Genomic DNA, 91,280 nt, shown 5'->3' with positions numbered 1-91,280 from the left:
TATGTTTTTTCCTCCTTTTCCCGCGGACAAGGAGCTTCCCCCCCCCCTTTTTCCCCCCCTACACCCCCCCTCCCCTCCCCTCCCTCCCCCCCCCCCCCCTCTCCCCCTCCCCCCCCCCCCCCCCCCGCCCCCTTCCCCTCCGGAGGAACCGAGCGTGTCTCGAGTAATGCACCGCGTCGCCGTGACCGTTGCGGTCGTGGTCGTCGGAGCGGGGGCGGCGATCGCCGGACCCGGCGCGATCGACGACCTGTTCAACGAGAAGGGGCCGGCGGCGATCAGCCGAGTGCCGGCCGACAATCCCGAGCTCGGCCTGGTGTACCAGGGTCTGACGCCGGCGAAGAAGGGCCAGCCGTGCGTCGGCGGGTACCAGCTCACCGAGCGCGACCAGTGCAGCCACGGGCCTGACGTCCCGCCCGCGGGCCTGACCGTGCGCGGCACCATCGACCCGGTGACCGCGGCCGGGCCCACGCAGGTCATCCCCGAGACGGACACGGCGGCCGCGCCGCAGGAACAGACTGTCACCGCCGACAACGGCTCGGTGTCCTCCGAGAGTGGTTTCGCTCTGGTACCGGAGGCGGCCGGCGACTCCGCCGTGGGTTACACGATCGGCGCGGCCGGCGTGGCCTGCGACGGCGACGGCGTCTCCGGCAAGCGCGTCCAGGTCCTCTACGTGCGTGACGCGAGCACGGCGAGCCGCTTCAACCAGTACCTGGAGAGCTTCCGCACCTGGAGCGCCGGCGTCGACGCGATCTACAACTCCAGCGCCAAGGAGACCGGCGGCGAGCGGCACGTGCGCTTCGTGACCACCGCGGACTGCAAGGTCGACGTGCGCGAGATCGAGCTGCCGGCCGGTGGGCTGGCCACGTTCGACGCCACCATCAACGGGCTGAAGAAGCTCGGGTACAACCGGACCGACCGCAAGTACATGATCTTCGGTGAGTCCAAGGTGTACTGCGGTATCGGCACCTTCGCCGGTGACACCCAGCCGGGTGTGAACAACCGCAGCAACGGCGGTCCCGGCTACGGCCGCAGCGACTCCGGCTGCTGGACGGCGAGCGTCGCCGCGCACGAACTGGGGCACAACCTCGGTGCCGTGAACAACAACGCGCCGAACTCCAGCAAGGCCGGGCACTGCCTCGATGAGTACGACATCATGTGCTACAACGACTCGGGCGGTCTCAAGACCTCGGTCAGGACCGGTTGCACGGACCGTGCGGGCGAGAACCGCATGGACTGCAACCACGACGACTACTACAACACCAACCCGAGCCCCGGCAGCTACCTCGCGAACAACTGGAACGTGGCCAACAACCAGTTCCTGATCGCGGGCCCGGGTGGCAGCACGCCTCCGCCGCCGTCGCCGACGGCGTCCCCCACGCCGACGAAGACCGCCTCGCCGACGCCCACGAAGACCGCGTCGCCGACGCCGACCAAGTCGCCCACGGTCTCCCCGACGCCGACGAAGACCGCTTCGCCGACCCCGACCAAGCCGCCGACCGGCTTGAAGGAGCTGCGAGTCAGTGACACCACCGCCAACTCGGTGCGGCTGTCCTGGGACGCGGCCGCGGCCGGCAGCCGCTACGCGGTCGTCCTCAATGGACGGTCCATCGGCCAGGTCGGCTCGGTCAACGTCCGGATCGTCGGCATGCGCCCCGACACCGACTATCAGATCGGGATTTCGCTCGCGCAGAACGGCACCCTGACCCCGTGGACGACGACCGTGAAGGTCCACACCGCGGCGGCCCCGGCGCCGACGGCCGGCACGTGGATGGTGTTCGGCAACAGCCTGACCGGCGGGGTGGCCGACGTGTTCGGTGCCCGTAGCGCGGCCGGCACGCCGATCATCATCTACCAGCGGCACAACGGCGCCAACCAGCAGTGGAAGCTGGAGCCGGCCGCCGGCGGCAAGTACGTGGTCAAGTCGAAGGCGACGGATGCCTGCATCACCACCGCCGGCGACAAGGACGTGGCGGGTGCGACTCTGGTACAAGGTGATTGTGCAAAGGCCTTGCAGTGGTCGCTGACCAAGACGGAGTTCGGTGTTTCGGTGCAGTCCGCGAGCGGGCTGGTCGTCGGAGTGAGCAACAACCAGTACTTCGGCAGCCGGCTGCTCGTCCTGCAGAAGCCGAGCGGTGCCAAGTACCAGAGCTGGATTCCGCAGCGCGCGTGAACCAGTCCTCGTCCGACCGCGGCCCGGTGTCCTTGTGGCACCGGGCCGCGGCCTGTGTCTCGGTGGTCCTGGGACAGATCCGCGGTCTGTCCCTCCGCACGGGACTCGCCGTCGGGCTGAGCGCCGGGCTGGTGCTCGGGACCGCGACGCCCGCCGCCGCGCACGACGGCGTCATCCTCACCCTGCACGGCGACGGCCGCGGCTCGGTGTGGGTGACCGCCGACTGGCAGGACGGCCACCCGGTCACCGAGGCCGTCGGGATCACGCTGCTGGCGACGACCGCCGACGGGCGCCGGGAGGGCCCGGCGGGCCTGCGCCGCAACGGCCAGGCGCTGACCTTCGCCGGCACGCTCGGCGCGGGTGACTGGACGGTCGTGGCGGAGATGGGCACACCGGCGATCGGCCGCTGCCAGGGCGTGCTGCACGTGGGTCCCGACGCCGCGCCGCAGGACATCGTCTGCGCGCCGCCCTCGCCCGCCGCCGCGGCGCCGCCTGAGCCCGCGGCACCGCAGGCCTCCTACACCTGGGTCTGGTACGTGCTGGGGGTCGCCCTCCTCGGCTCCGGCGCGGCCTGGCTGTTCTACCGCAGGTCGGCGGCGGCGAACCGGACCGGCCGCGGGACCAAGGGGCGGCCGTCCTCCCGAAGGACGACACCACGCCGCAAGTGACGTGCGTCGCTGCCCAGAGAAACGGACTTGACCGGTACAGGAGCGCTCGCTACTGTACCGGTACAGGCACTGCAACGGCAGGCCAGGTTCGAGGAGGTCCGGCCATGTTCCCGTTCGCGATGATCGTCTCCCAGAACGCGATGGCGCACGAGGTCCGCAGCGCGATGCCGCACGCACCGGTGGTCGCGCCCGCCGCGCCGCTCATCGGCGGCCGCGGCCGCCCGGCCAGGACGCGGCAGTTCCGCGCGGCGCTCGCGGCGAAGCTCCACGCGGCCGGCGACGCGGTCGCCCCCGCCGCTGCGTGCAGCCCGGCGAACTGAAGGATATCGTCGGCGAATCCCCGTGGAGGGGTCCGCGTGACGGCAGCCGGGAGGCGCGCATGGCGAGGGTCACCTTGCAGACGATCGCCGACCAGGTCGGCGTGAGCCGGATGACGGTCTCCAATGCGTTCTCCCGGCCGGATCAGCTCTCCCCCACGCTGCGGGACAAGATTCTCGGCGTCGCGTCGGAGCTCGGATACGTCGGGCCCGATCCCGCCGCCCGGGCGCTGGCGCGCGGCACGACCGGCGCGGTCGGGGTGCTGCTCACCGAGTCGTTGCGGTATGCGTTCAACGATGAGGTCGCCACCACGTTCCTCGGCGCGATCGCGGAGGAGCTGACCCCGACGGGCCTGGCGCTGACGCTGCTGACGGCCGCCGCCCGCGAGGACGTCGTGCCCGCCAGGGACGTCGCCATGGACGGGGCGATGGTCTACTCGTGCGACCCGTCGTCCACCGCGGTCGACTGGCTGATCCGCCGCAGGATCCCCCTGGTGTTCATCGACCAGGTCCCCGCGGACGGCATCCCGAGCGTCAACGTCGCCGACCGCCCCGGCGCCCGCGCCGCGGCCCAGCACGTCGTCGACCTCGGGCACCGCCGCGTCGCCGTCATCACCAGCGGCGTGCGCGGCGCCCACGGCCTGCTGCCCACCGGCGCCGTCATCCCAGGCACCGCGGAGACGGCAGGCACCACGGAGCCAGCGCGCACCGAAGAGACGGCAGGCACCGCTGACGACCCCGGCGCGGCGGGTGGCGCGGGCGAGAAGGTCGTCGACGGATACGTGGCGCAGCAGCGCATCCTCGGCTGGCTCGACGCCCTGACCCCGGCCGGCATCACCCCGCCGGTCGTCCGGCTCGCGCACGGTCAGCCCGAGGACGGATACGACGGCGCCAAGCTCCTCCTCACGCAGGACCCCCGCCCCACCGCGATCCTCTGCTTCTCCGACGCGATCGCCCAGGGGGTCGTCCAGGCGGCGCACGACCTGGGACTGCGGGTGCCCGAGGACCTGTCGGTGGTCGGTTTCGACGACAGCCCGCTCGCCGCGCGGATGCGCCCGGCGCTGACCACCGTCCGCCAGGACGTCCTCGCGAAGGGCCGGGCCGCCGCCGCGGCGCTGACCAGGGCTATCGCCGAGACCCGCGCAGGCAGCGTCCCCACCGCCGAGCAGATCCTCGTCCCCGTCGACCTCATCGTCCGCGAGAGCACCGCCCCGCCGTCCTGACCCGCCGACCGGATGCCGGTCGGCAGCGCACCACCCACCGTCGCGACCGCCACGGACCGGAGCCCGCGCGGCACCCGCCGACCGGATGCCGGTCGGCGGGCGCACCACCCACCGTCGCGACCGCCACGGACCGGAGCCCGCGCGGCACCCGCCGCCCGGAGCCCGGCCGGCAGCGCATCAGCCACCGTCCGGCGCCCACGGACGGCCGCCCGCGTCGACGGATCACCCGCCGACCGGAGGGCAGGAGCGGCACCGCACCGGCCGAAGGGTCCCCGCCACCGGCGAGCGGTGCGGGGACCCGGGACCGGACGGATGCCTCAGTGCACGAGGACAGGCACCTGGGACTGGTCGGAGGTGCTGGCGACATCGGCCGGCGTGCGGCGGATGAAGAGGATCACCAGGAGCGCCGCGACGCCCAGCAGGACGGCGCTGGCGGTGAAGGCGACGTTGTACCCGTGGATCGCCGCCTCCGCCTGGCCGAGCGGCGACGCCGCGTGCGTGGTGAGGTAGCCGGTCACGGCCGTGGTGAAGATGGTGTTGAGCAGGGCCGTGCCGAGCGAGCCGCCGACCTGCTGGGTGGTGTTGACCAGCGCGCTCGCCACGCCCGCGTCGTGGTTGGCGACGCCGGTGAGGGCGACGCTGCTCAGCGGCACGAAGACGAGGCCCATGCCGACGCTCATCGCGATGAACGCGGGCAGGATGTCCACCACGTAGTCGGAGTGCAGGTCGAGGCGGGTCAGCCAGATCATCGCCGCGGTGGCGAGGACGCCGCCGACGGACATGATGACCCGGGGTCCGACGCGGGGCAGGAACCGGGCCGCGAGGGTGGCCGCGACGATGATGCCCGCGGAGAACGGCAGGTAGGCGACGCCGCTCTTGAGCGCCGAGTAGCCCATCGTCTGCTGCAGGTAGAAGGTCATGAACAGGAACATGCCGAGCATGCCCGCGCCGACCAGGATCGAGACGATGAACGAGGTGCCGCGGTTGCGGTCCCACAGCACGCGCAGCGGCAGCAGCGGGTGCTTCGCACGGGACTCCCAGACGACGAACGCCGCGAGGAGGATGCCGGCGGCGGCGAGCCAGCCGATGGTGACGCCGCTGCTCCAGCCGTCGGTCGCGGCCTTCGTGAAGCCGTACACCAGCGCGACCTGACCGACGGTGGCCAGGACGGCACCGGGGACGTCGTAGCGGGTGTCGTCGCTGGCCTTGCTCTCCCGCACGACGGGCAGCGCGGCGACGAAGGCGATGATCGCGATGGGGATGTTGACCAGGAGGGTCCAGCGCCAGTTGGCGTACTGGGTGAGCAGGCCGCCCGAGATGAGCCCGATCGCCGCGCCACCGCCGGAGATCGCGCCGAAGACGCCGAACGCCTTGGCGCGCTCCTTCGCCTCGGTGAAGGTGACCGTGATCAGGGACAGGGCGGCGGGCGCGAGGAGCGCGCCGAAGGCACCCTGCAGGCCGCGGGCGGCGTAGAGCGTCTCGGCGTTGACCGCGGCACCGCCGAGGGCGGACGCACCGGCGAAGCCGAGGAGGCCGACGAGGAACGTGCGGCGGCGCCCGAAGAAGTCGGCGATCCGGCCGCCGAGCAGCAGCAGGCCGCCGAAGGCCAGGGTGTACGCGGTGACGATCCACTGCCGGTCGGCGGTGGAGATGTGCAGGGCCTCCTGCGCCGAGGGCAGGGCGATGTTCACGACGGTGGCGTCGAGCACCACCATGAGCTGCGCGACGGCGATGACCGAGAGCGCGAGCCAGCGTTTGGGGTCGACGGTCGTCGTTTCCCCCGATTGGACTGCCATGTGCGGATGCCTCCAAGGCATGGTTGATCGCGGCCGCACCGGAGGTGGGCCTTCAACAAAGAACGGAGAACGTGAAAGTCAGGCAGGCTGGCGCAGGACGGGCAGCAGCACGCGGTCGACGACCCGCGTCGCGAACGCGGTGTCGAGCGGCCCCTCGTGCCACATGGTCCGGTTGAGCACCATGGCGTGCAGGATCTCCTGCAGCAGCTCGGCGGTGGTGCCGGCGGGCAGTTCGCCGCGGTCGACCGCGCGGCGCACGATGGTGTCGTACGCGGAGCGCTTCGCCTCGTACACACACCGGCGGAACGTCTCGGCCAGCTCCGGGTTGCGGGTGGCCGCGGTCAGCAGACCGGTCATGACGTCGCCGTCGGGACTGTTGGCCACGTCGCAGGCCGCGGTGAGCAGCGCCATCAGGTCGCCGCGCAGCGTGCCGGTGTCCTGCGGCTCGAACGGGCCGCCGAACCGGTGCTCGAAGGCGTCCATCACCAGGTCGGGCTTGTTGGGCCAGCCCCGGTAGATGGTGGCCTTGCTGGCGCGGGCCCGCGCCGCCACGGCGTCCATCGACATGCGGTCGTAGCCGACCTCGCCGAGCAGCTCGAAGACCGCTTCGCAGATCGCTTCGCGGCGGCCGGGCTTCGGCGTGGGAGACATGACCACTTCCTAGATCGTGAAGGCCGGATTCCGCAAGTCCTGGATCGCAGGTGTACGGAACCGTTTCGTATCGGAACCCTACTCCCGGCCGGCGAGTGTACGAAACGGTTCCGTACACCTCACCCTCGTGAACGACGTCACAGGCCGTTCGGGAATGGTCCGGCACACCCCTCGCGTATATCGTCAGGTCCATGACAGAGTTGTCGACCGAACGTCGCATGTGGAGCCTGTTCGAGCCGGTCCACGCGATCACCTACTTCGCCGGCGACGCCCTCGGCGCGTTCGAGGAGGCGGGCCTGCGCGGGTTCTGGCGCGGGTACTTCGCCGGCCGCTGCGCCCCGCTCGGCGCGGTGCCGGCGGGGCCGGTGCTCGCGGCGTTCTACGGCTTCGCGCCGCGGATGGTGACCCGGGCGCTGCCGGACGTGTGGACCCGGATCACCCCTGCGGCGGCGCTCGACGCGCGGCTGGACGGCGCCCGGCGGGTCCTGCTCAAGGTGGACGGCGACCTGACCGAGGCCGCACGCCTGTTGCGGGCCGCGGCGGAGGCGGTGGACCTGCACGGCCGGGTGCTGGGCGCGGCGAACGCGACGCTGCCCATGCCGCAGGACACGGCGGAGGACCCGGCGGCGGTGCTGTGGCAGGCGGCGACCACGCTGCGCGAGCACCGTGGCGACGGCCACGTGGCGGCGCTGCTCGTCGAGGGTCTCGACGGCGTGGAGAGCAACGTGTGGCGGGTGGCGCTGCTCGACGGCGCCGGCCGGGAGTTCTACCAGCCGGCCAGGGGCTGGACCGACGAGGAGTGGGCCGCGGCGGTCGACCGGCTCCGCGGCCGGGGCTGGCTGGACGCGGAGGGCCGCGCGACCGGCCGGGCGCGGGAGGCCTACGCCGCCATCGAACGGACGACCGACGCACTCGCCGCGACGCCGTGGCGGGTCCTCGGGACCACCGCCACGGCGCGCTGTGCGGAGCTGCTGCACCCGATCGCGGTCCAGGCGTCGCGGACGCTGCGCCATCCGAACCCGATCGGGCTGCAGCCGATCAGCCGAGCTCCGGGTGCCGCTTGAGATAGGCGGCGATGAAGGGGCACTGGGGCACGATCTTCAGGTCCTTCTCCTTCGCGGCGGTCAGGGCCCCGGCGGCGAGCTTGCTGCCCAGGCCCTGCCCCTCGAAGGCCTTGTCGACCTCGGTGTGGGTGAAGACGATCTCACCCGGCTGCAGCCGGTAGTGGGCCGCGCCCGCGTGCGCACCGTCGACCCGCAGCTCGAAGCGGTGCTGCGACGGGTCGTCGACGACCTCGATGTCCACTCAGGACGCCTCTCCCCGAACGTCGGCGTGCGCCGCGGGGATGCTGCCGAGCCGGCCGGCCTGGTAGTCCTCGAACGCCTGCACGACCTCGGCCTTGGTGTTCATGACGAACGGACCATACGCCACGACGGGCTCCCGGATCGGCTTTCCGCCGAGGAACAGCACGTCCATCGTGGGGTGCCGCGGGTCCTGCCGGGCGTCGGCGGTGACGGTGATGCTGTCGCCCTCGCCGAAGACCGCGAGCTGGCCGAGCTCGACCGGCCGGCCCTTGGTGCCCACGGTGCCCTTCCCGGCGAGCGTGTACGCGAGGGCGTTGAAGTCCTTGCGCCACGGCAGGGTGAGCGACGCCCCGGGCGAGATCGTCGCGTGGATCATGGTGATCGGCGTGTAGGTGTTGCCCGGGCCGGCGTGGCCGTCGAGCTCACCGGCGATGACCCGCAGCAGCGAGCCGCCGTCGGGCGAGCTGAGCAGCGCGACCTGCCCGCCGCGGATGTCCTGGTAGCGCGGGGCGGCGAACTTGTCGGCCCGCGGCAGGTTGACCCACAGCTGGAAGCCGTGGAAGAGCCCGCCGCTGACGACGAGGTGCTCGGGCGGGGTCTCGATGTGCAACAGGCCGGAGCCCGCCGTCATCCACTGGGTGTCGCCGTCGCGGATGACGCCGCCGCCACCGTTGGAGTCGCTGTGCACGAACTCGCCGTCGATGATGTACGTGACGGTCTCGAAGCCGCGGTGCGGGTGCCACGGGGTGCCCTTGGGCTCGCCCGGGGCGTATTCCACCTCGCCCATCTGGTCCATGTGGATGAACGGGTCGAGGGTGCGCAGGTCGACGCCCGCGAACGCGCGGCGGACGGGGAAGCCCTCCCCCTCGAAGCCCTTCGGCGCCGTGGTCACGGACACCACGGGGCGGGGGCGCGCCGAGACCGGGTCCGGGGTGGACACGCGGGGCAGCGCGAGGACGTTGTCTGCGGTGATCGCGGGCATCTTGTGCCTCCAGGGCTGAGCGGGTTGTCGCCTGCTGCAACGATACTTGCGAGGCAAGTATTCCGCAAGTCAACAATCATCGCTCAGCCCTGGTCCGCGTCTCAGACGCGGGTGAACTTCACCGCGTCCGCCCTCGCGCAGCCGCTGCCGGAGCCGGTCAGGGTGACCGCCGTGCCGGTGCCGGCCGGCAGAGCGAAGGTGCCGAGGTCGACCCAGCCGGACGCGCCGGTGGTGCCGTTGACCGTGGTCTGGGTGCCGGCGACGGTGAGCTTGGCCGCCGGGTCGCTGTTGGCCGCCGCCACCTTGTAGTAGGAGACCTTGTAGGTGCCGGCCGCACGGAGGTTGGGGCGCCAGGTCGCGGTGTTCCCACCGGAGTTGCAGGCGGCGTAGCGGGTCGGCGAGCCGGTGGTCCAGCCGGTCAGCGTGGAGGTGGCCCAGGTGCCGGTCTCGCTGTAGCCGTACGCCGCGGGACCGTCGTCGTCGACGTAGTAGTCCTTCTGCCAGTACTTCACGTAGTCGAACTGCACGGCCGACGGCAGCTTCGTCGCGTCGGGGACGCTGCCGTAGGCGATGCTGGTGAGCCAGATGCTGGTGTAGTCGTGCGTCCAGTCGCTGGGCAGGTAGGGCGCGGTGTACTTGAGCACGCCGTCGATGTAGAACTTCGTGCTCGTCTCGGACCAGTCGATGCCGTAGACGTGCCAGTCCCTCGAGTCGATGGTGCTGCTGGTGTACGTGGTGCCGTAGGACTTCCCGGCCGAGACGCCGTTGCCCTTCCAGGTCAGTACGCCGTGGTGGATGCGGGTCGGGCTGATCGAGTCGATCTCGAAGCCGTCGATCTCGGTGCGCTGGGAGGCCGGGTAGGTGGTCGAGCCGTCGCCGGCCATTAGCCAGAACGAGCTGTGCCAGCCGGCGCCGTCGTTGAGCTTGGCCCGGGTCTCGTAGTAGCCGTACCGCAGCGTCTGCTTGCTGACGACGCCGCCGCCGGTGTAGTCCTTGCCGCCGTAGGTCTCCTTCTTCAGGGCGATGTTCAGGTTGCCGCCGCTGACGGAGACGTTCTGCGGGCGCTGGGTGCTGTACGCCTTGGAGTCGGTGCGGTAGTTCCACTTCGCGGTGTCGACCGCGGAGCCGTTGAACTGGTCCTCGAACACGAGCGTGTAACCGGTGCCGGCGGGGTCGGCGTGCGCCTCCACCGCTGGGATGAGGGCGGCTGCGGGGGCGAGCAACACGATTGCGAGCAGGCGGCGCATCAGTTCCTCCCGTAGTACAGGCGAAGGTTGGTGAGGTCGACGAGGTACAGCACGTCGACGCCGGCGCTGGTGCGCTCGACGGCGAAGCGCTGCACGGGGATGCCGGGCGCGACCGCGGCGGCGGTCCAGGTCGTGCCGGGCTTGGTCGCCACGTACATCACCCCGGCGGCGGTGGTGTAGTAGACGCGCTTCTGTTCGGTCGGGTGCCAGGTGATGTCGATGGCGGCGCTGGTCTGCGCGGCGGAGTAGACCGTGTCGCGGACCCACGTCGTGCCCGAGACGTAGGCGTAGCGGACCATGAAGTTCGTGCCGCTGCGGTAGCGGTAGGCGACCTTCGGGCTGGTGCCGTCGACGGTGAGCTTGGCGCTCTGCACCGCCGGCCCGGTGCCGTCGTTGCCCTGGTACACCTCGCCGGTCTCGAGCGGCTGGACGACGTCGGCGGTGGCGGTGCTGACGGGCACGGTGACCGCGGCGCCGGTGCGGTCGGCGAAGGTGTTGCCCGCCGGCTTGTAGAGCAGGTAGCTGAGCTGGTGGCGGAACGCGGTCGCCGGGTACAGCCCCCACTCCCACAGGATGTGCAGGTTGCCGGCGCTGTCGAACTGCAGGTCGTCGGGGTAGACGGCGCGGTTGGCCGACTCGGCGAACACCGCGACCCTGGTCCAGGTGGAGGCGGCGTTGTTCCAGCGGTACAGCCGGCCGGAGCGGGCGGATGCGCCGTCGAGCCGGGCGATGAGGTAGAGGTCGCCGTTGGGCGCGGTGGTCAGCACCGGGTAGGTGACGCCGATCCCCTGGTCCGGCAGGTCGGCGGCGTGGTTGGTGGGGTTGCCGCCGACGGTGTCGGAGCGGAAGTAGCGCCAGGCGTTGTTGTGCATGCTGGCGAACACGTGGAAGCGGCCGCTGCCGTCCCGCGCGATCGACGGCTGGTTGTGCCCGACGTCGTCGGTGTACTCGGCCTGCGCGGCGCCGTTCATGACGGGCAGCTTCGTCCAGCCGCCGGCGGTGTCGCGCCGGGCGATCGCGACCCGGTGCGTGCCGGCGGTCGAGCCGGGCTCGTTGAAGGCGAGATACGCGTAGTCGTTGCCGGGGGTGTACGTGTCCAGCGGCGACCACCAGGCCGCCTGGTTGGAGCTGTCGATGCCGTACGGCACGAGGCTGACGGCGGCGGGCGCGGCGTGCCCGGCGGTTGCGGGCACGGTGACGAGGGCCGTCGCCATGGCGGTGGCGGCGACCAGAACGGCTCTGTTCATCTGTCCCTTCCTGAGGGCGGGGTGCTCAGGTCCGGCGGAGGACCTCCAGGAGCGGTGGCAGGCCGCCGTCGCGGGTGACGGCGCCGCCGACCCCCAGCGCGCGGGCGCCGGCGGCCAGGTAGTCGGGTGCGTTGCCGGCGTCGATGCCGCCGGTGGCGACGAACTTCGCCTCGGGGAACGGGCCGCGCAGCTCGCGCAGCCAGCCGGGGCCGAGCGCCCCGGCCGGGAACGCCTTGAGCCAGTCGCAACCGGCTTGCAGGGCGTGGTGGACCTCGGTAGGAGTGGCGACGCCGGGCAGGTGCGGGAGCCCGGCGGCGTGGCTGGCGCGCACGACGTCGAGGTCGAGGCCGGGCGCGACGGTGAACACGGCACCGGCCTCGGCCGCGGCCTCGACCTGTGCCGGGGTGCGGACCGTGCCGGCGCCGACCGGGTGCCCCTGCGCGGCGAGCGCCCGCAGGCACTCCACCGCGTCAGGGGTCTGGATCGGCACCTCGACCACGCCGAGCCCGCTGCCCCACACGGCCCGCGCGATGTCGAGGGCGCGCGGGACCGGTACACCTCGCAGGATCGCGACGAGAGGGCGGCCTTCGAGCAGTTCGTCGAACGTCATTTGATGAGCGCGTTCATCCGCTCGCGGGCCGACATGAGGGCGTCCTTGGGGCTCTTCTTGCCGATGAGGATCGACTGGACCTCCTCGGCGAGCACCTTCTCCATCTGCGAGAACTGCGGGTAGATCCAGAACGGGCTGGCGCTGGAGTTGGCGCCGATCTGGCTGGTGAAGTCGGTGGCGAACTTGTCGTTCTTGACGGCGGCGTCGGCGAGGCCCGCGTTGGTGGTCGGCGGCAGGCCCGTCTTCGTGAACCAGTCGATGTTGTAGCCGGCGTCGGTGGTGACGGTCTTGGCGTAGTTCGCGGCGGCGGCCGCGCCGGCGCCGTTCATGACGGCGATGACCTGCCCCCAGGCGAGGTGCCGGGGCTTGTCGCCGCTGTTCTTGACGGGGCGGGCGACGGGGACCATCTTGGCGGCGAGGTCCTTGTCCGGGGAGGACTTGGTGACGGCGGCGCGGCCGCCGATGGCGTCCTCGTAGAACGCGGTCTTGCCCTGGGACATGAGGGCGCGGGCGTCGACGCGGTTGACGTCGGGGGCGATGAGCTTCTGGTCGTAGAGCTTCTTGTACCAGGTGAGCGCCTCGACGCTGCCGTCGTCGCCGATGACGACCTTGTTGTTCTCCACGATGGGCGAGCCGAACTCCCACATCCACGGGATGATGTCCTTGAGCTGGTCGACCTTCGTCATCCCGGCCCACGGCACGACCCCGCCGCCGAGGCCCTTGACCGCGGTCAGCGCCGCCTCGAACTCCGCGACGGTCTTCGGGGCGCTCGTCACGCCCGCCTTGGTGAGCAGCTCGTTGTTGCTGATCAGGCCGATGCCCGCGAACGTCCACGGCAGCCCGTACTGCACGCCGCCGGACTGGCCGAGGGCGAGCGCGGCCGGGGCGAAGTCGAGGCCGGCGGCGACGCTCTTGAGGTCCAGGAGCTTGCCGGTGGCGGCGAGGGTGGCCAGCCATGCGACGTCCAGCTGCACCGCTCCGGTCAGCTGCCCGCCCTGTACCTGCAGCAGCAGCTGGTTGAGGTAGTCGTTGTACGGATACGACGGAGTGCTGATCTTCGTGCCGGCGTTGGCGGCGGTGTACTTGTCGATCTGGGCCTGGATCGGCTCCTTGGTGACGGCCTCGTTGAACGACCAGCTCGTCAGCGGGAATTCCTTGACGCCGTCGTCCTTCAGGCCTTCGGTGCCGGCCGGGGCGGGGGTGTTGGTCGAGGGGGCGCAGGCGGCGAGGGTGGTGCCGAGCGCGCCGAGGCCGGCCAGTCTCAGCATGTCGCGGCGGGAAACAGCCATGGTGGATCTCCTCAGAGGGCGGGGGGTGTTCAGCCCTTCACGGCGCCGGAGGTGAGGCCGGCGACCAGATAGCGCTGGAGGATGGTGAAACCGATGACGACGGGCAGGGAGACGACCAGGGAGGCGGCCATCAGGTCGGGCCAGGCGGTCTCGAACTCGCCGAGGTAGGTGTTGACCAGGCCGGGTGGGAGGGTCTGCTTGTCGGGTCCGGCCAGGGTCAGGGCGAAGATGAAGTCGTTCCAGCCGCGGATGAACGCGAACAGGCCGGTGGCGACCAGCCCGGGCAGGGAGACCGGCAGCAGGATGCGGTGGATGATGGCGCCCTGCCCGGCGCCGTCCATCTTGGCGGCCTCGATGAGCTCGTCGGGGATGGTGTCGAAGAAGCCCTTGAGCATCCACACGCACAGCGGGAGCGTGAACGTGGTGAAGGACAGGATCAGCGCGAGGTAGGAGTTGATCAGCCCGACCTGGGAGAACACCAGGTACAAGGTGATCAGCAGCAACGCCTGCGGGAACATCTGCGACGCGAGCACCAGGTACATCAGCGACCGCCGCCCCCGGTAACGGAACTTCGCGAACGAATACCCCGTGTAGGCCGCCACGATCACCGTCAACACCGCCGTCAGGCTCGACACGATGAGGCTGTTCATCAGGTACCGCAGGAGCTTGGCGTTGTCGAAGATGGCGGTGAAGTGCTCGAAGGTGATCCGGTCGGGAACGAAGTGCGGCGGGAACCGGAACACGTCGTGGGTGGGGGTCAGGGCGGTGACGAGCACCCAGTAGACGGGGCCGAACGCGAAGATCCCGATGAGTGCGACGGTGGTGGCGGGGCCGAACAGCCGGCGCTTCCGGGCGGCCTTCCTGACCGGGGCAGGTGCCGGTGGTGCCGACGGCTTCGTCAGGGTGGGCGCGCTCATGCGGCCTCACCCCGCTCGGAGATCCGCACGTAGACCACGACGAGGACGAGGATGAGGACCAGCCACAGGGCGCCGAGGGCGCTGGCCTTGCCGAGGTCGAAGGCCTTGAACGCGGTGTCGTAGACGGCGACGGCGAACGTGGTCGTGGAGCCCGCGGGCCCGCCGCCGGTCAGCACGTAGATCATGTCGAAGTGCTGCACGTTCCAGATCACCTCGAGCAGCACGACGATGCCGAGGATGCCGCGCAGGTGCGGCAGCGTCACATGCCAGAACCGGTTGATCGCCCCGGCGCCGTCGAGCGCGGCCGCCTCGTGCAGCGCGTCGGGCACGGTCTGCAGCCCGGCGAGCAGCATCACCATGATCCAGGGAAAGCTCGCCCAGCTCTTGGCCACGATGATGGCGGTCATGGCGGTGCCTGGGCTGCCGAGCCAGACGATCGGCTCGTCGATCAGGTGCAGCTGGACCAGCAACCCGTTGAGCAGACCGTAGTTGGCATTGAAGATCCACAGCCAGACGAACGACACGACGACCCCGGGGATGACCCAGGGCATCAGGAACAGCCCGCGCAGGACGGCCCGGCCGCGCAGCTTCGTGTTGAGGGCGAGGGCCAGGGCGAAGCCGATGACGACGGGCACGACGGTCGAGCCGACCGTGAACACCACGGTGTGCTCCAGGACCGGCCAGAAGTTGCGCCGGAGCACCTCGCTGAAGTTGTCCAGGCCGGCGAACGAGCGGCCCGGCAGCACCAGGCTCTGGTTGAACAGGCTCGTGGACAGCGACCCGATCAGCGGATACAGCACGACCGCGCCGAGCATCGCGAGCGCCGGCAGGGTCAGCAGGAAGCCGAACGTGCCGTCCTTCAGCGCGCCCTTGTTCACAGCGTCACCGCGCCCGCCGCCGGGTGGTGCGCCGGGCCGACATAGCCGAGGCCGATGCTGATCGAGTCGGCGGCCTCGATGACCATCCGCGACAAGGCGACCTCCCGGTTCTGCAAGTCGATTGCGGACAGCGGCCCGGACACCGACAGCGCGGCGACGACGCTGCCGGCGCCGTCGCGGATCGGGGCGGCGACGCAGGCGCGGCCGAGGGCCAGCTCCTCCAGCTCCGAGCCATAGCCCCGGGCGGCGGTCCGCTCGAGCTCGGCGTCGAGCTTCTCGTGGGTGGTGATCGTGCGGGGCGTGTAGGCGACCAGGGCGGCGGCGGGCAGCAGCCCGCGCCGCTCCATCGGGGTCAGGCCGGTCAGCAGCGACTTGCCCAGGCCGGTGGCGTGCAGCGGGTTGCGCTGCCCGGCGAGGACGAACGCCCGCGGCGCCTGCCGCCCCTCGAAGTTGAGCAGGTAGAAGAGGCTGGCGTCGCGGCGGACCGCGACGTTGACGCCGAGCCCGAGGTCGGCCGCCAGGTTCTGGGCGATCTGGCGCGCCTCACGGTGCACGGGGTGACTGTTGAGGACCGCGCCGCCGAGGCTGACCGTGTCCAGGCCCAGCCGATAGAGCCCGCTGACCGGGTCGCGGTCGACGAAGCCGGCCGCCTCCAGGGTTGCGAGCAGGCGCGAGGCGGTGGAGAGTCCAAGGTCTGCGAGCTTGGCGACGTCGGAGACGCGCAGCTCGGCGCGGCCGGCCGTGAAGACCCGCAGCACCGTCAGCGCCCGCTCGACGCTCTGGTTGCTTCCGACATCCGAAGCCATCGGGTCCCTCTCTGGAAGTTGCTTGCGTGATACGGCAAGATATCCCGCATGCTGCAAGTGGTCAACCGCAGGGCGGGGGTGCGCCGTGAGGATCGTTGACGTGGCGACGTTCCCGCTCAAACTGCGTGGCGAGGACGTCTACCTGGGCGCCGCGACGCGCTCCAATCCCGAAAAATCCGACTATTACACTCGGCCGCCGTGGCGCAGTCTGTACTCGGACCGTTACGAGACGCTGCTGGTCAGGATCACCTGCGACGACGGCACCGAGGGCTGGGGCGAGGCGCTCGCACCCGTCGGGCCGGAGATCGTGCAGGCGATCGTCGACCGGCTGCTGACGCCCGCGTTGCTGAAGCAGGACCCGCGCCGGGTCCGGCCGCTCTGGACCAGGCTGACCGGGCTCATGCGGGAGCGCGGGCATCTCGTCGGCCACCAGGCGGACGCCCTGGCCGCGGTGGACATCGCGCTGTGGGACCTGGCGGGCAAGGCCGCGGGACTGCCCGTGCACGCGCTGCTCGGCGGGGCCTACCGGGACACCGTGCCCACCTACGTCTCGGGGCTGCCCGTCGCCACCGACGCCGAGCGGGCCGACCTCGCGCGCAACTGGATTGCACAGGGTGCAACGTCGGTGAAGCTCCACCTCGGCCGTGGGGTGGAGGAGGACATCGCCACGTTCGACGCGGTCGCCGCCACCGGGATGCGGGTCGCCGTCGACGCGCACTGGGCCTATTCGCTGTCCGAGGCGCTGCGCCTGGGCAAGGCACTCGACGCGCGCGGCGCCTGGTTCCTGGAGGCGCCCCTCGCCCCGGAGGACGTCGACGGGCACCACGAGCTCGCCGCCGCGCTCATCACGCCCGTCGCCGTCGGCGAGACGCTGCGCAACCGCTTCGAGTTCAAGCTGTGGCTGCAGGACCGGGCCCTGGACGTGGCGCAGCCCGACGTGGGCCGGACCGGGATCACCGAGGCGATGGCGATCGCCGAGATCGCGTCGGTGCACCACGTGCCGGTCGCGCCGCACCACTCCGTCGGCCTGGGCGTCGTCCTCGCCGCCGGGATCCACGTCGCCGCCGCGATCGAGGCCATGCCGGTCTTCGAGTTCCAGCCCGGCCCGTTCCCCGTCGCCAACCGCATCCTCACCCGGCCGCTGACCGGCGGACCCGGATCGTTCGAAGTGCCGACCGCGCCGGGCCTCGGCGTCGACGTCGACATCACCGCCCTTCTGGAGGACCAATGAGCATGCCGTCGCACAGCGCAGCCGCCGGCCGCGGCGGACCGGAGGTGGCGGCATGAGCCGCTCCACCGACGTGCGCGGGCTGATCCCCGTGCTCGCCACCCCGTTCCACCCCGACGGCTCCCTCGACACGGACGGCCTGCGCCGGCTCGTCGAGTTCTCCGTCGCCGCGGGCGTCTCCGGCGTCGCGGTGTTCGGCTTCGCCAGCGAGGGCTTCACGCTGACCGCGGCCGAGCGGGCCTCGATCCTCGCCGTCGTGCGGGCCGCGCTCGGCCCGGCGCTGCCGATCGTCGCGGGCGTGTCGGCGACCGGCACCGGCGACGCGGTCGACCAGTGCCGCGCCGCGGCCGACGCCGGGGCCAGCGTCGCCATGCTCATCCCGCCGTTCATGGTGAAGCCCTCCCCCGCGCAGATCGTCGACTTCTACGGCACGGTCGCGGCCGCCGGCGGGCTGTCCGTGATGGTGCAGGACGCGCCGGCGTCGACCGGGGTGAACCTGCCGGTGCCGCTCATCGTCGAGCTGTCCAAGCTCGACGGCGTCGACTCGGTGAAGGTGGAGACCCAGCCGACCGCCCCGAAGGTCGGTGCCGTCATCGAGGCGGCGGCCGCGGACTTCCTCGTGCTCGGCGGGCAGAACGCGCTGTTCGTCCTGGAGGAGTACACCCGGGGCGCCGTCGGCACGATGCCCGCGAGCGAGTTCCCGGACCTGCTGGCGCCGGTCCTCCGCGCGCATGAGGCCGGGGCGGCGGCGGAGGCGCGGGCCGGGTTCAACCGGCTGCTGCCGCTGATCCGGTTCGGCCTCCAGCCGGGCATCGCGTGGTCGATCCACAAGCACGTCCTGCACCGGCGCGGCGTCATCGACTCCACGACGGTCCGGGCGCCCGCGGTGGACGCCGACCCGGCCACCCTCGCCGCGCTGACCGTGATCCTGGACGACCTCGGCATCACGGACCGGTCGCGGTGAGCGGCGCTCACGCCGTGGCGGGCCGCGTGGGGGGTCGCTTGGCGGGCCGCGTGGCGCGGCACGCGCCCGTGGTGGAGTGCCGCGTGGTGCTGCGCTCGCCCGTCGTGGGGGGCCTGAGGTGAGGGGCGTGCTCGTCATCGGGGCGACGTCGCCGATCGGGCTGGCGATCGGGCGGGCGTTCGCCGGTGACCGGGTCGCCGGCGCCGCCCTGGACACCACCGACGACCCGGCGTTCGAGGCGAGCTGGGCCGCGGACTGCTCCACCGCCGCCGGCGCCACCGGTGTGGTGGGCCGGGCCGTCGCCCTGTTCGGGCGGCTCGACGTGCTGGTCCTCGCCGCCGCGGTGATGCCGGTCGCGGCCGCCGAGGCGCAGACCGACGACGAGTGGCGCTCCGCGATCGACGTGACGCTCTCCGGCGCGTTCTACGCCTGCCGGGCGGCGCTGCCGCACATGACCTCCGGCGGCAGCATCGTCGCGGTCACGTCCGTCAACAGTTTCCTCGCCGCGCCGGGCCTGCCCTCGTACGCCGCGGCCAAGGCCGGACTGGACGGTCTCGTGCGGCAGCTCGCCCTCGAGTACGGGCCCCGCGGCATCCGCGTCAACGCCGTCGCCCCCGGCATGATCGGCAACGAGGACCTCCCGGCCGCCGCCGAGGGCTACCCGCTCGGCCGGGTCGGGCGGCCGGAGGAGGTGGCGTCCGCGGTCGCGTTCCTGGCGTCCCCGGCCGCCGGGTTCGTCACCGGCGCCTGCCTGCCCGTCGACGGCGGGCTGTCGATCGCCTCCCCGGCCGCGTTCCTGCGCCCCGACCTGCGCGCCAGGTGGCTCGCATGACCGCCGCGCCGCTGATCGTCGGGCTCGGAGAGGCGATGGTGCTCTTCCAGCCCGCCGACCTCCTCCCGCTGGAGGAGTGCGGGACGGCGTCGGTGCACGTGGCCGGCGCCGAGCTCAACCTCCTGGCGGCGGCGGCCCGGGCAGGTGCGCGGGCCGCGTTCTGCAGCCGGGTCGGCGACGACCCGTTCGGGCGGCGGGTCGTCGCGGCCGCCGCGGGCCTCGGCGTCGGGACCGGGCTCGTCACGGTGGACGGCGGCCGGCCGACGGGCGTGTTCATGAAGGACGTCCGCCCCGACGGCGCCCGCCGGGTGCACTACTACCGGGCCGGTTCCGCCGCCTCCGCCCTCGACGAGGCGGACGCCGACCGTGCGCTCGCGGCCGGACCGGGCCTGGTCGCGGTGTCCGGGCTGACCGCCGCGCTCGGTGACGGCCCGCGCCGGGCGGTGCTGCGCCTCGCGCGGGAGGCACACGCGCGAGGGGTGCCGGTCGCCGTCGACCCGAACCTCCGCCCCGGGCTCGACGCCGCGGTCGAGGTCGCACGGGCGTTGCTGCCGATGACGACGTACCTCCTCCTCGGGATGGACGAGGCGGTGCCGCTCTTCGGCACGGACGACCCCGCCACGGTCTTCGCGCTGGCCAAGGCCGCCGGCGTGCGCGAGGTGGTGCTGAAAGCCGGCGCCGACGGCTGCTGGCACGAGGGCGGCACGCCCACCCACCTGCCGTCCGTGGCGGTGCGGGTGGTCGACCCGGTCGGCGCCGGCGACGCCTTCGCCGGGGCGTATCTCGCCGCCCGCGTCGCCGGGACCGGCCCCAGGGGCGCGGCCTGGCTGGGCACCCGCTTCGCGGCGAAGGTGGTCGCCACCGCCGGGGACACCGAAGGGCTGCCGTCTCCCACCGAGGTCGCAGCTCTGCTCGCGGAGGCCGGTTGACGCTTGCACCGCCGGGTCGTCGTGGTGTCGGACGCTTTGGTGGTACATCCGCGAACGACCTACAGAACGGCGTCCGGCGGCCGATGGACGGTTGGGTCCTGCGGAAAGAGCCGCGTGGCCGACCGTGCGGAGGAGCGTCAACGTCATGCCCGGAATCCTCGCCTGGCTCATGCCGAAGGTCCGGCTCAGCGACGCTGCGTTCCAGTCCAGGCACCGGGCGCAGCGGCTGGTACTGGTGCTGCACCTGCCGGTGCTCGTGCTCATCGCCGTCATCAACGGGCACTCGATCATCGGTGAGCACGCGCACGGCGGCGCGTGGCTCGTGTGGTCGGCCATCGCCGGCGCGCTCGTCTGCGCGGTCACCGGCAGCGTCGCCCGGAGCCGGCGCGGCGCGGCGGTCGCGGTGTCGGCGGGGCTGTTCTTCGCCGCCGCGGCGCTCGTGCACGCCGGCAACGGCCTCACCGACCTGCACTTCCACTTCTTCGTCGTGGTGGGGCTGGTCAGCCTGTACCAGGAATGGGTGACCCTGCTGACCAACGTCGTGCTGGTCGCGGCGCACCACCTGCTCGTCGCGCTGACGATGCCGGAGATGTTGTTCAGCAGCCCGCAGGCGCGCGACCACCCGATCCTGTTCGCGTTGATGCACGCCGGTTTCGTGGTCGCGATGTGCCTGACGCAGCTGGCGTACTGGCGGTTCGCCGCGAACGCGGAGGCCGAGGTCGACGCCGAGCGGGCCCGCGTCGCCGCGGAGAACCAGACGGCGCTGCGGGCCGCCGCCGACGACGCCACCAGGCGCGAGGAGGCGGCCGCGACCAACGCCGCGGAGCAGGTCGCGCACAGCGAGCGGCTCGGGCGGCGGCTCGAGACGGTGCTCGCCGACGTCGCCGACGCCGGGGTCCAGCTCGGCGCCGAGGCGGGCGCGGCGATGGAGTCGTTCGAGGAGAAGCTGGCCGTGATGACCGGCTCGGTCCGCGACGCCGTGACCGACGTCGAGGCGGCGCTCAGCGACTCCAACCACGCGCGGACCGTCATCGGGGAGCTGGAGACCGCGATCGCCGACATCGCCACCGTCGCCGGGCTCATCCAGGCCGTCGCCGACCAGACGAAGCTGCTCGCGCTGAACGCGACGATCGAGGCCGCCCGCGCCGGCGAGGCCGGGAAGGGTTTCGGCGTGGTCGCCAACGAGGTCAAGGACCTCGCCGCCCAGACCGCCGCCGCGACCGGCCGGATCGAGACGACGGTCGGCCAGGTCACCGCCGGCGCGCTCGCGGCGGCGACCGCGGTGGGCGGGGTCGCGGACCGGCTCGGCTCGGTCGCCGCCGCCCAGCGCGAGGTCGAGGCGTCGCTGCACGAGCAGACCAGTCTGGCCGCCACGACCCGCGGCTCGGTGGCCGCCGCCGCGGAGAAGGTCAGCGCGACCGCCCGCCAGCCCTGACCGCACCCGATCCCGGGGCGAGGGGGGCGGAGCACCCCGGACCGGGCGGTCCCGGGCACCAGCGTCGGCGCGCGCGGCAGCGGAACGACCGCATCAGCGCCGAACAGACCACACCGCCGGGGCGCCGCGCGAGGCCCGGGCGGAGCACAATCACCCGGCCCGGCCCGGCAAGGCCCGGCCCGGCAAGGCCCGGCCCGGCCCGGCCCGGCACGGCACGGCACGGCACGGCACGCGCATCGGCAAGGAACCATCGCGAAGCCCCGGCACACGGACCGGCAAGGCGCACCGCAAGGCCTGACACGCGGACGCGAAGGCCGACACGCGGACCGGGCGAGGCACACCACGACCCCTGCGCACGCATCGGGCAAGACAACATCGCGAAGGCACACGGACCGGCACGCGCACCGCGAGGCCCGGCACGCGGACCGGGTGAGGCAACGCCGCGAACGCCGGGCCGCGGATCAGGGTGCGACAGGCCCGGTACGAGGAGTCAGGGACGGCGCATCGGGAGGCCCGGTGCGCGGGTCAGGCCGGGCACATCGCAAAGCGCGGTGCGACGGGTCAGCCGGTGGCCGGGGCCGGGACCTCGGCGGCGGGGGCGGGCGACGACGTGCGGAAGGCCGGCGCCAGCGCGACGATCCCCACGGCGAGCACCGCCGGCACCACGAAGGCCAGGCGGAGCGACGCGCTCTCCGCGACCGCGCCGATCAGCCCGGCGCCGACGACGAAGCCCACGTAGTTGAACAGGTTGACGCGGGCGATCGCGACGCCCGTGCCGGCGGGGTCGAGGCGCCCCGCGGCGGAGAAGGACTGCGGGACGACGAGGGACAGGCCGATGCCGACGACGGCGAACCCGGCGATGCCCATCGGGGCGGACTGGGACGCGGCGACGAGGCCGAGGCCCAGACCGCCGACGACGCCGCCGGCGGAGACGACGCCGACCGGGCCGAAGCGGCGCACGACCAGGTCGCCGGCGGTGCGGCCGACGAGCATCATGGCCTGGTAGGCGGCGAGGCCGAGCGCGGCGACGCTGGTGCTGGCGGCGAACGCGTGGTCGAGGAACACGGTGCTCCAGTTGGAGACCGCGGAGTCGGCGATGAACATGAGCATCATCGCGACGCCGACCAGGATGACGGGGCGCCACGGGATGGAAGCGCCGGCGCCGGGCGGGACGTCGGCCACTTCGAGCGCGCGGGGCAGCTGCCAAGGGCCGGACACCAGGGCCACGATCGCGCCGACAACCGCGACGGCCGCCAGGGACGCGGCGATCGACCAGCCGAGCCGGGAGGTGCCGGCGGTGGCGAGGGCGCCGAGGATGGCGCCGACGCTCCAGACGGCGTGGAAGGAGTTGAGGACCGGTCGCCCGTACCGGCGCTCGACGCTGACGCCCTGCATGTTCATCGTGGCGTCGACGACGCCGAGCATGAGGCCGACGAAGGCCAGGGCCAGGTAGAGCTGCCAGGCCTGGCCGGCGAGGCCGACGGCGGTGATGGCGAGGGCGACGCCGGGTCCGCCGGCGCGCAGGACGGGTGAGCTGCCGTGGCGGGCGGACAGCAGGCCCGCGACGACGCTGCCGACCCCGGCGACGACCGGGACGGCGAGCAGGACCAGGGAGAGCTCACCGTCGGAGAAGCCGAACTTCTCCTGCAGGACGCCGACCTGGGTCAGCAGGGCGGCGAAGCAGAAGCCCTGGACGAGGTAGGCCATGGCGACGCTGAGTCTTGCCCGGCGGTCCCGCATGACGACCCCCAATAGTGAGAATTTCTCGGCAAGCTTGGTTCACGCGGCGGCGGAGCGCAAGGCCCACCAGCGGGAGGCCTGCAGCGTCGCACCGTAGCCGATGAGTGTCAGCAGGTGGAACACGTACAGCCAGAGCAGGACGGCGACGACGGCGCCGATCGCGTCCAGGCCGCCGAAGGGCGCGCCGAGGTCCAGGGGCAGCGACCAGAACAGCACGAACCCGTGCGCGAACCCGGACAGGTTCGCCGCGGTGAACGAGCCGACGACGACCGTCGCGGCCCAGCCGGGGGTGGCGGGGCCGCACCACCGGTACACCATGACGAAGACGGGACTCAGCGCCAGCCAGGCGGCGAGGAAGGACACGATCACCGCCCAGACGCTCGTCCAGCCACCCTCCTGCAAGCGCCTTGCGGCGCCGGCGAGCACAAGGAGGAGGCCGAGCAGCAGCGCGGGCGCGGCGGCGAAGACCGGCAGGATGAGCACCCGGCCCCGCCAGCCCGAGACCGGGCCCGGGTCCGCCAGCGACACGAACGCGCGGCGGAGGCCTTCGCCGTACCAGGTGGCGGGGAACAGCGCGATGAGCGTCAGCGGCCACGACATACCGAGGCCGGCGTCGACGAGGACGGCGGTGGCCCGGTCGGCGCCGAGCCGGTCGGGCATGGCCGCGATCACCGGGCCGGCCAGATCACGGATCCGGCCGGCGCCGGCGATCAGCCCGGCGAGCTTGACGGTGAGCAGCGCGACGGGCACGACGGCGACCGCGCCGTAGAACGTGACGGCGGCGGCGTGCAGGTTGAGGTCCCGCCCGCGGAAGAACAGCAGGACCACCCGCACGACTCGCATCACGCCCGCTCGGATACCCATCCGGGACGGGAACCAAAAGCGGGCAGCAACCCGGTGAGCAGGCCGCGCAGCAGGTCGATCCCGTCGGAGCTGAGGACCGACTCGGGGTGGAACTGCACGCCGGCGAAGGTGGGCCCGCGCAGTGCGTGGACGTCGCCGTTGGCCGGGTCGCGGGACAGCTCCACCTCGCCGTAGGCCGTGCCGCAACGGTCGTGCGGGTGCGTGGCGGTGAAGGTGGAGTAGAACCCGACGGTCGCTGGCCGCCCGAAGAACACGATGTCGCGCTGCATCCCCTGGTACGGGTTGGCCTTGCGGCGCAGCGGCAGCCCCAGCAGCCCGGCCAGCAGCTGGTGGCCGAGGCACACGGCGAGCGTGGGCGTGCCGGCGTCGAGCAGCCGGGTGGCGATGGACCGCATGGCGGCCATCTTGGGCTCCCCGGTCCGCCGCGGGTCGCCCGGGCCCGGCCCGAGCACCACCAGGTCGTAGCCGTCCAGGGACGTGACGGCCGGGTACTTCCGCAGGACGACGTCGAGGCCGAGGACCCGCAACTGGTGGTGCAGCATGCCGGTGAACGTGTCCTCCGCGTCGACGATGAGGACCCGCCGCCCGGCGAGCTCGGGCGTGTCGAGGGCCCGCTCCTGGTGGTCCCGCAGCCAGAACGGCGCGAGGGTGGCGTTGCGCGCGACGAGCGCCGCCTGCACCTCGGGGTCGGCGGTCAGCGGGGCGGACGGCGGGGTGTCGGCGGAGGCCGTGGACAGGCCCAGCGCGGCGAGCACCCCGGCCGCCTTGGTGTGTGTCTCGGCGACCTCGCCCGCGGGCGTCGAGTGCCGCACGAGCGTCGCGCCCACCGGCACCCGGAGCCGCCCGCCGGCGGCGATGTCGGCGGTGCGGATGAGGATCGGCGCGTCCAGGGTCTGCCGGCCCCGCGCGTCGGAGCCGATGAGGGCGAGGACGGCGCCGTAGTAGCCGCGGCCGCGCCGTTCGTGGCGGGCGACGACCCGGCACGCGTTCTCGATCGGGCTGCCGACGACGGTCGGCGCGAACATCGTCTCCCGCAGCACGTCGCGCACGTCCAGTGCGGTACGGCCGGCGAGAAGGTACTCCGTGTGGACGAGGTGCGACATCTCCTTCAGGTACGGGCCGACGACCTGCCCGCCCTCGGTCGCGACGGTCGCCATCATCTTGAGCTCCTCGTCGAGCACCATCGACAGCTCGTCGATCTCCTTGCGGTCGGCCAGGAACCGCAGCACGGCCTCCTTGTCCGGGTGCCGGACGGTGCCGCTGATCGGGTTCATCATGACGAGGCCGTCCTCGACGCTGACGTGCCGCTCGGGGGTGGCGCCGACGAGGGTCCGGTCACCGGTGTGCACGAGGAACGTCCAGTAGGCGCCCCGTTCGCGGGTGAGGAGCCGCCGGTACACGGCGAGCGCGGCGGTGAGCGGGTCACCGTCGACGTCCGCCTCGAACACGCGGTGGATGACGAAGTTGGCGCCCTCGCCGCGGCCGATCTCCTCGCGCAGCACCTCGGCGACGATGGCGGCGTAGTCGTCGTCGGCCACGTCGAACCGGCCGTCGCGCAGCGCCACGGCGGCGGCCGGCAGCGCCTCGAGCACGGCGGCGACCGGATGCTCGGCGCGCGACGCGATGCGCAGCACGGACAGGGGCGCGCCGTCGTCGACGCATTCGAAGCCGCGCTCGCGCATCTGCCGGAACGGCACCAGCGACAGGGACTCGGGCGGGATGCCGGCCAGGGACTCGACGGTGACGACGGTGCCGGTGAGCACCTCGACGACGTCGCGGCCCTCGCGGCGCAGCAGGGCGAACGGGTGGTTCAGGTCGGGCAGCATTCGGGTCGTCCCTCTCGAGGTCTGGCCGCCCTGGGCGGCCGGACCCTGCGAGGAGGGAACGAAAAAGCGACCGCCGGAAGGGCGGCCGCGGATGTGGGTGTCACGCGGAGGTGGGCCGCCTCGTCAGGCGGGCCACCAGCATCGGTTCAGCAACGCGGACACGCGCAAACGATACGACGCAACCCCCGGCGGACGCCAGCCGCCGGGGGTGCACAGGTCAGCGGTTCAGCGAACCCATCGTCTCCGCCGCGTACCTGGTGCCGGCGACGTCGCTGCCGATGGCGAGCTTCTCGATCGCGGCCAGGTCGTCCGCGGTGAGCGTGACGTCGAGCGCCGCCACGTTCTGCTCCAGGTACGTGCGCCGCTTCGTGCCAGGGATCGGCACGATGTCGTCGCCCTGTGCGAGCACCCAGGCGAGGGCCAGCTGCGCGGGCGTGCAGCCCTTCGCCGCGGCGACGGACCGGACCTCGGCGACCAGGTCGAGGTTGCGCTGGAAGTTCGCCCCCTGGAAGCGCGGGTTGTGCCGGCGGAAGTCCGACGGGTCGAACTGCGACGGGTCGGTGATCTCGCCGGACAGGAAGCCGCGCCCGAGCGGGCTGTAGGCGACCAGCCCGATGCCCAGCTCGCGGAACGTGGCGAGGATGCCGTCCTCGGGGTCGCGGCTCCACAGCGAGTACTCGTACTGCCCGGCGGTGACCGGGTGCACGGCGTGCGCGCGGCGGACGGTGGCCGCCGAGGCCTCGGAGATGCCCAGGTGGCGGACCTTGCCGGCGGCGACGGCCTCGCTGAGCGCGCCCCACGTGTCCTCGATCGGCACCCGGTCGTCGACGCGGTGCTGGTAGTACAGGTCGATGTGCTCGACGCCGAGCCGCCGCAGGGACGCGTCGAGGGCGGCGCGCACGTAGTCGGGGTGGCCGTTGATGCTGCGCCCGCCGCCGTCGCGCTGGATGCCGAACTTCGTCGCCAGGGTCACCTCGTCGCGGCGCCCGGCGATGGCCCGGCCGACGAGCTGCTCGTTGGTGAACGGCCCGTACATGTCGGCGGTGTCGAGGAACGTCACGCCGAGGTCGAGCGCGCGGTGGATGGTGGCGACGGACTCGGTGTCGTCACCCGGACCGTAGAACTCGCTCATGCCCATGCAGCCGAGGCCGAGCGCCGACGTCGTCAGAGTGCCAAGGGTTCGCTGTCGCATACCTCCACACTCCCCCTTCGAGCGCGCTCTAAGGCAAGCTTGCTCCATGGAGTTCACCATCGCCGAGGTGGCCGAGCGGACCGGGCTGACCGCCCACACGCTGCGGTACTACGAGCGCGCGGGCCTGCTCGACCCGCCGGACCGGGACTGGAACGGCCATCGCCGCTACTCCGAGCAGGACGTGGGCATGCTCCGGCTGCTGACCCGGCTGCGGGCGACCGGCATGCCGATCGCCGGGATGCGCCGCTACGCCGACCTGTGCCGGGTCGGGCCGGCCACCTTCGACGAGCGCCGCGAGCTGCTGGAGGAGCACCGCCGGCAGGTACTGCGGAAGATCACCGAGCTGCAGAGCGACCTCGCGCTGATCGAGTACAAGATCAGCGTCTACGGCGCGCCGGCGGCGGGCGTGCCGGACCTCGCCAGGCCGTAGAGGCAGACGAGCGCGGCGAGGACGAGCGGGACGCCGTCGCGGATGACGCCGTCCGCGCCGAGCAGCAGCCAGCACAGCGCCGGCTGCACGAGCAGCACGAAGACGCTGACCATGGCGAGCAGCACCCGCGCCCAGGTGTGCCCGAACATCATCGCGAAGCTGATCAGCGACGCCACGAACGCGACCGCGACGCCGAGCACGAACCAGGAGATGACCAGCGGCACCGCCGTGGAGCGGGGCAGCCGCGGCTCGTCCCACAGCGTCCCGGCGGCGACCAGGCACGGCACCGACAGCAACGCCGAGTAGGACAGCGCGGCGACCCGGGCGGTCAGCGCCCACGGCGGGATCGGCCGCTTCGCCGGGCGGCGGGTGAGGTGCGCGGCCATCGCCGGCGAGCGGAACAGCTGCCAGACGATGTACGCACACAGCGTGAGGATGACGGCGAGCGAGGCGAGCACCTGCCACGGCGGCAGGAAGCCGTCCTCGCGGGGCTGGGCGAGCCGCGCGGAGGCGAACACGGTGGTGATGGCGAGGATCAGCCCGAACGGGCGGGCGGTCAGCCGCCCCCACCGGATCTCCCGCATGAGGAACAGAAATCCGAGCGCGCGCAGCATCGCCCAGAAGGTCCGCACCCCGAGCCCGAATCCGCCCTCGCTGGAGTATTCGAGGTTGACCACGTCGGCGGCGAGGGTCAGCACGGCGGTGAGCAGCACGACGCGCCGCAGCCTCCGGCTCGCCGGGGTCGGCGCCGGAGGGCGTTTGATTTGCACCAGTTCACGCCAACTGCCCTGCATGAAACGGCACGCTAACACCGTCGCGCGCACATTGCTGACGTCAATGCACTATCGTTTCCGGCCATGACCGGACGATTGGTTGGTGTGGTCAGGCGAAGCGCAGTTGTCGCCGCGATAATTGTCGGAATTCTTGCGATCCTGCCGATTCCGTCAATGGCGACCGCATTCGCACCGCGGCTCACGCTCGCCAGCAGCACGCCGGGTGCGGAGACCCGTATCGCGCACCTGCCGGAGGTGCTCCACCTGGTGTTCAATGACAAGATCGTGGACGCCCAGGTGACCCTGACCGGGCCGGACAGCGCCGTCGTCGCCGTCGGCGGGGTCACCGTGCGCAACGAGACGGCCCGCATCGCGCTCGGCGTCCCCGACGGCGCGCCCGGCAGCTACACGGTCTCCTACACGGCCACCGGCGCCGCAGGCTCGGCCGGCAACGGCAGCTTCTCGTTCACGGTCACGACCGGGGTGAAGACCGGCACGTCGGCGAAGCCGACCCGCACGCCGTCCGCGCCGTCCAGTCAGTCGCCGACCGCCGCCCCGCCGGCCGCGACCAGTGCGGCTGCCGCGCCCGCCGACTTCCTCACCACGAACGCCCAGCCGCCGGCCGCGGCCTCGCCCCCGTCCGCGGGCCGCCCCGCCTGGTGGACCTACGCGGCGGTGCTGCTGGTGGTGGCATGCGTGCTGGTGGTGTTCCTCGGGTTCAGCCGGCGCCGGATCCGTCCCGCGAACCCGGCCAAGTAAGGCAGATCCGGCACAATCACGAATTATCGTGAAGGCATGCTGGAGCACCTTCGCGTTCTCGTCGTCGACGACGAGCCCGACCTGTGCGAGATCGTCAAACGGGTGCTCAGCCGCGCCGGCGCCGAGGTGCACACGGCGTCCGGCCTCGCCGGCGCCGAACGCGTCTGCGTCGAGCACCCCGCCGCGATCGACCTCGCCATCACCGACCTCAAGCTCAACGACGGCTCGGGGGTGCAGGTCGCCGAGGTCGTCCGGACGCACTGCCCCGACGCGCTGATCATGTACATGTCGGGCCTGCCGTACTTCGACGCGGCCGTCGTCGAGCTCGGACCCGACGCGTCCGTGATCGCGAAACCGTTCCGCGCCACCGAACTGGTCGACATGGTGCAGGTCGCCCTCATCAGGGCCGGAAGGGTCGCACCATAGCGTTATCCCCGCGCACCGGCAGGGCATAGGTACTTCTATGGCGCAGGACGACCCCACCGAACCACAGCTCGAGAACCCCCCGAGCCGGCCGACGCAGCTGACCAAGCGGTCCTGGATCGAGGTCCTCAAGCGGACGGTCAAGGAGTTCAACGACGACAACCTGACCGACTGGGCGGCCGCGCTGACCTACTACGGCGTGCTGTCGATCTTCCCCGGCATCCTGGTGCTCCTCGCGCTGTCCGGCATGCTGCTCACCGACACCACCCAGAACGCGGTCCTCGAGAACGCGCAGGAGCTCTTCCCGCCGTCGATCGCCGGGCCTGTCACCGGCGCCATCGACGAGCTGAAGCAGGGCTCCAGTTCGGCGGGCGTCCTCGCGATCGTCGGTCTGCTCGGCGCCGTCTGGACCGCGTCCGGTTACGTCGGCGCGTTCATCCGCGCCTCGAACTCGATCTACGACGTCCCCGAGGGCCGCCCCATCTGGAAGGTGCTGCCGATCCGGCTCGGCGTCACCGTCGTCGTCGGCACCCTGATCGCCCTGGCCGCGCTCAGCATCGTCTTCACCGGCAGGTTCGCCGAGAAGGTCGGCGGCTGGATCGGCCTGTCCGACCAGGCGGTGCGGATCTGGGACATCGCCAAGTGGCCGGTCCTGCTGCTCGTCGTCCTGCTGATCCTCGCCGTGCTCTACTACGCGTCGCCGAACGCCCGGCAGACCGGCTTCCGCTGGGTCACCCCCGGCGGCGGCCTCGCCGTGCTGATCTGGCTGATCGCCTCCGGCGGCTTCGCGATCTACGTGTCGAACTTCAGCTCGTACAACAAGACCTACGGCACCCTGGGCGGCATCATCGCGTTCCTGGTCTGGCTGTGGATCTCCAACATCGCGATCCTGCTCGGCGCCGAGTTCGACGCGGAGCTCGAACGCGGCCGCGCCATCCAGGGCGGCCTGCCGGAGGACGAGGAGCCGTTCATCCCGCTCCGCGACTCCAGCAACATCAAGGAGGGCCGCGACCCCGACCTCTAGCGGGCCGACGGGGTCAGGACCGCGCCGACCTGCTCGACGAGCCCGGACATCTCGAACGCGACCTGGCCCACGTCGCAGCCCGGCTGCACCATCGCGGCGAGGCTCGCCAGGGTGTGCCCGTCGCCGAGCGCCATGACGAACAGCAGGCTGCGGCGCATCTCCACGATCGTGCGCACGACCGGGCCCGCCTCGGTGCACGCCGACAGCCCCTGCGCGAGCGACACCACCCCGGCGACCATCGCGGCGAGCTGGTCGGCGCGCTCCGGCGGCAGCTCGTTGGACGCCGCGACCAGCAGCCCGTCCCCGGAGACCGCGACGGTGTGCCGGACGCCCTCCACGCGGTCCGTGAAGCCGCTGAGCACCCAGTCGAGGCCCGTGGTGGCTGTCATCAGGTGGCAGGTCCTTCCTGGTTCACCGGCACCGGGACGGCGCCGGGACGGCCGAGGGGATGCCGGGAGCCCGGCACGCCCACGGAGTTCGAGGAGTCAGGATCCGGTGACGCATCGACGGTACGCCGTGGCAGCCCGTCGTCGAACGCCCGGGCCTCGACCGTGGGCCCGTCGGCGGCCACACCACCGGCGACCACCGGCACCCGCGCCCCGCCCCTGCGCGGCACCGGGACGTCCACCGGCTCACCGCCGGGCAGCGCCGGACTGCGCTCCAGCGGCCGCGGCGGCAACCGCCGGGCGGCCCTGCCGGCGGCGGGCCGCGGCGCCCGCTCCGGGCGCGCCGCGGATTCGGCGGGCTCGGGAACGACGACAGGCTCCTCGGGCGGCAGCGGGCGGGCCGCGGGCGCGGGGGCCGGCACGATCAGGTCGGCCTGGAGGTGGACGGCGGCGACGAGCCCGCCGGACGGGGCCGGTTGCAGGGTGACGCGGGCGCCGTGCCGGGCGGCGAGCCGAGCGGCGAGGGTGAGCCCGAGCCGCGCCCCGGTCTCCGGCGGGCCGGCCCCGCCCGGCTGGAGGCGCCCGTTGAGCTCCTCGATCCGGGCCCGGTCCAGGCCGGGGGCGCCGGGGGCGCCGGGGTCGGTGACGTGGATGACGGCGCCGTCGCCGGAGCGGACCGCGTCGACCACGACGGGCAGGTCACCGGCGGAGTGCCGGGCGGCGTTGTCCAGCAGCTCGGCCACGAGGTGCACGACGCCGTCGACGGCGGCGGGGGCGACCGCCGCGTCCGCGTCGACCCGTCCGTACTCGACGCGCTCGTACGCCTGGATCCGTGACTGCGCGGCCCTGAGCACGTCGAGCAGCGGCACCGGCGCCGGGTGCACCCGGACGGCCTCGACACCCGCGAGGACGAGCAGGCTGTGCGTGTCGTGCCGGATCCGGGTCGCGAGATGGTCGACGGCGAACAGCAGCGCCAGCCTGTCCGGGTCCGCCTCGTCCCGCTCGGCGGCGTCGAGCCGCTCGAGCAGCGCGTCCGCGAGCCGCGCGGACCGGCCGGCCCGGTCCGCGTACATCCCGGTCTCCCCCGAGCGCAGCGCCGCCTGCGCGGCGGCCTGCTCGGCGGCCCTGGCCGTGGACCGCCGCACGGCGTCCAGCGCCTCGCCGAGCCGCCCGATCTCGTCCCGTCCGGCGGCGGGCGGCTCCCCCGCGACGCCCGGCGGGCCCGCCGGGCCTTCCGGATGGGCCAGCCGCAGGGTGGCGGCGAGCAGCGACCGCAGCCGGCGGCGCGACGACCGGCCCGCGGCGACCGCCAGCGCGACCGCGGCGGCGGCGACCAGCAGGACGGCGGCGAGCCCGAGGATGATCGTCCGGTTCTGCCGGTCACGGACGTCGGTGAGGGTGGCCGCGTTGCCGGCCGCGACCCGGTCCGCGAGGTCCCGCAGCCCGTCGAGCTGGGCGGGCCCGCCCCGCGCCCAGTCCCCGGCGTCCGTGACCGCCGGCGCCGCGGCCAGCAGCGCGTCGACGCCGGCGGTGACGTCCAGCCCGGCGAGCAGCGACCGCCACGCGGGCGTCGCCCCGGCCGAGAACCGCGCGAACGCGTCCCGGGCGGCCGCCCGGTGCGCGACCAGCCCGTCCCGGTCGGCCGCGGTCAGCTCCCCGGCGGCGACGGCCATGACGGCGGTGACCTGGGCCTGCGCCAGCTCCTCCGTGCCCACGGCGAGCCACCCCGCGGCCCGCACCCCGGCCCCGGCGGCCGGCGGCACGACCCGGTCGGCGACCTCCTGCTGGACGGCGACCAGGTCCGCGATCAGCCGCCCGTACTCCGGCAGCACCTGCCCGGCCGCGCCGGCCTCCCCGGCGGCGGCCCTGGCCCGCAGCGCGCCGAGCCCGTCAAGACGGCCTGGGGCGGCGAGGACACCGAGGCCGGCGACGGCGGCTCCGGAGGCACGCAGGCGGACGACGGCGGCGTCGGTGGCCGCGGACGAGGTGGCGAGGGAGTCACCGGACGCCGCGCCGCTCAGCAGCCGCGCGGCGGCGAGCCGCTCCCTCCGCAGCCCGTCGGCGACCCGCCCGGCCTCCGCCGCCGCCGAGACCGCGCCGCGCAGGTCCCCGGCCCGGCCGCTGCGATCGGCGTACACCGATGCGGTGACGCCCGCGAGACCGAGCAGCCCGGCCAGCGGCAGGACCAGGACGAGGGCGAGTTTCGCGGCGACGGGAACGTCGGCGAACGTCACCCTCCGACGCGGGCGGACCGGCGCAGCGTCACGCACGAGCTCCACCGCCTCCTCGAATCGGCTGCCTCATGCGTACCTCTTCTGCGGTACGTACGGAAGAGATAACTTTTGGTAGTCGCCCGAATTTCACGCATTGACGAGGTATGCCCCTCGCTTAAGCAAGAACAAAGACAAAGTTGAGCCGCACCCGCATCTGCCCGCTTGAACGGGTGATCGCGCGCTCATTAGGGTTCAGGGATGCCTGAGCGGCTCTTCACGGATGACGACCCCTCATCCGACTCGCACAGACGAGTCAAGGGCGCCTTCTTCGCCGACTACACAGGCGAGTTCCCGATGCCGCGCGTCCTCAACGAGCCGCTGCCGGCCGACGAGGACGAGGAGCCGGCCGGCACACCCGCCGCGAAGACGTCACGAGGACCCGCACCCGCCTGGCTGCGCACCGGACGGCCCGCCCTGCACGAGCTGATGCGCAGCCGCAGGACGGCGCTCATGGCCCTCGGCGGCGGTGTCGTCGCGATCGGCGGGCTCGGCTCCGGCGCCGCGGCGATGCTCGGCCGCCCCGACGACGCCGACGACATGGTCCGCACCGGCCAGGGCGGCGGCAACGTCTCCCCGCGCGACGCCGGCTCGTTCTCCAACCGCGACTCCAGCTACACCAGCGGCCTCGGCGACCTCAACGACCTCGGCGCCGCCGGCACCGCCGACTCCGCCTCCGCCGCGGCCGTCGCCGCGATGCGTGCCACGCCCCGCTTCCCGTCGCCGCTCAACCGCGACCCGGTGCTGCACCTGCTGCGGCGCTGCACGTTCGGCCCGACGCAGGCCGACGTCGCCGCGGTCAAGGAGCTCGGCATCGACGGCTGGCTCGACCAGCAGCTCGAGCCCGACAAGATCGCCGACCCGGTCGCCGACGCGGCGCTGAAGACCACGCCGACCGTCACGATGACCACCGCGGAGATCCGCGCGTCGGTCAAGGACGGCGACAACAAGGCGATGTACGAGCTGACCCGCGCCGTCATCGCCCGGCAGGTGTGGAGCACCCGGCAGCTGTTCGAGGTGATGGTCGACTTCTGGAACAACCACCTCAACATCACCAGCCCGTTCGACGGCGGCTGGGACACCCGGGTGCCGTACGACGTCAACGTCATCCGCAAGCACGCCCTCGGCAAGTTCTCCGACATGCTGATCGCGTCGGCCCGGGACCCGGCGATGATGCGCTACCTGGACAACACGTCCTCGGACAAGCGCAACGTCAACGAGAACTACGGCCGTGAGCTGCTCGAGCTGCACACCGTCGGGATCGACGGCGGCTACAACGAGAAGGACGTCCGCAACTCGGCGTACCTGATGACGGGCCGCACCGCGACCCGCGAGGGCACGTTCAGGTACGAGCAGAACCGGCACTGGACCGGCGCGGTCAAGGTGCTCGGCTTCCAGCACGCGAACAAGTCCGCGAAGGACGGCCTCGCGGTCGGCGACGCGTACCTGCTGTACCTCGCCACCCACCCGTCGACGGCGAAGTACGTGGCCCGCAAGCTCGCCGTCCGGTTCGTGTGCGACACGCCGCCGCAGTCGCTCGTCGACCGGCTGGCGACCGCGTACCAGCAGAGCGGCTCGGCGATCGTCCCGGTGCTCAAGGTCCTGTTCCGGTCCCTGGAGTTCTGGCTCGCGGCCGGCCTGAAGACCCGCCGCCCCCTGGAGAACTTCGTCGCGACCGCCCGCGTCGTCGGCACCAAGCCCGGCGCCGACACCGGCAAGGCGCTCGAAGACCTGTACAACTTCACCCGCAAGCTCGGCCAGGCGCCGCTGGGCTGGGAGCCGCCGGACGGCTACCCCGACGTCGCCAACGCCTGGAGCTCCGCGGCCGGCATGCTGGAGACGTGGAACTCGCACCGCGCGTTCCTGCAGCAGTCGTTCAAGGGTCTCAACAACCCGCGGGCCGACTCGCTCGTCACCCAGCCGGCCGCGACCCTCGCGACCTACCTGGACGTGCTGTGCAACCGGCTCATCTTCCAGCCGATGCAGCCCGCCGAGCGGGACGCGCTCATCAAGTTCCTCGGCGCGAAACCCGACACCAGGGTCACCGACGCCAACCTCGGCGGCAAGCTGCCCAACCTGGCGCCGCTCGTCCTCGACTCCGTCTATCACGCCCTGCGGTGAGGCCACTCCTGTGAACGATCTTCCTGAAGGTGAGCGGCGTCCCACCTCCCTCGAGGAGCTGCGGCGGCACGGCCCGAACCTCTGCGAGGCGGCGCTGCGCGTGCAGGCCGACCAGGTCTCCGACGAGCTGGCCGCCGACCGCGACCGGTGGAGCAAGGGCTTCACCCGCCGCCGGCTCGTGCAGGGCGCCGGCTACGTCGGCGTCGCCGCGCTCGGCGCGCAGCTGGTGACCAGCCGGGTCGCGTTCGCCGCGCCCGAGGACAACAAGGGCACCCTGATCGTCATCTTCCTGCGCGGCGGCATGGACGGCCTGTCCGTCGTCGCGCCCGGCGACGACCCCAACTACCGCTCGATGCGGCCCAACATCGCGATCCCCATGGCGGCGCTGCTGCCCGCCGGGCGCGGCTTCGGGCTCAACCCGGCGATGACCGCGCTGTACCCCTTCTGGCAGGCCGGCAAGATGGCCGCCGTGCACGCGGTCGCCTCCCCCGACGCCAGCCGCAGCCACTTCCAGGCGCAGGACGCCCTCGAGCGCGGCGCCGCGTCCGTCGCCGTGCGCACCGGCTGGCTCGACCGGGTCCTCGCGCAGATGGGGCCGGGCACCACGTTCCGCGCCGTCGCGCAGGGCAACGCGCTGCCCCGGTCCCTCGTCGGCGGCGAGCAGGCGATCGTGCTCAACGGCATCCGCGACTTCCGCATCGACAACGACGCCATGCGCAGCCAGACCATGGAGGCGTTGAAAACCCTGTACACCGGCCTCGACCACTCCCTCGCGGCCACCGCCGGCAGCACCATCCAGGCCATCAACACCGCGCAGAAGATCGCCAACTCGCAGTACCGGCCGCTCGAGGGCGTCCAGTACCCGGGCGGCGGCCTCGCGGACCGGCTGAAGGACATCGCGCAGCTCATGAAGGCCGGCGTCGGCCTGCGCGTCGCGGCGCTGGACGTCGGCGGCTGGGACATGCACACCAACCTCGGCCGCGTCGACGGCGGCGACATGCGCAACTCGCTGACCAACCTGTCCGAGGCCATCGGCGCCTTCGCGACCGACCTCGGCCCGCTGCTGGACACCACGACCGTCATCACGATGAGCGAGTTCGGCCGGCGCGTCCAGGAGAACGGCAACGTCGGCGTCGACCACGGCCACGGCAACGCGATGCTGCTGCTCGGCGGCGGCCTCAACGGCGGCAAGGTGCACGGCAACTGGCCGGGCCTGTCCAGCGGAGCGCTGGACCAGGGGGACGTCGCGGGAGCCAACGACTACCGCGACATCCTCGCCGAGATGCTCAAGAAACGCTTCAACGTCCAGGACTCGGCGGCGATCTTCCCCAACCACCAGTTCAAGACGCTGGGCGTGTTCAAAGGCTGAAGACCGGCCCCGTCGTCGTGGTCAGCGAGCACGCGTTGCCATACGTCTTCTTGTAGTTGACCCGCTTGCCCTTCCACCGGCCGGCGGCGGTGACGGTGACCGGGTCGTACTGCATCGTGCACGCGCCGCCCTCGCCGGTCAGCCGGGCGAAGTCACCGCCGACCTTCGCCAGCGCCGAGCACGCGTCCCTGGCCTGCTTGTGGGAGCCGCCGGCGGGCCGGCACCGCAGCGACGCGCGGCTCTGCGCCGGCTTGCCGCTCTCGCCCTTCGCCACGGTCAGCACCAGCTGCGTGGGCTTCACGACCGCCGCCGTCGCCGCCGCCGCGGTTGCCGTCTCCACGGTCGCGATCGCCGCCACCAGCATCGTGGCCGTCGCGACCAACCGTCCTGCACCCATTCCTGACCCCCGTCACACCTGCTGAAATCGTGCGTAGCCTACACCGAATTTTCCGACTTTTCGCTTTTTTCGCTTATGTACGACAAGCCTGGTCCGACCGGGCCTCGCAGGCTCGGCACCGGGGCCGGCCTGCGCAAGGGCGGGCGCCGCCGCGGGACGCCGGTTGCGGTGACGCCAGGTGCCGGGGTGCGGCGGTGCACCGGCGGCGAATTCCGTCGCGCGATGCTCCCTGTTGATCGACGTCGCGGTCTAGGGTGCTACCAGCGGACGCTCGGGAGGAGACTGCCGTGACCCTTGAGGCACAGGCGCAGAAGCTCGTCGCCGGCCTGGTGCGGGTCGCCGTGATGGCGCCCACCGACGCTCCGCCGCCCGAGCGGGCCACCCTCCCACCGCCGCACCGGCAGGTGCTGCTGCTCCTCGGCCGGCGCGACCGCGAGTTCCGGCTCTCCGACCTCGCCGCCGAGCTCGGCTCGTCGGTCGCCGCAACGATGGCGATCGTGTCGCCGCTGGTCGCCGACGGCCTGGTCGAGATGCGGCCGGCACCTTCCTACGCGGCGCACGACATGCGGATCGCCGCCACCGAACGCGGCCTGGCCCTGACCCCCGCGCCGTCCAACTGGGCGGAGACCGTCCTCGGCAGCGTCGAGGACCTCGACGAGCCCACCCAGGCGCGGCTGCTGCGGATCGTCACCTCCAGGATCACGCAGCTGCAGCGGGAGGGGCGCATCCCCGTGAGCCGGATGTGCCTGTCGTGCCGGTTCTTCGACGGCTACCGGCACCCCGGCACCGAGGCGCCGCACCACTGCTGGTTCGTCGACGCCCCGTTCGGTTACCGGGAGTTACGCCTGCACTGCCCAGACCACATTCCGGGTGGCACTCCTCCACGGTCCGGGTGAACGGGCCACTCACACGCTGCGGGTGACGCGCCGTGCTCCTATGCTGTGCCTGATGAGCTTGCTGGGAGCGCCATGTCGATGTCGGTGACGGTCAATGTGCTGATGGACGGGTCCACCGTGGTGTCCGTCCGGGGCGAGATCGACCACGGGACCGCCGCGACGCTCCGTCAGGATCTCGTCGCCGCCGCCACGCAGCGCCGGCCGAGCGTGCTGCGGGTCGACCTCGGGCTCGTCACGTTCCTGGACTCGGCGGCCGTCGGCGCGCTCGTCGGCGCCCAGCGCGAGGCGGGCGTCGAGGGGGTCCGCCTGGTGATCCACCGCGCCAGCCCGTTCGTGCACCGCCAGCTGCGCACCGCGGGCGTCGACCAGCTCCTCGGCGCTCCCGCCGAACCGGACCCAGACCACATCGCCTTCTGAGCGCGGCGCCCGGGCACCCCTCAGGACCGCTCGGAGCGCGGGCCTCCTCAGGGCGCTCCGGGGCTTCCTCAGGAGCGCTTGGAGTCGGCCTGCGCGGCCGGTGCGGGCGTGACGGTCGCCTGGGCCGGCACGGTGTGGTCCCAGCGGTCGGGGGCGGGACGCACGTCGTCGTGCGGGAACACCCAGGTCCGGTAGGCCCACAGCCGGAACAGCATCGCCAGGGCCGTGCCGAGCACCATGCCGAACCCGAAGTCCGAGATCTCCTCGGCGAGAGCGCTGACCGCAGGCTCCTGCAGCCCGAAGACATACCGCGCGACGAACAACGGCGCCGCGTTGACCGCGACGCCGATGCCGTTGATGACCAGATAGAGCGCCATCTCATGATGGCGGCGCCGGCCGCCCCGGGTCCGGAACGACCACTCACGGTTCAGGAAGTAGGACACCACCGACGCGACCACATTGGCGATCGTGAGCGCCGTGACCGGCTTGCTGTCCAGCACCGTCAGCCGCAGCCCGTAGTTGACCAGCAGCGTGACGAGGTAGCAGAGCCCGCCGACGATCACGAACTTGACCGTCTCGCGGTGGTCCCTCATCAGCCGCGCCACGGGGCCGGGTAGCCGATTGAGGGTCCGGTCAGTGAGCCGCATCGGCCGGACTATACCCGGCGAACCTTGCGACACGCCCGTCACCGACCACCGGTTCCCCCACCTGCGCCCTCACCGCTCACCCGTGCACACCGACGCGCCGGGGGTGATCGCGACGGTCGCGTCGACAGGCCCCACCACCACGCAGTACGCCACCGACGGATCGACGCCCTTCACCACATACGACGTCGTCCCGGCCGGCACCTCGGCCACCACGACGGGCGGCCCGCCGTCGCGTGAAAGCGCCACGACCGCCTTGCCGCTCAGCCCGGTCCAGGTGACGGCGAGCGCGGTCCCGTCGTCCCGCAGCCGCAGGTCCCGCACCCGCACCGGCTCACCCCCACCGGCCCCGCCCTGCCCCGCCCCGCTCTGTCCTGCGCCGCCCTGCCCTGTCCCGACCTCACCGGCGCCACCCTGAGCGCCCCCACCCTGAGCGCCCCCACCCTGAGCGCCCCCACCCTGAGCGCCCCCACCCTGAGCGGCGCCGCTGGGACCGGCCCCGTTCGGACCGGCGGCCCCATCGGCACCGGCGGGACCGCCCGCGCCGGCGGCCGCGGCGGACGCGACCGATCCAGCGGACCGGTCCGGGGCCTCCCCGGCCGGCCACAGGATCGACACGGCGGCGATGACCAGCGCCGCCGCGGCCACCCCCGCCACCGCCTGGATCGGCACGACGACCCGCCGCTCGCCGGTGACCGGACCTCCACCTCGGGGATGACCCACGGCGGCGGCACCGGAAATCCCGTGCGGCACGTCGGGGACCGCTACGACCTGAGGAGGAGCCTCCACCTGCGGTACATCCGCCGCCACCGGAAACGAGGGTGCGCCGGGCTCATCGAGGAAGCCCTCGTCGAGGTCCACATCAGGGCCGTCAGAGGTGTCCGGAGTGATAGACGCAGCTGAGGTGACAGGGGCAGCCGCCGGGGCAGCCGAGGCGAAAGGGGCAGCCGGGGCGCCTGGGGCGGCCGGGGTGGCCGAGGCGGTGCGATCGGCTGGCGCGGTGCGGTCGGCCGAAGTGGGGACGGGAGCGGCGGGAGCGGCCGGTGGGAGCAGTGAGGCGGGCATCGGGGGTTCGACGGCGGCGAGCTCCCACTCGACCGCCTTCGTGAAGGGGTGCCGGTTGCCGAGCCGGGACCTGGCCGCCGCGTGCGCGAGCGTGAACAGCCGGCGCGACGCCGGGACGTTGCCGTCGGCGTGGTGCAGGGCGGCGAGCTCGGCGGCGATCCGGATGGTGTCGAGGTCGTCGGCGCCGTACTCGCGGCGGTGCACGGCATAGGCGGCGTTGAGCATGGTGAGCGCGAGGGGCCGCTGACCCCGGTCGCGTTGCAGGAGCGCGAGGTTGACGCGGGTCAGGAGGATGACGCGGGCGGCCTCGGGGTCGGTCTCGTCGACGCCGCTGTCCAGGACCCGGTGGTAGAGCGCCTCGGCGGCGTCCCACTCGTCGTAGTCGTGGCGGACGGCGGCGAGGACGGACCAGGCGTGCACGGTCGCCACGTCCACGGGCCCGTACGCCTGCTCCGCCTGGGTGGCGACGGCCTCGGCGAGGTCGTAGGCGGCGTCGAGGTCGCCGAGCTCCCGCAGTGCCTCGGCGAGCAGCCGGCGCGCGGTGAGCCGGTCGCCGGGCGGCAGGTCCGGCTCGTCGAGCAGCTCCCGGGCGGCCGCCTGGGCGCCGTGCAGGTCCCAGGTCGCGATGAGGTCCTCGACGGCGGCGAGCCGCGCCTCGAAGCCGGCCTCGGGGCCCGCTTCGGAGCCGGACCCAGCGGTATCGACGTTGATCACAGCCTCCCCTTCCGCCCGAGAGCCTAGAGGGAAGGGTGACGCAACGCCAGCCTTCGATCACGATGCGCGCAGATGGCGTCGGCTCCGGCAGCCTGCCACGTCGCTGCCGGAGCCGAGCCGTCCCGCGTTACCGCGTCGTATGACCGCGGGCGCCGCACACTGTGAAGGTTCGGCCGCGCGGCCGGGGCCTTGAGCGAATCGCGGAGATTTCAACCCAGCAGACGGGTGTAGAGCCGCAGGTAGTCCTCGACCATCCGGTCCGCGCTGAAGCGGCCGACGGCGTGCCCGCGGACCTGGTGCCGGTCGAGCTTGAGCACGTCGTCGAGGACCTCGACCGCCTCGGCGACGGAGCTGGCGAGGTAGCCGGTGACGCCTTCGTCGACGACCTCCGGCATCGAGCCGAGCGGATACGCCACGACGGGCGTGCCGCACGTCATCGCCTCGACGACGGACAGGCCGAACGGTTCGGCGAACCCGATCGGGTGCAGGAGCGCGGCGGCGGCGCCGAGGACCTCGGCGCGTTCGGTGGGGCCGATGTTGCCGAGGTACACGATCTGCTCGCCGTCGATCTGCGGCAGGACCTGCTCGGCGTGGTAGCGCTCGTCGTGGACGGGGCCGGCGATGAGCAGCCGGCGGCCGGCGGCGCGGGCGATGCGGATCGCGTCGGCGGTGCCCTTGTCGGGGTGGATGCGGCCGAACGCGACGAGCGAGTCGCCGGGCGCGGCCCGGAACGGGAACTGCGCGACGTCGATGCCGTGGTAGATCGTCGCGGCGTAGTCGAGGCCGGGGCCGCGGTCCGCGTCGGAGATGGACACGAACGCGGAGCGGGCCCGCTGGTACGCCGGAAGGATGGCCGGGGAGCAGAAGCCGTGCACGGTGGTGACGAGCGGCGCCCGGCAGAACCCGCTCATCGCCAGCGGCAGCCAGTCGAGGTTGTTGTGCACCAGGTCGAACCCGGCGCTGCGGTCGAAACAGTGTGCCACGTGCAGCGCTTCCCAGATCCTCCCGTCGTAGGAGGTGTCCTCGTTGTACGGGCGCTCCACGACGCCGTCGAGGTGCGCGGCGGTGACGGAGTCGAGGCTGGCGAAGAGGGTGATGTCGACGCCGCGCGCGACGAGTCCTTCGGCGAGCAGGGAGACGACCTGTTCCCACGGCCCGTACGCGCGGGGCGGGGTCCGCCAGGCGATCGGTCCCAGCAGTGCGACCTTCATCGGCGCTCCCTACCCCTCGCTGTGCGGTCGAACCCGTCCATCTTCGCCCTGCTCAGTTACGCCGGCAGGCTGCCGATAGGCAGGTCAGCCGAATCAGCGACAAGGAGACCGATGACCGCGTGGCGCTGGTATGCGGCACTGGGCCTCGGCACGGTGGTCGTCGGCGCGTTCCTCCCGGTCATCCCGCGCCAGCTGCTGTACTCCGTGGTCGGCGTGTCGACGGTGGTCGCGGTCGTCGTCGGGGTGCGCCGGCACCGGCCCGCGCACCGCCGCACGTGGTGGCTGTTCGGCGCGGGCCTCGCCTGTTCGGTGCTGGGCGCGGTCGCGTGGGGCGCGGACTACGCGCTGACCGGCGACGTCGGTTTCCCCTCGGCGAAGGACGCCCTGTTCCTGGCCGCGTACCCGTTCCTCGGCGGCGGCCTGATCAGCTGGGTACGCCGGGATCCCCGCAGACCGCGCTGGGAGCGGCTCATCGACTCGGGCATCGTCGCGTCCGGGGTGGCGGCGCTGAGCTGGACGTTCATCGTGCATCCCGTGCTGGTCGGCGACCGGTTCGACGGCCCGCACCGGGCCAGCGACCTGCTGTACGCGGCGATCGACCTGGCGCTGGTCGTGGCCGCGACCCGGATGGCGTTCACGGCGAGCGTCCGCAACACCGCGCACCGGCTGGTGTGCGTGGCGGCGGCGACGCTGATCGCCGGCGACACGGTCTACTACGTGGCCGTCGCGTGGACCGGCGACCCGAAGGGCGACCGGGTCTCCGCGGCCCTGTACCTGTGCGCGTACGCGCTGCTGGGCACCGGCGCCCTGCACCCGTCGATGGCGGAGGCGGCGGGGCGCCTCGAACGCGCGCAGCAGGTGATCCCGCGGCACCGGGTCTACCTGTACACGGTGCTGTCGCTGATCGGTCCGGTCATCGCGATCACGATGCTGCTGGCCGCCGCGCCGCTGCCGTCGCGCTGGTGGGCGGTCGTGCCCCTGGCCACATCGATCGTCACGTCCGTGCTGCTGATCGCCCGGCTGAGCCAGATCGTGCAGTTCGCGAACCGGCGCGTGGAAGAGCTCGACGCGCACGCCCTCGCGCTCGGCGAGGCGCTGCGGGAACAGGACACGCTGCGGCAGCAGCTGACGCACCGGGCGCTGCACGACGCGCTGACCGGCCTGGGCAACCGCGCGCTGCTGCAGGAGCGCCTCGAGCACGCGCTGACCCGCACGAACGCGGCGCACGGGCTGCTGCTGCTGGACCTGGACGGGTTCAAGGACGTCAACGACTCGTTCGGGCACCCGGTCGGCGACGCGCTGCTGATGGAGGTCGCGGCGCGGCTGGTCGGCGAGGTCGACACCGCCGACACGCTGGTCCGGCTCGGCGGCGACGAGTTCGCCGTCCTGCTGGAGGACGTGCCGGTGCTGCGGGTGAACGCCGTCGGTCAGGCGGTCGTCGACGCGCTCGCCCAGCCGTACGAGATCGGCGGGCGGGAGCTGAGCGTCACCACCAGCGTGGGGACCCTGGTGGTGCAGGCTCCGGCGACGCCCGCGGAGGCGCTGCGCAACGCGGACCTCGCGCTCTACGCGGCGAAGGCGGCCGGCAAGAACCGGCTCGCCGCCTACGAGCCGCGGCTGGCGACCGAGCGGCACGAGCACATGCGCCTGTCGGCGGAGCTGCGCCGGGCCGTCGCGAACGACGAGTTCACCGTCAACTACCAGCCGGTCGTGGACCTGTCCTCGGGCCGGGTCACCGCCGTGGAGGCGTTGCTGCGGTGGAACTGCGAGGGGCGGTCCGTGCCGCCGCTGGACTTCATCCCCATCGCCGAGCAGTACGGGCTCATCGTCCCGATCGGTGCATGGGTGCTGCGGCAGGCGTGCCGCGACGTCCGCTCCTGGCATGAGCGCTTCGGCATCTCCGTCACCGTCAACGTGTCCGGCCGCCAGTTGCGCGAGCCGGACTTCGCGCAGACGGTCCTGGCGGCGCTGCGCGACGCGGACCTGCCGGGCAGCGCGCTGATCCTGGAGATCACCGAGACGGTCCTGGTGTCGTCGGCGGCGGGGAGCGACGACGTGACGGTGCTGCTGGCGGCGCTGCGCGAGGAGGGGGTGCGGGTCGCCGTCGACGACTTCGGCACCGGCTACTCGTCCCTGGCGTACCTGCGGCACCTGCCGGTCGACATCCTGAAGATCGACCGGGCGTTCACCCCGGAGGGCGGGATGGCCGAGGAGATGGCGTTCACCCGCGCGATCGTCGAGCTCGGCAACAGCCTGCGCCTGTCGTCGATCGCCGAGGCGGTCGAGACGCCGGAACAGGCGGCCCGGCTGCGGGAGCTGGACTGCCCGCAGGCGCAGGGGTACCACTTCTCCCGGCCGCTGCCGGCCGACGCCCTCGACGAGGTCCTCACCGCCGGCGACGGCGTCCTGCACGGCGCTCCCACACCCGCCAATACGTGAGAAGGACCCGGGGAGTCCCCGGGTCCTTCTTCAGGCGGACGTCACCAGTCCTTGATCCACGTCACCTTGGTGTCGAGCCAGTCGTTGAGGCGCGCGACCTGGTCGACGTCGGTGTCCAGCCAGCTGACCTGGCCGGTGATGGCGAGGATCGCGAACACCACGGCGGTGCCGCTGAACAGCACGCCCAGGGTGCCGGTGCCACGGCCGGCGACATGCCGGCGGGCGCCGGCGATGATCCCGCCGAAGGACAGCAGCAGGCCGAGCGCGCCGAGCGGCAGGGCCCAGACGGCGAGCAGGCCGGTGAGGGCGGCCGCGACGGCGACGACACCGACGACGAGGCCGAGCGTGGACAGCAGGCTCGCGCGGGCCGGGCGGCCCGTCTCGACCGGCACGACGTCGGCGTCGGCGTCGGGGGCCGGCTCGCGGTCGATGACCGGCTTCATGGTCGTGGTGTGAGTCTCCCGGCGGTCGGCGATGCCGTCCCGGTCGGTGTCGGTGTCGGTGACGCCGGACAGCGGCCCGACGGCGGGGATGCGGTGGGTGCGGTCCGACGTGCGGAGCCGCTTCGACTCGACCCGGTCGTCGATCCCGTCGCCGTCCTTGTCGAGACGGTGGTCGAGGGTCCGGTCCTCGACCCGGTCGTCGATCCCGTCGTGGTCCTTGTCGAGACGGTTGTCGAGGGTCCGGTCCTCGACGCGGTCGTCGACGCCGTCGCCGTCCCGGTCCACCTGGGCGTTGCGCCCGCCGAAGAGCTGCCCGATGCGTGCCACGTGTGTTCACCTCCTGTGAAGCGCCCGGCCGCACACCCGGGGGGTTTCGGAGCGCGGCGGATGGGGCGGATGTCGATGCGGGTACCCAACGCCGCCTCACCTCAATCGGGTGTCATTCGTTTGGTGGTGGTATGCCCGGGTATCGCCGCTGACATGGAGCCAGAACTCACGCATGACGAGATCGAGGCGCGCAGCCGTCTCGGCCGGTACATCCCCATGGCCAGCCTCCCGGGCGACCGCGACGACCTGATGGCCGGCGCCTCCGAGCTCAACGCACCCGACGACGTGCTCGCCGAACTGGAGCGGCTGCCGGAGGACGAGCTGTTCGAGACGGTGAGCGAGGTGTGGGCCGCGCTCGGCCATCGCAACGAGGACGCGCACCACTGATCCAACGGGCCGGGATCCCCGTGCACGGCCCGGCCACCAGGCGCTAGCGTGCCGTCGCGTGGAGTGTTCCGTGCTGGGTCAGGTCGAGGTGATCGTCGACGGCTGCCCTGTCGACCTCGGCGGACCCCGCCAGCAGCTGATCATGGCGGGGCTGCTGTTCCACGCCGGCCGGGTCGTCACCGTCGCGGACCTGGTGGATCTCGTCTGGGGCGACGAACCGCCGGCGACCGCCCGCAACCAGCTGCAGACGGCCGTGTACCGGATCCGCCGCATCCTCGGCACCGGCGGCGGCGCCCTGCATACGGACCCGGCCGGCTACCGGATCGTCGTGCCCGGCGACCGGCTCGACCTGACCCGGTTCCGGGCCGCGCTGCGCCAGGCCCGCGCCGAGCCGGACCCGGAGGCCGCCGCCGCGCACTACCGTGCGGCGATCGACGAATGGCACGGCACCCCGTTCGCCGGCCTGCCCGGTCCCGTCGTCGGCCGGTGGCGGGACACCCTCACCGAGCTGCGCTGGGCCGCGACCGAGGAGTGGGCGGAGACGCTGCTCACCCTGCGGCGCAACCGTGAGGTCATCGAGCGGGTCGCGCCGCTGGCCGCCGCCCACCCCATGCGGGAGCGTCTCGCCGGGGCGCTGATGACGGCGCTGCACCGCGACGGCCGGCAGGCCGAGGCGCTGCAGCTGTTCCGGCGCACGGTCGACGCGCTGCGCGACGAGCTCGGCGTCGACCCCGGACCGCACCTGCGCGACCTGCACCTGGAGGTGCTGCGCGGGCCGGCTGAGCGGCCACGGCCGGCGACCGGCGCGCTGCCCCGGGTCGTCGACCGGCTCCGCGGCCGGCAGGCCGAGACCGACCGGCTGCTGCGTGCGGCCCGCGGCGCGTACCAGGTGATCGTCATCGACGGGATGGCCGGCGTCGGCAAGTCCACGTTCGCGGTGTCCGCCGCCGAGGCGCTGCGCACGGACCACCCGGACGCACAGCTGTTCGTCGACCTGCACGGGCACAGCGACGGCGACCCCGTGTCCCCCGCCGACGCGCTCGGCCTGCTGCTCGCCCAGCTCGGCGAGGCGCCGCCGCGCATCCCCGACGAGCTGCCCGCGCGGCAGCACCTGTGGCGCCGCGCCCTCGCCGACCGGCCGGCCGTCGTGGTCCTCGACAACGTCGCCGGCGCGGAGCAGGTGCGCCCGCTGCTGCCACCGTCCGGAGCGCCGTGCGTGGTGCTGGTGACGAGCCGCACCCGGATCGGTCCGATCGACGGCGCGTTCCTGATGAGCCTCGGCCCGCTGCCGGTCGCCGACGCGGTGGCGGTCCTGCGCGACGCGATCGGCGAGCGGGCCGACGCGGCACCGGACGCGGCCGCGGAGGTCGTCGAGCTGTGCGGGCGGCTGCCCCTCGCGGTCCGGTTGATCGCGCACCGGCTGCAGCACCGTCCGCAGTGGAGCGTGCCGGCGATGCTGGAGCGGCTGCGGGCCGCGGACCCGCCGCCGATCGCGGTGTCCGCCGAGGGGCGCAGCGTCGCGGCGGCGTTCGACGTGTCGTACCGGCAGCTGAGCGAGCCCGAGCGGCGCTGCTTCCGGCTGCTGGGCGTGCACCCCGCCGGCGAGTTCGAGGCGTGGCCCGCCGCGGCGCTCACGGAGATGCCGGCGCCGCGGGTCCGGGACCTGCTGGATCGGCTCGTCGAGGTGCACCTGCTGCAGGAGCATCAGCCCGGCCGGTACCGGCTGCATGATCTGATGCGCGAGTTCGCAGCGACGTTGGTCAGCACGGTTGAACGGACCACGGCGCTGCCGCGGCTGCTCGACTACTACCTGCACACCGTCGTGACGGCGAACAAGCATCTGGAACTGCGCAGCGACGAGCTGCCGGACGTCTCCCGCGACACGGTCATCCGGCCGTTCGCCGACGGCACCGAGCGGCTGACGTGGATGCGGGCGGTGTGGCCCACGGTCGTGGCGCTCGCCGACGAGGCGCACCGGACCGACGCGCACCGGCACGCCGTGCTGCTGCACCGCGCGTTGTGGCGGTTCGCCAACAACGAGGGACGCTCGGTCGTCGTGGAGCGGCTCGGGCGGCAGGCGATCGCGTCCGCGCGGGCCATCGGCGACGACGTGCTGATCGCCCTCGCGTGCAAGTGGCATGCCGGCACGATGCTGCGATTGTGCCGCGCCGGGGACAGCATCGAAAACCTCCCCGAGGCCGCCTCGCACTACGCCGCTGCGAACATGCCGCAGCAGCTCGCCTGCGTCGAGGTCAACCTGGGAGTCGTCTGCCGGGGAGTCAGGCGGCTCGACGAGGGCATGGAACATCTCCGCACCGCCGCCGCCCTGTTCGGCGACGCTGCCGACCCCAGCAACCTGCTACGGCTCTACGAGTCCGGCGCCATACTCCTGCTGCTGGGCCGGCCCGAGGAGGCCCGGCTGGAGCTGCGGGACGCCATCGTCGGGTTGCACCGGCACGGCAAGGTCCTGCAGGTGACGACCGTCGCTACCGAGTTCAGCAGGACACACATCGCGCTCGGGCACGCTCGGCTGGCGCTGCTGCTGTTGCGCCGCGTCCACCGGACGTCCCTCGACCTCGGCAGCATCGCCGGCTCCGCGGAGACGCTCAGCACGATCGGCCGGGCGCACGCCGCCCTCGGCGACCTCGACGAGGCGTTGCGCTGCCAGCTGGAGGCGGCCGAGCAGGTCCGGGACCTCACCGACCCGTTCTACGAGCCGGGCATCCGCAACGACCTGGGCGGCACGCTCACCCTCCTCGGCCGCACCGCGGACGCGGCCGCGCACGAGCGGGCACTGCGGCTCACCGCGCGCACCGGGCAGCGGTACGAGGAGGCCCGCGCGCACGCCGGGATCGCCGACACGCTGCGCCGCGACGGCCGCGACGACACCGCGGCCCGCGGCACCGCCCGGGCCCTGTTCCTCACCTGCGGGCTCGACGAGGAGGCGGCCGCGCGGGCCTCAGAGCCGGCGCAGCAGCTTGTGCTCCTCCACGACCGGCACTGACAGCGTCTTGTAGCCGACCTCGTCGAACAGGACCGTCATCTGCTCCCCCGCGTAGGACAGCACGACGCCCTTGCCCCATTCGGCGTGGCGGACCTCGCTGTGGATGGGGAACGGCACGTCGCCGGCGGCGTCGAGGCCGGCCTGCGCGCTGCCGTCGAGGCAGTTGTCGCAGTGCCCGCACGTGCCGTCGAGGTGCTCCCCGAAGTACGCGAGCAGCGCCTGGCCGCGGCACAGCTCCGTCTCGGCGAAGTTGCGCATCATGTCGAGGCGGGACCGGGACACCGTCTGCTGCCGCTCCGCCTGGGCCTCGGCGAGCTCGGCGGACCTCGCCGGCGTCGGCGCCCAGCGGGGCGCCTTCACCTTGCTGCCGTGCAGCAGCTGCGCGCCGCCGACCTCCTCGAGGAGGCTCAGCAGCTGGCCGAGCTTGCGGGCGCCGAGGCCGGTGCGCTCCTCCAGCTCGTCGCGGGTGATCGCGTCGGGGGCGACGGAGCGCAGCAGCGCCGCGAGGGAGCTGACCTCCTCGCGGTCGACGGACACGTTGGTGAAGAACTTCCGCAGGCCCGTGTCCTCGGTGCGGTGCAGCAGCAGCACCTGCGCCGACTGCCCGTCGCGGCCGGCCCGGCCGATCTCCTGCAGGTAGGAGTCCGGCGAGTCCGGCAGCGAGATGTGGTTGACCCAGCGGATGTTCGGCTTGTCGATGCCCATGCCGAACGCCGTCGTCGCGACCATGATCTCGACCTCGTCGGCGAGGAACGCCTCGTGCGCGCGTTCGCGGTCGCCGGCACTCATCCCACCGTGGTACGCGACGGCGGGCATGCCCTCCTCGACCAGGCGCTCGGCGAGCTCCTCGGTCGCCCGGCGGGTCGGCGCGTAGATGATCCCCGGCGGCGTCGACTCCTTCAGCCGGGCGAGCAGCCGGCGGAACCTGGTCTGCTCGTCGGCGCAGTGCACCGACTCGAGGAACAGGTTCGGCCGGTCCAGGCCCGTGACGACGATCTCCGGGTCCCGCATGCCGAGCCGCTCGACGATGTCCTCCCGTACCGGCGGGGAGGCGGTGGCGGTCAGGGCGACGATCGGCGGGCGGCCGAGCTCCCGGATGAACTGCCCGAGCTGCAGGTAGTCGGGGCGGAAGTCGTGGCCCCACGCGGAGACGCAGTGCGCCTCGTCGACCGCGACGAGGCTCGGCTTCAACGCCTTGATCTGCGCGACGCGGGCCGGGTCGGCGAACTGCTCGGGCGTCAGGAAAACGAACTCGGCGTCGCCGGCGCGCAGCGCCTCCAGGGCCTCCTCGCGCTCGGCCTTGCCCTCGGCGGAGGACAGCCGCACAGCCTGCAGCGACGCCTGGTTGCGCGCGGTCAGCGACGCGATCTGGTCCTGCTGCAGCGCCAGCAGCGGCGAGATGACGATCGTCGGCCCGGGCAGCAGCGGCGCCGGCACCTGGTAGATCGCGGATTTGCCGGCACCGGTCGGCAGCACGGCCAGGGCGTCCCGCCCCGCCATCAGCGCCTGCATCGCCGTCACCTGCTCGTCGCGCAGCCGGTCCCAGCCGAAGCGTTCCTTCGCGATGCGCCGCAGGTCGTCCGTCATCTGTGGATTCCTCTGGTAGGACGGGAGGTATGCCTATCGAAACACAGGGCGTCGTCGCCCTCGGCAAGGGCCGCCCCGTCAGCCTCGAGACCGTCATCGTCCCCGATCCCGGCCCCGGTGAGGCGGTGGTGGAGGTCCAGGCGTGCGGGGTCTGCCACACCGACCTGCACTACCGCGAAGGCGGCATCGGCGAGGACTTCCCCTATCTGCTCGGCCACGAGGCCGCCGGCATCGTCTCCGCGGTGGGGCCGGGCGTCACCGACGTCGCGCCCGGCGACTTCGTCATCCTCAACTGGCGGGCCGTCTGCGGGCAGTGCCGGGCCTGCCTGCGCGGGCGGCCCTGGTACTGCTTCAACACCCACAACGCGAAGCAGAAGATGACCCTCGCCGACGGGACCCCGCTGTCGCCGGCGCTCGGGATCGGCGCGTTCCTCAAGTACACCCTCGTCGCCGCCGGTCAGTGCACGAAGGTCGACCCGCGCGCCTCGGCGAGCGTCGCCGGCCTGCTCGGCTGCGGTGTCATGGCCGGTATCGGCGCGGCGCTCAACACCGGCAACGTCTCGCGCGGCGACTCGGTCGCGGTCTTCGGCTGCGGCGGGGTCGGCGACGCCGCGATCGTCGGCGCGGTCCTCGCCGGCGCGAGCACCGTCATCGCGGTCGACGTCGACGTACGGAAGCTCGCGTGGGCGCAGGAGTTCGGCGCGACGCACGTCGTCAACTCCCGCGAGACCGACCCGGTGGCGGCGGTGCGGGCGCTGACCGGCGGCTTCGGCGCCGACGTCGTCATCGAGGCGGTGGGCCTGCCGCAGGTGTACGAGCAGGCGTTCAACGCCCGCGACCTGGCCGGCACCGTGGTGCTCGTCGGGGTGCCCCGCCCGGACATGCAGCTCACCCTGCCGTTCCTGGACGTGTTCGGCCGCGGTGGCGCGCTGAAGTCCAGCTGGTACGGCGACTGTCTGCCGTCGCGGGACTTCCCGATGCTGATCGACCTGTACCTGCAGGGCCGGCTGCCGCTGGACAGGTTCGTCAGCGCGACCGGCGGCCTGGGCGATGTCGAGGCGGCGTTCCACGAGATGGAGGCCGGGACGGTCCTGCGGACGGTGATCGTCCTGTAACGCACATATGGGGATGTAGCGGGCAGGCCCTTGTTGCCGATAGGTTCCCGATATATCGTCGAACTATCAACGACAGTCGGCAACAGGTCGGCGACCGTTCGACGATTGGAGAAGTGATCATGCGATCACGACACGGAGCACTGCTCTTCGACGCCGGCGCCTGGCACCGCGGCTTCGGCGGCTTCATCCCGCCCTTCCCTCCCGGCGGCGGCCCCGGTGGCCGCGGCGGCTGGGGTCAGGGGCACGGCCGCGGCGCGGGTCGCGGCGGCTGGGGCGGCAAGGGCACGGGCCGGGGCGGACGCCCCAACGTGCGCCTCGCCGTCCTGGCCCTGCTCGCCGAGCGCCCCATGCACGGCTACGAGATGATCCAGGAGCTGGAGACCCGCACGGGCGGCATCTGGCGGCCGAGCCCCGGCTCGATCTACCCGACGCTGCAGCTCCTGGAGGACGAGGGCCTCATCACGGCCGAGGAGCAGGGCGGCCGCAAGCGCTTCGTCCTCACCGACACCGGCCGCCCCGAGGCCGAGGCCGCGGCGCAGAACGCGCCCTGGCAGGAATACGGCGACGAGAACGTCTCCCAGGCCCAGGAGTTCCGCGACGCCGCGCTCGGCATCATGGACGCGCTGCGCCAGGTCGGCTTCAACGGCACCGCTGAGCAGCGCGCCCAGGCCCTCGAGGTCCTGACCGAGACGCGCCGCAAGCTGTACGCGATCCTCGCCGACTGATGCCCGCGGCGGCCGGCGCACCGCCCGCGGACCCGCGGGCGGTGCGCACCGAACCCGGGCCCCCGCCCGCGCGGCGGGGCCCGATCAGTCACGGACGCCTGCCCCTGCTGATGCAGGGCCGCCTCTACACCCTCATGTACACCTGCATGCTGCTGCACGCCGGCAAGCGGCGGCCGCGCTAGCCGGCCGCCGCCTGGGCCCGCCGAGCCGGTCCCAGCACACCGCACTCCACGGTCCGGCAGGGTGGCGGCTCGGAGACGGACCACGCCCGTGCGGCTCAACCAGTGCCTGGTCAGGCGGGGGCGGGTTCGGAGGCCGGGACCGCCGGGGTCCTGCGGCGGGTGGCGAGGAACGAGCCGGCCAGGATCAGCACGAACGCGCCGACCGTCAGCGGGGTGATCTCCTCGCCCAGGACGGCGGCGCCGAGGACGACCGCGACGGCCGGGTTGACGAACGTGATCACGGTGGCGCGGACGCCGCCCACCTCGGCGACGAGGGCGAAGAACAGCACGAAGGCGAGCGCCGTGCAGACGACCGCGAGGGCGGCGGCGGCCAGGGCGGGAGCGGGGGTCACCGTGCGGGCCAGGTCCGGCAGCCCCGTCACCACGAACGGGGCGAAGAGCAGCGCGCCCGCGGCCAGGGAGACGGCCGAGACGCCGTAGCGGGGCACGTCGGAGAGCCAGCGCTCGATGATCAGGGGGCCGGTCGCGTAGCAGACGACCACGCCGAGGAGTTCCAGGAGCGGGATCGCGCCGCCGGTACCACCGTGGAAGCCGACGAGCAGGCCGACGCCGGCGAATCCGGTCAACAGGCCCGCGACCCGCGTGCCGGAGAGGCGTTCGCGGGCGATGAGGGCGGCGACCAGCGGGACGCCCGCGATGACGAGACCGGTGAGGGCGCTGTCGACCTCCTGCTCGGCATGGGACAGCAGCAGCCAGGGGATGCCGACCTCGACGACGGTGTACGCCAGCAGCGGCAGCCACGGCCGCAGCGACGCCCGGACCTCCTTGCGGTACAGGGCGATGGGCAGCAGCAGGAGCGCGCCGACGGCGGTGCGGACGAAGACCAGCTCGGCGGGGCCGATGTCGCGGACGGCGACCTTGATCAGCAGGTACGGCACGCCCCACACGACGGACATGGCGATGAAGAGGATCCAGCCGCGACGACTCATGCCGACAGCGTCACGCGTGCCGGCGCCCGGGGTCTTGAACGGAGTTGCGGAAGGCGGCCGGGGTGACGCCCGTCACCCGCTTGAACCAGCGGGTGAGGTGGGCCTGGTCGGCGAAGCCGACGCTGCTGGCGACCTGGGCGGGGGTGAGACCGGCGGCCAGGAGGTGGCGGGCGCGGCAGACCCGCTCCAGGACGAGCCAGGTGTGCGGCGGGAAGCCGGTCGCCTCGCGGAAGACGCGCAGCATGTGGAACGGGGACAGGTCGACGCCGGCGGCGAGCTCCCGCAGGGTCGGCGCGCAGCGCAGGTCGGCGGTGAGCCGGTCGCGGATCTCGGCGACCTTCCGCACCGCCGCCGGATCCCGGACCGGCAGGACCGGCACGCCGGACGGGTCCGCAGCCGTGGACCCGTGCCGGTGGACGACCGCGGAGAGCGCCCACGTCAGCTTCGAGTGCGCGGCGAAGGCGTCCAGGCCTGAGGTCAGCGACTCGTGCGCCGACCGCACGAGGTGCACGGTCCGCGGGTCGTGCACCACGGCCGTGGCGAAGTGCGCCCTGGGCGTGGCCTCGAACAGCAGGTCCGGGGGCGGGTAGAAGACCCGGTAGGCCCAGCCGGTCGGGGCGGCGGCCTGACCGTCGTGCGGCTCGTCCGGCTCCAGGATCGCCAGGCTGCCCACGCCCGCGCGGTGCAGCGCACCCCGGTAGTGGAACTGCTCGACCCCGCAGACCACGACCCCGATGGCGAACGTCGAGTGGCTGTGCCGGGTGAACGCGTGCCGCTGGTAGTCGGCGGTGAGCAGGTCGACCTGGAAGCGCCCGTCGTCGACCCTGGTCCACTGCGCCGAGTCGGTCGTGCCGCCACCTTCCGCTACGCTCCAGGCGTCGGCCTGACCCAAAAACTGTCACATGACGAGCGACCCGAGACGCTCCGCTGGCCGCTCATGCCGCCACCTTCCGCTACGCTCCAGGCGTCGGCCTGACCCAAGAACTGTCACATGACGAGCGACCCGAGACGCTCCGCTGGCCGCTCATGCCGCCACCTTCACGCGGTCACGGTGTACCCGAACGGCAGCTCCAGGCGGTGCCGTTCGAGCAGGTCACCGTCGGCGAGCAGGTCGCGGGTCGGCCCGTCCGCGGCGATCCGCCCGTCGTCGAGGACGACCGAGCGCGGGCACAGCTCCAGCGCGTAGGGCAGGTCGTGGGTCACCATCAGCAGCGTCACCGGCAGCGACAGCAGGATGGCGGCGAGCTCCCGCCGCGACGCCGGGTCCAGGTTGGACGACGGCTCGTCGAGCACCAGGATCTCCGGCCGCATGGCGAGGACGGTGGCGACGGCGACCCGGCGGCGCTGCCCGAACGACAGGTGGTGCGGCGCCCGGTCCCGGGCGAAGGCCATCCCGACGGCGTCGAGGGCCTCGTCGACGCGTTCGGCCAGGTCGGCGCCGCGCAGGCCGAGGTTGGCCGGGCCGAAGGCGACGTCCTCGGCGACGGTCGGCATGAAGAGCTGGTCGTCGGGGTCCTGGAAGACGATCCCGACGCGGCGCCGGACCTCCTTGAGGCCCGCCCGGTCGCGGGGGTCGACGGCGAGCCCGCCGACCTCGACGCCGCCGGCGGTGGCGGTGTGGATGCCGTTGAGGTGCAGCACGAACGTGGTCTTGCCGGCACCGTTGGGGCCCAGCAGGGCGACCCGCTCCCCCTGCGGCACGGTGAGGTCGACGCCGCGCAGCGCCACGTGCCCGTCGGGATATGCGAAGTGCAGGCCGGTCACCCGCAGGGATGGCGTCACGCCAGCAACGCTACCGTCGCGATCGCACCGGCGACGACGGGCACCGTGGCGGCGGCCGCCCACTGCCCGGCGGTCGCGCCGCCGCCGGCCAGGGCGAGAGGGATGCGCCCCTCGTAGCCGCGGGAGATCATCGCCAGGTAGACGCGCTCGCCGCGCTCGAACGCGCGTAGGAACAGGGCGCCGATGCCGCTGGCGAAGCCCTTGATCTGCCACAGGTAGCGGGGGTCGTAGCCACGGGAGCGCTGCGCGACCCGCATGCGGCGTCCCTCGCCGGCCATGACGTCGAGGTACCGCAGCATGAACGTGGCGATCGAGGTGATCATCGCCGGGCAACGCAGCCGGTCGAGGCCGAGCAGCAGGTCACGCGGGGTGGTGGTGCCGGCGAGCAGCAGCGAGGACAGCACCCCGAGGGTGCCCTTGGCGAGGATGTTCCACGTGCCGTAGAGGCCGTCGACGGACAGGCTCATGCCGAGCCAGTGGACCCGCTCGCCGCTGCCGAGGAACGGCAGCGCGAACGCGAACAGGATGAACGGCAGCTCGATCAGCGAGCGCAGGGCCAGCCGGCCCAGGCCGATCCGGGCGGTGAGGGCCACCGCCACGATGACGGCGAGGTAGGCGCCGAACGCCCAGAAGGCCTCCCGCGGTGTCGCGACGACAGCGACGGTGAACAGGACACTGGCGGCGATCTTCACCTCGGGCGCCAGCCGGTGTACGGGCGAGTCGCGGTGCACGTAGAGCGCGTGGCTGTGCCCGGCGCCCACGTCAGGCCGTCTGCTTCTTGCGCCCGGCGCGCAGCAGCCAGAAGACGCCGCCGCCGATCGCGAACGTGGCGGCGACCCCGATCACGCCGGACAGCCCGGTGGAGAGGAAGTCGTTGCCGACGCCGCGCAGCCCGTACCCGGACAGTGGGCTGTCCTCGGTCTGGTTGCCGGTCTCGCCCTGGGCCATGCAGGTGCCGCCGGTGATGTTGTCGTGGGCGTCGAAGGTGCAGCCCTCGCGGGCCACCGAGTCGAGGCCGTCGGGGTGGCCGGAGGCGAAGTTGCTGACCACGCCGGCGAGCAGCAGCGCGGCGATCAGCCCGCTGAGGATGAACCAGGATGACTTCTTCATACCGAGACCGCCTCAGTGGTGACCGGACGACGCTGCAGGTTGCGCACGGCGTAGACGAGGTCGGGGCGGACCTTCGCCACGTAGGTGACGGTGAGCGCGGTGATGATGCCCTCGCCGAGGCCGATCAGCACGTGCGTGCCGGCCATGGCGGCGGCGATCCCGCCGAGGGAGCGGCCGACGTCGACGGCGCCGCCGAGGTAGTACTGCAGGACGAAGCCCTGCGAGGCGACGGTGACCGACACGACGCAGGCGACGACGGCGGTCGCGGTCAGCGTCCACGTGCGCCGGGGCAGGACCCGCAGCAGGCCGGCGACGACCAGGTAGCCGGCGGCGGTGCCGAGCAGCGCCATGTTGGTGACGTTGAGGCCGAGCGCGGTGACGCCGCCGTCGCTGAAGATCAGGGCCTGCACGACGAGGACGATCGTGACGCAGATCGCGCCGAGATAGGGCCCGACGAGGACGGCGGCGAGGGTGCCGCCGAGCAGGTGGCCGCTGACCCCGGGCAGGACCTGGAAGTTGAGCATCTGCACGGCGAAGATGAACGCCGCGACCAGGCCGGCCATCGGCACGAGCCGGTCGTCGAGCTCCCGGCGGCCCTGGACGAAGCACAGGGCGAGACCGGCGAGGGCGATGCCGGCGAACAGCAACGCGATCTGGTTGTCGATGATCCCGTTGGAGATGTGCATGGCTACCGCAGGCATGCCCTGGAGCTTATTGCCGATCCGGCGTTGTTGCCAAGAGCTTGCAACAACGCCGAAACGAAGATCAGGCGAGAATCCTGGTGTCCCTGGTCGTCGGCGTCGCGTCCGCCAGGTGAACACGGTTCCGGCCGTTGTGTTTGGCGTGGTAGAGCGCCTCGTCGGCGCGGCCGACGACCTCGTCCGCGGCCTCCACGGCGTCCCACCGGACCAGGCCCGCGGAGAACGTCTGCCCGCTCGGGGTCACCCCACGCAGCCGGTCCAGGACCCGCGCCGCCTCGTGCGGGGCGGCGCCGACGAGGAGCACGCCGAACTCCTCGCCGCCGTAGCGGGCCAGGGTGTCGCCGGGGCGCAGCAGCGACCGCCACGCGGCGGACGCCTCCTTGAGCAGCCGGTCGCCGGCCTGGTGGCCGTGGGTGTCGTTGAAACGCTTGAAGTGGTCGAGGTCCAGCAGCGCGACGCAGATCTCGGCGCCGCTGCGGCGGGCCTTGGCCATCTCCCGCTGCAGCTCCATGTCCCAGGCCCGGCGGTTGGGCACACCGGTCAGGCCGTCGTTGTGGGCGAGCGCCTCCAGCTGCGCCGCCTGGTCGCGCACCTGCGCCACCAGACCGGACATCCGGGCCACCACCAGCAGGAACAGCACGACGGAGCCGGCGCTGATCGCCTTCCAGTCGACGTCGGCGGGATCGGTGAGCCCGTCGTAGACGAGCATCGCGGGCGCCAGCAGCGACGTGGTGGCGAGCACCCCGATGCGCTGGCGGTGGAAGCGTTCGGCCCGGTCGGGGGCCACCTCCGACAGCGACCGCATCGACGGGTGCAGCGCGGCGGCGCCGAACAGCACGTAGGAGGCCATCCACCCGGCGTCCATCGCGCCGCCGTCGTAGACGGCGATCGTGTTGACGACGCTGTACAGCACGTCGGTGCCGAGGTTGAGGCAGAACCCGCCGACGAGGAACCGGTAGCTGGCACCGCGCCCGCCGGGACTGGTCATCAGCCTCAGCAGCATCGACAGCAGCAACAGGTCACCGGCGGGCGCACCGAGCGAGACGATGCGCGCGAGGAACCCGATCGAGTGGTCCTCGGCGATCGGGCGCATCATGAACGTCCAGGTCAGCAGCGCCAGACCGGTGGAGATGATGAGCGCGTCCTGCAGACCGGCGCGGTCCCTGCCGGAGACCCGGCCCTTGATCAGGATGAAGATGCCGGCGGCCAGGACGGGGATCCCGCCGAGGTAGAAGATGTCCGCATACGACGGGAAGGTCTCGTCACCCAGCGCGTAGTAGCGGTAGACCCACACGAAGTCGCCGACGGACCACATCCCGACCCCGGCCGCGACGCAGTACCAGACCGACGCCCGGACCGGTTCGTTGCGCCGGATCCCGATGAGGACGGCCAGGACGCAGGCGGCGGACAGGGCCGGGTAGAGCAGCGCGCGCTGGACACTACCGGCCGGGAGCGCGTAGTAGACGACGATCACGAGCGTCCCGCACGCGATCCAGAGCTGCCACGGTGCGGGACGCCGGATTGTTGCCATACCTGCCAGTTCGGCGGGCACCGGGTGCACGTGAGACGTTCACGGTTGCTTACCGGTGACGGCGGGTCATGCCGCGCTCGGGGCGTCGCTCCTCGTCGTCAGGGTGCCGTTCTCCAGCTGGACGAGCCGTTCGGTGACGGCACGCGCGTGTTCGGGCTGCTGCTCCACCAGCAGCACGGTCAGCCCCGTGCGGGTCAGTTCGGCCACGACGGCCCGTACCCGGGCGGCGAGGTCGACGGCGAGGCCCTCGCACGGCTCGTCGAGCAGCAGCAGCCGCGGCTGGGTCAGCAGCGCCCGGGCGATCGCGAGCATCTGCGCCTCGCCGCCGGACAGCTGGTTTCCCTTGTGGGTGAGCCGCTCGCCGAGCCGCGGCAGGAGTCCCAGGACCCGCTGCCGGCTCCACTCCCCCTTGCGCCCGGACAGTGCGAGATGCTCGGCGACGGTGAGGCTGGCGAAGACGCGGCGGCCCTGCGGCACCAGCGCGACACCGGCCCGGGCGATCCGGTGCGCGGGCCGGCCGGCGAGCTGCGTGCCGTCCAGCCGGATGCTGCCGGAGCGGGCCTTCACCAGGCCGGCGATGGTGTGCACGAGGGTGGTCTTGCCGGCGCCGTTCATCCCGAGCACCGCAAGGGCCGCGCCCTCCGGGACGACCAGGTCGACGCCGTGCAGGACGGTGCCGCCGCCGTACCCGGAATGCAGGCCCTCGATCGTGAGCGTCATGGCGCGACTCCCGCGTAGGCCGCCGCCACCTCGGGCGAGGAGCGGGTCTCCGGGACGGTGCCGGTGTGCACGTGCCGCCCGGAGTGCAGCACGGTGATCCGGTCGGCGAAGCCGTAGACCAGGTCGAGGTGGTGCTCGACCAGCAGGATCGCGACGGTGAGCGGCAGCGACGCCAGCAGCGACGCGAGGACCTCGACCTCCGGCGGGGCGAGGCCCGCGGCGGGCTCGTCGAGCAGCAGCAGGCGCGGCTCCCCGGCCAGGGCCATCGCCAGCTCGAGCTGCCGGCGCTGCCCGTGCGACAGCGCACCCGCCAGGGTCTGGTCCACGTCGTGCAGCCCGACGCCGTCGAGCAGCTCCCGGGCGTGCTCGCGGGCCTTGACCCGGCCGGCGCGCAGCCGCCCCCACGGGCGGCGCGCGGCGACGAGCACGTTGTCCACGGCCGGCAGGCTCGACCACACGGCCGGGTGCTGGTGGGTGCGGCCGATCCCGAGCCGGGCCCGGCGGGCCGGCGCGAGCCGGGTCACGTCGCGGCCGTCGAAGCGGATCCGGCCCGCGGTCGGGCGCAGCGACCCGGCGACGAGGTTGAGCAGCGTGGACTTGCCGGCGCCGTTCGGGCCGATCAGCCCGACCCGGTCGCCGGGCGCCAGCCGCAGGGTGACGTCGTCCAGCGCGGCGAGGTCACCGTACCGGCGACCGAGCCCTTCGATCTCCAGAAGCTCACTCATGCGCCGACCGCTTTCCTAGCAGGCCCCTGGGCAGGAGGTACACGCAGAGGATGAACAGGGTGCCGAGCACCAGCGGCGCGTGCCCGGTCAGGCGTTCGTCGGTGCCGGTGAGCCAGTCCCGGGTCGCGACGACGAGCCCCGCGCCGAGCAGCGCGCCGACGAGCGACGTGGCGCCGCCGATGACGACCGCGAGCAGGACGAGGGCGGAGACGTCGAAGCCGCCGTCGCCGGGCGAGACGTACCGCTCGACGGTGACCAGCAGCGCGCCCGCCGAGCCGGCGAGGGCACCGGCGGCGACGTAGGCGACGGTGAGGTAGCCGGCGACGGGGTGCCCGCTGGCCCGCATCCGGTGCTCGCCGTCGCGGGCGGCCCGCAGCATCGCCCCGGCCGGTGAGCGCAGCACCAGCAGCACGATCCCGACGAGCACCGCGACGACGGTGAGGACGTAGAGGTACGTGGCCCGGTCGGTGCTCAACGTGACCAGGCCCGGCAGCGGGGCGGGCGACGCGAAGGCGAGCATGCCGTCGGTGCCGTTGGTGACGCCCTTCCACCGTCCGGCGACGATCGAGGTCAGCTCGCCGAGCGCCAGGGTGATCATGAGCACCACGACGCCCCGCGCGTAGACCACGAGCGGCGCGGTGACCAGCGCGAACAACGCCCCGGCCGCGGCGGCCGCGAGCAGCTGCACGACGCCGATCGACACGTCGTGCCGCACGAGGGTCGCGGCGGTGTAGGCGCCGACGAGGTACGGCGCGGTCTGCCCGAGCGTCGGCAGGCCCGCGACACCGGTGAGCAGCGCGACGCTGACGGCGAGCAGCCCGATGACGAGGATCCGGGTGAGCGTCTTGGTGGCGTATTCGTCGAGGACCCACGCGAGGGGCAGCAGCACGACGATCAGCGCCGGGAAACCCAGCGGCGCGAGGCGCTTGAGGAAGGTCATGAGGCGGTCCGCCCGGACGGCAGCAGGCCACGGGCGCGGGCCGCGAGGACGAGCGCCATGGCGCCGAAGAGGATGAACGGGGCGATCGTGGGGGCCGCGGTCACCCCGACGGTCTGGATCTCCCCGACCGCGATCGCCGCGACGAGCGCGCCGCCGATGGAGCCCATGCCGCCGAGCACGACGACGACCAGCGACAGCAGCAGGACCAGGTCGGCGGTACGCGGGCCGGGCCCGATGATCGGGGCGCCGAGCGCGCCGGCCAGCCCGGCGAGGGCGCCGCCCGCGGCCAGGATGCCGGTGCGGACCATGAACGGGTTGACGCCCAGCGTGGCGACCATGTCGCGGTCGTCGACGGTGGCGCGCACCAGGCTGCCGACCCGGGTGCGGGCGACGACGAGGTACAGCACGACCGCGATCAGCGCGGCGACGCCGATGAAGGCGAGCCGGTACCCGGGATACGAGTGCCCGGCGATGTCGACCGGCCGGTCCAGGCTCTTCGGGACGGTGACGGGCAGCTCGTCGTGGCTGAAGACGGCGACGAGCAGGTCGCCGACGACGAGCGCGACCCCGAACGTGAGCAGCGCCTGGGCGAGGTGGCCGCGCCCGGCGAGCGGCACGAGCAGCGCCGACAGGATCGCGCCGCCACCCGCCGCGGCCGCGGTGCCGACGAGCACCGCGATCGCGAGCGAGGACCACGAGCCGTCGCTGACCTTCGCCGCCGCGTAGGCGCCGAAGGCGAACAGCGTGCCGTGGGCGAGGTTGAGCACGTCACCGACGCCGAAGGCGAGGGTGAGCCCGGCGGCGACGACGAACAGCAGCAGGCCGTAGGCCACGCCGTCGACCGCCGGGATCAGGTATGCGTCCAACTCGGTCAGGAACCGACCGTCGCGAGGTCCTGCACCATCACGTTGGCGAGGGCCCGGCCGTCGTTGCGCACCTGCCGCAGGTACCACTTCTGGATCGGCGAGTGCGTCTTCGGGCCGAACTGCCAGTTGCCGCGCGGCGAGGAGATCTGGCCGAGCTTGCCGACGGCGGCGTTGATCGACTCGGGGGTCGGGTTGTCGCCGGCCGCGGCGATCGCCCGGTCGAGGACGGCGGCCGCGTCGTAGGACGCCATCGCGTACTCGGTCGGGGTCACGTCCGGGTGCTTCTGCCGCCACGCCGCGACGAACTTGCGGTTCTCCTCGTTGTCGAGGTCGGGCGAGTAGTTGCACACGTTGAGGATGTTCTTCGCGGCGTCGCCCTGCGCCTGCAGGACCGTGCCCTCGGTGAGGAAGCCCGCGGAGTACAGCGGGATGTCCTTGGCGTCGGACTGCGCGTACTGCTTCACGAAGTCGATCGCGGCCTTGCCGGCGTAGAACGTGTAGATCGCCTTGGCGTTGCTCGCCTTGATCTGGCTGAAGAACGGCAGGAAGTTCGTGGTCTGCGGGAACGGCGTCCAGGTCGCCTTGCCGTTGACGAGCGTGCCGCCGAGCTTCGTGAACTCGGTGGTGAAGCCGCCGACCTGATCGTAGCCACCCTGGTAGTCCGGGCCGATCGCGTAGACCGGGCCCTGGACCTTGTCCTTGATGTACTGCGCGATGGCCTGGCCCGCGTCGGTGGACATGAAGCTCGTCGTCCACACGCCGCTGAGGTCCTTGAGCTCCGGACGGCCGTTGGACCCGATCAGCGGGATCTTCGCCTCGGCGAGCAGCGGCGCGACGGCCGCGACCGAGCCACCGCCGACGATGCCGGTGAGCGCGACGACCTTGTCGTCCTTGATGAGCTTCGTCGCGGCGGGCACGGCGGTCGGCGCGCCGTCGCCCTCGTCGGCGATCTTCAGGTCGATCGGGTGACCGCCGAGCTTGTTGTCGTGCGTCGCCAGGTACAGCTCGAAACCGGCCTTCAGGTCGGTGCCGACCGCCTGGTAGGTGCCGGAGAGGGAACCGAGGAACCCGATCTTCAGGGTGGAGGCTGCGGCGCCGTTGGAGGACTTCGCGTCAGATTCGGCGCAGCCGGCGGCTGCGACCAGCAGTCCGGCGGCGAGCACCGCACTGACCAGCGATCGTCGTTGCATGGTTCTCCTATGTGTCTGTGCGTTCGCGGTTGTGAAGCTCGGTGACATGGGGGAAGTTCACCGGTGGTTCAGCGGCGGGCGCCGGTGCGCTGCGCGAGCGCGTGCTCGGTGACGGCGACCAGGATCTCCTTGGCCGACGCCCGGGAGCGGACATCGGCGTTGATCATCGGTACGCCGCGGCTCACGGCGAGGGCCTCGCGGACGTCCTCGAGGTGGTACTTGGACGCGCCCTCGAAGTGGTTGACCGCGATGACGTACGGCAGCCGCCGGTTGTCGAAGAAGTCGATGGCGCCGAAGCAGTCGGCGAGGCGCCGCGTGTCGGCGATGACCACGGCTCCGATCGCGCCGCGGCACAGCTCGTCCCACATGAACCAGAACCGCTTCTGCCCGGGCGTGCCGAACAGGTAGAGCACGAGGTCCTGGTACAGCGTGATCCGGCCGAAGTCCATGGCGACGGTGGTGCTGCCCTTTTCCGGCACGAGGGTGGCGTCGTCGTGCCCGAGGCTGGCCGCGGTCATCACGGCCTCGGTCGTCACCGGAGGGATCTCCGAGATGGACCCGACGAGGGTGGTCTTGCCGGCGCCGAACCCGCCCGCAATGATGATCTTGACTGCGGTCGGCCGGCCGCGTCCCGGCGCCGTCATGCCGGCGCCCCACGCACCGACGGCGACAGGGCGTCGCCGATACGGTTGGCCAGTTCGGTCATCTCGTAGGACACCTTGCCGACGTCGGCGTGCGGCGAGGCCAGCACCAGCAGCGAGGCGCCGTCGCTGAACGCCATGCAGAACATGAAGCCGCCGTCGAGCTGCGTGACGTTGGAGATGACGCTGCCCGCCTCGAAGAACCGCGCCGCGCCGGCGAGCAGCGCGACGAGACCGCTGCCGGTCGCGGCCAGCTGGTCGGCCCGGTCGCGGGGCAGGGCGCGGGTGTGCGCCAGGACCAGCCCGTCGGTGGAGATCGCCAGCGCGTGGCTGACGTCGGGGGTGCGGCTCGCAAAGTTGTCCAGCAGCCAACCGAGATTACTCGGGTCGGTCACAGAAATGGTCCTCTCTTGCTGTTCTTCGTGCGTCAGGAGCCGGCCGGCCGTCGACCGGCCACACCGCGGGCATAGGCGGACATCGCGGCGGCGACCTTGGAGGGGTCGCGACGCGGTGCGGAGCGGTCCGCCTGCGACGGTGCGGCCGCACCGGGCACCAGGTGCCGCTGCGGCGCGCGGACCGGAAGGCCCGACGCGGTGACCGAACTGACGTCAGGGGTGGCCGCCTCCTGGGCCGCCCGCCAGCCGGCGTCCGCGCTGGACTCCCAGTTCTGCGGCTCGGCGGGAGCGGCTACTGGCACCGGCGGGGCCGAGTACCCGCTGGGGACGGCCAGCTCGACCGGCGTCTCCGTGCGGAACCAGCCGTTGACCGACTGGAAGATCGGCAGCTCGATCGAGTCGTCGGCGTCGGCGAGGATCGACGGCACGTCCGGCTCCGGCAGCGGCGGCCAGGCGCCCGGCCCCGGCGGCATCGCCGTCGCGGTGCGGTTGTCCCGCGGTGCCGGAGCGAACTCCTGCACCACCTGCGCGTACTCCTGCTGCACGGGCTCCTGGCGGGCGTGGTCCTGGCTCGGGGTGGCGACCCGGAACTCCTGGGTCGGCACGTCGAACAGGCTCGGCGGCGCGGTCCGCGGTGCCGGCGTGAACAGCTCCGCGACGACCGGGCGGGCGGGGCCGCCGCCGTTGCCACCGTTGCCGCCGCCGGCCGCGGCGTACCCGGCCGGTACGCCCGCGCTGATCGCCGGCGGGAGCTGCGGCCCCCGCTCCGAGGCCATGATCGGCCGGAACACGTCCTTGGGGATGACCACCTCGGCGAGCGTGCCGCCGTGCTGGCCGGGCCGCAGCTGCACCTCGATCTGGTACCGGGCGGCGATGTGCCCGACCACGGTGAGACCCATGGCACGCACGGCGGCGATGTCGATCGCCGGCGGCTGGGCGAGCAGCTCGTTGAGCTGCGCGCGGCGGGACGGCGCGAGCCCCACGCCCTCGTCGACGATCTGCAGGATGATCCGGTCGCCGAGCGCCCGGCCGGTGACCCACACCTCGGACTCCGGCGGCGAGTAGCCGGTCGCGTTGTCCAGCAGCTCGGCGAGCAGGTGCACGATCTCGTCGACGGCCTCGGCGACGACCGCGACGTCGTCGTCGACGCTGCCGAAGCGGACCCGGGTGTAGTGCTCGATCTGCGAGATGGCGGCCTGCAGGACCTTGCCCATCGGGGCGTCCTCGCGGCGGACGCGGGCCGCGCCGGAGCCACCGAGGACGAGCAGGCTCAGGTTGATCCGGGCCATCCGGGTGGCCAGGTGGTCCAGCTGGTACAGCTGCTGGAGCCGGTCCGGGTCGGTCTCGTCGCGCTCGACCCGGTCGACCTGGGCCAGGACCGCGTCGACCAGTCGCTGCTCGCGGCGCGACAGGTGGACGAAGATCTCGGCGACGTTGGAGCGCATGACGGCCTGCTCACCGGCGATGCGGACCGCCTCGCGGTGGACCGCGCGGAAGGCCTGCGCCACGTCGGCGACCTCGTCCGCGCCGCCGACGACGAGCTTCGCCGACGCGCGGTCCGCGACCTCGTCGGGGTCGACCGTGCCGGGCGCCGCGGCGCGCAGCTCGGAGACGACCGCGGGCAGCTGGTCGTAGGCGACCTCACGGGCCGCGTCGTGCAGGGCGCGCAGGCGCCGGGTGATCCGGCGGGCCACGACACCGGTCAGGACGATGGCGATGAGCAGCACCAGGGCGACGCCGGCGATCTGGAACCCGGCCTGGGTCATCTGCTCGTCGCGCAGGTCACCGACCTTCGCCTCGATCTCGTCGTCGATCTTCTGCTGTACCTCGAACAGCAGGCCCGACCAGCCCGACATCGCGTTGATCCAGCCGCCGGTGTCCAGGGCGACCTGCTGGCCGGGGCGGGTGCGGTTGACCTGGTCCTGCAGCCGCTGCGCGGCGATGACCTGCTCGCCGGTGCTGGCCTGCTCGTACCAGCTGCGCCACTGCGCCGGGGCGAGGTCGTTGAACTGGACCGTCGACTCGACGAAGCTCGTGCGGGTCGCGGTGATCTCCTGCTGGAGCGCGGGGGTCAGCTCGCCCGCGGCGACGGCGCGCAGCACGGCCGCCTGCTGCTGGCCGAGGGCCTCCGCCGCGCGGGACAGGGCGGCCGCGGCGCGGATCTGGTCGGCGAGCTCGGTCGGGGCTCCGGAGCGGGCCACCGACTCCCGGTAGGACAGCAGGTCGGCGATCAGGATGCGGTAGCTGAACGCGATACCGGACACCGACGCGCGCTGGTCCTCGCGGACCTGTTTGCGCAGGCTGCCCATGGCGGCGAGGTTGTCGTCGACGCGGCGGACCACGTCGGGCACCTCACTGACGCCCTCGCGGCTCTCGCGGTACGCGTCGATGTTGTCGTCGGTGATCATCACCTGTGACGAAAACGCCTCGAGCTGCGCCGATGCCGGGTTGAGCAGCACGTTGACGGCCGCGGCCCGCTCGCGCTGCAGCGCGTGGGCCAGACCGCCGGCGTCGGAGGCGAGCGCCGAGAGGTCCTGCAGCTGCCGGCTGCGGTTCACCTGCTGGACGGTGGTCACCAGGGCGATGCCGGCGAACACCACGACGGCGACGAGTGGCAGGGCGACGATGAGGCGGAGCTGGTCGATGATGCGCCGCCCGGGCCGCTCGCGCCGGCCCTGCGGTTCGCGCTGCGGCGCGGTCGCGGGGGCGGCGTGGCGGGTCGGGCGACGATCGGGACTCAGCCGAGGGTCGCGCTCCTGCCGGGGAACGGGCAGTGACGACGTGCTCTGGCTTTGGGTCACGAAGAGTCCCCGCAGGCATCCGAGATTGACAATACGGGTCAGTCCTGACAAGCAGGCGCATGACGTTGAGCACAATCACAGCTCGGCCGATCGGTGTCAATACCGACGTCGTCCGTGCAGCGACGAACGCCTCTTTTTTCCTCATCCGTTGGGCCGGTGTCCATGAACCCATACGGACCCTAACGGCTGCCACCGCCTGGATATGGCCTGCTCCCGGGACGCCCGGCGCAACACCGACGTTTCGGGGTTTTTACGGTACGGAAATACTCACCCAGCGCATTGTCGACAGCACAAAGGGTGATCGTTTGTCATGAGCCACATAATCTCATGCCAATGTGGATGCGTTTGCGAATACGTTGTTCGCGATCCGCACCTGCGCCTCGTCCAGGCACGTCCGGCCACGGAAGCCGAGCCTGCGCAGGGCGCGGGCCGACGATTCGCCGTCGGTCCCGGCGGGGCACGACGTGGCGATCGGCGGCGCCAGACCGGCGGCCGCCGCGGCCATCACGACCATCGACCGGGCCCACAGCAGCTCGCGCTCGTCCTCGCCCGGCTCGACCCCGAGCTGCCGGGTCAGCGGCCCCTCGGCGAGCTGGAGGCGGGCGACCCTGGGCGCGCGGGCGATCTCCGGGGCCTGCAGCACGGCGGCGGCGGTCTCCAGGCGCGGGACGACCGCGATCCGCCCGACCGGCAGGCGGGCGGTCTCCTCCGCCTCGGCGATGACGGCGCCGAGGGCGGCGACCTCGCTGGCCGACCGAGCGGCGACGCAGACGCCGGCGAGGGCGGGCGAGACCACGGTCCGCACGGCCTGCCACCCCGCGTCGGCGCCGTCCAGCCGGGCCCAGACGGCCGGGCGGGCCAGCTCCGCGACCCACTTCCCCACCGCGGCGGGATCGCCGGCGCGTTCGAGGTCGACGACGAGCGCGTCCGCCTCGCTGCTTCCGACATTTCGGATATCGGGGATATACAGCCACGACCTCATGCTTCGATCATCGACCGGGAGCGCCGCCGCCGCACGCGCAAGGTGCGTTTTGACCGTTTAGCCCCTCTTGCTACCGGGTAGCGGTGCACGCTGAATGGTGACCGCGACGACAGGGGGAGTCATGGCAACCGACGCCGTCACGCTGATCATGAACGACCACCGGATCATGGAGCAGCTCTTCGACCGGCTCAGGGCCGGCGCGGGCGACCGCCAGCTGCTGCTCGACGAGATCGCCGCCCGGCTGACCGCGCACAGTCACGCCGAGGAGCTGCAGGTGTACCCGTCGCTGCCGGCAGAGATGGAACACCACGGCGCCGACGAGCACCACGAGGCCGAGCGGATGCTCCACGACCTGCAGCGGATGGGTCCCGCCGACGAGTCGTTCGGCACCAGGCTCGACGACTTCATCGCCGCCGTCGGCCACCACGTCGAGGAGGAGGAGACGTCGGTGCTCCCCGCGCTGCGCGACGCCGTCGACCCGGACCGCCTCGTCGAGATCGGTGCCGCGTTCGAACAGGTCCGCCTCGAAGAGCTCGCCGTCGCCGGGATCAGCGTGTCCTGAGGGGTCTGGAGCCCGTGGCCGGGCTTGGGTACAGTCGTGCAGGTCATGGTGCTTCTCAGGGCTTCACCGACCGCGGCCGTCGATGCGGCGCGGCTCAGTGACCTGCCCGCACACCCGGGCCCGCAGCGTGCCCAGGACCACGTGGTCATCCTCGCCAGCACCGGGCAGGGCACCCACACGCTGGACTTCGTGACCCACCCGTGCCGGCCGGGCACCCTGCTGTGGGGCCGCCCGGGCCAGGTGCACCAGTTCGGCGGCCAGGCCGGCTTCGACGCGACCGTCCTGGCCTTCCCGCCCTCGACGCTGCCGGCCCTGCCGCCACTGCCCGTGCGTTACGTCGCCGACCCGACCACGCCCGCCTGCTGGCAGCCGGCCGGCGAGGACGAGGAGGCGATCGTCGCGGAGATCGCGCAGATCGCGGTCGACCGGGCCCGCAGCGACGGCGGGGAGCTGAGCCGGACCCTGCTCGCGCACCAGGTCGCGGTCCTGCTGATGCGCATCGTCGCCCTCGCGCCGCCGCCGCGCACCGGCCCCGCCGCCGCGCTCGTCGACCAGCTCCGCGCCGAGATCGAGCGCGACGTCACGCACCGGCGGGTCGAGGACCATGCCGAGCGGCTGGGCTGCTCCGTGCGGACACTGACCCGGGCCAGCCTCGCGGTGACCGGGCGCAGCGCGAAGCAGCTCGTCGACGAGCGGATCGCCCTGGAGGCCAAACGACTCCTCGCGACCAGCGCACTGCCGGTCGCGGAGGTCGGCCGCCGGCTCGGCTTCGACGAGCCGACGAACTTCGGCCGGTTCTTCGGCCGCGAGACCGGCCAGGCGCCGGGCGCGTTCCGGGCGGGCCTGCTGCGCTCCCCCGCCGCGCCCCGCGTGCCGCACCAGCCGTCGTCGCTGCCGGGCCGCCTGACCCCGCGCACCGCCTGACCCCGCGCACCGCCTGACCCCGCGCACCGCCTGACCCCGCGCACCGCCTGACCCCGCGCACCGCCTGACCCGCGCTGCCTGACCCCGCGCGGGGTCTGACATGGCGGGCCGCCTGACATGGCGCGCTGCCGGGCCCGCCCCTCAGCGCCCGGCCGGCGCACCCTCTCAGCGCGCCTCCTGGCGCCGTCGTCAGCGCCCTCCTCGGCGGGGCCTCCCACGCCGCCGTCAGCGCCTTTCAGCGCCTCCTGGCGCCGCCGTCAGCGCGCTGTCGACGCCGCCGGAGGCGTCGTCGGGCCGGCCGCCGCCGAGGCTGTCACGGGTCGGTGAGACGGCAGCCGGACGGGCCGTCGGGGACCGGGATCGTCAGCTCGCTCGCCGCCTCCTCGCGGCCCACGAACGGCACCAGCGTGTAGTACGCGAGCATCGGCAGCAGCGCCGGGAGCTGCTCGACCCGGCCGGCGGCGACGTAGCGGTAGATCGTCGCGTAGATGCCGCCGACGACCGTCTCGACGAGCTCCTCCGGCATGGGCAGGTCACCGGCGCTCGGCGCCTCGCTGAAGAACCGGTCGAAGCGGCGCAGCAGCGCGGCGCGCTCGGCCCTGGCCAGGGGCCCGGCGGCGTCGATCTCGACGACCGCCGTGGTGGCGAACGCCGGCAGCTCCGCCAGGACCTGGAGCAGCACGCGCAGCGCGGCCCGGGCACCGTCGCGCCAGGCGGGCTCCGCGCGGTACGCGGACTCCATCAGGTGCAGCAGGAGGTCGGTGCCGTGCCGGTACGTGGCGATCAAGGCGTCGTCCTTGCCGGCGAACAGCGCGTAGAACGCGGGCCGGGTCACCCCGGCGGCACGGCAGATGTCGCTGACCGTCGCGCTGGCGTAGCCCTTGCTGGCGACGGTGTGCACGACGGCGTCGAAGAGTCGCTCCCGCTGGTTGGCCGCGACGACCTCCGGCGGCACCCGGCTCGGGCCGCGTTTGATGGCGCGGGACGGGTCGCGCGCCTCACGGGCTCCGGGCAGCGGGCTCAGCGGTTGATCTGCCATGCCGTCAAGTATCGATCAGGCGCGCTGCACCGGGGTGGCGCCGGGGGCCCGCGACAGGGCAGAGTAGCGGCGTGTCCTCGTCCGCACAGCTCGCCAACGCCGTGCAGGGTGCCCGCGCGGTAGCGGCGCAGGGCGACGTGCGGGGCGCGTTCGCCCTGCTCGACCAGGCCCTCGACGCGGCGACCGGGACCCTGGCCGGCGACGATCCCGACGTGCTCGCCGCGACCTGCGTGCTCGCGAAGTTCCACACCGACCTGGGCGAGCTCAGCGACGCCCGGCGGGTCCTGGAGGAAGGGCTCGCGGCCGGCTACCACCGCCTCGGCGACGGGCACGCGGTGATGCTCGCGCTCTCCTACGAGCTGGCCCGCATCGCCGACGAGCTCGGCAACGTGTACGAGGCGAAGCGCCGCTACGGGCAGCTGGCCAGGCTCGGGCCGGCCGCGCTCGGCGAGGACCACCCGAGCGTGCGGGCGGCCCGGCGGTATCTGGGACTGCCGGAGCCGGCGGGGGCCTTCCACGCGCCGCACCAGTCGGCGCCGGCCCCGTTCGAGCCGCTGTCCGCGCCGACGGGCACCAGCACCGCGCGGCCGGCCGCCTGGCCCCTTGAACAACAAGACGAACAACGGGACGAGCAGCGGGACGAGCGGCCCGTCTTCCACCCGGAGCCACGCGCCGGCGATGTCTGGCCGGCGCAGCCCGTACAGGCGCCGCTGTGGCGACCGGACGAGCACGACGACCATGACGACCCGCCCCACGCGGGCTGGCAGGAGGTGGACCAGGGCGTGCTGCAGCGCCCGGAGCCGCAGTCCTGGCAACGGCCCGCGCCCGTCTCCCCGCCACCGGCCTTCGCCCCCGCCGCTGCCCCCGCCCCTGCCTTCGCCGCCGACTCCGCCTACGCCGACCCGACGAGCGGTGCCGCCGCGTATCCCGTCAGCGGCGGCGCGGACCCGACGAGCGGCGGTGCGTATCCCACGAGCGGTGGGGCGTATCCGATGAACGGCGGCGCGTATCCCATGAGCGGCGGGGCGGTCGTGGAGCGGTTCGTGCCGCCGCTGCCGGTGCAGGACGTGCCGCGGCGGCGGTCGCCGTTCGTCGCGCTGCTGGTGATCCTGGTCGTGGCGGTGCTCGGCGGGGTCACCGCGGCGGTGGTGTCGTTCATCGCCGCCCGCCCCGACCCGCCCGCGGCGCGGCAGGAGGGCGGGGCCGCCCCCGGGAGCGGCGCGAGCGTGACGCCGGGGCCGAGCGCCACGGGCGCGGCGAACCCGAAGGCGCCCGCCGCGCTGAAGCTGCGCGACGACAAGACGTCCATCACACTGACGTGGACCGATCCGTCGAAGGGATCGGTGCCGTTCATCGTCGCCGGCGGCCAGCAGGGCGCGCTGCGGCAGCTCCAGGTGCTCGCCGCGGGCGCCACCACGTACACCCTCAACGGCCTCAACCCGAAGCTCGACTACTGCTTCACGGTTGCCGCCGTCTATGGCACGGACAGCGTCGCGCTGTCGGATCTGGCCTGCACGCAGCGCAAATAACAATGCGAACTGATCTAGACACGCCGGGTGTGCACCACACATCGACAGGAATATGATGGGCGCCGGTTTCGGGGAGGGGGCCGCATGGTGAGCTTTCGTTCGCGCAAGGGCGGCGGACTGGTCACGCTCGGCACCGTCGTGGGCCTGATCGCCGTCCTCGGGCTGACGCTGTTCGGCACCGGCGCCGCCAACAACGCGGTGGCCAGCTATGACGTCAGCTCGTGGCTGTGGAGCAACGACAAGGGCGAGGTGGCGCGGGTCAACGGCGTCACCGGCAAGGTCGACACCCGCACGAAGATCACCGACGCGCAGGGCCACACCATGCAGGTGACCCAGAGCGACCGGTTCGTGATCCTGCGGGACCTCAACACGGGCAAGATCAGCGTGCTGGACCTGACCAGCCTGACGCTCGGCGCGACGACCCAGGCGACGCCCGGGCTCGGCGTCACGGTCGCCGTGCACGACGACGTCGCGTTCATCGTCGACACCGTGCAGGGGCAGGTCCGCCAGCTCGACCCGGCGACACTGCTGCCGGTCGGCGAGACGGTGACGTTCCCGCCCGGGATCTCCGGCGGCACGTTCGACGACACCGGGCGGCTGTGGCTGCTGGTGCCGTCGGAGGGCACCGTCGTGGCGGTGAAGCCGGCCTCGACGAAGAAGCCCAGCAGCGGTGGCGGCCAGGGCGGCGGGCTCGCGTCCGACCCCACGAAGGTCAAGACCGTGAGCGTCGCCGACCCCAACCACGACCTGGCGCTGTCCATCCTGGACACCGGCGTCGCCGTGCTGGACAAGACCGCGACGACGCTGACCACGCTGCGCGGCGAGGCGCTCAAGAAGGTGCCGCTGCGCCTGGCCGGCAACGGCGCGATGCCGCAGCGCACCGTCGGCGGCGACGTGCCCGTCACCGTGGTGGACGACCGGCACGTCTATGTCGTCAACGGTGACACGGTCAGCGACTTCACCGTGCCCGGCGAGAGCCCGAAGCTGCAGCCGTGCGTGGCCTGGTCCGGTCGCTTCTACTGCGCCGACGACGCCACCGGCACCGTCTATGTGCTGGACGCCTCCGGCAAGGCGCTCGACACGATCCAGATCAAGGCCGGCGGCAAGGCCCTGGAGATCGAGGTCCGCGAGGACCGCATGTTCATCAACGCGCCCGGCGGCTCGACCGCGCGGGTCGTGGACTCCAAGCACCACGTGCAGGTCGTCGACAAGTACAACAACGACGTCGTCGGCGGCGAGGCCCCGCCGGTGCCGCCCCCGCCGCCCCCGGCGAAGCCGCCGGTCGGCCCGCCCGGCGCGCCGCCGCGGGTGACGGCGACGCCCGGCAACGCCTCGGCGCGGGTCACCTGGACCGCCGCGCCCGCCAACGGCAACGCCGTGACGAAATACGTGGTCGAGGGCGACGGCAAGCAGCACGAGGTCGGCGCGAGCCAGCGGGCGCTGGACATCACGGGCCTGACCAACGGGCAGTCCTACAAGTTCACCGTCTACGCGGTCAACGCGAAGGGCAACGGGCCGAAGAAGGCGGCCAACCCGGTCACGCCGACGTCGCAGGTGCCCGACGCGCCGGTGAGCGTCGCGGCGGTCGCCAACCCCGACGGCACCGTCACGGTCACGTGGCCGGCCGCCAACGGGCAGGGGCACAAGATCGTCCGGTACACGATCACGACCGTGTCCGGGGACGAGTCGAAGACGTTCGAGTCCGCGCAGCCGACGTTCAAGGTGCCGGCCGGCGAGCTGCCCTATGGCACGCAGGTCGCGTTCCGGGTCGCCTCGATCAACGACATCGGCGCCAGCTCCGGCCAGTCGCCGCTGAGCGCGTCGGTGGTGCCGTTCACGAAGCCGGGCGCGCCCGGCGGGCTGACCGTCCGCGCCGTCGCGACCAAGCGCGGCACGATCGTGGCCGCGTGGCGTGCCGCGGAGGACAACGGCGCGCCGATCACCGGCTACCGGGCCACCGTCAACGGCGTCCAGCAGGACCTGGGCACCGGGCTGTCGAAGGAGTTCGGCGGCTTCGGCGACAACGAGCGGGTCACGCTGGTGATCAAGGCGGTCAACAAGGCCGGCGAGGGCGCCGCGGCGAACGGCGCGGCCAGCACCCTCGCCGCGCCGACGATGCGGGTGGACACGGCCAACAGCCGTGCCGCGCTGCAGTCGATCACGGTCGCGTTCACCGCGACCGACGGCGGCGGCGCGCCCGCGAAGTGCCGGCTCGACGTCGCCGGCGTCGGCGCGGTGGAAAACGCGTGCGCCGGCTCGCTGACCATGGGCGGGCTGTGGCCCGGCACCGCCTACGACTACACGGTCACGGTCACCAACGCGGCGGGGATGACGGCCAACGGCACCGGTTCGCTGTCCACCCCGGCCTATCGCGGCACCGTGGTCTGCGGCGACACCAGCTACTGCGGGCACGGCGCGTCCAACGGCGGCATCTGGGTCTACCGGACGGCGACCCAGAACGGCACGTCCGTCGGCGACGTCTACGCTCCCGACAGCTACACCGCGATCTGCCAGACCAACGGGTCGAGCGTCAACGCGAAACCCTGGGGCGGCAAGCAGAGCGCCGTCTGGATCAAAATCAACTTCAAGGGCGAGAACTATATCCCGTACGCGTGGTTCGATCTGCCGAACGGCACCGGCCCGCTGAAGCAGTGTTGAGCACGTCCGGCAGGAGCACAGTGAGCACACCCGAACCACCCACGGGGTCCCAGCCCGTCCCGCAGCAGTTCGAGGCGGGTCCGCCGAGCGCCGAGGAGATCGCGGCGTCGGCGGACCTGGTCGGCCGGCTCGCCCGCAACGTCGAGTCGATCGTGCTCGGCAAGCAGCAGGTGATCCGGCTGACGATGACCGCGCTGCTCGCCGAGGGGCACGTCCTGCTCGAGGACGTGCCCGGCGTCGGCAAGACCACCCTGGCGCGGGCCATCGCGGCCAGCGTGCAGGGGCAGTGGCGGCGCATCCAGTTCACGCCCGACCTGCTGCCGTCCGACGTCACCGGGGTCACGATCTTCAACCAGGCGACCCGCGGCTTCGAGTTCCACCCCGGGCCGGTCTTCGCCAACATCGTCATCGCCGACGAGATCAACCGGGCGTCGCCGAAGACGCAGTCGGCGCTGCTGGAGGTCATGGAGGAGCGGTATGTCACCGTCGACGGCGTCCGGCACGCGGTGCCCAGGCCGTTCCTCGTCGTCGCCACGCAGAACCCGATCGAGATGGACGGCACCTACCGGCTGCCCGAGGCGCAGCTCGACCGGTTCCTGATGAAGCTCGCCGTCGGCTATCCGAGCGAGGCCGTCGAGATCGAGGTGCTGCGCGGCGCCGTGACCCGCTCGCCCGAGGCCCTCGACCCGGTCACCGACACCGCGGTGGTGGCGCAGCTGGTCCGGCTGGCCCGGCGGGTGCACATCGCCGACCCGCTGCTCGGTTACGCGGTCCGGCTGGGCAACGCGACCCGCGCCCACCCGCGGGTGCGGGTCGGGGTCAGCCCCCGTGGCGTCATCGCGCTGACCCGGGCCGCGTCGGCGTATGCGCTCATCGACGGCCGCGGCTATGTCGTGCCGGAGGACCTCAAGGCCCTCGCCGAGGCGGTCTTCGCGCACCGGCTGCTGCTGTCCCCCGACGCGCAGGTCCGCGGTGTCGCGCCCGGCGACGTCGTCCGCGAGGTGCTCGACGCGGTGCCCGTGCCGGTGCCGGCGGCCACGCCCGCGCCGGTCTGACGATGCGGCTGACGTCTCGGGGCATCGGCCTGTGCGTGGCCGCGCCGGTGCTGCTCGCCGTGGGGTTCGCGTTCCAGTATGCGCAGCTCACCGTCGTCGGCACGGCCGCCGTCGCCGCCGTGCTCCTCGGGTTCGCGTATGTGTGGTGGCGGCCGCGGCTGACCGTGACCCGCGCCGTCGACCCCGACCGGGTCATGCGCGGCGAGTCGAGCACCGTGACGCTCACCGTCGGCAACAGCAGCCGCCTGCGGGGCGCGACGCTCATCGCCCACGACCGGTGCGGCCCGGCGACCGTGCCGGTGCCGCTGCTGCGGCTCAAGGCCGGCGGCACCACCACCGCCAGCTATCCGGTGCCGACCGCCCGCCGCGGCGTCGTCGAGGTCGGGCCGCTGCGGGTGGTGCGGCGCGACCCGCTCGGGCTGCTGACCCTGGCCCGCGGCTACGGCGGGGTCAGCAAGGTGTGGGTGTATCCCACCGTGCACCACCTGACCGCCGTGCCGACCGGGGTGATGCGCTCCCTCGACGGGCGGGTCGACCGGGTGCCGCACGGCAGCATCACGTTCGACACGCTGCGCGAATACGTGGTCGGCGACGAGCTGCGGCACGTGCACTGGCGCACCACCGCGCGGATCGGCGAGCTGATGGTCCGCGAGCACCTCGACACCAGCCTGCCGCGGCTCGTCGTGCTGCTCGACGACCGGCTCGCCGCCTACCCCGACGCCGACCGCTCCGGGCAGTCCGCGCACTTCGAGTCCGCGTGCGAGGCGGCGGCGTCGATCGTGATGGCCGCGTTCCGCGAGGAGCTGCCGGTGGCGTTGCGGCTGGCCGGCGGGGCGCACGCGGGCGGCAAGGACACCCGCGGCTACCTGGACGTGCTCGCCGAGGCGACGCTGGGGGCGACCGACGGGCTCTCGCCGACGGTGGCGCAGCTGCGGACCAGCCGCGCCGGTGACACCCTCGTCTACCTCACCGGGGCCGGCGGCGTGGCCGACCTGGGCCGGGTGGGGACGTTGCGGGGGGCGTACCCGTCGCTGATCGCCGGCGCGTTCGGCACCGCCGAGGGGGAGGTCCCCACGGCCCTTCCGGGCCTGCAGGTCCTCACCGCCGCCGACGGCGCCGACTTCGCCGCCGCGTGGGACGGGGTCGGCGCATGGTGAGACGGCTGCTGATCGCGGTCGCGTTGCTCGGCATGCTGGTCATGGCCGCGTTCGCGCTGTCCCCGATCTATCACGGGCCGCTGCTGCTGCAGCTGATGGCGGGCGCCGCCGCCGGGTCCGTCGGCGTCAGCCTCGCCGCGCGCCGGCTGCCGGCCTGGACCGCGGCCCCGCTGAGCGTCCTCGGCCTGGCCGCCGCCGTCGTGATCGCCATGCGGGTGTCGGCCGCCGCGGCCGGCGTCGCCGGTGACCTCCCGGCGCTGCGGGAGGCGCTGCGCAACAGCATCCCGCGGCTGCTGCTGGCCCTGATCCCGATCGAGCCGGAGCCGGACACGGTCCTGCTGCCGGTGATCCTGACCTGGCTCGCCGGTCTCGCCGCCGGTGAGCTCGGGGTGCGCTACCACCGGGTGCTGCTGTCGTACGCCCCGCCGACGGTCCTGTTCGGCGGCGCGCTGTACCTCGTCGGCCCCAACGGCACGGCGGCCGGCTGGGTGCCCCTGGCGTTCTCGGGGTTCGCGGCGCTCGGGCTGATCGTGTCCAACCGGCCGCCGCCCGCGGAGACGGACACCGGCCAGAAGCTCAGCGCCGAGCAGCGCCGGACGCTGCGGCTGCGGGTGGGTGCCGGCGCCGTCGCCGGTCTCGCCGCGATCGTCGCGCTGTCGCAGCTGCTCGGCCCGAGCGTCGCGGCGAAGGTCGGCACCAGCCCCGCCGAGCCGCGCAACATGGTCACCCCGCCCCAGCTCGACTCGCTCGACGAGAGCCCGCTGGTCCGGTTGTCCGGCTGGGCGCTCAACCACGACCAGCACCTGTTCGACGTCGAGGTGACCGGCACCGACGCGCCGCCGCCGATCCGGCTCGCCGTCCTCAACGACTACGACGGCGTCACCTGGCGGGTCGGCGCCACCTACCGCAACGCCGGCCGGGTGCTCGCCGCCCGGCCCGTCCTCACCGACCCGCAGATCCGGCAGACGTTCCGGATCGCCGACCTCGACGGGCGGCTGCTGCCGGGGATGGCCACGCCGGAGGAGGTCAACGGCGTCCGGGTCGCCGTCGACACCACCGACGGCACCATGATCCTGTCCGACGGGCTGCGCAGCGGCCTCGAGTACAGCGTCGTGTCCCGCGCGCACCGCCCCGACGAGAACGCGATGCAGGTCGCCGACGTCCCCAACACCGACGCCGTCGCCCGGCACCTGGCGCTGCCCGGCAAGGTCCCCGACTCGATCGCGCAGCTCGCCCAGCACCTCGGGGAGGGCGTGTCGTCGCCGTACCAGCGGGCGTTCGCGATCGTCGGCTGGCTGTCGGAGCACTACAAGGTCGTCGGCGACGCCCCCAGCGGCCACGCCTACCCCAACGTCGAGTACTTCCTGTTCGGTCCCAAACAGGCCGGCGGGCAGAAGGGCACCTCCGAGCAGTTCGCGGCGGCGTTCGCGGTCCTCGCCCGGCTGATGGGCCTGCCGACCCGGCTCGCCGTGGGCTTCCGCGTCGACGCCGGCCGCAACGAGGTGCACGGCGGCGACGCCGTCGCGTGGCCGGAGGTGCTGTTCAACGGCGTATGGGAGCCGTTCGACCCGATGCCGAAGGCCGACACGGTCCAGCGCCCGACCGAGGACGACTTCCGGCCGAAGCCGCCCGCGTCGCAGCCGCCGCCGGAGACGGTGCCGGCCCCGTCGGGCTCCGCCGTCCCGCCGTCCGCGAAGCCCACCACGGCACCGGCCGGCGACGGATCGCCGCAGGGCCCGGGCACGCCGGTCGTGGTCGCGGTGTCCGCCGGCGCGGTATTGCTGCTCCTGTCGGCGTTCGCGGCGGTGGTACCGCTGGCGAAACGCACCCGGCGTCGCCGGCGGCTCGGGCAGGGCACCCCGCACCAGCGCATCGAGGCGGCCTGGGCGGAGGTCCTGACCGGCCTGCGGCTCGCCGGGCGGCCCGCGCCGCCGCACCTGACGGCGTCGGAGGTGGCCCACTACGCGGCGACCGCGGCCACCGGGCGGGCGCACTCGAAGCCCCGCGCGAAGACCGGGGGCGGCACCCAGGTCACGATCCGCTCCGCCACGCCACCGGTCGACGACCTCGCCGCGCTCGTCAACGCGGTCGCGTTCGCGGCACCGGCCCCCGTCCCCGCACCGCCGGCCTCCCGCGGGCCGAAGGGCGGGCGCGGCGCCGCGCCGGTCGCCGCGGCGACCGGCGGCGGACCGGGCGAGGAGCAGGCCGCCCGGGCCGCCGCGCAGGCCGTCGCCTACGTCGACGAGCTGCGCGCCAGGCGGGGGTTCTGGCGCCGTCTGCTGTGGACACTCGACCCGCGCCCGCTGTTCTGGAGATAGGCCGAGGTGCTCTGCCCCTGCCAGTGCTTGATGCTCTCGGGGTGGGTGTCGATGCTGCCGATGCCCTCGGGCAGGGCGCGGTCGGCGGTGACGTAGAGGTACGCGGGGACCGGGCGCGGAACTTCGCCATGGCCCTGTCCCAGCCGGCGCGGTCCTTCAGGAACTTAAGCCGGGCCTCGGGTCAGGATGAGGTCGGCGCGGTCCCGCGTGCCGGCGATGACCGCCGCGTTGCGCTCGTCGCTGCGCTCCACCCAGTCGTGGGCATCGTGCAGGCCGAGTCCCTTCGCCAGCTGGCGGCGCACGAGCGAGTCCTGCCGCAGGTCGTCGGGGGCGTCCAGGTACAGCGCCAGGTCCAGCAGCTCCCGGACGCCCGCCCACGGGCCTTCGTCGAGCAGCAGGTAGTTGCCCTCCACGACGACGACCCGGGTGCCGACCGGCACGGGGATCACGCCACCGATCGACTCGTGCAGGGTGCGGCTGTAGCTCGGGGCGTACACCAGGTGGTCCGCGGCCCTGAGCCGCCGCAGCAGGTGCACGAACCCGGCCGCGTCGAACGTCTCCGGGGCGCCCTTGCGGTCGGCCAGGCCGAGCCGGTCGAGCTCCACGTTGGACAGGTGGAAGCCGTCCATCGGCACGGCGACGCTGCTGTCGAGGGCCGCGGCGAGGGCCGTGGACAGCGTCGACTTGCCGGCGGCGGGAGGACCGCAGATGCCGATGATCGAGCGGCCGGACTGCTGCCGTACGAACGGCGCGACGACGTCGAGGGCATCGCTGAGGACGTCGGGCCGCCTCATGCTTCGGGGCTGTCGTCTGGCGACTCGAGGCTGGCGGCCAGGCCGCGCATGCCGGCCAGCCAGCGGTCGGTGTCGCTCGCCCGGTGCAGGTAGTACTTCTGGACCTCGGGGTGCGGCAGGATCAGGAACCGCTCGGCGGCGAGGCCCTCGACGACGGACCCGGCGACCGACTCCGCGGACAGGACCGCTCCCCCGGCGGCGGTGACCTTCGCGCCGATGTGCCCGGCGGCGAGCCCCTCCTGCAGCATCGGGGTGTCCACGCCCTGCGGGCACAGGGCGCTGACCTTGACGCCCTTCGCGCCGTACGTGATGGACAGCCACTCCGCGAACGACACCGCCGCGTGCTTGGTCACCGCGTACGGCGCGTCCCCGACGGCGGTCAGCAGCCCGGCCGCGGAGCAGGTGTGCAGCAGGTAGCCCCCGCCTCGCTCCAGCATGCCGGGCAGGACGGCGCGGGCGGAGTACACGTGCGACAGGACGTTGACGGCCCAGGTGCGCGCCCAGGTCTCCGCGGACGCCTCCAGGCCCTGGCCGCTGGTGATGCCGGCGTTGGCGCAGAACAGGTCGATGCGGCCGTAGCGCTCCTCGGTCTCCGCGACGAGCTCGGCGACCTGCCCCTCGTCCGTGACGTCGACGGCGACCGCGGTGGTGTCCCCGGCCACGTTCCCCGCCAGTTCGGCGGCGGCGTCGCCGTCGAGGTCGGCGAGGACCAGCCTGGCCGCGCCCTCGGCGGCGAACCGGTGGGCCATGGCGGCGCCGATCCCGCCGGCGGCCCCGGTGATGACGACGATCTTCCCGTCGATGTCCACTACCGCGCCCCCAGCGTCCGTATCGTGTCCAGCAGCACCTCGGGACCGCCGGCGGTGAGCTCCGGCGTCGGCAGCAGCGCCATGACCGGGGTGGTGACGCCCGCGTCCGCGTACCGCTGGACGTGCTCCCGGCACCGCTGCGGGCTGCCGTGCACGATCAGCGCGTCGACGACCTCGTCGGGGATCGCCGCGAGCGCCCCCTTGCGGTCCTTGGCGGCCCACGCGTCCCACATCGTCTTGAGCACCTCGCCGCGGCCGAGCCAGCGGTGGAAGGCGGCATACGCGGGCACGGTCAGATACGCGGCGATGAGCCTGCGGGCGGTCTCCCGCGCGGCGGTCTCGTCCTCCGTCGGGCAGACGAAGATGCGGGCCGCCACCTCGAACCCGTCCGCCGCCCCGGCCAGCTCGCGCCTGACCGTCGCCACGTCCTCGACGGACAGCCAGTTGAGCACGGTCCCGTCGGCCTCGGCCGCCGCCAGGCGGAGCATCTTCGGGCGGAGCGCGGCGAGCAGGAGCTTCGGCGGCAGGGCCGGCGGCCGCTCGAGGCGGAAGCGCCTGACCTGGAACGTGTCGAACGCACCGTCGACGACCTCGCCGGACAGCGCGGCGCGCAGGAAGCGCAGCACGTCACGGCTGCGCTCGAACGGCCGCTCGAACGGCACCGCGTTCCAGTCGCCGACGACGACCGGCGACGACGCGCCGATGCCGAGCGCGACCCGTCCCGGCGCCGCCTCCGCCAGGGCCGCGGCCTGCATGGCGATCAGCGCGGGACCGCGTGTGAACACGGGGACGATCGCGGTGCCCAGCCGCAGCCGCGGCGACCACACCGACGCCAGCGCCAGGGGCGTGAACGCGTCCGTGCCGGAGACCTCGCTGGTCCAGACGTCCGTGAACCCCAGATCCGGCAGTGCCTGCAGCAACCCCGCGTGCTCGGGCAACGGCACACCGGCGAGCGGCACCGTCAGCCCCCATTGGCTGGTCATCAACCGATCATCTCCGCGACACGGCTAGTGTGGCAAGCGAGAGGGCTGGGTAGCATTCCGCAGGTTTCCCACACTGTTCCGTGTTCGTTCCGCGTTCGACCGATCGAGAAGGAGCAACCTCATGCTGGGCCTGGAAAAGAAGCTGATGAAGGAATGGGAAGGCAAGAGCGCCCAGGAGATCGCGGACGCCCCCGTCACCGCGATCGCCGGCGTCACCGAGGCCGACGCCGAGAAGCTGCAGGCCGCCTTCGGCATCAAGACCGTCCGTGACCTGGGCACCAACAAGTACTTCCGGTGGGCGCAGGGCCTCGTCGCCCTCGCTGACTGAGCTCCGCCCCTCCGGCCGTCCTCGCTTCGCCTTGTCGCGGGGGCGGCCTTCGTCGTGCCTTGGGGGGTGCGGGGGCGCGCTACGTTGGCGGGATGCGACGGCGTCACGTGCTCACCCTGGCCGCCGCCGGCGCGGTGACCGCCGGCTGCTCGCCACGGCGCCGTCCCGCGCCCACCGCCACCACCACCGCGCCGGCCGGCACCGCGCCCGCCGGGCTCGTCTTCCCGGAGGGCTTCGCCTGGGGCGCGGCGACGTCGGCGTACCAGGTGGAGGGCGGCGCGACGGCGGACGGCCGGGGCCCGTCGGTGTGGGACGTGTTCAGCCACACCGCCGGCCGTACCCGCGACGGCGGCACCGGCGACGTGGCCGCCGACCACTACCACCGCAGCTACGAGGATCTCGACCTCATGCGCGGCCTCGGCCTGAAGAGCTACCGCTTCTCCATCTCCTGGCCGAGGGTGCTGCCGACCGGCCGCGGCACCGTCAACGCGAAGGGCCTCGACTTCTACCACCGGCTCGTCGACGGCCTCCTCGCCCGTGACATCACCCCGGTCGTGACCCTGTTCCACTGGGACACCCCGCAGGCGTTGCAGGAGGCCGGCGGCTGGGAGCGGCGCGACTGCGCCAAATGGTTCGCCGACTACGCCTCCGCCGTCTGCTACTCCCTCGGCGACAAGGTGCAGACCTGGCTCACCGTCAACGAGCCGAAGACCGTCGTCGAGGTCGGGTACACCGCGGGCATCCACGCACCCGGCGTCCGCGACCGCCGGATCGCCAACGTCGCCGGCCACCACCTGCTCCTCGGCCACGGCCTCGCCGTGCAGGCGTTCCGGGCCACCGGCCGCAAGGGCCGCATCGGGATCGCGCTCAACCTGTCCCCCGCGTACCCGGCGGAGGACTCCGACGCCGCCCGCCGCCAGGCGGTCATCGCCGACGCCGAGGAGAACCGGCGCTGGCTCGACCCCGTGCTGCTCGGCCGCTACCCGGACGACTGGCTGGCCACGCAGGCCGCCGGGGCACCGTTCCGCGCCGCGCTCCAGGACGGCGACCTGGCGGTCATCGGCGCGAAGAGCGACCTGCTCGGCGTGCAGTACTACAACCCCGCCTACGTCACCGCCAAGGGCGCCCGCGTCCAGAAGCACCCGACGACCCAGGCGACCTGGCAGGAGGTGTACCCGCAGGGCCTCTACGACCTGCTCACCCGCATCAGGCGCGACTACGGCGACGTCCCGCTCACCATCACCGAGAACGGCATGCCGTCCCTCGAACCGGTCGACGACCAGGACCGGATCACCCTCCTGCGGGACCACCTCACCGCCGCCCACCGCGCGATCAGCGAAGGCGTCCGCCTGGAGGGCTACCACGTGTGGTCACTGCTGGACAATTTCGAATGGGCCGAGGGCTACTCCCAGCGCTGGGGCATCATCCACGTGGACTACGCCACCCAGCAGCGCCGGCGCAAGGCCAGCGCCGACTGGTATCAGCAGGTCATCGCCCGCAACGGCATCTGACAGCACCTATCCCAGCCACCCCGGCCGCACCAGCCCCGCCTCGTACGCGAACACGACCAGCTGCGCCCGGTCCCGCGCCCCCAGCTTGATCATCGCCCGGCTGACGTGCGTCTTGGCCGTGGCCGGACTCACGAACAGCCTCGTCGCGATGTCCTCATTGGACAGTCCCGCCCCGACGAGCGCCATCACCTCCCGCTCCCGGTCCGTCAGCACCGCCAGGGACATCGGCGCGAGCGGCGCCCGCGACCGGCTCGCGAACTCCTCGATCAGCCGCCGCGTCACGCCCGGCGACAGCAGCGCGTCCCCCGCGGCGACCGCCCGCACCCCCCGCAGCAGATCGACCGGCTCGGTGTCCTTCACCAGGAACCCGCTGGCACCCACCCGCAGCGACTCGAACACGTACTCGTCCAGGTCGAACGTCGTCAGAATCACGATCCTCACCTGCCCGAGCCGCGCGTCGGCCGCGATCCGCCGCGTCGCCTCCAGCCCGTCGAGCACCGGCATCCTGATGTCCATCAGCACCACGTCGGGCAACGTCTGCACCGCGAGCCGCACCGCCTCGGCCCCGTCCGCCGCCTCCCCCACGACCTCGATGTCGGCCTGCGCGTCGAGCAACGCCCGGAACCCGGCCCGCACCAACGCCTGGTCATCGGCCAGCAAGACCCTGATCACCCGCACTCCTCCCGCCCACCCGGCACGCGCCACCACCTGGCCGCACCCCATGGACATCTCCGCTGCCCGCCGTGCCACTGCCGGGACGCTCCCGGCGTTCCCGCGGCCCGCGACGACCACCACGGACGCTCGCCCCTGAGCGTCCCCGCAGCCCACGACGATCCCGCAACCCGGAACATCCCGCTGCCCCGACCGCCCCCACACCTCCGGGCGAACCTACGGCCAGGGCAATGCCCGCACCGTGAGGCGCCCCCGCGGCCGGGGCGGTGTCCGCGCCGCGAGACGTCCCCACGACCGAGGCAATGCGCGCATCTCCAGGCGAGCCGCACCGCCTCGGCCCCGTCCGCGCCGCGAGGCGCCCCCACGACCAGGCCGCGACCGCACGCCCTGGGGCGGCTTCGCAGCTCACAAGAGCCCCGCCGCCCCGCGCAGTTGCCGCAACCCGGGACGACCCGGCAACCCGGGACGACCCGGCGAACCGGAGCGACCCGGCGAACCGAGGCGACCCTGCAGCCCACGGCAGTGCGCAGCCCTGGGCAATTCCACGGCCTGAGGCAGCTCCGCGGCGCGATGCGACCCCATGAGCCGGGGCACTCCCACGACTGGTGGTCACCCGGCAACCCGAGACGACCTGGCAACCCAAGACGACATGCCAGCTCAAGGCGACCCGGCGACCCGGGACGGCCCGGTAACCCGAGGCGATCTCGCAGGTCATGACGGTCCCACAGCCCTGGGCGTATCAACGATCCGAGGCGACCCCACAGCCGGAGCAGACCCGCGGCCCTGGGCAATTCCCCAGCTCGAGGCGCCCCCTCGATCCGAGTCGATTCCGCAGCGCGAGGCACCCACGTGGCTCAGGGCGGCGCTGATCACTGCTCCGCCTCGGAGCGGTCCTGGTGCTGCTTGCGATCCCGACGCTCCCCCGGCCGGTGACGATCCTGACCGTCCCTGGGCGGCGTGTGACGGTCCTGACCGTCCCCGGGCGGCGTGTGACGGTCCTGACCGTCCCCGGGCGGCGCGTGGCGGTCCTGCGGCTCGGGGCGGTCCGGGCCGTCCCGGCGAACGGGAATCCTGGCACGGACCTCGAAGCCGCCACCCGGGCGCGGGCCAGCCTCGACCACGCCGCCGAACGCCGCCGCCCGGTGCCGCATCCCGGCGATCCCGTTGCCGCCCGTGGTGGCGCCGCCGGTCCTCGGTGCGGCGCCACCTTCCGGCGCGGCGCCGGCCGTCGAGGCATCGGCCTTCGGCACCGCACCGGCCTTCGGCACCGCTCCGGACATCGGTGCGGCTCCGGGCATCGGTGCGGCTCCGGGCATCGGTGCGGAGCCGCCGTGCCACCCGGGCCCGCCTCCGGCCGCCGGCTCTCCAGCCCACGACCCTCCTGCCCTCGACCCTCCGGCCGCCGGCTCTCCAGCCCTCGACCCTCCGGCTCCCGTCCCTCCGGCCGCCGGCGCGGTGCCCGCCGTCTGCGTGGCACCGGGCGTCGGCGTGGGGGCGCCGGGGGCCGGCGGCGTGGGGCCGGGTCTTGCTGCGGCGGAGAGCTCTCCATCGGCAGGGTTTCCCGGGCCGTGGGCGGGTGGCCGGGTGGCGTCCAGGTCGGTGGCGGCGGTGCCGTGGCCGTCGTCGGTGATGAGGAGGGTGAGCTCGCCCGGGGCGTGGCCGACCACGATCGTCGCGGCGGCGCCCGGGCCGGCGTGGCGGCGGACGTTGGTGAGGGCCTCCTGCACGATGCGGAACGCGGCCCGGTCCACCTGCGGTGGCAGCGGCGCCGGGGTGCCGGCCGTGTCGACGGTGACGGGCAGGCCGACGGCGCGGGCCTCCTCGACGAGGCGGTCCAGGTCGCGCAGGCCCGGTGCGGGGGTCCGCGGCGCCGCCTCGCCGGGATTGAGGCCGGCGAGGACGGAGCGGGTCTCGCGCAGGGCCTCGGCGCTGGCGTGCTTGATGGCGGTGAGCGCCACCCTGGCCTGCTCGGGCTGCTCGTCCATGAGGTGCAGGCCGACGCCCGCCTGGACGTTGATGAGGGACAGGTGGTGGCCGATGACGTCGTGCAGCTCGCGGGCGATCAGCAGGCGCTCGTCGCTGGCCTGGCGGCGCTCCTGCTCGACGCGCGCCTTCTCCTCCTCGGCGCGGGCCACCTGCTGCTGCGCCGACCAGTCGCGGGCCATCTGCGAATACCGCATGCCGCGGACCCGGGCGGCCTCGCCGAACCCCGCGATGACGAGGCACCACACCCCGATGAGGATCACGCGTGACGCGGACTCCTCGCCCCGGACCAGCACCGCGAAGACGGAGAACGCGGCGGCGACGGCTGCCCAGGTCAGCCAGCGGTAGCCGGAGGCGAGGGCGGTGAACATGGCCACGATCGCGGCGACGAACCCCGGGCCGTCGGGATAGCCGAGACTGAAGTAGGCCGCGGTCGGCACCAGCGCCCCGATCAGCGACACCAGCGGCCAGCGCTCGCGGACGAGCAGGGCGAGCGGGCCGGCGACCAGCAGCAGATAGCCGGTGCGGTCGAGGACCTCGGTGCCGGTCGAACCGTAGGCGGCGGCGCGGGTGCCGAGGACCTGGACCAGGGCCATCATCACGACGATCCCGACCGGGTGCGGGCCGCTCCACCGCCGGCGTTCGTGCCGCTGCATGGACTGCATGCGGCGCGCGAGGCGCGCGGCATGCCGGGCGTCGCGCGCCTCGCGCAGCTCCCGGGTCCACGGCGGTCGTCGTCTCACAGACGCCAAGGTAGTGCAGGGCCGGGACCTGCGGCGTCGCCTTCAAGTGCCACGGGGGTGTACTCCCTGGGTCGTACACGGGGCGCCGGGGTGCGACCCGCGCAGTACACCACGACACGACACAGGTGCGACGCGCTCGCCGCCGCCGGTCGGCAGGCTGTGAGTCAACAAGGAAGGGAGGCCGAGATGGCCGGCGATCGGGTGCGAGCCTCCGACAAGGAGCGCGAGCAGTACGCCAGCATGGTGCGGGCCGGGATGACCGAGGGACGGCTGACGCTGGAGGAGGGTGAGGAGCGGCTCGCGCAGGTCTACGCGGCGAAGTTCCGCGACGAGCTGCCGCCGCTGACCGCCGACCTGCCGGAAGGCGGACGGCGCGGGCTGTTCGAGCTGCCGGAGACGCAGGCGGAGTTCCTCCGGCAGGGCAGGCGGCACCTGGCCCGGCACGGCGCGTTCGTGGCCGTGATCGCGGTGGCGCTGACCGGGTTGTGGGCGCTGTCCGGCGCGCACTTCTTCTGGCCCGCGATCCCGCTGTTCTTCCTGGTGCTGAGCGTCTTCAAGCACGCCCGCTGGCGGCGCTGGGCGGCGGCGTCGGGTGGCGCGCCGTGGGGGCGGCGGCACTGGGGGCACCACCACGGCCCGTGGGCCGCGGCCTCGGACCGCCAGGGCTGGGGCTGAGCACACCGCAGCAGCGGGGCGCCGCCGGACGGCGCGGTGCCCCGCCGACGACGAGAGGCTGGTCTGGCATGTACCGAACCGAGCTCAAGGGCCGGGTCGCGGTGGTCCTCGGCGGTGCCGGTGGGGTCGGTGCCGCGGTGTGCCGGCTGCTGGCCGCGCGGGGCGCCCGGATCGCGGTCATCGGCGACGACGAGAGCGAGCTGCAGGACCTGGTCGACGAGCTGCGGTGGGTGGGTGCCGACGCGGTCGGCATCCTGTCGACCGGGGCCGACACCGCATCGGTGCACGCGGGGGTCATCCACGAGGTCGGCACGCCCGATCTGCTGTTCGTCGTCGCGGGCGCCGGCGGCGCCGACTTCCGGGTGAGTGTCGACAGTGGACTGACGGGCACCTACGAGGCGTTGCGGGCGTTCGTGCCCAGCATGGCCGAGGCGCGGGCCGGTTCGGTGGTGACCGTCGCGCCGTTCGGCACGGACGCGGCGACGAGCGCTGTCGGCGGCGGGGTGACCGCGCTGACGCAGCACGTCGCACGTGAGGTGGCGGCGTCGGGTGTACGGGCGAATGTCGTGTCCTGGACACCGCACGCCGAGCGGGTCGACGATGTGGCCTTCGCCGCCGTCTACCTGGCCTCGGACGCGCCGCCGACGATGACGGCGACGACCTTCGACGTGGCGGGCACGTATTCACGGCTGTAGCTCCTATGTACGAACGGGGGTACACATGGAATAGTCCCGATCATGATGGGCTCTTCGCATGCGCTTTCCGGGGCGGCCGTGTGGCTGGCCGGCTCGCTGGCGTTGGACCAGCTGGCCGACTTCCACCAGACGCCGTTGCAGCTCGCGGTCGGCACGGCGATCTGCGCCGGCGGCGCGCTCCTGCCGGACCTGGATCTGTCCGGCCGGGTCACCACCCGGCAGGGCGGTGCGACGGTGGCCCACACGTTCGGGGTGCTGACGCTGTTCCTCGCCGAGGTGGTCGAGAAGTTCTCCCTCGGCGTCTACCGGCTCACCCGGCTCAAGCACGACCCGCGCCGCCGCAACGGGCACCGCACGCTGACGCACACGATCATCTTCAACGTCGGCGTCGGGTACGGCACCCTGGCGCTGTGCGAGGCGTTCGGCAAGTGGGCCGTGATGGGCGTGCTGTTCTTCGCGTTCGCGATGGCGCTGCGCGGCCTGTTCGAGCGGTGGGCGGAGCGGGCCGGCTGGCTCGTCGTGACCCTGGCCGCCGCCGCGGCCGCCTTCCTCGTGTGGGAGCGACTGCCCGGTGACCGCGGCTACCCGCTGCTCGGCATGGCGGTCGGCGTCGGCGGGCTCATCCATCTCGCCGGCGACATGATCACCCGGCACGGCTCGCCCATCTTCTGGCCGATCCCGACCGGCCGGCGGCTGTGGCGCAACATCGGCCTGCCGCACTCGGTGGCCCTGACCGCCGGCGACAAGACCGAGACGGTCGTGCTGCGCATCGTCTTCACCACGGTCGCCATCTTCGCCGGATCCATGCTGATCGCGCCGGTCCTCCTCGACAGGTTCAACATATCCGTGTGAACGATGACGACGAGGTCCCCGCGTTCTGGCGGGCGCTGGGCCTGCCCGGCCTGTTCGACGTGCACACGCATTTCCTGCCCGAGCGCATGATGCGCAAGGTGTGGGCGCACTTCGACGCCGGAGGGCCGCTCGTCGGGAGGCCGTGGCCCATCCGGTACCGCGGCTCCGACGCCGAACGCGCCGGGCACCTGCAGAGCATGGGGGTGCGGCACTTCACCGCCCTGGCGTACGCGCACCGGCCCGGCATGGCGGCCGACCTCAACACCTGGACCCTCGACTTCGCGGCCCGCACGCCCGGCTGCGTGCCGAGCGCGACGTTCTTCCCCGAGCCGGGGGTGCCCGGGATCGTCGACGCGGCGCTCGCCGGCGGCGCCCGCATCTTCAAGGTGCACCTGCAGGTCGGTGGTTACGACCCGAACGACCCGCTGCTGGAGCCGGTCTGGGGCCGCCTCGCGGAGGAGCGCGTGCCGGTGGTCGTGCACGCGGGTTCCGGTCCCGTCGCCAACGGGTACACCGGCCCGGGCCCGTTCGGCGAGGTGCTGCGCCGCCACCCGGCGCTCGTCGCGGTCATCGCGCACTTCGGCGCGCCCGAGTACGAGGGTTTCCTGGACCTCGCCGACCGGTACGCGAGCGTCGTGCTCGACACGACGATGGTCTTCACAACCTTCTTCCCGGGTTTCCCGCCGGAGCTCCTCCCCAGGGTGGAGGAGCTCGGCCACGCCGGCCGGGTGCTGCTCGGCAGCGACTTCCCGAACATCCCTCACCCGTACGCCCACCAGCTCGACGCGCTGCAGCGCCTCGGGTTCGGCGACGACTGGCTGCGCGCGGTCTGCTGGGGCAACGCGGCGGGCATGATGGAGCGGTGACGAACTCCTTCCACGGTCTGGCGGAGCTGGTGCTCGCCGGCCCCCAGTACCGGCGCAGCGGCACCATCCGGCTCAGGGTCACCCCGGCCGGTTTCGCCACCGTCGCCGCACCCGACGTGCAGGCCGAGGCTGACGCGCTCGTCGTCGGCGGGCGGCGCATCCCGTACGACGGGCAGACGTACGCGGAGCTGGCGGCCGCCGCCGGCCTGGACGCAGGCGTGCCCGAGGGGGTGTACAAGGACCACTCCGGCGCGCAGCCCGGCGACCGGTTCGTGCCGACCGGCGCCGCCACGATCCTCGGCGCCCTCGCGGCCGGCGACGCGGCGCTGCGCAGCTTCGCCCCGGACGCGACGCCGGTGCTGTGGCCGGAGCACTTCGACGTCGGCATCTCACTCGACGAGGTGAACTACGGGGTGTCCACGGGCGACACGGCGATCGCGGAGCCGTACGCGTACGTCGGGCCGTGGACGCCGCGCGAGGGTGACTTCTGGAACGTGTCGTTCGGTGCCGCACGGCCCTTGAGCGCCCTCGGCGACGCGGCCGCGGTGGCCGCGTTCTTCGCCGAAGGCCGCGCCGCCGCCTGATCCGGGGTCAGCACCGCCGGCACCGGCCGGAGCGGGTCGGCGGAAGGTCTCAGCGGCGCTTGATCCACCAGATGATGCCGAACACGGCGGCGAAGCTGGCGGCGGCGGTGACGACATACGGGACGGCCCGGCGCACGACCGAGCCGACCCCGGTCACCGCGAGCAGATCGATCGGCTCCACCCCTTCGCCGGGGTCGACGGAGACCGAGGCCTCGGACAGCGCCGTCGGCGCCGGCCGTGCGCCCTCCCCGGAAACAACGGTGGCGGCGGCGGCCCGCTCCGGCGTCGCCGCACCGGCCTCTGGCGCCGCACCGGCTTCTGGCACCGCGCCCGCGGCGAGCTTGCCGGCGAGGCAGTCGGCGAACTGGCCGATCAGCTTCGCGCTCACGTCGCCGATGAGGCCGCGGCCGAACTGGGCGGCCTTGCCGGTGACGTCGAGGTCGGTGGCGACCTCGACACGGGTGGCGTCGCCCTCGTCGTGCAGGGTCGCGGTCACCTTCGCCGCGGCGGTGCCGCCGCCCCGGCTGTCGGCGCCGTTCGCGGTGATCACGACCCGGTGGGCGGTCTCGTCGCGCTCGACGAAGTGGCCCTTGCCCTTGAAGGTCAGGCTCACCGGGCCGAGCTTGACCTTGACGGTCCCGGCGAAGTCGTCGCCCTCGAACGAGGTCAGTGCGGCGCCCGGCATGCACGGGGCGATCCGCTCGATGTCCAGCAGCACCGCCCAGGCCTGCGAGACCGGGACGGGCACGGTGAAACTGTGTTCCAGCAGCACGGTCGTCAGACCCCCAGCACTCGGCGGCACGGCCCGCGGGTGACCCGGGCCACGCTCCGACCATAGACCCGTCCCGGAGGGACCCTCCCCAGGGGACGGATCAACCACCAGAGGTCGCCCCCGACCCGTAGGACATCCTAGGAAAATACCGAAACCCGGCCCCCCAGCGGGTAAA

85 protein-coding genes are annotated in these 91,280 nt (G+C 73.1%); 38 read left to right on the top strand and 47 right to left on the bottom strand.

Annotated features, from left to right (window positions below; genetic code table 11):
- The first annotated feature begins 196 nt into the window (after positions 1–196).
- The 4 genes from ACZ6TV_RS21135 to ACZ6TV_RS21120 all read left to right on the top strand — a co-directional run bounded on the left by ACZ6TV_RS21135 (position 197) and on the right by ACZ6TV_RS21120 (position 4,378).
- Positions 197–2,170 carry an RICIN domain-containing protein gene (locus ACZ6TV_RS21135; protein ID WP_465298903.1) on the top strand — a complete coding sequence of 658 codons (1,974 nt, stop codon included), beginning with the start codon at positions 197–199 and terminating at the stop codon, positions 2,168–2,170.
- 26 nt (positions 2,171–2,196) lie between these two features.
- Positions 2,197–2,838 carry a hypothetical protein gene (locus tag ACZ6TV_RS21130; RefSeq protein WP_465298902.1) on the top strand — a complete coding sequence of 214 codons (642 nt, stop codon included), beginning with the start codon at positions 2,197–2,199 and terminating at the stop codon, positions 2,836–2,838.
- Between the two features lie 104 nt (positions 2,839–2,942).
- On the top strand, positions 2,943–3,158 hold the full coding sequence (locus ACZ6TV_RS21125) for a hypothetical protein (RefSeq protein WP_465298901.1): 216 nt from the start codon (positions 2,943–2,945) through the stop codon (positions 3,156–3,158).
- A 59-nt stretch (positions 3,159–3,217) separates the two neighbouring features.
- On the top strand, positions 3,218–4,378 hold the full coding sequence (locus ACZ6TV_RS21120; protein WP_465298900.1) for a LacI family DNA-binding transcriptional regulator: 1,161 nt from the start codon (positions 3,218–3,220) through the stop codon (positions 4,376–4,378).
- 317 nt (positions 4,379–4,695) lie between these two features.
- Here ACZ6TV_RS21120 and ACZ6TV_RS21115 read toward each other — a convergent pair whose 3' ends face one another.
- On the bottom strand, positions 4,696–6,174 hold the full coding sequence (locus ACZ6TV_RS21115; protein ID WP_465298899.1) for an MFS transporter: 1,479 nt from the start codon (positions 6,172–6,174) through the stop codon (positions 4,696–4,698).
- A 78-nt stretch (positions 6,175–6,252) separates the two neighbouring features.
- Positions 6,253–6,825: a TetR/AcrR family transcriptional regulator gene (locus ACZ6TV_RS21110; RefSeq protein WP_465298898.1), complete on the bottom strand. Its 573-nt coding sequence runs from the start codon at positions 6,823–6,825 to the stop codon at positions 6,253–6,255.
- Positions 6,826–7,016: 191 nt separating this feature from the next.
- Between ACZ6TV_RS21110 and ACZ6TV_RS21105 the strand changes: the two genes are divergently transcribed.
- Positions 7,017–7,889: an SCO6745 family protein gene (locus tag ACZ6TV_RS21105; RefSeq protein ID WP_465298897.1), complete on the top strand. Its 873-nt coding sequence runs from the start codon at positions 7,017–7,019 to the stop codon at positions 7,887–7,889.
- Here the strand turns inward: ACZ6TV_RS21105 and ACZ6TV_RS21100 are convergent.
- The 9 genes from ACZ6TV_RS21100 to ACZ6TV_RS21060 form a co-directional block, all read right to left on the bottom strand.
- Positions 7,864–8,130, bottom strand: coding sequence for a GNAT family N-acetyltransferase (locus tag ACZ6TV_RS21100; protein ID WP_465298896.1), 267 nt, complete (start codon positions 8,128–8,130; stop codon positions 7,864–7,866). The genes ACZ6TV_RS21105 and ACZ6TV_RS21100 overlap by 26 nt on opposite strands.
- Complete coding sequence (locus ACZ6TV_RS21095; protein ID WP_465298895.1) at positions 8,131–9,111, bottom strand: pirin family protein; 981 nt, start codon at positions 9,109–9,111, stop codon at positions 8,131–8,133.
- A 101-nt stretch (positions 9,112–9,212) separates the two neighbouring features.
- Complete coding sequence (locus ACZ6TV_RS21090) at positions 9,213–10,358, bottom strand: golvesin C-terminal-like domain-containing protein (protein WP_465298894.1); 1,146 nt, start codon at positions 10,356–10,358, stop codon at positions 9,213–9,215.
- Complete coding sequence (locus ACZ6TV_RS21085; RefSeq protein WP_465298893.1) at positions 10,358–11,605, bottom strand: BNR-4 repeat-containing protein; 1,248 nt, start codon at positions 11,603–11,605, stop codon at positions 10,358–10,360. The genes ACZ6TV_RS21090 and ACZ6TV_RS21085 overlap by 1 nt, the downstream gene beginning before the upstream one ends.
- Positions 11,606–11,630: 25 nt before the next feature.
- Positions 11,631–12,215, bottom strand: coding sequence for a bifunctional 4-hydroxy-2-oxoglutarate aldolase/2-dehydro-3-deoxy-phosphogluconate aldolase (locus tag ACZ6TV_RS21080; RefSeq protein ID WP_465298892.1), 585 nt, complete (start codon positions 12,213–12,215; stop codon positions 11,631–11,633).
- On the bottom strand, positions 12,212–13,504 hold the full coding sequence (locus tag ACZ6TV_RS21075) for an ABC transporter substrate-binding protein (protein WP_465298891.1): 1,293 nt from the start codon (positions 13,502–13,504) through the stop codon (positions 12,212–12,214). Before ACZ6TV_RS21075 ends, ACZ6TV_RS21080 begins: the two co-directional genes overlap by 4 nt.
- Positions 13,505–13,533: 29 nt before the next feature.
- Complete coding sequence (locus ACZ6TV_RS21070) at positions 13,534–14,421, bottom strand: carbohydrate ABC transporter permease (protein ID WP_465298890.1); 888 nt, start codon at positions 14,419–14,421, stop codon at positions 13,534–13,536.
- Positions 14,418–15,299, bottom strand: a complete 882-nt coding sequence (locus ACZ6TV_RS21065) for a carbohydrate ABC transporter permease (protein ID WP_465298889.1) — start codon at positions 15,297–15,299, stop codon at positions 14,418–14,420. Before ACZ6TV_RS21065 ends, ACZ6TV_RS21070 begins: the two co-directional genes overlap by 4 nt.
- Positions 15,296–16,105, bottom strand: coding sequence for an IclR family transcriptional regulator (locus tag ACZ6TV_RS21060; RefSeq protein ID WP_465298888.1), 810 nt, complete (start codon positions 16,103–16,105; stop codon positions 15,296–15,298). The genes ACZ6TV_RS21065 and ACZ6TV_RS21060 overlap by 4 nt, the downstream gene beginning before the upstream one ends.
- An 85-nt stretch (positions 16,106–16,190) precedes the next feature.
- Between ACZ6TV_RS21060 and ACZ6TV_RS21055 the strand changes: the two genes are divergently transcribed.
- The 5 genes from ACZ6TV_RS21055 (at position 16,191) to ACZ6TV_RS21035 (ending at position 21,493) form a co-directional block, all read left to right on the top strand.
- Positions 16,191–17,336, top strand: coding sequence for a mandelate racemase/muconate lactonizing enzyme family protein (locus ACZ6TV_RS21055; protein WP_465298887.1), 1,146 nt, complete (start codon positions 16,191–16,193; stop codon positions 17,334–17,336).
- 52 nt (positions 17,337–17,388) lie between these two features.
- Positions 17,389–18,297: a dihydrodipicolinate synthase family protein gene (locus tag ACZ6TV_RS21050; protein WP_465298886.1), complete on the top strand. Its 909-nt coding sequence runs from the start codon at positions 17,389–17,391 to the stop codon at positions 18,295–18,297.
- Between the two features lie 127 nt (positions 18,298–18,424).
- Positions 18,425–19,129 (top strand): SDR family NAD(P)-dependent oxidoreductase, encoded by a 705-nt coding sequence (locus ACZ6TV_RS21045; protein ID WP_465298885.1) that lies wholly within the window; start codon positions 18,425–18,427, stop codon positions 19,127–19,129.
- Positions 19,126–20,058 carry a sugar kinase gene (locus tag ACZ6TV_RS21040; protein ID WP_465298884.1) on the top strand — a complete coding sequence of 311 codons (933 nt, stop codon included), beginning with the start codon at positions 19,126–19,128 and terminating at the stop codon, positions 20,056–20,058. The genes ACZ6TV_RS21045 and ACZ6TV_RS21040 overlap by 4 nt, the downstream gene beginning before the upstream one ends.
- Positions 20,059–20,203: 145 nt before the next feature.
- Positions 20,204–21,493 (top strand): methyl-accepting chemotaxis protein, encoded by a 1,290-nt coding sequence (locus ACZ6TV_RS21035; protein ID WP_465298883.1) that lies wholly within the window; start codon positions 20,204–20,206, stop codon positions 21,491–21,493.
- A gap of 561 nt (positions 21,494–22,054) precedes the next feature.
- On the opposite strand, the gene ACZ6TV_RS21030 is transcribed toward ACZ6TV_RS21035, so the two are convergent.
- The 4 genes from ACZ6TV_RS21030 to ACZ6TV_RS21015 form a co-directional block, all read right to left on the bottom strand.
- Positions 22,055–23,233 (bottom strand): MFS transporter, encoded by a 1,179-nt coding sequence (locus tag ACZ6TV_RS21030; RefSeq protein WP_465298882.1) that lies wholly within the window; start codon positions 23,231–23,233, stop codon positions 22,055–22,057.
- Positions 23,234–23,272: 39 nt separating this feature from the next.
- Positions 23,273–24,076, bottom strand: a complete 804-nt coding sequence (locus ACZ6TV_RS21025) for a YhjD/YihY/BrkB family envelope integrity protein (RefSeq protein ID WP_465298978.1) — start codon at positions 24,074–24,076, stop codon at positions 23,273–23,275.
- Positions 24,076–25,923 carry an anthranilate synthase family protein gene (locus tag ACZ6TV_RS21020; RefSeq protein ID WP_465298881.1) on the bottom strand — a complete coding sequence of 616 codons (1,848 nt, stop codon included), beginning with the start codon at positions 25,921–25,923 and terminating at the stop codon, positions 24,076–24,078. The genes ACZ6TV_RS21025 and ACZ6TV_RS21020 overlap by 1 nt, the downstream gene beginning before the upstream one ends.
- A 217-nt stretch (positions 25,924–26,140) precedes the next feature.
- Positions 26,141–27,115, bottom strand: a complete 975-nt coding sequence (locus ACZ6TV_RS21015) for an aldo/keto reductase (RefSeq protein WP_465298880.1) — start codon at positions 27,113–27,115, stop codon at positions 26,141–26,143.
- Positions 27,116–27,161: 46 nt separating this feature from the next.
- Between ACZ6TV_RS21015 and ACZ6TV_RS21010 the strand changes: the two genes are divergently transcribed.
- Complete coding sequence (locus ACZ6TV_RS21010) at positions 27,162–27,545, top strand: MerR family transcriptional regulator (RefSeq protein WP_465298879.1); 384 nt, start codon at positions 27,162–27,164, stop codon at positions 27,543–27,545.
- Here the strand turns inward: ACZ6TV_RS21010 and ACZ6TV_RS21005 are convergent.
- The gene (locus ACZ6TV_RS21005) at positions 27,500–28,315 is read right to left on the bottom strand and encodes a hypothetical protein (protein WP_465298878.1); all 816 of its coding nucleotides are present in this window, start codon (positions 28,313–28,315) and stop codon (positions 27,500–27,502) included. The genes ACZ6TV_RS21010 and ACZ6TV_RS21005 overlap by 46 nt on opposite strands.
- Positions 28,316–28,492: 177 nt before the next feature.
- Between ACZ6TV_RS21005 and ACZ6TV_RS21000 the strand changes: the two genes are divergently transcribed.
- From ACZ6TV_RS21000 to ACZ6TV_RS20990, 3 genes are read left to right on the top strand one after another with little or no spacing between them, the layout of a single operon-like run.
- Entirely contained in the window at positions 28,493–29,077 is a 585-nt protein-coding gene (locus ACZ6TV_RS21000; protein ID WP_465298877.1) for a copper resistance CopC family protein, read from the top strand.
- Between the two features lie 36 nt (positions 29,078–29,113).
- Complete coding sequence (locus ACZ6TV_RS20995) at positions 29,114–29,503, top strand: response regulator (protein WP_465298876.1); 390 nt, start codon at positions 29,114–29,116, stop codon at positions 29,501–29,503.
- 37 nt (positions 29,504–29,540) lie between these two features.
- Entirely contained in the window at positions 29,541–30,524 is a 984-nt protein-coding gene (locus ACZ6TV_RS20990; RefSeq protein ID WP_465298875.1) for a YihY/virulence factor BrkB family protein, read from the top strand.
- On the opposite strand, the gene ACZ6TV_RS20985 is transcribed toward ACZ6TV_RS20990, so the two are convergent.
- Both ACZ6TV_RS20985 and ACZ6TV_RS20980 read right to left on the bottom strand, forming a co-directional pair.
- Positions 30,521–30,913 carry a roadblock/LC7 domain-containing protein gene (locus tag ACZ6TV_RS20985; protein ID WP_465298874.1) on the bottom strand — a complete coding sequence of 131 codons (393 nt, stop codon included), beginning with the start codon at positions 30,911–30,913 and terminating at the stop codon, positions 30,521–30,523. The two genes, ACZ6TV_RS20990 and ACZ6TV_RS20985, sit on opposite strands and share 4 nt — an antisense overlap.
- The gene (locus ACZ6TV_RS20980) at positions 30,913–33,144 is read right to left on the bottom strand and encodes a nitrate- and nitrite sensing domain-containing protein (RefSeq protein WP_465298873.1); all 2,232 of its coding nucleotides are present in this window, start codon (positions 33,142–33,144) and stop codon (positions 30,913–30,915) included. Before ACZ6TV_RS20980 ends, ACZ6TV_RS20985 begins: the two co-directional genes overlap by 1 nt.
- A 237-nt stretch (positions 33,145–33,381) precedes the next feature.
- On the opposite strand from ACZ6TV_RS20980, the gene ACZ6TV_RS20975 reads away from it, so the two are divergent.
- Positions 33,382–35,301, top strand: coding sequence for a DUF1800 domain-containing protein (locus tag ACZ6TV_RS20975; RefSeq protein ID WP_465298872.1), 1,920 nt, complete (start codon positions 33,382–33,384; stop codon positions 35,299–35,301).
- A gap of 10 nt (positions 35,302–35,311) precedes the next feature.
- Positions 35,312–36,670, top strand: coding sequence for a DUF1501 domain-containing protein (locus tag ACZ6TV_RS20970; protein WP_465298871.1), 1,359 nt, complete (start codon positions 35,312–35,314; stop codon positions 36,668–36,670).
- Here ACZ6TV_RS20970 and ACZ6TV_RS20965 read toward each other — a convergent pair.
- A complete protein-coding gene (locus ACZ6TV_RS20965) occupies positions 36,660–37,052 on the bottom strand; it encodes a subtilase-type protease inhibitor (protein WP_465298870.1) in 393 nt (130 codons plus the stop codon). The genes ACZ6TV_RS20970 and ACZ6TV_RS20965 overlap by 11 nt on opposite strands.
- Before the next feature lie 302 nt (positions 37,053–37,354).
- Here ACZ6TV_RS20965 and ACZ6TV_RS20960 point away from each other — a divergent pair, with 302 nt between their 5' ends.
- Together ACZ6TV_RS20960 and ACZ6TV_RS20955 are read left to right on the top strand one after the other, a co-directional pair.
- Positions 37,355–37,963 (top strand): hypothetical protein, encoded by a 609-nt coding sequence (locus tag ACZ6TV_RS20960; protein WP_465298869.1) that lies wholly within the window; start codon positions 37,355–37,357, stop codon positions 37,961–37,963.
- 72 nt (positions 37,964–38,035) lie between these two features.
- The gene (locus ACZ6TV_RS20955) at positions 38,036–38,380 is read left to right on the top strand and encodes an STAS domain-containing protein (protein ID WP_465298868.1); all 345 of its coding nucleotides are present in this window, start codon (positions 38,036–38,038) and stop codon (positions 38,378–38,380) included.
- 68 nt (positions 38,381–38,448) lie between these two features.
- Here ACZ6TV_RS20955 and ACZ6TV_RS20950 read toward each other — a convergent pair whose 3' ends face one another.
- From ACZ6TV_RS20950 to ACZ6TV_RS20940, 3 genes are all read right to left on the bottom strand, one after another.
- Complete coding sequence (locus ACZ6TV_RS20950) at positions 38,449–39,027, bottom strand: GtrA family protein (protein ID WP_465298867.1); 579 nt, start codon at positions 39,025–39,027, stop codon at positions 38,449–38,451.
- Between the two features lie 69 nt (positions 39,028–39,096).
- Positions 39,097–40,803, bottom strand: coding sequence for a tetratricopeptide repeat protein (locus tag ACZ6TV_RS20945; RefSeq protein WP_465298866.1), 1,707 nt, complete (start codon positions 40,801–40,803; stop codon positions 39,097–39,099).
- Between the two features lie 209 nt (positions 40,804–41,012).
- Positions 41,013–42,014, bottom strand: a complete 1,002-nt coding sequence (locus tag ACZ6TV_RS20940; RefSeq protein WP_465298865.1) for a glycosyltransferase family 4 protein — start codon at positions 42,012–42,014, stop codon at positions 41,013–41,015.
- A 111-nt stretch (positions 42,015–42,125) separates the two neighbouring features.
- Here ACZ6TV_RS20940 and ACZ6TV_RS20935 point away from each other — a divergent pair, with 111 nt between their 5' ends.
- Positions 42,126–44,453, top strand: coding sequence for a putative bifunctional diguanylate cyclase/phosphodiesterase (locus tag ACZ6TV_RS20935; protein WP_465298864.1), 2,328 nt, complete (start codon positions 42,126–42,128; stop codon positions 44,451–44,453).
- A 41-nt stretch (positions 44,454–44,494) separates the two neighbouring features.
- Here the strand turns inward: ACZ6TV_RS20935 and ACZ6TV_RS20930 are convergent, their stop codons facing one another.
- Positions 44,495–45,223, bottom strand: a complete 729-nt coding sequence (locus ACZ6TV_RS20930) for a hypothetical protein (protein WP_465298863.1) — start codon at positions 45,221–45,223, stop codon at positions 44,495–44,497.
- A 153-nt stretch (positions 45,224–45,376) separates the two neighbouring features.
- On the opposite strand from ACZ6TV_RS20930, the gene ACZ6TV_RS20925 reads away from it, so the two are divergent.
- A complete protein-coding gene (locus ACZ6TV_RS20925; RefSeq protein WP_465298862.1) occupies positions 45,377–45,610 on the top strand; it encodes a DUF2795 domain-containing protein in 234 nt (77 codons plus the stop codon).
- A gap of 58 nt (positions 45,611–45,668) precedes the next feature.
- Positions 45,669–48,614 carry an AfsR/SARP family transcriptional regulator gene (locus ACZ6TV_RS20920; protein WP_465298861.1) on the top strand — a complete coding sequence of 982 codons (2,946 nt, stop codon included), beginning with the start codon at positions 45,669–45,671 and terminating at the stop codon, positions 48,612–48,614.
- Here the strand turns inward: ACZ6TV_RS20920 and ACZ6TV_RS20915 are convergent.
- Entirely contained in the window at positions 48,570–50,201 is a 1,632-nt protein-coding gene (locus ACZ6TV_RS20915; RefSeq protein WP_465298860.1) for a RecQ family ATP-dependent DNA helicase, read from the bottom strand. The genes ACZ6TV_RS20920 and ACZ6TV_RS20915 overlap by 45 nt on opposite strands.
- Positions 50,202–50,230: 29 nt before the next feature.
- Here ACZ6TV_RS20915 and ACZ6TV_RS20910 point away from each other — a divergent pair, with 29 nt between their 5' ends.
- The 3 genes from ACZ6TV_RS20910 (at position 50,231) to ACZ6TV_RS20900 (ending at position 52,223) form a co-directional block, all read left to right on the top strand.
- Entirely contained in the window at positions 50,231–51,316 is a 1,086-nt protein-coding gene (locus ACZ6TV_RS20910; RefSeq protein WP_465298859.1) for an S-(hydroxymethyl)mycothiol dehydrogenase, read from the top strand.
- Between the two features lie 119 nt (positions 51,317–51,435).
- Positions 51,436–52,041, top strand: coding sequence for a PadR family transcriptional regulator (locus tag ACZ6TV_RS20905; protein ID WP_465298858.1), 606 nt, complete (start codon positions 51,436–51,438; stop codon positions 52,039–52,041).
- The gene (locus ACZ6TV_RS20900; RefSeq protein WP_465298857.1) at positions 52,041–52,223 is read left to right on the top strand and encodes a hypothetical protein; all 183 of its coding nucleotides are present in this window, start codon (positions 52,041–52,043) and stop codon (positions 52,221–52,223) included. The genes ACZ6TV_RS20905 and ACZ6TV_RS20900 overlap by 1 nt, the downstream gene beginning before the upstream one ends.
- A gap of 110 nt (positions 52,224–52,333) precedes the next feature.
- On the opposite strand, the gene ACZ6TV_RS20895 is transcribed toward ACZ6TV_RS20900, so the two are convergent.
- From ACZ6TV_RS20895 to ACZ6TV_RS20820, 16 genes are all read right to left on the bottom strand, one after another.
- The gene (locus ACZ6TV_RS20895) at positions 52,334–53,212 is read right to left on the bottom strand and encodes a DMT family transporter (RefSeq protein WP_465298856.1); all 879 of its coding nucleotides are present in this window, start codon (positions 53,210–53,212) and stop codon (positions 52,334–52,336) included.
- A 10-nt stretch (positions 53,213–53,222) separates the two neighbouring features.
- Positions 53,223–54,104 (bottom strand): AraC family transcriptional regulator, encoded by an 882-nt coding sequence (locus tag ACZ6TV_RS20890; protein ID WP_465298855.1) that lies wholly within the window; start codon positions 54,102–54,104, stop codon positions 53,223–53,225.
- 146 nt (positions 54,105–54,250) lie between these two features.
- Complete coding sequence (locus tag ACZ6TV_RS20885; RefSeq protein ID WP_465298854.1) at positions 54,251–54,994, bottom strand: energy-coupling factor ABC transporter ATP-binding protein; 744 nt, start codon at positions 54,992–54,994, stop codon at positions 54,251–54,253.
- Positions 54,991–55,755, bottom strand: a complete 765-nt coding sequence (gene cbiQ, locus ACZ6TV_RS20880; RefSeq protein ID WP_465298853.1) for a cobalt ECF transporter T component CbiQ — start codon at positions 55,753–55,755, stop codon at positions 54,991–54,993. The genes ACZ6TV_RS20885 and cbiQ overlap by 4 nt, the downstream gene beginning before the upstream one ends.
- Before the next feature lies 1 nt (position 55,756).
- Positions 55,757–56,104 (bottom strand): PDGLE domain-containing protein, encoded by a 348-nt coding sequence (locus ACZ6TV_RS20875; RefSeq protein ID WP_465298852.1) that lies wholly within the window; start codon positions 56,102–56,104, stop codon positions 55,757–55,759.
- A complete protein-coding gene (locus ACZ6TV_RS20870) occupies positions 56,101–56,805 on the bottom strand; it encodes an energy-coupling factor ABC transporter permease (RefSeq protein WP_465298851.1) in 705 nt (234 codons plus the stop codon). Before ACZ6TV_RS20870 ends, ACZ6TV_RS20875 begins: the two co-directional genes overlap by 4 nt.
- A 64-nt stretch (positions 56,806–56,869) precedes the next feature.
- Complete coding sequence (locus ACZ6TV_RS20865; RefSeq protein WP_465298850.1) at positions 56,870–58,336, bottom strand: GGDEF domain-containing protein; 1,467 nt, start codon at positions 58,334–58,336, stop codon at positions 56,870–56,872.
- Between the two features lie 66 nt (positions 58,337–58,402).
- The gene (locus tag ACZ6TV_RS20860) at positions 58,403–59,056 is read right to left on the bottom strand and encodes an ABC transporter ATP-binding protein (protein ID WP_465298849.1); all 654 of its coding nucleotides are present in this window, start codon (positions 59,054–59,056) and stop codon (positions 58,403–58,405) included.
- Positions 59,053–59,781 (bottom strand): ABC transporter ATP-binding protein, encoded by a 729-nt coding sequence (locus ACZ6TV_RS20855; protein ID WP_465298848.1) that lies wholly within the window; start codon positions 59,779–59,781, stop codon positions 59,053–59,055. Before ACZ6TV_RS20855 ends, ACZ6TV_RS20860 begins: the two co-directional genes overlap by 4 nt.
- Positions 59,774–60,721 (bottom strand): branched-chain amino acid ABC transporter permease, encoded by a 948-nt coding sequence (locus tag ACZ6TV_RS20850; RefSeq protein WP_465298847.1) that lies wholly within the window; start codon positions 60,719–60,721, stop codon positions 59,774–59,776. The genes ACZ6TV_RS20855 and ACZ6TV_RS20850 overlap by 8 nt, the downstream gene beginning before the upstream one ends.
- Positions 60,718–61,587: a branched-chain amino acid ABC transporter permease gene (locus tag ACZ6TV_RS20845; protein ID WP_465298846.1), complete on the bottom strand. Its 870-nt coding sequence runs from the start codon at positions 61,585–61,587 to the stop codon at positions 60,718–60,720. The genes ACZ6TV_RS20850 and ACZ6TV_RS20845 overlap by 4 nt, the downstream gene beginning before the upstream one ends.
- A gap of 5 nt (positions 61,588–61,592) precedes the next feature.
- Entirely contained in the window at positions 61,593–62,777 is a 1,185-nt protein-coding gene (locus ACZ6TV_RS20840) for an ABC transporter substrate-binding protein (RefSeq protein ID WP_465298845.1), read from the bottom strand.
- Between the two features lie 68 nt (positions 62,778–62,845).
- A complete protein-coding gene (locus tag ACZ6TV_RS20835; RefSeq protein WP_465298844.1) occupies positions 62,846–63,421 on the bottom strand; it encodes a GTP-binding protein in 576 nt (191 codons plus the stop codon).
- Positions 63,418–63,813 carry a roadblock/LC7 domain-containing protein gene (locus tag ACZ6TV_RS20830; protein WP_354786646.1) on the bottom strand — a complete coding sequence of 132 codons (396 nt, stop codon included), beginning with the start codon at positions 63,811–63,813 and terminating at the stop codon, positions 63,418–63,420. The genes ACZ6TV_RS20835 and ACZ6TV_RS20830 overlap by 4 nt, the downstream gene beginning before the upstream one ends.
- Before the next feature lie 32 nt (positions 63,814–63,845).
- Positions 63,846–66,614 carry a sensor histidine kinase gene (locus ACZ6TV_RS20825; RefSeq protein WP_465298843.1) on the bottom strand — a complete coding sequence of 923 codons (2,769 nt, stop codon included), beginning with the start codon at positions 66,612–66,614 and terminating at the stop codon, positions 63,846–63,848.
- Between the two features lie 325 nt (positions 66,615–66,939).
- Positions 66,940–67,596, bottom strand: a complete 657-nt coding sequence (locus ACZ6TV_RS20820) for an aldolase/citrate lyase family protein (RefSeq protein WP_465298842.1) — start codon at positions 67,594–67,596, stop codon at positions 66,940–66,942.
- 121 nt (positions 67,597–67,717) lie between these two features.
- Here ACZ6TV_RS20820 and ACZ6TV_RS20815 point away from each other — a divergent pair, with 121 nt between their 5' ends.
- Both ACZ6TV_RS20815 and ACZ6TV_RS20810 read left to right on the top strand, forming a co-directional pair.
- Positions 67,718–68,158, top strand: a complete 441-nt coding sequence (locus tag ACZ6TV_RS20815) for a hemerythrin domain-containing protein (protein WP_465298841.1) — start codon at positions 67,718–67,720, stop codon at positions 68,156–68,158.
- A 45-nt stretch (positions 68,159–68,203) separates the two neighbouring features.
- The gene (locus tag ACZ6TV_RS20810) at positions 68,204–69,082 is read left to right on the top strand and encodes a helix-turn-helix domain-containing protein (RefSeq protein ID WP_465298840.1); all 879 of its coding nucleotides are present in this window, start codon (positions 68,204–68,206) and stop codon (positions 69,080–69,082) included.
- A gap of 313 nt (positions 69,083–69,395) precedes the next feature.
- Here the strand turns inward: ACZ6TV_RS20810 and ACZ6TV_RS20805 are convergent, their stop codons facing one another.
- Complete coding sequence (locus tag ACZ6TV_RS20805) at positions 69,396–70,121, bottom strand: TetR/AcrR family transcriptional regulator (RefSeq protein WP_465298839.1); 726 nt, start codon at positions 70,119–70,121, stop codon at positions 69,396–69,398.
- A gap of 71 nt (positions 70,122–70,192) precedes the next feature.
- Here ACZ6TV_RS20805 and ACZ6TV_RS20800 point away from each other — a divergent pair, with 71 nt between their 5' ends.
- The 5 genes from ACZ6TV_RS20800 to ACZ6TV_RS20780 all read left to right on the top strand — a co-directional run bounded on the left by ACZ6TV_RS20800 (position 70,193) and on the right by ACZ6TV_RS20780 (position 78,838).
- Positions 70,193–71,650, top strand: coding sequence for a fibronectin type III domain-containing protein (locus ACZ6TV_RS20800; protein ID WP_465298838.1), 1,458 nt, complete (start codon positions 70,193–70,195; stop codon positions 71,648–71,650).
- Positions 71,651–71,734: 84 nt separating this feature from the next.
- Positions 71,735–74,308 (top strand): fibronectin type III domain-containing protein, encoded by a 2,574-nt coding sequence (locus tag ACZ6TV_RS20795; RefSeq protein ID WP_465298837.1) that lies wholly within the window; start codon positions 71,735–71,737, stop codon positions 74,306–74,308.
- A gap of 98 nt (positions 74,309–74,406) precedes the next feature.
- Positions 74,407–75,363, top strand: a complete 957-nt coding sequence (locus tag ACZ6TV_RS20790; protein WP_465298977.1) for an AAA family ATPase — start codon at positions 74,407–74,409, stop codon at positions 75,361–75,363.
- 2 nt (positions 75,364–75,365) lie between these two features.
- Positions 75,366–76,520: a DUF58 domain-containing protein gene (locus tag ACZ6TV_RS20785; protein ID WP_465298836.1), complete on the top strand. Its 1,155-nt coding sequence runs from the start codon at positions 75,366–75,368 to the stop codon at positions 76,518–76,520.
- On the top strand, positions 76,514–78,838 hold the full coding sequence (locus tag ACZ6TV_RS20780) for a transglutaminase TgpA family protein (RefSeq protein ID WP_465298835.1): 2,325 nt from the start codon (positions 76,514–76,516) through the stop codon (positions 78,836–78,838). Before ACZ6TV_RS20785 ends, ACZ6TV_RS20780 begins: the two co-directional genes overlap by 7 nt.
- A 164-nt stretch (positions 78,839–79,002) precedes the next feature.
- Here the strand turns inward: ACZ6TV_RS20780 and ACZ6TV_RS20775 are convergent, their stop codons facing one another.
- Genes ACZ6TV_RS20775 through ACZ6TV_RS20765 form a run of 3 tightly spaced genes read right to left on the bottom strand, consistent with a single transcriptional unit; the run spans position 79,003 to position 81,406 of the window.
- Positions 79,003–79,632, bottom strand: a complete 630-nt coding sequence (locus tag ACZ6TV_RS20775; RefSeq protein WP_465298834.1) for a nucleoside/nucleotide kinase family protein — start codon at positions 79,630–79,632, stop codon at positions 79,003–79,005.
- The gene (locus ACZ6TV_RS20770) at positions 79,629–80,441 is read right to left on the bottom strand and encodes an SDR family oxidoreductase (RefSeq protein ID WP_465298833.1); all 813 of its coding nucleotides are present in this window, start codon (positions 80,439–80,441) and stop codon (positions 79,629–79,631) included. Before ACZ6TV_RS20770 ends, ACZ6TV_RS20775 begins: the two co-directional genes overlap by 4 nt.
- Entirely contained in the window at positions 80,441–81,406 is a 966-nt protein-coding gene (locus ACZ6TV_RS20765; RefSeq protein WP_465298976.1) for an LLM class F420-dependent oxidoreductase, read from the bottom strand. Before ACZ6TV_RS20765 ends, ACZ6TV_RS20770 begins: the two co-directional genes overlap by 1 nt.
- Before the next feature lie 139 nt (positions 81,407–81,545).
- On the opposite strand from ACZ6TV_RS20765, the gene ACZ6TV_RS20760 reads away from it, so the two are divergent.
- Positions 81,546–81,752, top strand: a complete 207-nt coding sequence (locus ACZ6TV_RS20760) for a hypothetical protein (protein WP_465298832.1) — start codon at positions 81,546–81,548, stop codon at positions 81,750–81,752.
- 92 nt (positions 81,753–81,844) lie between these two features.
- Positions 81,845–83,263 (top strand): GH1 family beta-glucosidase, encoded by a 1,419-nt coding sequence (locus ACZ6TV_RS20755; RefSeq protein ID WP_465298831.1) that lies wholly within the window; start codon positions 81,845–81,847, stop codon positions 83,261–83,263.
- 6 nt (positions 83,264–83,269) lie between these two features.
- On the opposite strand, the gene ACZ6TV_RS20750 is transcribed toward ACZ6TV_RS20755, so the two are convergent.
- Together ACZ6TV_RS20750 and ACZ6TV_RS20745 are read right to left on the bottom strand one after the other, a co-directional pair.
- Positions 83,270–83,935: a response regulator gene (locus ACZ6TV_RS20750; protein WP_465298830.1), complete on the bottom strand. Its 666-nt coding sequence runs from the start codon at positions 83,933–83,935 to the stop codon at positions 83,270–83,272.
- A gap of 869 nt (positions 83,936–84,804) precedes the next feature.
- On the bottom strand, positions 84,805–86,661 hold the full coding sequence (locus tag ACZ6TV_RS20745; RefSeq protein WP_465298829.1) for a histidine kinase: 1,857 nt from the start codon (positions 86,659–86,661) through the stop codon (positions 84,805–84,807).
- Between the two features lie 186 nt (positions 86,662–86,847).
- Between ACZ6TV_RS20745 and ACZ6TV_RS20740 the strand changes: the two genes are divergently transcribed.
- The 5 genes from ACZ6TV_RS20740 to ACZ6TV_RS20720 all read left to right on the top strand — a co-directional run bounded on the left by ACZ6TV_RS20740 (position 86,848) and on the right by ACZ6TV_RS20720 (position 90,333).
- Positions 86,848–87,336, top strand: coding sequence for a DUF1707 SHOCT-like domain-containing protein (locus tag ACZ6TV_RS20740; RefSeq protein ID WP_465298828.1), 489 nt, complete (start codon positions 86,848–86,850; stop codon positions 87,334–87,336).
- Between the two features lie 68 nt (positions 87,337–87,404).
- Positions 87,405–88,031 carry an SDR family NAD(P)-dependent oxidoreductase gene (locus ACZ6TV_RS20735; protein ID WP_465298827.1) on the top strand — a complete coding sequence of 209 codons (627 nt, stop codon included), beginning with the start codon at positions 87,405–87,407 and terminating at the stop codon, positions 88,029–88,031.
- Between the two features lie 42 nt (positions 88,032–88,073).
- A complete protein-coding gene (locus ACZ6TV_RS20730) occupies positions 88,074–88,883 on the top strand; it encodes a metal-dependent hydrolase (protein WP_465298826.1) in 810 nt (269 codons plus the stop codon).
- Complete coding sequence (locus tag ACZ6TV_RS20725) at positions 88,880–89,749, top strand: amidohydrolase family protein (RefSeq protein WP_465298825.1); 870 nt, start codon at positions 88,880–88,882, stop codon at positions 89,747–89,749. The genes ACZ6TV_RS20730 and ACZ6TV_RS20725 overlap by 4 nt, the downstream gene beginning before the upstream one ends.
- On the top strand, positions 89,746–90,333 hold the full coding sequence (locus ACZ6TV_RS20720; protein WP_465298824.1) for a hypothetical protein: 588 nt from the start codon (positions 89,746–89,748) through the stop codon (positions 90,331–90,333). The genes ACZ6TV_RS20725 and ACZ6TV_RS20720 overlap by 4 nt, the downstream gene beginning before the upstream one ends.
- Before the next feature lie 49 nt (positions 90,334–90,382).
- Here the strand turns inward: ACZ6TV_RS20720 and ACZ6TV_RS20715 are convergent, their stop codons facing one another.
- Positions 90,383–91,105: an SRPBCC family protein gene (locus tag ACZ6TV_RS20715; RefSeq protein ID WP_465298823.1), complete on the bottom strand. Its 723-nt coding sequence runs from the start codon at positions 91,103–91,105 to the stop codon at positions 90,383–90,385.
- Positions 91,106–91,280 lie beyond the last annotated feature (175 nt).

The organism is Dactylosporangium sp. NPDC051087 (assembly GCF_055586325.1).
Note: the sequence above shows the minus strand (reverse complement) of the source record. Positions and strands in the feature narration are given on the sequence as shown.

Bases quoted from the DNA above. Each gene is read 5' to 3' on its own strand.
- ACZ6TV_RS21125 (WP_465298901.1), top strand. From the start codon at position 2,943: ATGTTCCCGTTCGCGATGATCGTCTCCCAGAACGCGATGGCGCACGAG.
- ACZ6TV_RS21120 (WP_465298900.1), top strand. From the start codon at position 3,218: ATGGCGAGGGTCACCTTGCAGACGATCGCCGACCAGGTCGGCGTGAGC.
- ACZ6TV_RS21115 (WP_465298899.1), bottom strand. From the start codon at position 6,174: ATGGCAGTCCAATCGGGGGAAACGACGACCGTCGACCCCAAACGCTGG.
- ACZ6TV_RS21110 (WP_465298898.1), bottom strand. From the start codon at position 6,825: ATGTCTCCCACGCCGAAGCCCGGCCGCCGCGAAGCGATCTGCGAAGCG.
- ACZ6TV_RS21105 (WP_465298897.1), top strand. From the start codon at position 7,017: ATGACAGAGTTGTCGACCGAACGTCGCATGTGGAGCCTGTTCGAGCCG.
- ACZ6TV_RS21095 (WP_465298895.1), bottom strand. From the start codon at position 9,111: ATGCCCGCGATCACCGCAGACAACGTCCTCGCGCTGCCCCGCGTGTCC.
- ACZ6TV_RS21090 (WP_465298894.1), bottom strand. From the start codon at position 10,358: ATGCGCCGCCTGCTCGCAATCGTGTTGCTCGCCCCCGCAGCCGCCCTC.
- ACZ6TV_RS21085 (WP_465298893.1), bottom strand. From the start codon at position 11,605: ATGAACAGAGCCGTTCTGGTCGCCGCCACCGCCATGGCGACGGCCCTC.
- ACZ6TV_RS21080 (WP_465298892.1), bottom strand. From the start codon at position 12,215: ATGACGTTCGACGAACTGCTCGAAGGCCGCCCTCTCGTCGCGATCCTG.
- ACZ6TV_RS21075 (WP_465298891.1), bottom strand. From the start codon at position 13,504: ATGGCTGTTTCCCGCCGCGACATGCTGAGACTGGCCGGCCTCGGCGCG.
- ACZ6TV_RS21070 (WP_465298890.1), bottom strand. From the start codon at position 14,421: ATGAGCGCGCCCACCCTGACGAAGCCGTCGGCACCACCGGCACCTGCC.
- ACZ6TV_RS21060 (WP_465298888.1), bottom strand. From the start codon at position 16,105: ATGGCTTCGGATGTCGGAAGCAACCAGAGCGTCGAGCGGGCGCTGACG.
- ACZ6TV_RS21050 (WP_465298886.1), top strand. From the start codon at position 17,389: ATGAGCCGCTCCACCGACGTGCGCGGGCTGATCCCCGTGCTCGCCACC.
- ACZ6TV_RS21040 (WP_465298884.1), top strand. From the start codon at position 19,126: ATGACCGCCGCGCCGCTGATCGTCGGGCTCGGAGAGGCGATGGTGCTC.
- ACZ6TV_RS21035 (WP_465298883.1), top strand. From the start codon at position 20,204: ATGCCCGGAATCCTCGCCTGGCTCATGCCGAAGGTCCGGCTCAGCGAC.
- ACZ6TV_RS21030 (WP_465298882.1), bottom strand. From the start codon at position 23,233: ATGCGGGACCGCCGGGCAAGACTCAGCGTCGCCATGGCCTACCTCGTC.
- ACZ6TV_RS21025 (WP_465298978.1), bottom strand. From the start codon at position 24,076: ATGCGAGTCGTGCGGGTGGTCCTGCTGTTCTTCCGCGGGCGGGACCTC.
- ACZ6TV_RS21020 (WP_465298881.1), bottom strand. From the start codon at position 25,923: ATGCTGCCCGACCTGAACCACCCGTTCGCCCTGCTGCGCCGCGAGGGC.
- ACZ6TV_RS21015 (WP_465298880.1), bottom strand. From the start codon at position 27,115: ATGCGACAGCGAACCCTTGGCACTCTGACGACGTCGGCGCTCGGCCTC.
- ACZ6TV_RS21010 (WP_465298879.1), top strand. From the start codon at position 27,162: ATGGAGTTCACCATCGCCGAGGTGGCCGAGCGGACCGGGCTGACCGCC.
- ACZ6TV_RS21000 (WP_465298877.1), top strand. From the start codon at position 28,493: ATGGCGACCGCATTCGCACCGCGGCTCACGCTCGCCAGCAGCACGCCG.
- ACZ6TV_RS20995 (WP_465298876.1), top strand. From the start codon at position 29,114: ATGCTGGAGCACCTTCGCGTTCTCGTCGTCGACGACGAGCCCGACCTG.
- ACZ6TV_RS20990 (WP_465298875.1), top strand. From the start codon at position 29,541: ATGGCGCAGGACGACCCCACCGAACCACAGCTCGAGAACCCCCCGAGC.
- ACZ6TV_RS20985 (WP_465298874.1), bottom strand. From the start codon at position 30,913: ATGACAGCCACCACGGGCCTCGACTGGGTGCTCAGCGGCTTCACGGAC.
- ACZ6TV_RS20975 (WP_465298872.1), top strand. From the start codon at position 33,382: ATGCCTGAGCGGCTCTTCACGGATGACGACCCCTCATCCGACTCGCAC.
- ACZ6TV_RS20955 (WP_465298868.1), top strand. From the start codon at position 38,036: ATGTCGATGTCGGTGACGGTCAATGTGCTGATGGACGGGTCCACCGTG.
- ACZ6TV_RS20950 (WP_465298867.1), bottom strand. From the start codon at position 39,027: ATGCGGCTCACTGACCGGACCCTCAATCGGCTACCCGGCCCCGTGGCG.
- ACZ6TV_RS20940 (WP_465298865.1), bottom strand. From the start codon at position 42,014: ATGAAGGTCGCACTGCTGGGACCGATCGCCTGGCGGACCCCGCCCCGC.
- ACZ6TV_RS20935 (WP_465298864.1), top strand. From the start codon at position 42,126: ATGACCGCGTGGCGCTGGTATGCGGCACTGGGCCTCGGCACGGTGGTC.
- ACZ6TV_RS20925 (WP_465298862.1), top strand. From the start codon at position 45,377: ATGGAGCCAGAACTCACGCATGACGAGATCGAGGCGCGCAGCCGTCTC.
- ACZ6TV_RS20915 (WP_465298860.1), bottom strand. From the start codon at position 50,201: ATGACGGACGACCTGCGGCGCATCGCGAAGGAACGCTTCGGCTGGGAC.
- ACZ6TV_RS20910 (WP_465298859.1), top strand. From the start codon at position 50,231: ATGCCTATCGAAACACAGGGCGTCGTCGCCCTCGGCAAGGGCCGCCCC.
- ACZ6TV_RS20905 (WP_465298858.1), top strand. From the start codon at position 51,436: ATGCGATCACGACACGGAGCACTGCTCTTCGACGCCGGCGCCTGGCAC.
- ACZ6TV_RS20900 (WP_465298857.1), top strand. From the start codon at position 52,041: ATGCCCGCGGCGGCCGGCGCACCGCCCGCGGACCCGCGGGCGGTGCGC.
- ACZ6TV_RS20895 (WP_465298856.1), bottom strand. From the start codon at position 53,212: ATGAGTCGTCGCGGCTGGATCCTCTTCATCGCCATGTCCGTCGTGTGG.
- ACZ6TV_RS20875 (WP_465298852.1), bottom strand. From the start codon at position 56,104: ATGAAGAAGTCATCCTGGTTCATCCTCAGCGGGCTGATCGCCGCGCTG.
- ACZ6TV_RS20870 (WP_465298851.1), bottom strand. From the start codon at position 56,805: ATGCCTGCGGTAGCCATGCACATCTCCAACGGGATCATCGACAACCAG.
- ACZ6TV_RS20865 (WP_465298850.1), bottom strand. From the start codon at position 58,336: ATGGCAACAATCCGGCGTCCCGCACCGTGGCAGCTCTGGATCGCGTGC.
- ACZ6TV_RS20860 (WP_465298849.1), bottom strand. From the start codon at position 59,056: ATGACGCTCACGATCGAGGGCCTGCATTCCGGGTACGGCGGCGGCACC.
- ACZ6TV_RS20855 (WP_465298848.1), bottom strand. From the start codon at position 59,781: ATGAGTGAGCTTCTGGAGATCGAAGGGCTCGGTCGCCGGTACGGTGAC.
- ACZ6TV_RS20850 (WP_465298847.1), bottom strand. From the start codon at position 60,721: ATGACCTTCCTCAAGCGCCTCGCGCCGCTGGGTTTCCCGGCGCTGATC.
- ACZ6TV_RS20840 (WP_465298845.1), bottom strand. From the start codon at position 62,777: ATGCAACGACGATCGCTGGTCAGTGCGGTGCTCGCCGCCGGACTGCTG.
- ACZ6TV_RS20835 (WP_465298844.1), bottom strand. From the start codon at position 63,421: ATGACGGCGCCGGGACGCGGCCGGCCGACCGCAGTCAAGATCATCATT.
- ACZ6TV_RS20820 (WP_465298842.1), bottom strand. From the start codon at position 67,596: ATGAGGTCGTGGCTGTATATCCCCGATATCCGAAATGTCGGAAGCAGC.
- ACZ6TV_RS20815 (WP_465298841.1), top strand. From the start codon at position 67,718: ATGGCAACCGACGCCGTCACGCTGATCATGAACGACCACCGGATCATG.
- ACZ6TV_RS20810 (WP_465298840.1), top strand. From the start codon at position 68,204: ATGGTGCTTCTCAGGGCTTCACCGACCGCGGCCGTCGATGCGGCGCGG.
- ACZ6TV_RS20805 (WP_465298839.1), bottom strand. From the start codon at position 70,121: ATGGCAGATCAACCGCTGAGCCCGCTGCCCGGAGCCCGTGAGGCGCGC.
- ACZ6TV_RS20795 (WP_465298837.1), top strand. From the start codon at position 71,735: ATGGTGAGCTTTCGTTCGCGCAAGGGCGGCGGACTGGTCACGCTCGGC.
- ACZ6TV_RS20785 (WP_465298836.1), top strand. From the start codon at position 75,366: ATGCGGCTGACGTCTCGGGGCATCGGCCTGTGCGTGGCCGCGCCGGTG.
- ACZ6TV_RS20780 (WP_465298835.1), top strand. From the start codon at position 76,514: ATGGTGAGACGGCTGCTGATCGCGGTCGCGTTGCTCGGCATGCTGGTC.
- ACZ6TV_RS20775 (WP_465298834.1), bottom strand. From the start codon at position 79,632: ATGAGGCGGCCCGACGTCCTCAGCGATGCCCTCGACGTCGTCGCGCCG.
- ACZ6TV_RS20760 (WP_465298832.1), top strand. From the start codon at position 81,546: ATGCTGGGCCTGGAAAAGAAGCTGATGAAGGAATGGGAAGGCAAGAGC.
- ACZ6TV_RS20755 (WP_465298831.1), top strand. From the start codon at position 81,845: ATGCGACGGCGTCACGTGCTCACCCTGGCCGCCGCCGGCGCGGTGACC.
- ACZ6TV_RS20740 (WP_465298828.1), top strand. From the start codon at position 86,848: ATGGCCGGCGATCGGGTGCGAGCCTCCGACAAGGAGCGCGAGCAGTAC.
- ACZ6TV_RS20735 (WP_465298827.1), top strand. From the start codon at position 87,405: ATGTACCGAACCGAGCTCAAGGGCCGGGTCGCGGTGGTCCTCGGCGGT.
- ACZ6TV_RS20730 (WP_465298826.1), top strand. From the start codon at position 88,074: ATGATGGGCTCTTCGCATGCGCTTTCCGGGGCGGCCGTGTGGCTGGCC.